Below are 115,343 nucleotides of genomic sequence, written 5' to 3'. Positions count from 1 at the left end.
CAATCCTGCATCTGGCACCATAGAGATAAAACAAGCGATGGGCTATATCGGAAGGATTGGGATTGAGCATCATTCGGAAGGCAAGGCTAATAATACGATCGTCATTTTCTGAGCGCGTATTAACAGCACATTAACAGCTGCATATATTCAGATACTTAACTTCGCAGGGTAATCATTACCAAACAAACACTGCGAATCAGAAAATGGCTATTAGGCTATGCAAGGCGGCATACGGTGTCATCTAGCCTTCTTAAATTTCCGTCAATGAAACAAGTATACCATCTAAAATGGATCGACTCCTTAATAACAAATGAACTCAATCCCAGTAAAGCTGATCTTTCATCAATACCGCCCCAACAGATTGAACTCCTTTGTTCACAAATTCCAGTCGAAATTGAGAAGATTAAATTTCTCATATTCAACCAGATCTTTCGACTAAAGAGCAAAGAACATTTAGGCCTACTGATAAAAATGTACCGATCTTCTTTAGAATACTTGTTAATCACGGCTGCAGAACATACAAATACCATTACACTTTCCCTACAAAATGAGGCATTACCATCCTTTTATAACAAAATTATTGTTGGTTTGGAAGAACTTTCATCATTTATCACAGGTCGGTTTTCTGCCCTGATCCAGACAGACAACAGTTCAGGCAACAACACGCCGGTTCCCAGGGATAAAGTCACTTGTACACTATCAGTAGATCAAATAGGCATTTTTATCCGTGCAGGAGTAGAAACGGAACTCATCATAGGAAAATCCTTAAGCAAAGTATTTAAAGAAATGATTCCGCAGATATCTACACCAAACAGAAATGACATTTCATGGGAAAACGCACGCAGAAAATCATATGCATGCGAACGCAATGATCAAAACGTTCTAATTTCTAAATTGGAGTTGATAATCAAAAAAATAAAGGAATACTAATGATAGGAAGCAGATCTGCAAGTCTATACCACATTAAAAAACCGAATAAGATGCCAACGAAAGAGCGGAAAAATGATTTCATTCAATTGGGACTACTCTTGCCCTTCCTGTATCTGTATTCACTGCTGGCAATCAACTTCTTTGAGATCGGGTACTTTCACGTATTGAATATCCCGCTTCAATTGATCAGAGTAGAACTGCAAAACAATAGCTATTACATCTTCATATTTCTGGTTGTAGTTATATTCCTGTTTACTATAGTGGAAATTGCTAAAAATACCTTTACCACCATACGTAAAGGCAAATAATGGCTCAAGCTCATCGGCATAAATATTCTTCTTCTTATCTTATGTTCCGGAGTTGTTTTATTCTATAGATCAATGTTCGATATTTTCTTTATTCCCCTCTTTCTGGTATTGATTTATGGTACAGTCGCTTTCCTCACGGGAATGAAAATGGGAAAAGAAAATATGCCGAAAAGCATACTGGAATGGTTGGTAGTTACTCTTGGTAAGTGGTTTGGTCCTTTACTTATGGTCACTTCTTCGAGTTGCATCTTGTCCTTGGCAGTAGGGAGATTTACCGGGGCCTTAAAACGTGCCGAAATGAAAGAATATCAAAGAAAGGTATTGCTGAAGTCCTATGAAGAATTCTCAATATATGGGAAGGTCGATAGCCTTAATGGCAGAGAAGTGCTATCGCTGTTCATGACCGATTCCAAAGTAGATACCCTGCTTATGGATAGAATCTCGGCAGAACATCAGGTAAGCATACAAGCTATTATTGATCAACAATAAATTGATCACCCACGTCAAATGTTTTCATGCCCTTAAGACAAATTGTGTATATATCATTATTTTGGCACTTACGGAATCGAATAATACCATTTCCCGTAACTTTACATAAAGCGACAAGGCATGGAAATAGATCGCGAACTATTCTTGCTAATCCAAACAGGCGAATATCGGATCATTGCAGAGACTGACAAGCTGCAGCTGGTGCACCAACACGAGAAAGGATTCCTGCTTAATAAAGTAAATAAACTGGCCTACGCACTCGGTTGGTTTTACGGTGATCCCACCTGCGGTATCATAGATCCGCAAAACCAATGGGCAACAATAGCGGGAACGGACCTTTTTGTGCTATGGCGCAATGATGAAGTAATACCTTTGTCGTTCAACAATGCACATCAAATGAAGCTCGATAACCCAGGTAAAGTGTTAATTCTAACCGACCCTTGGACCGAAGATTCAGCAATTTGGAGTTTTGATGTTCAAACCAGACTGTTTGAGAAGATGAAAGACTTTCCAGAGTACAGGGAGCGCGAATACACAGAAGATATCATTTGGTGATACTGGCCCATATGTGAAACAGTTTCTTATCAAAGACAGGATATTACTAGCTGGAAAGTGAAATGGAGATACTATCTAATGTCTTTTTTTCCTATGGAATCTATTTCCTCATTTAACGAAACTACCGGACCATTCTTCGGTTGAGAATTCGGCATCCCGTATTTATTAGCAGTCGGAAATCCCTCTTGAGACAGCATTTTAAGCACGTAAAAAGGAATAAGCTGCCACCAGCCACTTTTCTCAAAGTCGTGGCAGCGTTTGGCCCCCTGTGCCAGTAAAAGCCAGTAGCAAGGGATAATATGACTAACCGCCCATAAAGAGCCGGGATCAATACCAACTCTTGACATTATAAGGTTAATAGCCATAAAAACCAACCAAGTAATGGCATACTCAGGCCTGCCAATTCTGTCTTTAAAAGAAAACGGACTTTTAAACATAATCGTATTCTGAATTGAACAATTAGAAAGCAATAACCGTTGCCGTATGCCAGGCAATTTAAAGGAAATCCTTACAGTTCCCTGGACAGCAACATCAGCCATTTATACCTTAAACATCAATACGCAGGAATACATCAAGGATAGAGACTTTCTCGATTACTACGGGGAGCCGTACGCAGATCACCTAATCTGGTAATCCCCAAAAGTACGGTTATTATTCTCAAGGCTTTTCAACAGGAAATATTATATCAAACCGCATCACTTCAATACGATTACCGATTGAATCAGTGACATTGATAAAAATATACTTATCATTAAAGTACTCAACATACCAGGTTTCTACTTTAGGGTTACGGGCATGGACTTGCTGAATAATATAATCATTGTTTTTCAAATCGGTTGGGAGCAAAAAAGATTCGTGAAAAATCGGCGCAATGAAGATGACAAATCCGACAATTCCCCCCAATACAAGGCACTTAAGTGTTTCTTTGATGACCACTACATAATCATTAATGACATTCAATGCCCATCCCTGGATAAAAAAAACTGCATTAATTGTTCCAATAAATGCTACGCTGATCAATCCCAAGCCCGTCACCCAAACCACATAATCTATCGCAGTTAGCGTCTTTCCGGAAATATTCCTCGACATTATTGGCCATATAAGGCAATAAAACGCAAAGATAATAAGCCCTATCAGAGCAGCCAGTTTCAAATAAGAATATATTTTCACTCTAAGTGTCTGCCGAATTCTAGATACGTAAAATATCTTATTTTCTGTTTTATCGCCATTTAGTATCGCTACAATTTCTGGAAATTTAGTGCCGTCAAGCATAGAATTATCATAGGATAAAATCAAATAGGACAAGTATAGCAACCAACATATAAATCCACATAGTGAAAGTATAAATAAGATCAGCAATCCATCAGATACTAATTGTGTAATAGAAAAAAATCTTAAAAAGGATGTACCAATACTTAGCAGCTCCATCATTTGCCATATACCACCAACTACCGTGGGGACCACAATAAGCGCCTTTGTGTTTTCCTTAAGAAGAGTAAAATTAAGTTCTTGCTCAAAAAATTTCATCTCATCTGTAATTTTTAAACTTTCTCCAAACAAACCAAGTAGTTTATTTGCATCGTGCTCATAAGCTATAAGAACATTATCTTATTAGCAAGTCAACAAAGAGAGGGAATGTACCAAATTTAAAAAGCCCCCTGGTTAATGCCTTGTTAATCGCCTGAAATAAAGGATCGACAACATTTTTATTGTTGGTAAAACAATTTAACCAAGGCGAAGCCATCTGCTCCGCCTTGGTTCATGTTTCAGGACGCGATCAAATGAACTATCATCCAACAAATTGGCAAGATGGGCGATATAGTGAACGATACACTATAATCGCCCTTAGCGAAAATAACTGTCATACAAGAAATTGTTTAGTGGAAAAGATAATAAGACAAGCGTTGTACACCCGCTTGCTTTGCTAGAGCCAGTCCCCAACTCTAGAGGTTTGTAATAACCTTATAAAACACGTGACATTAACCTGCCTATTTATTTAATCTGTAACTTTTTTTTCAAGGCATTTTGTTCATTACAATAGCTAAGCCAATTCCAGCCCTAAAAACCTTTCTCTTATAGAACGTAAATGCACTGCATTAACAACGCATTAACTTCTCGGTTGTCTTTTTAGTCAACGGATTGCTGGAGATTTGCAAAAGAGTGCAAATACAGCTATTATCTTATTGATTGTCGTATCATCATTTTAACTATGCATAAGTTGTAAATCAACAATTAACTTTATAACTTAGAGTTAAAATATAAAGGCAAATTATAATATTTACGATCAACACTACGAGGGTGTATTTCAAATGAGTTCACGGTATAAACAATATAATGATATTCAGCTCTCCGAATTGGTAGTTCAGAACGATACCCATGCCTTTGAAGAATTCTACAACCGCCACTGGCTAAAATTGTATCTATTTGCTAAAAAACGGCTCAATACCAAAGAAGAAGCAGAAGATGTAGTACAGGAAGCATTCATGAAGCTATTCCAGAAACTGCCCAGTGTTCATGCAGAACAGTCTTTGGTGCCTTACCTTTACGAATCACTACGTAGAACCATTATTGATCTGTTCCGGCGCGGTAAACGCAAGGAAGAAGTTATTGGTAGTTTCCGCGAATATTATGAGAAAGGTGTTTATGATACCGACAACCAGGTACACTACAACGAACTAGAACGGTTAATCGAAGAAGAGATTAATAGCCTGCCGCCCCAAATGCGCAAGATCTATGAAATGAGCAAGAAAAAGTTCATGAGTAATGTAGAAATTGCCGAACAACTTAACATTACTGAAGAATCTGTAAAAAAGCAGCTGTACCGCGGTATACACAAGCTGCGTAGCGGTTTAGGCCGCAAGTTTTGGCTCAATATCATCATCATTACTGTTTGGATTAACCGCAGCCTATAACCCAGTTTCCAATTATGTTCTATATAAGTTAAGACCATGTTAAATAGATTTAAAATAAATTTAACATAGAGTACCACTTTTCTTGTCCCCATTCGTGTATCTATTTAACCACCCCATAGTTTTTAGAAATGACTGATAACGAAATCATATTAATGCTGGAGAGGTACAGCAAAGGCGAAAGTAGCCCTGAAGAAGCTGCAGCGGTTGAAGCCTGGTTTAACCAGTATACAGCTAAAGCAACTGCCGAGGCAGACCTTACAGATATTGTTGCCGCACGCAACCGCATTTGGCAGAGCATTGGCGTAAGGCATAAACCTGTGGTTAAGCTATTCGCTGTTGTTCGTTACGCAGCCGCAGCCTTAATAGTTATTGGGGGTATTACCTGGTTTTATATTAATCATAACAATAATTCCATTCATAAAACATTAACCGCTCAAGAAATTTTGCCGGGTGGTAATAAGGCAACACTCACCCTGGCAAACGGTAAAAAGGTCAGTTTAAACGCCCAGAACGACACGATTGCCATCGACCCGGCTTTGGGCGTACTGATCTCTAACGATACCGCTAGCGGTATCGTTACCTTTAAGTATCAAAACCGCAAAACGGAAGGAGCCAACAGAGAGACAAACAGTTCCAACACAATCAACACGCCAACCGGGGGGCAGTATAAACTGCAATTACCCGATGGGACTAACGTTATCCTAAACGCATTAACCCAAATTACATTCCCTTCCCGTTTTGTTGGCAGTACACGAGAAATAACCCTTATAGGGGAAGCTTATTTTGAAGTAGCGCACGATCCCCGTCATCCCTTCCGGGTAAATACAGCCGACCAGCAGGTTGCTGTTCTTGGTACCCATTTTAATGTAAGCGCATACCCGCAGCAACCCACTAAAACTACACTTACGCAAGGCCGCATAAAATTAACCCAACCCTCTACAGGCGAAAGCCAACCATTAAACCCGGGGCAACAAGCCGAGCTTATATCACGCGGATTTAATGTAAAGGAAGTAATAGCCTCTGATGAAATAGCATGGATTGATGGAATGTTTATTTTTTCAAACACCCCTATAAAGGAAGCAATGCAGCAAATAGCCAGGTGGTATGATATTGAGGTTAACTATCAAAGTTTGCCCAATGTGCAACTGCAGGCCGTATTATCGCGCAAGCTTACTTTAGCACAGGTTTTAGATGCTATACAATTCAGTAATGATTACGAATACAAAATCAATAACGAAAGGAGGCTAGAATACGTACGTAAAAAGGGACAATAATACAACAACCAAAATTTGGTAAATAACCTATAAAAACAAACCGACCCTGTTGCATCAGGATCGGCAAAAGTTGTTTGCAGTTATTTTACCGTTCAAGACAGCTAAATACTAACCAACCAACAACTAAATCACAAACATATGAATTATTTAATTCATACAGCCAGTGCTATGCGCATAATTATGCGAAAATGCCGATATTCAATACATCAATGTACCAGGGTAATGAAATTGATACTTATACTACTTATCACGTTTCAGGCATCGGCACTGGCCCTCGCGCAACAAGTTACGCTCAATTTTAAAAATGCACCTATAACAAAGGTTTTGCGGTCTATTCAAATGCAAACCGGCTACGGCTATAGCATGGATGGGGCCGAGGTTAAATACGCAAAGCCTGTTACACTAAACCTCAAAAACGCTACTATCGAAGAAACTTTACAAAGTCTGTTCTCCAACCAGCCGTTCAATTATAAGATTGATGGAAAAGTGATCAAGATCACTCGTAAACAGACTGAAACAGCTGCTATCACTCCTGTAAAAATAGAAAAGGACGGAGAAGTAACTGGGCAGGTTACCGATAAAGACGGTAAGCCACTTGCGGGAGCAACCGTTTCCGTTAAAGATGGCAGCCTGGGTGCTGTAACAGATGCCAATGGCCGATTCAAGATAACCGGAGCTCCGGCAAACGGAACATTGGTTATAACGATGATAGGCCGGGAAACCAGGCAGGTTAACTATAAAAGTAATCTGATTGCACCGATAGTCTTATTAGAGGTAAATGCAGCGTTAAAAGAGGTGCAGATTATTGCTTATGGTGAAGTAGAAAAGAAGTTCGCCACAAGCAATATTGGTTCTGTCAGTGGCGAAGTGATTTCACGCCAGCCTGTTACTAACGCGCTAATGGCCTTGCAAGGGCGTACGCCTGGTCTGTTTATCCAACAATCATCAGGGTTAAGCACAGGTTCCATCAATGTGACGGTACAGGGAAAAAACAGTATATCTTCAGGTAATACACCTTTCTATGTGATTGATGGAGTACCGTACACGCCCAATTCTATTCGTTCGCTGAATGTTGGTGTATTATTGGGGCCGACAAGCAACCTGAATTTTATCAGTCCCTCTGACATAGAGAGTATCACTATACTTAAAGATGCAGATGCGACCGCTATTTATGGTTCCCGTGCTGCCAATGGCGCAATTTTGATCACCACCAAGAAAGGCAAACCAGGCCAGACAAAGGTCAATCTGAATATGCAGACCGGTTGGTCAAAAGTGGCTAAAAAGCAAAAATTGCTGAATAGTGCTGAGTATCTGGAAATGAGAAGGGAGGCATTCAGAAATAATGACAATGCTACTCCTGATGTTATTGACTATGATGTAAACGGGGCCTGGGACTTAAACCGGGACAACGACTGGCAAAAAGAACTGATCGGGGGTACTGCACAATTTCAAAATTTGCAAGCATCCATTAGTGGTGGCACAGACCGCACGCAATTTTTAGTAGGTGCTGGATACATTCGTGAAACAACAGTTTTCAGTGGTGATTTCTCTAACATAAGAGGTACTGTAAACTTTAATATCAATAATATTTCTCCCAATGGAAAGTTTAGATACTTTATATCCGGCAATTATCTGTCCGGATTGAATAGACTTCCGCAAGCAGACCTGACAACCAACGCTGTTATGCTAGCACCTAATGCGCCTAAACTGTATAATCCCGATGGTACAGTAAACTGGGATATCGATCCGGTTGACAACATCACATCTAGATTTTGGGATAACCCGGTTTCAGGTCTGCTGCAGACATACCGGGACAAGAGCAACAATTTAGTAGCCAATTCAAACCTATCGTATGAGCTTTTGCCAGGTCTAGCCCTAAAATCCAGCTTTGGCTACAACAGGCTTGAAAATAATGAATTGGCTACCATACCAAAGATTGCAGTTAGTCCTGATCAACGCCCATTTTTTAATGGAAATGGGAAATATGGAAATAAAAGCGTTACTACATGGATTATAGAGCCTCAGCTTACCTTTTATAAATCCTATTCTTTTGGAACTATTGATGGCATTATTGGTTCAACTTTTCAAAATACCGACAACTATGTACTGATGCAGGAAGGTATGAACTACAACAGCGACGCACAGCTTCCAGATCTAAACGCCGCCGGGACAAAAACCATAATCAATTCCACACAAGCAAAATACAAGTATAGCGCAATATTTGGCCGTTTAAGCTACCGATATAAAGACCGTTATATATTAAACTTCAGTGCTCGAAGAGACGGCAGCAGTAGGTTTGGCTCGGAAAACCTGTTTCATAATTTTTATAGTGTAGGAGGTGCGTGGATCTTCTCGGAAGAAGATCTTTTTAAGAAACTACTTCCACTAGCCAACTTTGGCAAATTGCGTGCGACATACGGTACAACCGGAAACGATCAGATAGGTGATTATAGTTTTTACAGCTTGTATGGAAATTACAGCGTACCTGTTCCTTATCAAGGCGTAGTAGGTCTTAATCCGAGAGGCCTAGCAAATCCGTTCTTGCAATGGGAGGAAACCAGGAAACTGAATTTTGGTGTTGATCTTGGTTTCTTTGACAGCAGGATAATGATAAGGGCCGATTATTTTAGGAACAGATCTTCAAATCAACTTCTTGGGAAAAATTTGAGTCTCGTTACTGGATTTAACGGTATCCGCAGAAACTTGCCTGCTTTAGTTCAAAATACTGGCTGGGAATTTACACTGGATTACACACCAGTTAAAGGGAGCAATTTTACATGGTCGGGATCTGCCAACATCACCATTCCCCAAAATAAGCTGATACGTTATGATGGACTAGCTGAAAGCAGCGATAACAACAGATTTATTATAGGCGAATCGATTGGTATTGTTAAGGTATTTCAATATGAAGGCGTGAATCCGATAACAGGTCTTTATGAGTTTGTTACTGTTAAAGGCGAATTAACTTCTGCCCCTGTAGATCCAACAGATAAAATTAGGTTTCTTAACCTAGATCCAAAATGGTATGGTGGCTTTAGCAATACCGTTTCATTTAAGGGATTCGATCTGGATATGTTTTTTCAGTTTTCGAAGCAAAAGGCAGCCATAGCTAGGTTTGGTAACTATCCAGGGGCAAACATTGGTCAGCAGCCAAAGATTGTCTTGAATCGCTGGCGTAAAGCTGGTGATGTGGCAGAAATTCAAAAAGTGACAACAAATTTTGCTGAATATTTCGACCCGCTCAATGCTGCAGGAAGTAGCGATGCGGCATATGGTGATGCCACTTATGTACGCCTGAAAAACGTCTCCTTATCGTACAGGTTCAACGCCGGGTTTATTAAAAAGGCACATATTTCCAATGCCAGAATATTTGTGCAAGGCCAGAACCTATTAACGATCACCAATTATTTTGGAGGTGTAGATCCAGAAACACAGAGCGCCGGAAGTTTAGGGGCATTACGAACATTCACTATAGGCACGCAACTCACTTTTTAATGTACCATTAATCCAAAATCGATGAAAAAAATATATTATAGCAGTAGCAGATGGCTCATTCTAATTGCGTTGTGCTACTCGTTTCAGTTTACATCCTGCAAGAAATTTATTGAAGTAGACCCGCCTGTGACAAGCGTGACAGATGGTAACGTTTTTTTGGGGGATGCCACGGCAGCGGCAGCGATTACAAGTATTTATGCGCAAATGGTCAATACCAGATTTGCCTTGAATATGACTGTCTATCCTGAACTTGCCGCCGATAACCTAAAAATATTTACTACTGGTTTTACCGACTACACGACATATTTTACTAACTCTTTGCAGGCTGGTGATGGTGGTATTCCGATTTTTTGGAATTCCATTTATCCATACATCTATCAAGTAAACGCGGCAATAGAAGGTCTTACAAAAACAACTACTTTAACGCCGTCAGTTAAGCAAAACCTGCTGGGCGAGGCATATTTCCTTAGAGGGTTCTTTTATCATCACATTGCCAGCTTGTACGGTGACGCACCTTTGGCACTTACCACAAACTATGGGGTCAACAATAAACTGTCCCGGTCTGCTGTGACAGCTGTTTATGCACAGGCCGTAGCTGATCTGAAAATGGCACAATCCCTTTTGGGGGACAGTTATCTTCAAAAAGACGCAAACACACCTTATGGCGGTGATAATCCTGAAAGGGTTCGTCCAAACAAGTCGGCTTGCACTGCGATACTGGCAAGGGTTTATTTATATCAAAGAGACTGGGCAAATGCAGAAGCAGCAGCTACAGAAGTGATTAATAAAACTAGTCAGTATGGTATTTTGTCTCTTGATCAGGCTTTTTTAAAAAACAGTAAAGAGACAATTTGGGCTTTACAGCAAGTGCGTGCAAATGTGAACGCTGATGAAGGAGATTTTTTCATATTAAGAAATGGAGGGCCAAGTAGTTCCCGGGATCAGGCCGTTTATCTTTCGCCTAAATTTGTAGAATATTTTCAAACGGGTGATCAGAGAAGGCTAAAGTGGATTAATTCAGTTACAAAAGCTGGCCTGCCTTACTATTATGCCTTCAAATACAAAGTTGATGCAGGTGTCGCTGCCGTTAGTGAATATTCAATAGTCCTCCGTCTGGCAGAATTATATCTCATTCGGTCCGAAGCCAGGATACAACAGAACAAAGTGACTGAAGGAATAGCTGATCTTAACGTTTTGAGAGAACGTGCCATCAATATATCCGAACCCGATTTAAACCTGCGGCTAAAGTTACTGGCTACCTCTTTGTCTAAAGTGGAAGCCCTTGCCGCATTAAATTATGAAAGGCGTGTGGAGCTGTTTTGTGAGTGGGGCCACCGTTGGTATGATTTAAGAAGAAGTGGGCAGATAGATGCAGTAATGCAGATAACAACATCTGAAAAGGGCGGTGTTTGGCAATCGTACAAGGCACTGTTTCCGGTGCCGGCTTTAGAAATTCAATACAATGGCGCATTAAGCCAGAATGATGGATACGCCAAGTAAATTTTAACTATATGGCATTCAGCAACCGTCTGGCCTGCTGAATGCCAATACCTAACATAATGAAACCATGAATAAGATTGTCATAATACTTTTAACAATTATACCTCTCTTTGTCAGATCACAGAATAATGAGGAGATCAAATTTAGCACAGCAAAAAGCTGGGAGGAAGTGCTTGCTGAAGCTAAAGCTACAAACAAACCTATTTTCGTAGACTTATATACAACCTGGTGTACCTATTGCCGACAAATGAAACGTGAAGTCTTTGCAGATAAAAAGGTTGCTGAATACGCCAATAAGAATTTCATTTCCGTGATGGTACAAATGGACAGCAGCAAAAACGATAACGAATATATCAAAAACTGGTATCCTGACGCAGCAAAATTTAAGCGCTATGTAAGTACTGGTTATCCCTGCTATTTGTTTTTTACCGCAGACGGTAAGTACTCCGGCAAAGAAGAAGGGTTTAGGAAACCGGAAGTATTCTTAACCTTGCTCCAAAAAGCTATTGATCCAAAGGGCAGCTACGCAGCGCAGATCGCATCATTTGAACAAGGAACCTTAAATAGAGAACAACTTCTTGAACTAGCTTATTGGTCAAATAAAAATAGAGATAGTGTTTGTTTTAAAATTGCCAAGCAGTATAAAAAACGCTACTTAGATCATTTACCATTGGATTCAATGTTCAATCTTGAAGCTGACCGATTTATTGCGACATTTTATGAAATTTTTACGTTCCGGGACAAGATAATCCCTTACATGTATGCCCATCAAAAACAAACAGATTCAATTTTTAAACGTTATCCTGGCTATTCGAAAAATATTACAGATTACGTCATAAGGAATGAGTTCATAGTTAGTAAAATTAGTCAAAATGGAACTTATACTAACACTGAGCCGGACTGGAAAACAATAGAAAACAGCATTGCCAAAAAGTTTGATCAAAAAATAGGAGAGCGCCTGATTCTTGATGCAAAAGTAGACAGATATTACCACTTGAAGAGACTGGACAAGTATGCAATGCTTGAATTTGAACGGATGGAGAAATATGGGATGGACACAACTGGCTTTGGGCTGGTCAGGGTCAATAACTTAATTTATGAAGTAGTATTTAAAAATGTTACAGATACGGCAATTCTAAAAACTGCGGTCCGTGTAATGGGCAAGGTAGTAAAACAAGATAAATTTTCTGATCCAGAACGACTTGATACCTATGCAAGTATTCTCTATAAGGCAGGGCACAAACAAAAGGCTATCGAAATGGAAAAGCGCGCGCTTAACCTTGCTACCGAAATGAATAATAATTCAATAGCAAAATTTTTTGCTGAAATGATTGATAAAATGAGCAAGGATATTCCGATTTGGAGGTAAAGGAAATGGAATTGATAGAGATAACCAGCGGGACTATGGTTGGCTTTCAATCCGGCTTTGTACATCCGGATCTGAAAATTCTAAGGAAATTAAACCATCTGGTTGAAATTCATTTTAAAGAGAATAAAGCAGAGGCTTTTTATTCCGAGCAGTTAGGAATTAGCATTAAAGTGTTGAATAAATTTTTGCGTACTTATAAAAATACAACTCTTCATAAGTATATTCAGAATAGAGTTCATGCTGAGGCTATTAGTCTGTTGATAGGAACTATTGTGCCAATAAAATTAATTGCCTATGAACTTGGATATAGTGATCCGGCTTATTTCAACAGGAAGTTTTTAAAAAGAGAACAATGTACTCCCAGAAATTTTAGAGGAAAAAATAGTCTGCTAAAGTAAATGCAAGCATGTCCGACACCATCGGACATGCTTGTTTTGTTTACAGACCTTCACGAACACCGAGTTCAGTACAAGATTGTAAAGAATTGGTAGTTGCCCATATAGTAGTTGTTGTTACTGCCAGGGTAGTATATCCAGTCAGTTTACTTGTACAAATTGTTGTTGCTGGATCTGTCGTGTTTGAAGCAGGAACATAAACGAATTGGGTGCTTCTTGCTTTGAATGCAAAAACAGTACCTGCAACTACAAGTAGTGCTCCAAGGCCCATAATAATTCTGGCTTTACGTTTCATAATTAAATAATTTGTGTTAAGTTGATGTGCTTACTCTGATCAAGGGTTTTCAGCTACTCCCTTTTTATTTTTCTCGAAAAAAATCTGGTTAAAATGGAAACGAATTTAGGGTCTCCATAGTCGGCGATTGGTTATGAAAAAAGCAAATTTGTATTTCTAAATATCTATAATTTGTTGATCAATGAATCCAACTGATGAAAATTAAGCACCATCGTACCTCCGCCACGGTACCGCTTGTCCTTATCGAAAAATACATTGTAGGGCGTTGCATTCACATTGTAGCGCCTCCTAAAAGCATAACCAGAATCTCTCCCCACTATTACATTGGGGTATCTTTCCAAATTGTAGTTCTTATAAAATGCCATCATCTCGCTGTATGGATGGGCGGTAATAAGGCAAAACTGCACCTCCTTTAGTTTATCCATATTGGCCGCAATATCTTGCCATTCTGCCCGGCAAGCCTCGCAGTATGGCTGGTAGTAAATTAGTAGTATCGGTTTGCCCTTAGGTAACTTAGCAATGTTAAAATAGCCGGTACTGTCTGGCAGTTGGAGTGAAATATCAGGTATAGTCTCTTTAATCCCACAGTTGGTTAATACTACTCCCATTAGCAAAATCCCAAAGTAACGTTTCATACCTGCAAGGTACCTACCTAATCAATGAACGTTCTTAGGAGACGCGCATATTATTTAGGAGATCAGCGAAATAAATTGTAGCGGGCCATCAATGCCAATTTTTTGTTAAATCCACTCGATAAGTGTTACCTATTCCCATAAATAGCAACATCTAAATATAGATGCAAATCAAAACAATGGTAGCCTATACGGTGTCATATCAGTAGGGAATAAAGAAAGTGATCTTGCAATAGAGATAATCTGCAATCGATATCACGTATACGCTAAAACGTTGATTCATATAAATTATTGTTAATCAATGGTTAAACGCGTTTCGTCGGGATTTTTTCAGAAGTGTGCGCATTACCTTTGTTGCAAAAACGTACCGTTGTACTTTTTGCTAATACCAACCATTAAATTAAACAGTATTCCATGATACCGTATGAAAAGCGCAGTGATAAGGAATTGTTTGATTTGCTTAACCAATCAGACGATAAAGCGTATAAGGTAATTTTCGAACGTTATTGGGAGCCGCTCTATCGCCGTGTAAGTTCCATGGCACCAGATCGGGAAGAAACGAAGGATATTCTGCAAGATGTATTTTTAGATTTGTATAACAAACGAGGTACATTTGAATCTACAGATTCCCTTGGAGGCTATCTATATAGAGCAGTACGTTCCAGAATGCTCAACTTAGCCCGTAATTATAAGGTAACCCAAAAATACCTGCAATACCTTACATATGCACTTGGCGACGAAACACCGGCCCACCAACGCCCCGATCAGACGCTGGTAGATAGGGAATTTGAAGAGCGAATTGAAATGGAGATTGCCAGCCTGCCTTCAAAAATGCGGAAGATATTTGAAATGTCGCGGTTAGAGTACAAAACCCATAAGCAGATATCTTCTGAACTGGGCGTTACAGAGGGTACGGTCAAGAAACAGATCCAGTATGCGCTGGCAAGACTTTGGTCAAAACTTTCTTGCTTCTTTTTTATGTTTGTTATGCTGGCTATTCTTATACTTCACAAATTGTTCAACTAATTTTTCATTACATCTACCACTTCATCTTCTCCTACGTGTTCTATATATGTACGCGCTCAATTATTCTCTGGCCAACAACATAATGTGAGCGCGTACATCAATTAAAATGATGACGCATTCTTTGCCGACCAGAGAGCACCAACCATATTGATGTTCCTGTTTGCTACAGCACAAATACAAACCTCCCCAAAGGGGAACAGGTAATGCTATGGCTGTAGGTTATCCCACAAAAATTAGATCAAAAGGTAGGAGTATATGAATTTATTACCATCTAACCGCATCTTATGTAATTCTTGTAACAGGGATACTGGCATAGTTCCATTGCCAGCGGTGTATAAAGGAACAATTGAGCAACCTAAAGATGTAGCCACAGAAAACAGTGCTTCGTGCTTCCCTTGTAAGGTAGAAGTAGATTTGACACAGTTTTCATTTACGGTTTATGCCCAGTCGCCGCATCAGGCCAAGGTAATTACAGACACATTACTACCACATATGATATATGCTAAGAACCAACATTTCCTCATCAAAAACAAAACAGAAATGAAAAAGAACCAACAAGTTCAAAGTCTCATCCTGCTAGTCGCCACTGGTGGCTTTTGGGTTGGCCTGTTATTAGGCATCTCCCATATTCTGATGGCATTTGCAACCAGCCATATGGACTGGTACCGTTTCATTGCCGTTATGGCTGGAATGCCCCTTATGTTTACATTATTGGGGGCCTTTTTACTAAAAACAACGGGGGGGCTGGCCGAAAAGAATTTCATGGAACTGGTAAAACTCACGCTGATCATGAATTTCAGCGTATTTAAGTTACTTAAGCAGCTAAAAAAATAAAATTTTCAAAAATGGTCTACCACTTCAACGTGATTTGCGTGTTCTATTAATATATCAACCCCTCAAATCATGTACCCTTACAAAAACGAAGAAGCACTAAAGCTGTTGCAGCAATACCTTAACAAGCAGAGCAGTCCAGAAGACGCTGCTCTGGTTGAACATGCCTATAACCAAATGGTAGCTAACAGCACAATTAATCCATCAAGTTATGAATCCAAGCCAATCAAAAATGAAGTTTGGCGAAATATTGCACCACCACAGCCCCAAGGCAAAATTTTAGGCCTTGATAAGCTAGTAATCGCTGCTGTTGCTGCAGCTATTGTTCTGGTAATCGGAATTGCCGGTGTGCTCCGTTTTGTAGCGCAAACCGGCATCCATAAGGCAGTACCTGTATTGGCCGGTATTACAGGTTCACATACCAGCAACAGAGCTACCCTTCTATTAGGTAGCGGTAAAACAGTGAGCCTTTCAGATCTTCCAATTGGAAGTACGTTTAGATCTGGTGGCATAGAAATAAAAAAAGAAGGCAACGGACTACTTGTTTATCATTTGACAAATACTGCGAATCGTATCCCTGGCCATCTAAACACGCTTAGGGTGCCCAATGGCAGCGATTACGAAGTTGCTTTGACAGATGGTACCAAGGTACACGTAGGGCCAGGCAGCACAATGGCCTTTAACCCCGAGTTTAACGATGAAAGGGCCGTAGAAGTAGACGGGCTGGCTAAGTTCACGGTAGCTAAGGATGCGAACAAGCGATTTAAAGTTACCGCTCAAAACGAAGTTGTTGAGGTGTTGGGTACAGAATTCAATGTAAACAGTTATAAGGGTAAACCCGGTGTAACCACATTATATGATGGCAGCATTGCGGTTAGCCCGACAGATACCGGAGCAGTACGCAGAAAAATACTCCAACCAGGACAACAGGTTATTTCAGATGGAAAGAAGTTATCAATTATAAGTTTAAATGTGGTTGATTTGAGTGATTGGACCAAAGGATACCTGACTTTCAAAAACACACCAGTTAAGGAGGTGTTAAGTGAGGTTGCCCGCTGGTATAACGTGGAAGTAGAGTATAGTAAAATACCAGATGGGACAGTAAATGCCACTTTATTTCTAACACATCCGCTCAAATCGATTCTGCAAGCACTAAATAACAAATTAGGTGTGCAGCTCATACTAGTAGAGGACAAAAAAATAACTGTGCTTTAGTGCCTGCAATTCTTTTCCCTCCTTGTAAAGCCAACCACAACTATCCTACCAACTCTCTTTATGTTATAAAAAACCACCGGTCATTGTTTAATGACCGGTGGACTAGGATCTGCATGCCAATGGGTATGCCATTATTAAACCAAACCAACCATTTATGTACAGAGTTTTTTTAATGATTTTACTGGTTATTTTTAGTCTAACAGTCAAGGCTCATGAGCGCCAACCGTCATCAGACACAATTGTAACAAGTATTGACAAGACCATACACGTTAATGTTGTAGCAAAGCCCTTTCACGAAGTAATACACGACATTGCCAGGCAAAGCGGGCGTTGCTATGTAGAGAGCATTACAGCCCCACTTGGCTTGGTAACAGTCAGTATCGACAAGGCGGGCGTATACGATGCAGTAAGATTGGTAGCCAGAATTTACGATCTTGAATTCTCCATTACAGACGAAAACATTTTCATTAATCTAAAACCAGGAAAAAGCAGCAACCAGGGCGAAGAAAAGACGGTTACATTAAAGGGAAAAATTGTGAACACCAAATGTACCCCGGTAGCTGGGGCCACTGTATCTTTATCAAATGGCAGGAAAACAATCAGTGGGGACAATGGTGAATTTGAGTTTAAAAATGCCCCTCCGTCCGGATCATTGGTCGTCACCCATGTTTCCTACAACCCAGTCACAATACCCTATAAACAGGAAATATCCAAACCAATTGTTTTACAGGAAAGCAACAACGCACTAGATGAAATTGTCTATAACGGATACACCTCTTCTACACGTAAAGAAAGCGTAGGTAACGTTACCGTAGTTAAGGTAGATGACAGTAGTCCGGCCCCAGTATCCAATCCTTTAATCGCATTGCAAGGCAGAGTGGCTGGATTATTTATCAATCAAAGCTCGGGTATGCCCGGGGGCTCGCTTGACGTGGTGGTCCGTGGTAAAAATTCTATAGCCAATGGACGGCAACCACTCTATATCATTGATGGTGTGCCTTACATCGTCCCTTTTTCAACATTGTCACCTTCGGTATTGATGATTTTTGACCCGCTTTCTTACATAAGCCTATCTGATATTGAATCATTCACAGTATTAAAAGATGCAAATGCCACCGCCATTTACGGCTCACGGGCCGCAAACGGAGTTATTGTTATTACAACCAAACACCCTAAACCTGGGCTAACTAAGTTACAGGTAAATGTTTATGGAGGCATGGGAAAAATCACAAGGAAAATGGATTTGATGAATACCGAGCAATATTTGCAGATGAGGCACCAGGCTATAAAAAATGACAATCTGCAGCCGTCATCCGCCGATTACGATATAAACGGTACCTGGGATACTTCTGGCCGTACAAACTGGCAGCAGCAAATGATCGGGGGCTTTGCTAAAATAGTCAATGCCAATGTATCTTTATCTGGAGGTACAGAATTTACCCAGTTCAGGTTAAGTGGTGTGTATCGTCATGAAACGATGGTCTACCCCGGATCATTTTTAAGCCGTACAAGATCTTTCAGGAGCAGTGTAAACCACCACTCGCAAAACCAGCGTCTTCAAGTCAATTTTGGTGCGTTCTATACTTATAAAACCAATTTCAGTCCACAGCAGGAACCAATGCGTGCAATGTTTGGCTTTCCAGCTGCGCCACCCATTTATGGTCCGGGCAAGCAGCTCAATTTCCAGAACAACACCTTCCTGAATCCCTTAGCGCAACTGCTAAGAACATCTACAACCACTGTAGACCATCTTTTGAGTGATCTTTACTTCTCGTATAAATTGTTCCCTCACGTAGACTTCAGAAGCAACTTTGGTTATACATTAACGCAACTCGAAGACATCGCCATTACGCCAGCCAGTTCCTACATGCCTAATGTAGAGGATAAAGCGGCTAAACGTACAAATGGAACCGGTGTTCAGGTGTCCAGAAACTACATTTGGGAGCCGCAAATATTCACCGATTTTAGAATTGGCGATGCAAAATTTGAGGTTATTACTGGTGCAAGCCTACAGCAAAGCAAAGGCTGGAATTCGCTTTACATATCCACTAATTTTAAAAACGATGAGCTGATTAGCAATCCAGGCACCGCAAGTCATGTAGATCCATTCCTGGAACGGATCAAATACAATTATATTTCAGGCTTCAGCCGAATAAACGTCAATTTCAAAAGCAGGTATTTTTTGAACCTTAGCGCCCGACGTGATGGCAGCAGTAGGTTAGGTCCTGATAAAATGTTTGGTACATTTGGCGCCATCGGTGCAGCCTGGATATTTTCCAACGAGCCTTTCTTTCAAGATAATGTGTCGTTTATCAGATACGGTAAACTTCGGGGAAGCTTTGGAACAACAGGAAACGACCAAATCGTAGGTGGCCGTTACCAAAGTGTATACGACGCAGATCTGGGTTATTGGGATGAACCTGGCTTATCTGCACAAGGGCTCACTAACAGCGCTATTGATTGGGAAAAAACGATAAAATCTGAAATTGCCATAGAGCTTGAAACAAATAAAGGTAGTACGGCAAACCTTAGCATATACCGCAATTGCAGTACTAACCAATTGGTCCAATCGGCCTTGCCAGGAGGCACAGGTTTTCAGTCCATCACGGCCAACATACCAGCCAAAGTTGAAAATACCGGTATCGAATTGGACATTAGTCATACGCTAATAAAAAATAACAAACTGATTTGGAAAACGGATTTCAACATTACAATTCCTAAAACCAAACTGAAAGCGTATCCTGATCTGGAGAGTTCGCCTTATGCCTTCCGGCTGGCTATTGGCCAATCATTGGATAGCAGATTTCTCTATTCTTATATCGGTGTTGATAAAAATACTGGCCTGTATCAATTTGCGCAACGAAAAAACGATGGTGTTTTGAATAAGTTTGACCAAGTACCTGTATCATTTACACCCTCATTTTATGGCGGCTGGAATAACAGAATTCAATATCGAAGGTTCTCTGCCGAGGTATTCGTCTATTTTGTAAAGCAAAAAGGGTATCGTGCAACAGGCCCAGCCACAGTTGGTATGTTCTTATCCAGCGGGGCTAACCAGCCAGTTAAATACCTGGATTATTGGAGGTATCCGGGCGACGACGCTCCGTATCAAAAGCCCTCCACATCGGTTGACGCCAATGCCGCAAATACACGTTACACTAATAGTACCGCAATGGTGGGTGATGCTTCATTCCTCAGGTTGAAAAGCTTGTGCATCAGTTACACCCTTAGTGAAAGCACTTTAAAAAAGCTGAAAGTAAGCGATGCAAAAATCTATGTGCAAGGACAAAATCTTTTTACCCTTACCAAGTTTGATGGCATGGACCCGGAAACGTCAAAGCCGCTGCAAACGCCATCTTTACCTCCATTAAAGACAATCAACATCGGATTGCAAATTTCACTATAACGTTCAAAACGAAAAAAATGAATACGACATATCAGAAACTGACCATCCTTATCCTATTATCTGCATTGATTACCAGCTGTAAAAAGTTCATGGAGGTTAACAACCGTAACAACCAGCTCGAAGGCAGCGCGGTGTTTATGCAAGACGAAACGGCCACCGTTGCACTTACAACAGTTTACGCAAAAATTTTTACCGAGGCTGCATCTCCATACATTGTCACATTGTTAACAAGTCTTCAGGGAGATGAGTTGAGGAACCCGGGCATACCTCCGGCTGCAGAATACTATGCAAACGCCATTGATCCGATAAGCAATATTTATTGCAAAAGCTATTGGGACAGAACCTACAATTACATTTACTTGCTCAATTCAGTTCTGGAAGGTTGTTCGGTATCCACAACACTTACTCCTGAAGTCAAAAAGCAAATAATGGCTGAAGCGCTATTTACAAGGGCTTATTTATATTTCTATCTGGTAAACCTGTATGGCGACGTTCCAATTGCATTGGTTACAGAATATCATGTAAACAGATCGTTAGAACGTAGCCCGGTAGAAAAGGTTTATGAACAGATCATCCACGACCTTAAGGCAGCACAGCAAGATTTGAACACTGAGTATGTGGGCAAAGACAGCTGGCCTGGTACTACTGAACGTGTGCGCCCTAACAAAGCTGCAGCTACCGCTTTATTGGCCCGCGTTTATTTATACACCGGGAAATGGGTTAGCGCAGAAGAACTCTCCAGTTCATTGATTGCCAATAACGCCTACAGTATGGTACCCGCAGCTCAAACTTTTCTAAAGGGCTCAACCGAAACCATATTGGCACTTCGCCCATCATATCCCAATTATACCGGTGTTAACACAGTAGACGGGTCAGAATTCATCTTGCAGAATTCTCCCGTTACTATGGGGAAACCCTTTCTGAACCAAGAATTAGTAAACAGCTTTGATGAAAATGACCTGAGAAAGTTAAATTGGATTGGCGAATATGTAGATACGATTGGCACCCATCCAACAATCTATTATTATCCTTTTAAGTATAAAGTTCGTTTTGACAGCGACCTTAAAGAAAATACAATTTTGCTAAGGTTAGCAGAACAATACCTCATCAGGGCCGAGGCCAGGGCAATGCAAGGCAGATACACTCCTGCACTTCAAGACATCAATGTCATCAGAAAAAGAGCCGGTATAGCTCCACTAACTTCAATGAATACTGATATAACCAGGAATGGTATCATGCAAGCCATCTTGAAGGAGCGGCAGCGGGAATTCTTTGCAGAGTTGGGACACCGCTGGTTTGACCTGAAGCGTACCGGGAGTTGCGATTCAGTAATGAGCAGAATAGCTGCCATAAAAAAGAGCAGTTGGAAACAAGAAATGAAATTCTGGCCCATCCCTGCAGCCGAAATCTTACTGAATAGCAATTTACAACCGAGTAAGGGCTACCAATACTAAACATTTCTGAGTTTGTACGTTAACAGATTATAATTGGGCCGGTTATTTACCGGCCCTGTTTTTACGGCTTAACCGGGTTCATCCTTATTCCTGACAAAGTATATACTTGATAGGTATTTGAATTTATTGTATATAAACATCCCCATCCAACTTCCGGGCAGTCGAAGGGGACATATACAGCCGAGTATAAGCCTCCTCCGAGGCCTATATAACCGAAAAAATCTCTTGCACGCATGGCGTAGGCAGCACTAATGGCCGCAGATGCAAGAATAAAAACTAGAATTTTCTTTGCCTTGTTCATAAAATTTTGTTTAAGGGTGAAAGATTATTTTGAGGTTTGGGTTAGTAAATTTTACTCGCGTTTGTCACCGTTTTGCGTTTCAAGTGAAGCCCCAACGCGGATAAGGCCAGAAAGCCAATGTTAAACAGCAAATGCTGAGGCCAGGTCAATTCCCTGATAATGCCGCCGCAGGTACAAGGTCGTTCTTTTGTGAAGCCAAGAACATAGATGACATATAGGGTAAATAATGCCATCAGCACTAGCGATCCAAACAAGCCATATTGCCGGGTTTTATCCGGCAACAACAGTACCGCCACTAATATTTCAACAATAGGAACTACAAAGGCTATTGGGGTTGCATAAGGTTGCAGCAATGGAGATCGTTTCAGATCATACAAATAGTAATTAAATGAAATGAGTTTATTCATGGCTGCGTATACAAACAGGAAAAACAGTGCATAGCTAAAGCATGCAATTAGGGTCCTTGCGTTCATAATCATAAGGTTAGGCAGAGCCGAGAATAGCGACGATATAAATTTCAATGCAGTGGGTTGCGGATACGCAACTGTGCTGTAATGGGTTAATGACCAGTTCTGTTTAAATTCTAATTGTCCCTGCTATAAATAAGCAATGCGTGCTAACAAACAGCTTCTGTACTAATTTACTTCATCCGGCTAGAATAGACAAATTATTAACAAAATAGGGGATTTTTCCGGGAGTGAGGAGGGGAAAAGGCACCTTTAAAATTGTTGAGAAGTAGAAATCTTGCATTTTTTTCCGTTCATTTTTCTTCTCGCATAGGCAAAAAAAACAGCTACTCATTATATTACGTTTCGTTCCTCAGCGCAACCATTCCTTTAATGGCCTAAATCAAAAAATTCAATCGCTCAAACTCAATACGCAATGTCTCAAAAAGAAACTTCTAAACAAATAAAACTCATATTTACAGGGGTTTTAGGGCTTCTGGTTTTACTTACAATAGCCTATATTATTAGAGGGTTAGCCGAGAATACTGATGGAAGAAATTTGCGTATGTTTCTGGCAACAGTCGTTGTCTTACCATCATTTTTTATACTTGTAGCAAGCTTTATATTGGGGTATTTGGACAATGATGCCTTAATTTTTAAGTTTCGAAAAGAAAAGAACAAGGATCAGCACTCTAATATGCAGTTAGCAACTATTGGAGATATACTTTGCGATCTGCTAAAAAAGAAATTGGCGGACAACCTCGATGCAGTAGATGACGAAACGTATGGAAAGTATCCGACAAAAGAACATATCGAATGCCTAGAAAATGGCTTTGTCGAACAGCTAATTCATGACGAAAAGTATGCTGGGACCGTCAGACATTTAATTGAGCTACAACAAGAATTGAAGGGGCAAATATCCCGTCTGATAAAGAACTCAAATTTGAATCTTGTCATTGGTATTGTGACGACAGTTATGGCGATTTTAGTGCTCGGACTGTCAATTTATTATCAGCAAAAAATGATTACGACCATTGATCTCCTACAGTATTTCATACCTCGGGTTTCTACCGTCATATTTATTGAGGTCTTTTCCTTCTTTTTCCTACGACTTTACAAAAATAATCTAAGTGAGATCAAGTACTTTCAAAATGAGATCACCAATTTGAATTTTAAACTTTGTGCTTTAAAATCTGCAATACAACTAGGAGATAACGAAACTACGGCCAGTATCATTCTGCAATTCGCAGCAACTGAAAGGAACTTTATTCTGCAGAAAGGTCAGAGCACAGAAAAACTGGAACTACTGAAAATTGAACAGAAAGACAATAAGAATATTGCAGATTCAATTGTAAATGTAGTTAAAACAGTAAAGGAGAATTAGCAAAACCAATGGCTCAATTCTATAAAGGCAATGTAAGAAAATCCAGATTCACTACATTAATAAGTTATCCATCATGCCCATTAATAGGGAAACATTAGTAACACTATTTGAAGCTAGTTTAACAGCTTTCCTTTCAGAGGAAGCTGAAAGTATTCAAAATAACCTGGGAGAAACACATTTGACAGGGTGCTTAGTCATGCGTATACGCGATTTGCGTGGCCAGTTTGAGTTGAATGAGTACTTTGCAGACCCTGAATACAACAGAAAGCAAGAAGGAAGGATAAAAACTATGATGGGCAACAATCATCAAATTATACCGATAAGACCAGATTTGATTTTGCATAGCAGGGGTAAATTTATCCAAGATGACAACCTCATTGTCATTGAAATGAAAAAATCCAACCGTCCTCGTGACGAAAAAGACAAGGACCGCCTTCGGTTACAGATCCTTACACAACAAACCTATGATGACATCTGGATAATTGGAAACGATTCCCACCCTGAGCATGTATGCGGATATAAGCTTGGTGTATATATTGAATTAATTAACGGAACGAGAAGTTGTATTATTGAGTACTACGCAGATGGAGCTTTGTATAACAGGATGATAAAAGAATACTAATCAACTGTCAATTGCTAAAACTATATCATACAGCTTTGGCATCCCATTCTTAAACCATTCAGGTATTTCATCTGCAGGCAGGGAGAACATAGGCCTTCCATGTTCCAGTTTGGCAACCTGCAGTATCTGGTCTGAAGAAGTATCCAGTATTTCTACAGAATTAAACATCTGGTAATTTTTCTCCAGCATTTCCATATTACCGTAAAAATTGTTTTGGATAGCTAACGGCGTGACATGGAAGCCGCCTTCCTTAACCCGTTCATCAACTCTTTTTATGGATTTGGTTACCGTATTCAAACCACAGAAAATCAAGTGGATCTCGAAACCTTCGGCTTTAAACCTTTGCGGTATTTTCCAGGCACCTGCACCAGTAAAATGCCCTTCATAGGCGAAATGAATCCTTTGCGTGACGCTATGATCAACCATTCTTAAAAACTCTTGTTCGAGTGCTTCTTCAGCCTGTTTTCGAGCCTCTTTAGACGATCCATGTATCTTATAAAACTCAATACTCTTACGGGTGTAAAAGAGATCCCCATCAAACACATCGAGATAACTAAACTCCGGAGGTAATAAATACTGCCTGTATGTAGATTTGCCAGCACCGTTACTTCCGGTAACGATAAATAGTTTCGGTTTAATGGAAAACGGCATGCCTTGCTCTAACGCTGTCAGCTTCGTCTTCGCTCAAAACCCTTATAACTTCGCGGGGATTGTAGATGTTAGTAATATCAACCTCCTCTATCTGGATGCGGCCATCCGGATATTCATAATAGGAATGTACCTCTGGCAATTCGTCGTCAAATATCAGAAAGCAGTGACCATTATTGAGCTTCTTAATCCTCAACTCTTTAATGATCTGAGCGGTTATCGCTATACGTGGGTCTTGGGGCTTAATCATAGGTACATACTACTTAGTAACAACAGATATTACAAACATAATTATAATAAACGTGAAATTAAAGAGGGAGTCTGTCAAATTTCAACTGGTAAGTAACCAGATGCCTTTCATACAAAGCGATCAGCAAATCATGTTTGACGGCAAAGTCTGTCAACGTTTCGCCATTATACTTTGGTAAGTAAATGCTATGACTATACTTGCCGTTGCTCAGTACATATACATCTATCACCACGTGCCTGTTAAATACCCGAAGGTCTTCGTTATCCGCAGCCAGTGCTGTTTCTATATAAATAAAGTTCCCATTACTGTAACTGCTCTTATTTACACGCAGTGCAGGCTTGGACATGGTGCGGATCTGCTTACCACCCGATTGATATTCTCCAACTTCTATTTTAGCGACTGTATTGGTATCGATAGTTTTTCCTTTGTACAGCAGGTTCATATTGGTATCCAATACCAGGAACTGGTTGCGGTAGTAGTAAGTAAAAAGGATGGCTCCTTGTTCCCTATTGAAGCTCATGAACCCATCAATGGTAAAATTGCTGTTTTGCTGGATCTCATGTTTGTAAACCTTCTCGCTATTTATCGCAGCGTTTAAGCTGATTTTTTGGAGTGCTTTCTGGCTCAATACTGGGTTGTGTCCGTTTATGATTAAGCTGTTTGACGATAATACCTCCATCAAATCCAAATGTAAGCCGGTTAAATTGTAATATTCTTCCTTATCCCTTTTAAAGGGCAATTCTGCCGATACGAACGAGGGCGTTTTATATTCTGACAGATAAACGGCCGGGCTATCCACCTGTATTCTGGCCAGCTTCCAGCTTATACTATTGCCAAAAGTAAAAGGGATGATTTCACGTTTGGTGTACTTCAGGTTGTAATCGCAACTCAGCAAAACACGCGGCGCAGTGGTGTTTCCAAGATATATACGACCATTGCTTAGCCCACCAATGTAATACGAATTGTATTTCAAATTCAGTACTTCCACCTGTTTTACTGTATCAACCCTGCCACGGCTAAAACCGTTCTTTGCAGGTGGCTCCTGTAAAAAATAGAGGGTGGCTACTGTGCTGATGCTTAAGACGAAAACGATTAATATTTTATATGCTATTTTCATGGTGGTCTTTTTAATCCGGGGTCCTGATCTGCATCAGGATGACGTGGTGTTTTATAGCCATGTGGCTAATAAAAGCAGGGGGCTCCCTAAAAGAAGCCCCTTAAAATTGATTAATTTGGCAGCCTGCCCAATGGGATAGCTACGGTCTGGGCTACATTACATCCCGGTTGATAGTAAAGAGTTGTTCCAGAATAAAACTCTGAGCACAAAGCGCCAGTGCCCTCATCCGAGCAAACTATTGGCACATCACACTCACCGTGTTTGTAATAGGTGTACTCATTTACACCTTTTTGTGTAACCGGTTTGCCTTTTAAGGCAAAAGCTCCACCAGCTAGAGCTACAAAAGCTATAGCAGTAAAAATTACCTTTTTCATGTTTTTGTTATTTGTTTGATGCTTACTCTCTTTTCTGCAGGGTTTTCAGCGATATCCCTGATTCATTGCGCAATTGAATGTTTTTGAAGGCTATGCCGTTATGTCGTCCCAGAGTACGTCATTGCGAGGCCCGGCCATTTGAGCGAGCCGAAGCAACCTCGTTCCGGTCCTCGGGGGCCGACAACATACCTGTTAATTACCCTGAGTATTATCTGCGGCACCCTGCCGCTTGGGCGGTTGCTTCGGGTCATTCGTTCCCTCCCTCGCAATGACGTAAGGAGGCCTGCAACCAGATTCCAATTACCCCCAACACTACGAATGAAATGTTAAAGATGAAATGTACGCTCCATCCCATCGCCTCAATGAGACCGCCACAAGCACAAGGTTTGTCATCGTTAAACTGAAGTATTATAAATATGTAAGTGGTAAACATCGTCATCAGGCTAAAAAACGCATACAAGCCCAAGGCACGAAACCTATTAAACTGTACCATTACCGCTATCACAATCTCCAAAACCGGCACTAACCAGGCTAATACACCCGCATAAGGTGTTAACATGGTGCTTTGCCCAATCGTTACCTTAAACTTATCAAACGCTAATAGTTTAGAAATTGCTGCGTATACAAACAGCCCAAAACACACCCAGCAAATAATTTCCACGATCAATTTTCTATTACGCTGTTTAGCTAGTATGCTCATATACGATAGAGTAGTTAATCAATAATTTCGCCCAGATAAATGCTATCTGTACATTCAGCGCCGCTTTCCACTCTAAACACAAGGTAGCAGTGCACCGGCATACCTTGCCAGCTGCCGGGTAGGGGTAAGGTCTCCTCTCCCTCTCTTCGTTTCGCCCCGCATAAGTTGTATGCCGCCTGTTTGAGCTCTGGCACATATGCCAGTAGCATTACATGATCTGTGCTGCGTGGATAAACGGTTGCCGGTACCCAGGTGAAGGATAAAGTATTGCCCTGTAGGGATACGGAAGGGGCAAGCCCCTCCGTATCTATTGTTCCTATTGCCAACTTTAGCTGGCTATAGGCTATTTCATAGTTAGGGTAAATACCGGTAATGGCGTGTTGCATGTTGTAGGCCACGGCGGCATTGTAGGCATTGTACGTTTGGATCTTTACTGCTTCGGCATAACCCAGCTCAATAAACGCCTTGCAATGTGATAATGCTGAGTTTATAAGCCTCATCTTTTCCCGGCATGCCAGCTGCTTTTCGGTTGGCGGCTTGGCAGGTTTAACACGTTTGGACCGGAGGATAAACTGCCCATTCAGTTCATATCCCTCTACAGTACCGAGAGTGCCGGAAATGGGACCGAAAAGCCCCTTTTTTAATCTGGCCATTGTAATAATTTTTTAATGTAAATACCTAATTTGAAGAGGGGTGCCCAAACGGAACACCCCGTTTATTCATTACAGTACCGTAAACTCGCCAACATAAGTGCTGTCCGAAACCTCTTTGCCGTCAAAGCTCACAAAGGCCATCCAGCAGTGTACGTCATCACCCGAAAAATCGGGTGGCACTTGCAGTACAAATGCCGCTGCTGATCTGGCAACAGCACCAGCCAGGGTAACAAACTTGTCCTTTTCCAGGTTGTATACCATAAAAGTTGCCAGGTCTGTTCCGCCGGTACTGCCCAGTGTTGCATCGTTTAACCAGCTAAAATTTAGCCTGGCGGCGGTAGTGATCTGTACCTGAGCGCCGGCAGCGGGTAAAAGGTTACCCTGACTAAATACTACCTTTTCGTAATCTATGGCATAGTTTAGACTGCTGGTTCCCGTTACCGCGTTTTTAAGGTGGTAGGCTGTAGCAGCATTCATGGGGGTTATGCCATTATTAAATTGCTGATACCCCTTGTTGATCAGCAATTTAATGCGCCTCAGAAAGCCGGTTACCAATGCCAGTTTAAACTGGGTGTTCAGTTGCGCCTGGGTTGCCGGTCTATTACTTTTAGTAGGGCGGCTGCGCATTACGGCTATACCATTCCAAACAGCACCAACAACGGTGCCGACAAGGCCGGAAAACGGGCCTAAAATGCCTTTAAAATACTTTCCCATAAAATGAAGTTTAAAATGTGAAGGGCTGTAAGCCATAGGTTGACCGTAGGTTGGTCGTAGGTTGATCGTTTGCAACCGATCAATGGGCGATCAAAGGATGATCAATGGATCTTTAATGTCCAGGCGATAGGGATATAATTTACCGGATGCTTTTGTCCGGATTCTGAAGTAAAGTTAAGCGGCGGCCACTGATGTGTGTTATCACGCGTAATAATATTCCGGATGTCCAAAATAAGGGGCCGGATATCCAAAATAAGTTAAATTGTGAAATTAAAAGCTATTTATGCCTAAACGTGAAATTAATGGAGCCGAATACAATGACACTGTGGTTGAGGAATGGATAGAGTATTTAGAAATACACAAATTCCCTGACCAAGATTTCACAGAGATCAATTCGGAAGGTGTTTATCACATAGGAAAATTGTTCGTAAGTAACCTTACCTCATCACCTATTCTTAGAATCTCATTTAAGAATTGCATATTCTCGGATGATGTAATATTCTCCGCTATTGAGTATGAGACAATTGATTTTACAGATTGTATCTTTGAAAAAAAAGTACTTTTCAAAGGGGGGGACTTTAAGAAAAATATTGCCTTTAAAGGCGGATCTGTAAAGGAACGGATGGAAATCAGCGGTGGCATCTTTAGTGGGTTACTGCTGTCCTTGAACTGTGAGGAACTCCATATCGCGAATGCGAAATTCAATGATCTTGCAATCAGAAATATTGAGGAAAAAACAATTGTTACAATCCAGAAACTATTGATAAAATTCAACGGTATATTTGGCAACATTTCGTTAAACGGAATAAAGTTAGTAGAAGCTGAGCTAACAGGTACTATCCATAAAGATGTCGAGTTTACGCTAATGGATAGCCATTTTACCAATTTGAAACTCAATAAATTATTTAATAACGGAAAGTTAAGGTTATTCGATTTATCTCCATTCAGCGAGAACGAACAAAAGACCTCCTTATTCATAAACAACTCTAATCTTGCCAAAACTGAATTTTTTAGCATTGACATTGCCAAGATTGGAAGTTTCGGAATTACAAACAGCTTCTTGATCGAATGTACATTCGTTAATCTTGGCTGGCCGGCAAAGTTCTTTGGAGCATTGCCCGAATTAAACAACGAACAACTCTTAGATCGCAGAGAAATGTTTCGCCAACTAAAGTATTCTTATGCAAAGCAGGGCGATACCATAACAGAACATAAATTTCATGGTTTTGAAATGAATGCACAAATGCATTATTTGCGAAAAAAGAGATGGAACCAGCCTGGACGAAATATTTTCAAGAAGTGGTCTATGCATCGGCAAACATCATTGGTCCTGTGGGTTAGCAGGTTGACCAGTAACTACGGGCAGAGCTTTCTTGCTCCATTGATAACACTTGCTTTATTGGGCATCTTGTCTTTCTCTGGTATGGTTTACTGGGGGTATATAAAGGAATTGGCTCCCGATTTTAATCTCAGTTGGGACAGAATCCTAATTACCATCGCTCATTTTCTGTATTTTATCAATCCAATCAAGAGACTGGATGCCCAGTCGATTAACGGCGGATTAATTATTGATTTAGGCATGCGCATCATCACATCATACTGTATTTATAATTTTATCAGAGCCACCAGACGCTTTGTTAAGTAACACCCTTGCTTTCCATAACTTTATAGCACCCAGCCTGATATATATTTATTATGACTAAAGTAATACTCGATAGCCCTATTGTGCTGCAGTATCCAGGGATTCTTACCTTGATTATGTCCTGATCAACGTCCTTCTTATTACAATAAAAATATTTGCGCCAAAAAAGTTGTCAAAATGACTACTTTTTATATCTTTGTAGTGCCAGCAGGTTTTATGACGATAGAGCCTTAGACTGGGTTTATGACAATTTATTTGTAAACAACTTATCACGGTGTTAAAAAAATAAAAATGAGCGACCAACCAATCATTAAAAACTACAAACTAACAGATGGAGATTATTTATCTGAAGAAAGTGGAGGCCTTTGCCAAAGAGCATGCAAATGCAGCAAAACAGTTGAGAGCCTGGATACTGACTGTAGAAAAGGCTAAATGGACAAAGAGCTTAGATTTGCTCCATGACTTTCCATCTGCAAATATCATCCAGCCCGATAGGGCCAGATTTAAGATTTGCGGAAAAAAGTTCAGAATGATCGTCGAAGTAGATTACATCGACGAAATTGTTGAAATCAGATTTATAGGTACTCATACTGAATACAACCGCACAGATGCGGCAACTATTTAGCAAGTTATATCTAGAAATCGTATGTATTAGATAAAATGAGTGATAACCAAAAATGGTATCTGCTTATAAACGGTGCGGAATACGACCAAGCGGCCAAGAGGTACGAGGAGGTCAAGCGTGCGCCAAAAGGCACCCTTGAGCATAGGGAAAAACTGCTTTTGGCGCACCTTATTTCGTATTATGAGAATAAGACTATAAGTTTACCCGAATTGGATCCTATCGAATTGATTAAGATTCGGATGGATGAGATGGGTATGAAGCCTGCCGACCTAGCCAAACTTTACGGAAACAAGGGAAATATCAGTAAAGTGCTGAATTATCATCGTAGCCTGTCTATTGACATGATCAGACTTTTTAGTGAGAAACTTCGCATACCTGCAGAACTTCTCATTAAAGACTATCCTTTAAAATCAGAAACAGAGTAACCCGCCAATAGCTTTGCCGACAATCGCCATTTAATCCAGACAAAAATTTATTGATGAAAACGTTTATCCTTGTACTTGGCATTATAGCCGTATTGCTGGCGATAGCTACTGCCTACTACACGTTTAAAAACAAAGCAACCCTTGTTTATGTAACTGCGGTACTGGCTGCTGTTGTCAGTTTGATTACCTTGGTTGCTACTCAGATAAAACAGAACCAGGACGACCAGGAAATTGAGCGAGTAAATGAACTACTCACAGGCTTTGCCAGTGGAGGGGACGGTAATAAACCTTTTATGAAAGTCTTCCTGTATAAAGGAGAGGATGGCTTTTTCACTTCCTCATTTTCCATTATGAACTTAGGCAAGTACCCGCTGTCAAACATTTATTATGAAATAACGGATACCTATTCCGGCACTTGCCAATTTCTTAAGGAAAACCATCTGCACAGCATTAAAAGGATGTCTGCCGATCAGGTTATGGAATTGAACCAGTATAATAACCATCATGTGGAATTGAGGGAGATTAAAGGAGATCTGACCAACTTACCTAAAAATGTCGTTAGATCAGTATATCAGGGAAAGGTTGAAGCCAGTATGCCGCTTGTAACTTATCAGGTAAAAATGTTCTGGAACAACCAGGTATACTTTATTGATTATGAGCTGGAAAGAAAGACAGTTGATGATGATTTTAAAGTTACTGCTTTGCGCATTAAGGATGAAAACTTCAAGCCTGTTTCCAACCTGAAAACATTCTTTCCGCTGATTCCAGCTGAACTATGGGGCGATTTCCCTACCACCTTGGATACTACTTCGGGTGGTGTTAAACAGCGTCAGGCATTCTGAGTAGATGCTTAGGAACCGCACTCCACATCTATAATTTAGCTCGATGTATAATATCCATTTGATTTTTACCAGACATTTCGAAGGTGGCAATTGCAATTCTGAGGAATTATATAAAATTATTAAATCAGTAAACCCTGAAGTAATATTTGAAGAACTCTCCATTTCGAATTTCCATAAATCATATCAGGAAGGGGAACTGTTCACCCTGGAAACAAATGCCATCAAAATGTACCTGCTGGGACATTCCACAGACCATGTACCGGTAGATACTTTTGAACTGCCAAAGTCATACGAAGACAACCTTAATCGCATGCTTGACAGGATAACTAGCGATATCAGACTAGCCGAAAGCAGAAACCTTAGAAACTTGATAAACCAGCTTATAGCATATGCCAACCAACACGGATTTTCATTTCTAAACAGCAAATACAATGATGAAGTAATGGAGAAATACAACATTCTAAAAGAGGCTATACTAAATCAGCTCAATGAAGATCGTTTGTTTCAAATTCATAAATTAGAAAAGGAAACAATAGAAAATCGCGAAGAAGAAATGCTCAGGAACATTTATCAGTACAGTAGAGAACACCACTATCATCAAGGACTCTTCTTTATAGGTGCTGGTCACAGGAAATCAATGCTTCAAAAAATCAAAAAATACAATGAAGTTGAAAACCCGAAGTTGAATTGGATTTTTAACGATTAACGCAAAAAGACACTCCCTTAATCATGCTTATTGTTTTACGCTCGTTCAATACCGGTAGCGAATTTCCAAAACACTGTTTATCGTTTCAATTATTTGAAAATTTTCACGATTATCTGTAAAATTTATTTATTGTCATTAAAGTGAAATTATTCTTGCGTGATAAAAATATTATGTGCTCTTTTGGGACTTACTAAAGAGGATGGAAAGTAAGGATAGCAATAAGATTCAGGGAAATAAGTTTGATAAGATATTTCGCGAGAATATGCAGGTCAGTTTGCCTACTATTATGAAAAACACCGTAGGCATAGAAATTGGCATCGGACACGACTTGCCGTCTGATCTTCAGTATACGAAGGAACGTAAGCCAGATTTATTGAGGCATATAAAGCCAGGAAACAAAAAAGGGTATTTGCTACACATAGAGTATCAGACCACTAACGACAGATTGATGGTATGCCGAATGGCAGAATATAACGTTATGCTTAGACGCACCTATAAAATTCAGTCAAAGCAGTCCATCAGGCAGTATGTTCTGTTTTTCGGCAAACGTAAAGCGAAGATGCAGGTAGCGATTAATTCCGAGGAATTACAATATCATTATAAGCTGATTCAAATATCTGAAATAGATTATGAGCTCTTCCTTAACTCTGAAAACCCGGAAGATCAGATACTGGCGATCCTCGGTGATCTGAAAGGAAATGACCCCAAACATGTACTCGCCGAAATCATGTTAAAGTTACATTCCGTAGCCAGGGGACAACTTGCCAACAATAAATATGCAAATCAATTGCAAGTGCTTTCGCAATTGCGTAATTTCGAAAAGGATTTTAAATTAATAACAAGTATGGGACCGATATCAAGTTTTTTCAAGATCGAGAAAGATCCGTTTTATAAAGAAGGTGTTGAAAAAGGTGAACTAAAAAAGGCAATAGAGTTTGCCAGAAAACTTTTAACCAGAAAATACCCTTTGAATGAAATAGCTGAGCTTACTGAGCTTCCTATCCGGGAAATAGAACAGTTACAATAGTGCTTACAGTAAAATTAACCCGGAAACAAATTGAAAATGACCCTTGGTATGTGGATGGCAAACATAGTAAGGCTATTGAGTTTGCGAAGAAACTACTAAGGAAGAAATTTTCTATTGAGGAAATCGCCGATCTCACGGAACTTTCAGTAGATGATGTGGTTAAGTTAAAGAAGTAGATGGGGCCTATATCAAGTTTTTTTAAGAAAGAAAAAGATCCTTTTTTTAAAGAAGGTAAAGTAGAAGGTAAAGTAGAAACGGCTATAGCCATGAAAAAGCACGGCTATAAAATAGAGGACATTGTCAAAGTTGGCAAACTTTCTGTTGAACAGATTATACAAGCGAAATAGTTGATATTGCTGGGTAAGTATTTAAGGCATCCTTTGGGAGAAAAGAATTAACTGCATTTAAGAACCGGTCGTAGTTCTAGATGGATTTGAATACAATCATATAACCCGCACTACTGTGCGGGTTATATGATTGTGTTCAAATCGTTCGATCTGCAATGTTATACTTCCGGGATCATATACTTAGTCAGGATGGTATCTGCTAGCTCAGCGCGTTCTTCAAAAACACCGCCTTCGAATAAATAAGCTCCGGCCTCAAAACACTCCAGCACACATTGAAGGTAAGTATGCAGTGAATTAAACCTAAGATCAAGTTCGGTTCCATACAAGGCCGGTGAGTACCAATATACATAGCCATAGAACTCATCATCCTCATTGCAGTTAATCAGGATATAATCTCCTCCGCCACTAGTTAAAATTGGAAAATATATATCAGAAAAATACTTCTTTGTTGTTGAAAATTTATAAACACCAAGAAGGCCGTCAAACGATTCCAGAATACCCCAGGGAAAGAGACGGCATTGTCCTATAGTCAAATTATCAGAATCTTTGATCCCATTCTTCCATTCAAAAAGCTCATAAACCTCTGGCGGAAAACTGAGGTTTAAAGCCTTTTTTTTCTCATCTATTTCAGCTCTGGAAATTCCGTCCAGTAAGAGCGGATAGACAATTGATTGCTGATCACTAAAAAATTGTTCGAGTTTTTTTAAGACTGGAGTAACGCTCATGTGGATGTTTTTTTTGTTTAAATGATTTCTGGTTTAAAGAGACTCGGCTCGGGTGTAATAATAGGTGATATTATCGGAGGTGCAAAACGCTGTAAAGTATTTATCAATATTTTCAACAACGGAAATACCACATCCTTCACCTTGGTCTCGGCTGCGGGGTCACTTCCGTTACCAATTGGTATCACGAAAATCAGATCACCCTTTTTTAGCTTATTTCTTGTAACCAACCCGCCCAGTTCCCCTGCCTGTGTTTGTTGTTGATCAACAGGAACAGACATGACTTCAGCACCGGCACCACCTTCCTCAGTCATGGCATATGGATACTCGTCATAAGAGAAGTTTGGGATCGGCGGTGATTTTTTATATTCACCTAATGCAATGTTCCTTACCCTTTCCTTCTCTAGTCTGGTGCGTCCTGCATAGGTGAGTAATATTGGATGGCCTTTAGTCATGGCGTTTATTGTATTTTGGTAAATATCCTTGGTTTTTGATTGGTAAACATAATGGATTGCCACTTTGTTGCCTGATGCAAGTGCTTTCCTGAGTTTTTTGTAAAAGGCTATGGCGTCAATACCTGTAAACTTCACACCGCCATTAATGGGCTTGGCATCTCTACCATCGGGATCTGTGAATGAGACCGGATTGTCAAAAGTAAAGCTATAGGGTGATATCCAGGCGTACTTAAACCCATGCGGATCCGGCGAGTGAAACCGGCCTATTTGCGGGTCATACAGCCGGGCTCCGAAATCATACAAATTAGCACTCCACCCATCACCAAACTCGCCGGTTTCAAACTTCTTACCATGAAATAGGTAATTATTTGAAATATAACTCTTTTTTAAAGCTTTGGCACTTATGCCCGCCATTTCAAGGCCAAATGGGTAGTAATGGTGCTCTTCCAGCAATGGCCCTGCATTGTGGGTTACAATCAGGTTATCAAAGTAAACATCAACGGCACTTTCATTGCTCTCATATACATACAGGAAACCGGTTTTCTTAACAACCATTTTATTCACCACCAGGTTAATGAGCTGCCCTGTGCTTCCCTGTACCTGCCGTACGCCCGAGTTTTCGTTTACCAGGTTAAACTGATCGTCAAATAGCACAAAGTTGAGGTAGGCCTTGGGCTGGGTCGCCTGGTTTTGGTTCGGGTCAAGGTTTTTTACGCTGGAGTATATGCTGCCATCAAACCCCGCCAGCGGGCTGTTGCTGCCCGTTGCCTGATGTATGCCCTCGGCTAAACTTACTCCGCTCATGGCATTCAAAAAGGAACTGACCATATCCTGCGCCGTATTTACAGCGCTGTTTGCCGAAGCACTTTGGTAAAAGGCTTTTGAGGTTATAGTTATGGAATCGCCAGCCATTACCCTTAACACCAGCGAAGGCCCTGTTTTCTGACCATTTGTGCCGGTTTTGGCTACATAGTCGTTCGGGTTGGTGGTGTTATCTGTGGGATAGGAAACAGGTTTGGCGCTCCGGGTGGCATCAATATTGGCAAACAACGCATTCTCTGCGGCGCTTGCGGCAGTTTCCATTGTGGCAGCATACAGGGCGGTATCAGACCGGGTGCCTAACACCATTTCAATACCACCGGTATGGTTCTTTATAAAATAATCAAAAGCAAATTGCACCGGCTGGCTGCTTTTGTAAATTGCCCTGATTCGGCCCCGCTCATGGGCTATGCTTTGAAGGGTATCGTAACCTGGCTGGTTAGGATCGGCATTTCCATTAAGGTAAATGAAACCGTTGGCATATTGGGTAACTACCGTACGGTAGGTATTGCTGGTATCCGTTACCACTTTGGCCAGCTGTTTCCCATCCCCACCACGCACCAGGTAAACATCGCCATGGCCTTTTACTTTATAATAAACCGGTAAATTGTTGTGGTCATAAATGACGGTATCTATGTCCTTGTTTTTATCTTTAGCCATATTCCCGTTCCGGTCAAACCAGTAGTCCTGGAAAACAGTGTTAAAGATTTCGGTAAAATCGCCCAGTTTGGAACTGGGGTCATTGGCCTTGTCTGTAACATAGTACAGCCTATTGCTATAAGGCACGTAGCCGTATTCCAGGCTGTCAATGGTCTTTTTTACCAAGCCATCCATGCCTCTTTGCTTCATGGACTGGATGTTACCATTGTTGTCGTACGATAAGCCGCTAACCGAAAAATCCATCAGGTTTTGCGTCCAATTGGTGTTGCCGTTATTTTGCTGGGAGTAATAGGCTGCAGTAAGGCGCTGGCAGGGATCGTAACTATAGCCATTGGCCCGTGCAAGCCCGTCACCACGTCCTTTAAACTTGATACCAGCTATGTTTCCGCTGTATTCGCTGCTGTCAAAACCAAGGTCATAACTCAACTCCATGCCAAACCAGTTAGAAGTGCTGCCTACAGTATTCACATAGCCCTTGTTAACGGCACGCAACCACTTACGGATGTTGTAATCGTAGGATAAGGTTTCCAGCTGCGTAGCGGCACCGGGGTTTAACCTTTCGGTTAGCAACTGCCCCAGTTCATTGTAGCTCATTACACTAAGCGTACGTTTCAATGCAGCATTATCATTCAGCGTTACAATCAGCGAATCCAAACGGCCTCCATCATCGTAATGGTACAGGGTATGCAAGGTAGTTTGCGGGGTGATGGTTGATTGCGGATTGTTATGTCTGAGGTAGGTGGCCAATATTTTACCAGAGAAGTCATATACCTTATTTGTAATGTCTTTGCCGCCACCGTAGTTGTCTTCTATCGTCTGGATGTCGCGCTGCCGGTCGTTATAGTATATGGTGGTAGTGAGCCACCGGTTTTTACTGCTGTCCCATACGCGTTTGCCTGTTATTAGTCCTTTTGTTTTGGTGCTGGGTGCAGCTGGCATACCTTCGGCATAGGGGTTGCTGCCTACGCGGGTATTGCTCAAATCTGCAGTTGCGTAAGCTGTAACGCCAGTAAAGTTATAGTTGTCGTAAAAAATGTAATGCTGGGGCACCATTACTTCAGGTGTAAGGAATGGTACGCTTATCGCTGGGTTGGCCACAGATGAGGTATCCATCAATGCCTGCAGGTATTCTCGTGTAGAACCGGTATAGAACAAACTTTCGCCAGTTATGCGGTTCAGCGAATCGTAAAGAATGGCTTTGGCCATGCCCATTGTGGCCAGGTTACCTGTTCTTGTAATCACCAGCCTGTCGCGCCTATCGTACACCATTTCAACCGAATCTGCACCAGGGGACTTTTCTACAATTACCCGTTCGCGGTAGTCGTAACGGTACATATAGCCCAGTTCTGCAATAAGGTAAGGTGTAACGGTCCAATGAGATTTGATGATGTCAATGAGCTTTGGACTTAAAATAAAGGCCAGTTTTCCATTGTTGTTGTAAACCTGGTAGGTACAGTTCCAGCCTACATGGCCGGTACCAGGTGCGTAGGCATTCTGCATTTTTTTCAAAATGCTGCGGCCCATTTTGTCGGTAAACTCAATGCTCTGCATCCCTTCCTCATTAACCCCGGTTTGTTTATATAGCGTACCTGGTGGATAGAAACCGCCAGACGTTGGGGTTCCGGTAATGCCCGATACGGAGTACTGCCGTACTGAATCGGCTACAGTATTAAATTGATAGCGTGTTTCCTGCGGTCTGTTGCCACCTTCCAGCGCCCAGTTGTTGCCTTGTGCAAACACTTTTACCGGCCTCCCGTCCGGTGCCGCTTCGTACTGTATACGGCCGTAATAAATGCTTTCTCCTGCAGCTGCCGGATTGAGTACGGTATCCTTATAAAATGCGCTTTGCCCGTTAAATGGATCGGTTTTAAACTTACCATCGCTGGTATTGCCGGTTTTGGGGGCATATGGCAAATATTTGTAAACCTCCTGCCCGTACTGGTTGTACACATAAGGGCTTACAAAATCCTTCCCTGCAGGTGTAATTGCCTTTTCTACACGCTGTATCAACCGGCCAAGCCCATCGTAATATTCAGTAAGCTGCCGCACCTCTGTGCCGGTCCTGCTTGCAGATTTCAGGTATGCAGTATCATTGCTGGGTACATTGGGTTCCCAGGCGCGGATATAATTAACCCATGTATTGGTATATGCGGCCGGTATGGTTGCAGGTGTTGCCGCTGGCCTGAACTTTTGTTTTGGGATATTCTGTGCTTGTATAACAAGTGCGTACATGGTAAATAACAGCACTTGCAGCATAACTTTCTTTATCATTTGAAAACGATTTGGGGTTATTGATTGATGCCTGCGGCTATTTTGTGGTCAAACAGTTTAATGATCATTCCATTGTGGTCTCGCACACTGGTTTGCCTGCCCAGACCATCAAAGGTGTAAAAGGTAGTTAGCCCCGCCGCGTTGGTTTCGCTGGTAATTTTGCCATAGGGCGAATAGGTTAGGGTAATTACCTGTGCAGATTTACCGGCCAAAGCGTTGCGTACTTTGGTGATCTCTGTACGTATGGCCTGATCATCGGCAGGTGCATCCAGGTTGGCAGGTATAACCAAACTGCTTACGGTTGAATAACTTGCCCCTATAATTTTAGCTACCGGGTATTCACCGTTATATCCCCACAGGTACACCTCGCGCAAATCATTGGATTTGCCCTGTTCTGTAAGATTACCCCGGCTGTCGTATGCTGAAAAGCTAATTCTGTTTTCCAATGGCTGGTCTGCTCTTATCAACTCTTTGCTCAATGGAGCAATCATCCCATTATAGAAAGAAAAGTTATTCTTCTCCTTATAAATCTGTATGCCACCTTTGGTGATACGCTGTTCAATAACTTCCGATAGCATGTTTCTCGCCACCATAGTGTCATAAATTGCAGTACCCGTAAAATTAGCAGGATAGCTGTATGTCGTAGATTCAATAATATTGTCACTTCCAATAACATCTTTCTGAGTGATCTGGGCGTTAACAGAATCATAGCTATAGGATATTTTGATGCCAAGTCCGGCCCCAGTGCTTACATCGAAAAGGCTATCGGTGGTCGATTTTAGGGTGGGCCAAAACTGGAAAGTTTTGTACATGCCAATATTGAAGCTCCAGTCTGGTCCGGTAGGGCAGCCACCGTCAAAGGTATTGGATACCCGCTGCACGCCACATTTGGCCCCCCATACCCAGCGCAGGTTGGGCGAACCGGCGATATGGTTATAGTTCCATTCGTTAATGCTGCTCTTTAGCAGCCTGCCATTGCTGTCGTAAACACGCTTGGCAATTTGCAGGCCACGCAGCTCATCGTAACTGGTACGTGGTATGTATGGATAGCCGCTTCCGCCGGTATCCATAAAGCCCGGCAGTGTATAGGTAAATTCTTCAGTTCCATTTTCTGCATTTTCGCCATATTGTGCAACAACCCTCGAATAGCCAATAGGGCTTCCCTGTGTGCGGCCCAATGCCACCAGGCTATTGCCATAGCGGTTATACATCATCCAGTCGCCGCCTTTTGCGGCTGGGGTACCGGTGCAGTAATATGGCACATAAGAATAGCCTGCATACTTAGCCTCATCAAGCAGGTAGCCCGACGAGATACTGTCGTTTAACTGATACTTGAACCGTACCACCTCATCATTGGCATGGTTAAAACCATCAAAAGTGGTTACACGTTTTAACCTGTTGCCCCCGGCCAATTTGCTGTACAATGCAGGGGCGGTAAAATAATTCCAGTTCCTATAGTTCAGTGTAATAAAACACTTTTCGTTAAGGCCCACACGCTCTGCCACCAAATAATAGGTAGCCCCTTTATTTAATGAAATGTTTTGTGTTCTGGTTGTACCATTAGAGTTACCCGCTGCCCATACCAGGTTGAATGAACCGTCATATATCTCTACAGTTGCTTGCGGATCTGTAGGGATAATACCTGTAAGGAAATAGGTTACAGACAGCACACCCGGAACTTTGGGAAGATTTACCATCACGGTATCCCTGTAAATGGACGGCAAAGAGCCGGACATGGTAGTTGCCGTAGCCGTTGCGTTTACCGCGCTTGAATCGTAGTGTTGTGCGCGATAGATGGTAGCGCCTTTAAGAAAAGAATATGCATTGGGTTCATATTCAAATGTGGTAACACCACCCGTAGGATGGATAATGCTGCTGAGCAACCCGCACTGCATAGCGGCTGAATCGAGTTCGCGGTTAGCACCAGCATAGTCTATAAACCCATCTGTTAGGACCGGAATCAGGCTGCTGTTGAAGGCCCCATTATAATACCCCCAGTGGTCTTGACTATAGGAATTTTTACCGGGTAAGCCGTCGGGATTAATGTAGCTGAAACTGGTTTGCAAAGAATCCGTTCCACCCAATTCTACAAAATTGCTAAGGAAAAGCCTTTTCTTCAACACATCTGTAGCGGCAGCGTTAGCGTAAAACTGGTTGAGTTTTATTTTTTTAATGAGCGTATAGCTTTGTCCTGCTGCGCTGTAAAAGCTAATTTCCTTTAAGCGGGCTTTATCGCCAGTGTTAATGTCTGCACGGTCGTTTATGCTATTAAATTCCACCTTTCCGCTTCTGTAAACTATGGATGTAAGTGTAAAAGAGTTTGAGGTTTGGTGGTTGTAGGTTTTGGTAGCATTATCGCTGGGTGGCTGCTGGTTTAAACAGCCAACAGGCTGGTCGGGCACCGCGGTATATTTTGTTTCGCTTGGCAAGTCGTCAAAATTGTCAAACGATGCAGCCGTGTAGTTAAACTTCAAGGTATCTTTTCTATTGGGCGAAACGATACGGCTAAGAAACCAGGCCGTTTTACAGGTAAAGTTACTGCCATCGTCGCCCGGTAAGGTTTCCACGTCGTAAGTAGACGTTTCTATGTCTAAAAACTCATACTTGGTACCATTCTCGATGGTAATGGCAAAACCGGTAGTCATACTGCCTGTCAATTTCCAGGGCTTATAAGGCGTAAAGAATACCGCACCTGTGCGGTCAAAGAACATCTTGGCGCTCTGCCCATCAAAATGAACATAGTACATGTCCGGAATCATATCCAGCCGGTCATCGCCCATGTTCTTCTTGTCGCAGGTGCTTAGGGTATTTAGCCAAAAAGTGGGGTTTGCTGTGCTCCATAGCGGCAGCCCAGTGCTTCCTGCTGCATCGTTATAACCCATGGTGGTCATTTCATCTGGCCTGCCCACCGGGGTCCGCACAATGGCACCACCAACGGCAATATCGAAACCCGTACCTGCCCAAGAGCCCTGGCTTTCTACAGGTATGCCTCCAGATCCGGAATAGTTTAATGAAATTTTGTGCGACAAACTTCCACATTTGATCTCGTACAGTGGAAAGCTGATGTTGGGCTTTCCGGTATAATACGAAACAGGGATATCGGCTACACGTACCATTTCTGTAGCCTTTTTGCTCGGTTCGTAAATGGCTGCTGGCGAGGTGAGATCGAAAGTGGTTGAGCTTTGCGCCAGAAGCAGATGATAAGGGATGAGCAGCATGAAAAGCATTGCCCAGCCTTTGATGTGTTGGGGTAATCGTAACATAAGTATATATTGTTTGGGGAAAAATTACTTAAAAGTGTAACCAAATCTTATTTTAAAGGGTTGCGAGCCGGGCAACTGCCTGGCGGCAAGGAAATCGTATAGAAGAGTGGTGGTTGCGGTTTTCTTAGCACCAGCTTTTACTTTGTGGCATAAACCTATCATGGCACTCATTTGGTAACCGTTCCAGTTCTTCAGTTCCCGTATCCGGTGAAACCCTGCGGGTTTATTTCCTTCTAAACCACCATTGATGTAAATGCTGCCGCGCAATTTCCAGTCTAAAAAACTGCGGATGCCAAAACCCTGATGGCTAAAAGCAATATGCGCCCAGCCCTGGCCAAGCCCCAGTTTATAGGCCAGCCCAACGCCCACGACACCGCTTTTATGGAATTTGTAGCCCACCTGCGCATCGATATCGACTACGGTGGGGAAATAATAGTTAGCGCGCTGGAACTGAATGTTGCCGCCTGGCTCCAAGCGGTTTAAAAAACGCTTTGTTTTCAGCGGGTTTGGTTTAAATGAAGGTACCTCATCTACATTTCCGTTTGATGCATATTTGGATTTGAAGTTATCAAACCGGGAACGCGCCGCATCCATTTGCTGGCTGGCTATTTGCCTGCCTGCGGCTTCGCTGCCAATGCGCCTTTGCAATACGTTTTCTACCTGCGTACGGGTTTGCAGATCTTCTAATGAACGGGCTGCATTGTAGTTTGCTGGCAGGTTAAACAGGCTGGCAAAGAGGCTGTTTTGTGCCATAAAGTTTTGAAATTCCGGTCTGTTCCTGAGGATAGCTAGCAGCTTTTCTTCGCGCTTTTTCGGATCGGTCAATAACGCCTTGTAATCTGCTATCTGCTGCTTATAGTAATATACTTCTTTCTCCAAGCCACCCAGTTCTGCAGAGAAACTTTGTAATGGCGCTAAAACCGCCATAATTTCCCTTTTCCCATCGGCAATGAGGTTGCTGGTCTGTTCGGTAACAGACAGGCTGTTTTGAAGGGATTCTACGGCTTTTTTAGAACGCAGATAAATGTTCTGATCTGCGGCAGCTTGCTGGCCAATGTATTTGATACTGCCTTGCAGGGTATCCAGGTAACCAAAGTAGGCGGCAGGTGCCTGGGCTGCACTTTGCAGCTGGTTTCGCAAGGCTGTTGCTTTGGCCATCAAGCCCGGAAATAGCTGGTCGGCAATTTGCCTGTCAACCAAGGCAACTTTCTTGTGCAGGTGTTGCAGCTTTAGGATATAGGCATCTAAAGTTTTGGTGTTTCCCTGCATCAGTTTTTTACCGGCCAATGCAGATTTTTTTGCGGTTACCTTAAGGTAATTGTTGGTTTGGTGCCTAGCCAAACTGTCATGGCTGTGCTGTGCGTATGCGCCTGGGGTAAAGGCCATACACAAGAGCCAAATGAAGTGAAATTGCTTCATCTATGTTTAGGTTTAAGATGGATGTATCGAAGTTCTATTTAGGGATTGCGGGCAGGGGTATATATTATATTTTTTGGTTAGGAATATTTGGCCGGCAGAGGAAATGCCAACCGAATCTGAAGTTAAGATACCTTTTTAAGAAAAGCGTTAATAATTGGTTAACGAAAAAAAATAGTATAGGAGTACCACTTTATAGTCATTTGTTCGTGTATAGAGGTGCTGCATATTGGATGCAGCGAGATTGAATAAATTAAGTGCTGACTATAACACACATGACAAGGATATTTTTTATTTTTCTTTTAACACTCTTAGGTGCCGGAATATGCAAGGGACAGGAACCTGCGCTAACACTTGAAACCTACAAATCATGGCCGGTTGTGGATGGGGGCGGGTTAAGTTCGGATGGGCATTATGCATTTTATATCGTATTCAATTTGCCGGTAGGTAAAAACACTTTTTTTTTGAAAACCACAACAGGAAAAGAAATTCTTTCCATGGTCGGATTGAAAAATCCGCAATTTTCTGAAGGGAGCAGGTATTTGTACGGATTGCTGCCCGGTGACAGCCTTATGATATTTGATTTAAGAAGCAGAAGACGCGCTTTCGTCAAAATGGTAAGCGATTATGACTTACAGCAGATAGCAGGGCTTGAGCGTTTGATGCTAAAATATCGTGATAATCTAATTCTTTGTGAGCCAAATGGAAAAACATTGTTGAAATTTTCGGGTATTAAAGATTATAAGTTTTCAAAGGATGGAAAAACATTTCTTTTGATAGAACAGGATACATCATCTAAACAAAAGGTGACTGCCTATTGGACAGACGCGATCTCAGGTAACAAAGAGCGGATATACACAGGTACTGCAATTAGCAATGTAATTTTCGATGGGAGCGGCACTCAGGTGGCTTTTATGGCTACAACTGCTGGTGCAAATGAGATATACTATTTTAGGTCTGGTTCAACCGGAGCAATTCTATTAACAGATAACTGTGCAAAAGATATTACCCCCGGTGTTTCGATTGTCAAGGGCGATTACTGGTCTTTTAGTAAAGACGGAGAACGTTTATTCTTTTCGCTTCAAGATGCGCCGCTGCTTAACGTTCATGATGCAGATATTGATCTGGAAACATGGAGCTATCAGGACACCTATTTGCGCAGCTATTATGATGGTCCAAGAGGCAAGGACATCAAGCAAAAAAAATATCTTGCAACAATAACTATTGCAGATCATAAGATTTTACAATTGACATCCGGTAACCAACGTGTCATTCGAAATACACTGAAGTTTGATACCGATACAATTTTCGCTATTGAAGATACCAATGGTTTGATGACTGAACCCTGGAACATCAATTCCATATCTGACTATTATATCTGCTACTCAAAAAATGGCAATAAAACGCCGGTTGAATTGGGTATGGTAAATCGGATTATGACATTCTATCTTTCACCAACGGGTAGGTATTTTGTGTACTTCAAACCACTTACCAAAGCCTATTGTTGCTACGACATTGCAAGAAATAAAAAGGTCAAAATAGGAACTGATATTACTGGCTATTTGGGGATGGTGCACGTGGAGCATTACCCCGACCCTTATGATTCGGTAATTGGTGTTTGCAGATGGCTGGATGGTGATAGTGCAATGTTGATACAAACAGAGTATGATATATGGCAGGTTGATCCGAAAGGGCGCAGTAAGTCCGTCTGTTTTACAAAGGGAATGGGCGCGAAGCATAAAATGGTATTTTTCCTCCTACCGAATGGGGTGAGGCCTCAGCGTAAACGGAAGTTACTTTTGTCTGCATTTAATTTACAGAATAAAAATTTCGCATTTTATGAGGCTGATGTAGAAAACCCTGAAGATTTTCGACTGATTTCAGATGGGAAGCGGTATACCGGATCGATCAATGACATTTACACGGCTTTGTATAAACCCGATTTTATGTCTACGGACGGAGGTTATCTTGTCCGTTGGGAAAATGCAGACCAGTATCCAAACTATTTTTTTAGCAAAGATCTGAAGACCTTTAAACAACTCTCCGATTTTCAACCGCAAAGGGCTTTTAACTGGCTTTCAGCGGAACTATGTAACTACCAGGATAAAGAGGGTAATTCATATCAGGGTTTGATGTATAAGCCGGAAAACTTTGATCCAGGTAAAAAGTATCCCATTGTTTTCAGTATCTATGAAACTGAAAGCAATCTGCTGAATAGCTTTTGTATGCCTGGTCTATCTGGTATTAATATCAATCCTGCAATTCTTGCCAGCAATGGATATATTGTTTTTCAACCAGACATTCGCGGAAAAGTCACGCTATCTGGCGAAGCGGCATTGAACTGTGTACTAAGTGCCGTGAACTTTATTGGCAAAAATAGTTGGGCCGATACCACAAAAATGGGGCTGCTTGGTCATAGTTTTGGAGGTTTCGAAACGAGTTATATTGTAACCCACACAAATGTTTTTGCGGCTGCTTGCCCTACTGCTGGCGTTCATGATATGATCCGTTTTGCAACCGGGACCTGGGGACATGGTGAGGGGCAACAGTTTTTTGCACAGCATTCTTACCTGATGATGGGTAAGGCATTAAGCGATGATCTTGAAACTTACATTCGTAATTCGCCTTTATTGGCTGCAAAGAACTTGAAAACGCCATTGCTTTTTATGCACAATGATGCCGATAATAATGTGAATGTTGAACATACAAGAGCGTTCTTTATTGTACTGCGAAGTTTGCAAAAACCCTGCTGGTGGCTGAATTACCGTGGACAGGGACATGGTGTAGGGAGTGAGAAAAAAGAGTTAGACTATAATACTAAAGTTTGGCAGTTCCTGGATCATTATCTGAAAGGAACACCTATGCCTACCTGGATGAAAGAACATATCTAATTGATTTCCTGCGGTTACGATTTGCGTAATCGATTAAATTTTGTTGCTTGTTAACATGCTATTAACGCTTTAGTGTTTGTAGGGGGGCTAATATTGTACTCAATTCGATGGCAATCGGAAGGAATTCATGTTTGACCTTTAAAAATAACTAAACAGATGATACAGATTACCCCTCCAAGTTAAGCGCCAACGGCTACGTGCCCCATATAATCTCCGTTGTAAATAATGTAATGAAATGATCGTGTAAACGGCCCTCTGCTGGCCGCAGGATCTATATTTCCCATTACCAAAAAATCAGCACGCAGCTGCGTGTTGTGACGCAGTATTGTTATGAAAAATGAGATTACTCTGCAGACGATGGCAGACAAGGCCGCCTTGTGCCATAAAGCTGCTGACTGCCTTGCGCTCGTGTTTTGCTGTTTATATTATGGCTATTGCATTTGGAAATACCCCGTAACCGATGCCGATAATATACCCGCGTACTTGCCGTATATAATGCTGCCCCTTAGTTTAGCCGTAATCACAATATTAACATTTGCAGGGCTACTAAAGCAGCCGCTGAAGCTGACGCTGGGGCACATTATCACACTGGCAGCAGTAGTTGCCGGGTGCCTAGGATGGATATTTTGGCGGGATTTATTCGGCAATGAAACAATCACCAACTGCTTATGTACCCTTATAGCTGTATGCATTTTTTCCTATCACCTGTCAAGGTATTCCCTTATATATTTCTTCTGGTTTTTGAGTGCTGTTGTTTTTATCCAGATAGGCATGGGCTATCAGCAGCTTTTTGCAGGAAGAATCTTGCACAATAACACGCAGATAGTGAGTGGATTCTGGAATACGACAAATCAGTTTGCCAATTATTTGCTTGTTTCTTATCCGCTTTTGCTCTATACCACCACGCAAATAATGCCATATGCTTCGTTAAACAGTAAAGCGTACAGGCGCAATAAACTGCTGCTGCCACTTGCAGGTACATTGCTTATTGGCCTGCTGTTGTGCTACATTGGTACTGCCAGGCATTGGTATGTGTTTGCATTTGAAAATGTTTTTTCCCTTTATATGATAGCCAGGAACTGGTTAAATCCTTTCTCTAAAAAGTTCCATCTGCTAAACAGGCTTGTAATGGAGTGGGTATTAGCTATTGGTGTGGTTATTTATGTTGTAGTGTTTGGAATGCCCATTAACCTGCTGCTGCTATACATACCAGCAGTAATTATACTATCGATGAACAAGATGATGGTAGGGATAAACTTTATCTTTTACATGCGGCTGTACCTGGTAGTTTGTTGCCTGTTGGCCACGGATAACAATGTATTTGATATGCCAGCTGTGCTGTTCATATTCGGTGGCTTTGCAGTCTTTTTATTGTCTACCGCAATGGGTTTGCCAGAAAAGCATTTGAGAATTCCCTGCTATACGATTATGCTTGCGGTACTGCTGCTCTTTATAACCACCATGATAACAGCAGGGAGATTGGGAGTGGTGCTCAGGCTTTCAGGCAATGATTTCAGGATCTTATAATACTCAACTCTTAGAGATCAGCAGGCAGACCGGCAGGTACAGTGGTTTTGAGGAAGTCCACTGGCTTGCCAGGGGGAACGTGTTTTTCCGTTCCCCCAATTTTCTCTGAATTCTTCATACACCAAAACATCAAATCATAATGAAGCGAATGCTACTAGGGTTAATGGGCTATACGCTAAGCTGTAGCTTGTTTTGTTGTGGGAAGCCGAAAGATGGCCCCATACACGTAAGGTCGGATGGATATTATTACGTCATGTGGCATATGCCGCAAGGACTACGCGTGGTACTTGATCACTATACCACTTTCGATTTTGATTATAACCGCTTTGCCATCAGTCTAGCAGGTGGCTTGTACCTGAAGGCAGATAGCATAGAAAGTGCTGGCCGTCTGGTAAAAATAGCGCTGCCGGGTATGGAACTAAGTACCAGGAACGCAGCAATGGCCATTGAATATTATGCGTGGGATATCCCTGCACAAGCTGGTAAGCCCAATTATGCGGTGTTGGATTTGGAAGATGGCTTTGTAAAGATTAAGGGCAAAAACACAGATACTGTGGTAAGTAAGGGCGTATGCTACATTACCAAAGCCGGAAAGGTTATGCCTGGCAGGCGCCCCTTCTTTATGATTTCGGCTGATAGGCTTTTGTACTATGATGAAATAACCCTTGGCAAACTGCGTGAGTCCATAGAGGGGCTTTACGGCGTGAGGGTTGCCTTCGATGAGCAATTTACGAACAGCGTATTGTACAATGTGGATATAGATATACGTAAGAATTTAGCCGCGCAACTGCCCGCACTTACTGCTTCTGGCAGCTTTGATTTTACATTGGATACTTATAACAAGGTGCTCAATATCCGCCCCAGATAATTACAACTAAAAATGATGGAAATGATGAGATGCTTGTTTTGGGCAATGTTGGTTGCCTTAATTGTTTGTGCGGGTTGTAAAAGGCGATATGTTGACTCTGATCCAAACGCCGATAGAGAGATAGATTCAATTCGAAAAAGAGATACAAGTTTTCAAAACCGCGATACTATGCGGACAGATAGTAGCGCATTTATTAAATATGATAAACAATGAAAGTTATTGCTAACGTGCTGTTGATGGTCTGTTTTTCCTTGCGCCTCATAGCGCAAGATGAGTGCGACAACCAGGTTAAAGCAGACCTATTAGATGCCTACCTGCTATCGAAGCTGGAAGTGACAAAACTAAATGCTACAATTTTTTACCGTGGCATAGACGATACACAGAATCATGTAGCTGGTTTCTTCCCAATAAAAGAAGGCGGAATCTATAAATGCATATACTGGAGGGCCGATCCTGTTCCGGAAATTTATGCAACCGTTTCGCTTACTGAACCTGCAGACATAGCCACTGCAGTATTAGATACAACTGTAAGGCAATTTAATGATGAAGAGGCTGCAGCATTTAGGATATGCGATGCTGCATTTATAGATTTTGGCCGCAACATGGATCTTAGCCAATTCCCTAAGCCAACATATACTTCTTTTATTCCCTTAATTAGCAAGCAGGGCAAGCGGGTTTATGTGGATTACAGAGCGGATAGAACCGACCGTATGCTGTTTGGAAATGATGTGGTTTATACTTTTGATGACGGGGACCGTATCATATCGAGAGTAAAAGCACATAAGAAAGGTACTGAAATTGTTTTCGCAGATAGGACAGCCGGATTAGCTAAATACGGAAAATGGTTTCATAGCCATGAATACGATGCGCTTGAGGGGGTTTCTGTTGCCGACCTGGCAACTGTATTTTTATACAGCACTCGTTATATGGGCCACCGTTTCCTGATCAAAGACCGTCGTTTCATTTACATGCTGGATTTAGGACGTGAAGTAAAAGTATCCATTTACACACATGCCAACTACGATAAAATATTTGGTGATACAAATGCTGATTGATATGAAAAAAATGCTCTTGTTTTTTCTTTTGATTTCTTCTGTTGCCGCGAAATGCCAAAAATTTACAGACCTTAAAATGCGCCGGGTGTTTGCACAGGCCATGGAGTTTGCCTTGATTGAAGCAACTGCCTACCGGGGCAGGCAAACATTTGTGCCGGATACGACAGTTCATCATAACATACAGGGCGCATTTCCCATACACGACGGAGATTATTACAAGCTGGTTTATTGGAAAGATAGTGCTGCGCCGGTTGCCTGCGGAACTGTTACATTTAACCGTGACGTAAGCAGTAAAAGTGCAGTTGTAGATACCGCCCTGCGGCCTTTAAAGCCCGAAGAGGTACGCATTGTAAAAATGTACCAGGGTGTTATCCAGGATGTAAAGAACGATAAAACTATATTGGAAACTGATAATGCCCATATTTTGGGTATTCCTATCAATACGGCCTGGGGCCGTAAATTTTACATTGTATGGCGACCTAACGATTGGCGCTCGCTGTTGTTTGGAAATGATTATGAGTACACTTTTAACGCCAGGGATGAAATTGTATCTAAAATAAAGATGCACAAAAAGGTGTACCTATACCACATGGAATCTTTGGATTCTACGAGAATGGAAAAACCTTTGTTTGGTGCCGGTTTCCATGAGCACGGAAAAGAAGAGGCCTTAGGTACTTTGATTGCTGATATTGGAGGAATGATTTACAATAATATCTTTTTCCGTTGGAAGTCGTTCGTTTTAAGTGACAAAGATAATGTCTACGTTACCGACATGGGTACATTGCAGCTACATCTATATACCCGCCGTCAGTTTAAGAAGAATAAAACTGCAGTGCCTATAAGAGATAAAGAAGGCCAATGAGCCGAAGCTATTTAAGTTTGTCTTTCATAAGAAAGATTATATGTGGTTATTAAATGGGGAGGCACATCTGTGCTTCCTTTTATTATGCAGGTTATCATTTTATTTAGACAGATTGTATAAGAAGCATTTCATGTACCCGGTATTTAGGATATATTTAAGATATTTTACTACAGGCGTATATGAAAATTTATCCCCAACTACTCATCAGGGTACCTCAGTTAAAATTAACCGCTTCATTACATACCGAGTGGGAAAATCTCAAAGCATCGATACGTATCTCCTCAGCTGATTTTTATGAGCAGATAAAGAATATTTCAGCTGATGAACTAGACAAGCTGCCAAGGGCTGTCTATCACACGGTGTGGAAGTATTTTAACCGGGCGCAGTACCGGGCTACTCCTTATGGAAGCTTTGCGGGATGCGGAGTGGTCACAATGGGAACCAATCAGCAGGACAATCAAATTGTGGTTGAAAATTCGCAGGTACTCCATCAATTCCCATGCTGGACATTGATGAACAAACTGGCTTTGCAGGAAGTTGTAGTTACTGCCGATACGCTTGTTTTTAGCAATTCCAGCCATTACACAATAGGCAATCAGATCCGTTTTATTGCCCGTGAGGAAGACAGCTTTGTTATAGCTGAAACCGATGCACTTAAATTGTACTTGCAAGTTCTGGATAGCTGCAAAGTGCCTGTTGTTGCCTCTGTGTTGCTTAAAGATATCGAGGGCTGCAGCCTTGCAGACATACAGGAAATGGTGGATTTGCAACTGCTGCTGACTTCCAATACCCCAAATATTATTGGAGAAGATTACTTCGAACGCATGGGATATGTTGCCGGTACTGATGATCCTTTATATGTACTTGCAGAGCGGAAAGTTCAGGAGGCTACCTTTTCTACCGAAACGTTTAAGGATATATTTGAACTGATCCGTTTGATGCACCACTTTGTTCCAGATCCCATTTTTGAAGATCTTGAAAGGTTTAAAGCTGCCTTTCGCAAGAAATTTGAGCAACGTACCGTTCCACTAATGGTAGCCCTTGACCCGGAATTGGGTGTGGGTTATGCTAACCTGGACCTGGCAATTGGACTGGAGGCTCCTATAGCACAACCGCCTGTTACCGAAGATGTAAACGATAAAAGGGTGATGGTTGACCTGCTCTTTAAATCCCTAATAGCCTCTGGTAGTAGGGTGATACAGCTCGAGCACCTGAATATTCAGCAGAGAAAAGTAAATAAGGCTATACCTGGATCTTTAGGGGTATTGGGTTCGGTAGTTGATGATTTGCTGATTATAGAACAAATTGGAGGCCCAAGCTCTAACCGTATACTGGGCAGGTTTTCGCTGATTGGAAAAGACGTTGAGCAGATGTGCGCTGCTATTGCGGATGAAGAATTGGCCGCCAACCCTGATGTGCTGTTTTTTGATATTGGATATACGGATGAAGTTGCGGTAGACAACGTGAACCGTAGGAAACGCATTTATCCCTATCAATTGTCGCTCTTGAATTACGATGACATGGAGGGTGCAGTTAATTTGACTGATATAGATATTACGGTTGCAGGGGCCCAGGTGATTTTATATGACCGAAACAAGAAAAAACGTATAGTTCCCAGATTAAGCTCCGGATACAATTATAAACGTTCAAACCTGGCGGTATACCGTTTTTTAAATGACCTGCAGCACGATGGTCTGAAAACCAACTTTAGCCTTAAGCTGACTGATTATTTCCCGGGTGAGGATTTTTATCCCAGGGTGCAGTTCAAGAACATCATTTTATCGCCTGCTCAATGGCGGATTTCTGTGGCTGCTTTGAAGCGCCAGATAGCCGGAGCAATAGACATTCACATCCTGGCCGATTATCTTAAAAGCGTAGGACTGGAAAAATATGCCGTTACCCGTACCGAAGACCGGACCATGGTATTTGACCTGGCAGATGAAGCTGATTTGAAAGAGCTGCTGCATGTATTTGGCAAGTTTGATTCTTTTATATTGGAAGAGGGTTTTGTTCCTACACGCCCTGTAGTAAAAGATAGTGAAGGGAACGGATATGCGCATCAGTTTGTGCTTAGCCTGATTAATGAGCAGAAACAATACGATACCATTGAATTGAATAGCAATACGCCAGTTGGTATAAAGGGTGTTAAAAAGATCTTCCTGCCCACGGAGGATTGGTTGTACTTTGAAATTTACACGCATCCCCTAAGGATTGATTTGCTGCTTAACGGCCCTGTTAGCCTTGTTTTAGCTGAAAATAACGACAAAATAGCTTATTGGTTTTTTATACGCTATGGCGAGAACGGATCGCATCTGCGGTTAAGGCTTAAACTTAAAAGCCCATCAGATCATTTGTATATGATCCATCAGCTAAATAAGGCTTTGTATACATACATGATGGATGGTATTGTTTCTGATATTAAAGTTTGCAGCTATAAAAGGGAAACCGAAAGATATGGGGAAGACCTGATGGCAATGGTAGAGGAACACTTCTGGCTGGATAGTTTGTATGTATTGGAAGTGCTGGCCCACCAGGCCAGTGATGACGAGAAATACAGACTTTGCACAGAGATGCTGATGGGAATGCTGGACGAGCTGGGGGATTTGACTAAAGAGGGCACCGTATATGTTAACAAGGTTTGCGAGGCATTTTCCGAAGAATATCAGATTTCTGGCGAAGGATTTAAGAAGTTGAACAAGGACTTTCAACGCATCATCAAAACTCTTTTGCCTGTTAATGATGTATTATCAGCTTCATTTGTGGCTTGTAAAATTTCTGCCAGGATGCTGCTGGGGCATTGCCCAGCTAAGCGAAAAGTAAAACTAGTGGCCGACCTAATTCATATGCACCTGAACAGGATGTTTGCTGCTCATCAGCAGAGCCATGAAATGATGGTCTATTATTTCTGCCAGAAAATGCTGCTACGGCAAAGTGCATTGGCAAAGGCGCTTTAACATAGGGTCATTTTTAAGCAGGAATTACACATTATCACCAAAAATGAGCAGGTTCTGGAATTTATCCATTTTAGAATAATCCCTTGATTTAGTTTTGAGTCAACGAAAGGAAGTAAACAGTAGTTTGGTAAAAATAGCTCTACGCTTATCACTCATTTCTAATTTATTTTTTATGGTTGACCCGGAAATTAAAAGTGTAAACAGAGACGTTTCCCTTATAGACTTTGGCAGTGTGCTTAGATTTCATGATTTTGTTTTTCAACAACAAGGCAAGTGGTATCGCATAGGTTCAGGAAAGGAAAGCCCCTACACCATCTATTTGTCTACACGTATTTTGTCTGCAGGACCGTTACTTGACCGGGTATTGCCGCTTTTGTGGCGCCACAGGGTAGACTTTGATGTGCTGAAAGACAATTACACGGTCAGTGTTTTTAACGGGTACGGTGCAGGTCTTGAAAATGTAGGCAGGTTTATTACCATTTATTGTAAAAGCAGATCAGAGACAAAGCTCATTCTTGATGATATTGAACGTATCGTTTCAGGGATTTACGGGCCCGAGGTTCCCGGGATGCTTCAGGTAGGACGGATCAGCTATGTTTCGCCTCTATTTTACAGTAATGGAGAAATGAAACTAAGGCCAAAGGATACTCCTGGTATCATTAAAAGAGCAAATCATCCACGCCTGATTGACTGGTCATATGTGCTGGTTAAGCTACTAAGGAGATTACCTAAAGGCGATACTTTCAGGGGCATAAACATGCACAGGTTCAGTTGTACCCCGTGCCTCATTAAACATGGTAAACGGCATGCTTTCGACGATTTCTATGGCAGGGACATGATCGACAGGTTAGAATGGCAGTACCGGGTGCTAAAAGAAATTGCGCCACTAAAGATATCCAACCGGGCTCTTGATCTCATTTATAAAAAGGAATCCGCTTACCTGGTGCTGGAATACCTGGAGGGCAGTAGCTTGCGCAGAAAGATTTACGAAGAAAAAAGAGACTGTTGCTGGAAGGATCTCTCTACTCAATCCAGGTCGCATTTGCTGGTGATTTTTCTTAAAATACTGCAGACAATACAGCGCCTGCACAATGCAGGCTTTCTTCACCGGGACCTCAATGTGGACAATATCATTGTTGCTGAAGATGAAAAGGTTTTTTTAATTGATCTGGAACTGGCCTATACCACGCGGCTGCAACAAAGCGGACCGCCATTCGGGCAAGGGATCGCCGGTTATATTTCGCCACAACAACGCTGCTACGCAGTTCCAGATGCCAGTGATGACCTATACTCTTTGGGGGCGGTGCTGGTATTTATGCTTACCGGTAAGCATCCGATAGAAACCATAAAGGACGATCCAGCTGAAACTGCAGAAATACTGGGCCAGGTAACCAGAAGCCAGTCCTTAACAGGACTTGTTATAAAGGCCGTTGATTGGTCTGCAGAAAAACGGCCTTCACTTGAAACGTTCAGCAGTTTAGTGACAACAGAAATTGCTTCACTGCAATACAACTTACCAAAACCTTAAATACATCGCGTTATGAAATGGAAAGAAACGATGCTAGATCTCATCTGCTATAGTTTTGTTGCACTTTTTTTCTATGCAGCAATCAGTAAACTCCTGGATTTTGAAAAATTCGTCTGGTCTATCAATCTACAACCCTTTGATGACAAATGGACGATGCTATTGGTGTGGGGCTTGCCAGCAATAGAGCTGACTGCAGCCGGCCTGCTACTTTTCAGGATTACACGATTGTATGGGCTTCTTTTATCATTGGTGTTAATGGTGGCCTTTACTATTTATATCAAGTTGGTGTTGTCCAATTATTATGGCGCCGTGCCCTGCGCATGCGGTGGTGTAATCCGGAAGATGGATTGGCAGGAGCACTTGTGGTTCAACCTTTATTTTGTATTTATCGGGATTCTGGGGCTGATCGTGATGCTGGGAAAGGCCAATTACACAAAAGGCAGGGAGGCGATCCTAAATACAGGAAGCTAATATAAAGTATTCCTATTCGCATCGAATATTCAATAAGCTATTCACGTGGATACAGGTTTGTGGGGCTCCTGTCTGAAAAAAGCCACTGGTATTCAATTTTTAAACTAATAAAACAGATTTTATGAAAAAGATTAAGCTCGCATTCATTGCGCTATTTTCTGTCATCGGTGTAGGCTCTATTGCTGCCACGACGCATGCACCTGGTGATTATTATGCAACTCCAACAGGTGGTTCTCCACTTGGTATTAAAGGTGAAGATTTCACTTGTGGCGATAACCAAAACGCCACATGTGCTTATCTTGAAGAGCAAAGTGGACCAAGGACACGTATAGTAGGAGGTTATATTGACCTTTAATTAAATGGATCTGGGAGTGTATTGCTCCCAGATCTAAGTTACTCTGTTAACACCTACGCAGGTTGTTATCGGCTCCTGTACTTTCAAAAAAGCCACCGGTAATTTATTATTCTAAATCATAGTTTATGAAAAAGATCAAACTTGCATTAATTGCGCTATTTTCTGTTATTGGTGTTGGTTCAATAGCCGCCACATCTCATGCTCCTGGAGATTATTATTTTACTCCTACAGATACAACTCCGATACCTGGTGTAAAAGGGGTGGACTGGACATGCCTTGACATCCCAGAGTTCACTTGTGCTTACCTGGAATTGCCGAATCATTCCAGATTGCGTATTGAAGGGGTATATACGGAAATTGAGCCCTAAAAAGAAACTAAGGTGTCTGATCTGTTCAGACACCTTAGTCAGTTTACTTAATCAATTAAACTTAACGTTGACCTAAATTTCGTTTTTTGATCAGGCCATCCAGGTAACCGATAGTTTTTTCTACGGACCATTTTTTAACATCCCCATTAATATTCCGGATTGTCACTTCTTTATCTATGATGATCAATGTAGGATATCCCATAATGTTATAATGCTGAATTAGCTCATGGCTGGAACCTTTTCCCTGGGTGTATAGATTGATACCATCCGGACTGGCATACCGATTTTGTGCAACACTGGTCAGCCAGTTTTTCTTATCCTTATCTATACAAACGGAGATGATTACAATATCCTGGCTTCCCTTATAATGTTCCTCTATTTTTGATAAAGTATTTTCGTAGTACGAATTACAGCCAAAACAACCTGTAAACCAGAAATCCAGGAATACTACCTTATTCTTAAAATCACTTAGCTTGACTAGCTTGCCTTGTGTGTCTTCGAGCGTAAAATCATAAGCCGGTTTCCCTGTTGTAACGTTGTTTCTCTGAGCTACCAGTAATTTTAGATACTTTGGTGTAGTAATGGTTTGCGTTGCCTGGGCATAAAATGTACTATCAATTCCGTCGGGCGTCCGGTATAATCTATACAGCAGATTTTCTGTTAATATTTTGTCGCGAAGCTGGGGAGCGAGCGCTTTGACTTTGGATAAAAAAAACTGTAGTCGTTCATTGGGGACGCTGGTATCCAGCTTTTTTTCGAGTATTATTCTGGATGAGACATAGTCTGAATAGTATGGACAATAGGTTATTATTTCTTGCGGTAATTCAGGAAATGATAGGTTTTTCAGGTACGTATTGTATAGGTCCTTGAAAAAAGGCGCAGCAACAAGGCTATCTTGCTTGGGTGAAGCAGATAAATGCAGGGACTTTCCAAACTTATTGAATCGATTGAAATAATCCAGAGTTATAATATTTGCTTTCAGGGTGTTATATTCTTGTAAGGTTATTCCTTGGCGCTTTTTCTCCAGGTGTTGTAATTTAAGGTTTAGCAGGGAGTCCAGTGGTTGATTTAGGTAATTATAAGTCCATTTTAGCGTTTCGCTAGGATATCGGTACTCGCCCTGTTTCGATAGTCTTGGCTTGTAACTTTCGTCGAGATTTTGTTTGAGTAAGGCTAGTTCATATACGATATTCATTTTTTCTGAACCTTTGCCTGAAAAGAGTAGTTTATGATCCTTTACCTGGATACTGGCGTGGTCACCTGGGTTTAAGGGAAAATAGGAAAAGTAGTCGTAGTCCCCTTTGCCCTTAAAAGCTTGAATGATAAAATATCCTGTTTTGTTGATCTCCGAAATATTTATAACAGCGTTTTGTCCAGGACTAAGACTACCTGATTTTGTAAGCACAAGTTTTTCGCCGTGTGATAAATATTCTTTCCAAAATTCAACTTGTAAGCTATCGTAACCGGAATCTTTTGGAAATGCAATTGTAATACTTGCCGTTTGGGTTTCTTTTAACTTGGATCTGGTTGTTTGCGCATAGGATTGATTGCTGAGAAGCAGTGCAGTCAGTACAAACAATGTTGTTGTTTTAATTTTAAATTTCATTGTCTTCATAATCTATTTCTATCTAATGCTAATTTATCGTTCATTTTGCTGGAGACCGGAAATGCTGATCTCTAAGGACGGTATTGGGAAAACATAAAGTGGTGAATTTGGTTCCAATTTATATTCCGTTCCATTTAATAGCCTGCGTAAAGTAACCTGGCGATCGGGTTCCCTGTTCAACCTTCTAAGGTCCAACCAGCGCAGGCCGCGAAACACAAGTTCTTTCCTGCGTTCTGCCAAAATAATATCCAATGCTTGTTTTGATGTAGCGGCTGTTTGGTTTACGTAGGTGCTGGTTCCATTCGTGTTTTTCTTAAACCGGTAAGAAAGCAGCAGGTTGATATCCTGCATGGCCAGGCTGGTTTCTCCTCTGCGTGCTCTTCCTTCTGCTCTGATCAGGTACATTTCGTCTGTAGCCAATCCGCTGAATGGTGCTGAAAATTTGGTATAGCTTCCCTTGAAATAATAAGCACCAGCAGGATTGGTTCTGAAAAATGCTGCTGGTCTCAGGTCATTGGTGGGGTAGGACTTCAACAAGAGTGTATCTATCAGGGTATTTGCCCTGCTGATCAATGGTAAAGAGTTTGGGGTCATTGTTTGAAAAATAATTTCCGGATGCTCTATGGTGCCAAATGGAGCAGTGGAGCTGAGCGTAAGCGTATTGTAATCCAAAAGCTTGTTATATATCGCCAAACAGCTGTCTGCATAATTTTCTGCTTTGGTATAATCACCCATGTTCAGGTAAATTCTTGCCAATAATGCATATACAGCAGGTTTTGCAGGCCTTGCTGTATAGCTGTCCAAAACAGCAGGGACCAAATTCTTTGCGCTGTTCAAGTCTGAAATAACCTGATCGTAGCTCTGTTGTAAGGTTGCGCGTTTGGAAATCTCTTCAAGATTAGGACTAAGGCGCAAAGGTATCCCTAGATCCGTAGCAGCAGTCTGTGAATAGGGTTTGCCAAAAATCTCAACCAGGTCATAAAAGGACTGCGCCCGGAAAAAGAGCGCTGCACCTTTAATGTTGTCCCATTCTGTTTGGTTCCCGGCGGTTCTGTTAATTGTTTGCAGGCCTTCCAGCACACAGTTTGCATAAAATACCCGGTTGTAGCCAGTTCTCCAGTCATTTCCCGGATCGGTGTTGTCGTATATTTCCTTGTTCCAGGTGTATATGTTCCTGATGGCCAAAGTTTGGGTTTGGTAATTGGCATACAGGAAAAACTGATCATCGCTGGATAACTGTCCCATACCAGGTGTCCGGTTCATGATCTCCCTGTTGTCCAGCAGGGACCAGTAATCAGCAAGTGTAGATGGTGTGATCAACATTTTATTGGGCTTTTTTTCCAGAAATTCTTTTGTACATGAGGCCGTACTGGTTAGTAAAATAGCCAACATGAGGTGTATAAGGTTTTTCATCTTCTTTTTGTAAACTGTACTACATTCCAATTTTTAATCCGAAAGCGTAGGTTCGTGGTTTGGGTAGGCCACTGACATCGGGATCAATCCCATATTTGTTTGCGCGCCACAACAAACCAATGTTGTTCATATAACCGTAAACTTCAATACTGCTTACCGGCAGTTTTCTCAGGATGTCCCGGCCCAGGCGGTAACCCAGCTGCAGGTCCTGAAAACGAATGTGGTCCCCTTTTTCTACGATGATCGCCGTGTTCTGATAAAAGTCATCACGGGTTTGATTGGTGGGATAAAGGAGTGCCGGTACATTGGTACTGGCTTCATCCCCAGGTTTCTGCCACCTTTGTGCGTATTCGATATCTCCCGTTGAAAAAAGCCCGTTAATAAGGGCGTAACTATTGAGTGATGGACGTTTGAAGTAAAAACCGAATTTATAGATCAGGTTAAAGGACAGTGAAAGTTGTTTCCAGCTGAACGTATTCATCAGGCTACCAAAGGTTGTGGGATTGGCCGGGCCATGATAAACCATATTGCTCAAGTCAGTAGAATTGGCAATGCTGTTGTAAGCAGTACTTGGTATGCCGTCCAGGTATCCTTGTGGTTCTCCGGTATTGCTTAATCCTGCCCAACGGTAGCTGTATATCGCAAATAGGGGTCTCCCCTCAATCGGGTTGTCGTCACCTCCGGTTACATAGCTGCTCAAAGCTGTAGTTTGCCGCAAATATTTTGATACTGAGGTCTTGGCATAACTGAACAGGAACATGGTATTCCATTTGAGTTGACCGGTGGTATTGATTGAATTGAGCGTGAGGTCCCAACCATTTCCTTTGATATTGGCCGTGTTCCCGCGAAAGGTAGACAGTCCAGCCGAAGGCGCCAGGGTGGCATCACCCATGATATCTGTTCCCTTTTTGTCGTAATATTCAATACTGCCGCTTAATCTTTTGTTCAGTACGGAGAAATCTACGCCCAGGTTGGTCATTCGGATTTTCTCCCAGCGCAGGTTTGTATTGGGCGGATTGGTAATATCTGTATAAGTTTTCCCCAAGCCATTATCTGTTCGGTTTAAGCCAGTTAGATAAGCAGTTACGTTCTGGTCAACGTTTCCATTATACCCATAGGTTGCACGCAAATGCAGCTGTGATATCCAGGAGACTTTAAAGAACTTTTCTTTTTCTATATCCCATTTTAGCCCTGTTGACCAAAGCGGAACGCCTTTCTGGTTGGTGTTGACCCCAAAGAGGTTGCTTTCGTCCTTACGTGCGCTTGCACTTAGTGTATAACGCTGCAGGTAGCTATAAGAGGCATTCGCATAGTAAGACCTGTTGCGATTGGAAGTTGCTGATAGGAACCTGCCAGAGGGGATTCTTAAAGTAGCTGTGCCGTAAATGATCGGGAAAAACGTGAGGTAATCTACATCCGTTTGTGTGGCGAATTCGTCGTTATAACCATAAAAACGATTGCCGTTACGATCGGTACCATAATCGCGGATCTCGTAACCTGCAATGGCATTGAGCTCATGCTTGGCTGCCCAATTGTTTGCATAGTTGGCCTGGAACCTGAGGTTCTGTGTTTTAGCAGTACCACTGGTCAGATCAAGGATGCCCCCCAGTGGAATTCTACGTGTAACTGCACCAGTGCTCTGGTTGATGGAGCTGTAGCGATTGATCAGATCGCGTGTATAGTAGGTTTGCTGGCTGCGCAGGTTTCTGTCAAGGATAACGGTTTTGCCATACTGGTATTTCACTTCTGTCGATAAGCTTTTTAGGATTTTGTAACGCGCCTCGACATTCAACAGGTAATTGGTTTGATCGGAAGTGTTATCAGCCAGTTTGATTTCATCTATTGGGCGGTATAACCAGTCCAGGAGTCTTCCTTTTCCAACGGTATCTGTAAACAGGGTTCTCAGTTTGGGAATAGCCAGGCTGTTACCCTGGTCGTCTGCCAGCCGAGCATATGGATATAAAATTAGTTTGTCTGAATAATAGACACCAGAACTGTTTGCAGTGTTTTTTGTTCCGGTATAAATAACGGAAGTAGTCAGGTTGAGCCGGTCTTTCAGCAGATTATAGGTATTGCTGGCATTCAGGGTAATGCGTTCGTATTTGTCTCCTTTCGAATTGGACAGGTTGCGGTCATAACCGCCAGAAACGTAATAGCGTTGCTGGTTGGTTCCACCACTTATGTTCAACGCATATTGCTGGTTACTGCTGTTCTGATACAGGTATTTCAGCATATCGTTTCTTACATCATGTGCCTTTAATGCATTCAGTTGCGTTTCCAGGTCTGCGTTGGAGAGTTTACCTGCCCGGTTGAGGACCATGAGCTCTACGGCAGGTGTTAACGCTGGCATTTGCGCACTGCTGATGGAACTGTCGTAAAAATTTCTGGAAAATAGAAAACGTTCAAGTTCGATGTAATCGGCAGGCCCAAGCCCCCTGGAATAAAACAGATCAGGCTTATTACCGATAGTTAGGTTAGCGTTGAGGTTAATGGCAGGGGCAGTGCGCAGGCTTCCTTTCTTTGTGGTGATCACAATTACCCCATTTCCAGACCGGGCACCCCAGATGGAAGCTGCTGCGGCATCTTTGAGTACAGTAATGTTTTCAATGTCGTTGGGGTTGATGTTATTGATATCCCCATTGTATTCGAAATTATCCAGAACGATGAGTGGCTTGTCGTTCGCAAAGATGGTACTAGTCCCTCTTATAGAGATGTTGGAGCGCACACCAGCACCAACTGGATTGCTGTTGAACAGCATACCGGTGGTGATACCTTCCAGGCGGTCAATGATCCCGGTGGAGACCCGGCGGTTGAGCTGCTGGTTGTCGATCAATGCATAAGAACCGGTAGCCCTGTCTTTGGGTATCTGCTGATAACCGGTGCTGACATTGATGTTGACTTCTGCCAGGGTTTCTGGCTGAAGCCTGAGCGTTACTTTCATTTCATTAAAGTTTGCTGCGACTTCAGCAAAACCAAACCCGATGAGGCTAAACTGAAGTAAAGCTCCTTCAGGTACTTCCGAAAAGGAAAATGCACCCAAGTTGTCTGTTACCGTTACCAGGTTTGTCCCTTTTACACGGACCGATACGTTTTGGATTGGCCTGCCCAGGGAATCCATTACATATCCCTTTACTGGCTGCTGTTTGCCTTTTGTTCTGCTTTTTTTGACCATTATGGAAATAATCTTCCCGTTAATTTTGTACTCCAGCGGCTGGTTTTGGAAAAGCAGGGGTAAGACTTCCATGATATCTTTCTGGCTTACGTTGAGCGTAACGGGACGTGCCAGTGTCTTTGCATCGGCATCATAAATAAAGGCATAGCTGCTCTGTTTGCGAATTTCCTGCAAAACATTTGTAAGCGGCTGTGCTTTTGCTGTGAGGGTAATCTTTTGCGCACTTGCAGAAAAGACTGAACAGACGCTAAGCAGTAGTGCAAACATTATATAGGAGAACGTTCTGGTACCGGTATAACGCCTGGTACCATTTAATTGGAACGTGATGCCGGTATGAACTTTAGAATTCATATTTTTGTTGGGTTAGGTGGTTTAAATAATATGCTTTGAACGGTTTTTATTTGATAAGCCTAGCTATTGCCGGATGTGTTGCCCACACCTCCGGCTTTTTATTTTTTTGCCAAAGCCAAGACTTAGATGGGTGTTATTTTTTTGCCATTATCCTCCTTCCTTCTAACCGGAATGTAATGCCGGTATGGGTACTTAATGCAGCCAACAGCTCGGTGAGCCGGGTATTGATAGGGAGTTCTCCTGATAGTTTTACTTTTGATAAGCCTGGTTCAATTACAAATTCAACATCGTACCAGCGTTCAATTTGTGGGATGGCCATGTCCAGCGTGGCATTGTTCAGCAAGATGATACCATCCCGCCAGCTGCTGAAAGCCGATGCATCAACATTTAGGGATTCCAGTTTATCCTGGCCTGAGACAGCCTGCTGGCCCGGTGCAATTTTGAGGGATGTTTTGGTTTTTATGTTGGTTACCAAAAGACTGCCTTCCTGAAGTGTGGTGAAGGTAAAGGGAGAATCCATATAAGCATTGAGGTTGAATTGTGTTCCCAGCACCTTGATTTCCTGGTCGCTGCTTTTTACAATAAAGGGTTTGGTTTTGTTGGGTGTAACCTGGAAGTAAGCTTCACCGGTTAATTCTACAGTTCTGGTATTGGCATTGAAACGCTGAGGATACTTCAGCGTTGAGGCGGCATTGAGCCAAACCTTGGTACCATCGGGCAGTATAACCTGGAAGCGCCCGCCATTGGGTGTATGGATGATGTTGAAGGCCAGGGTTTGCCTGGCTGATCCTGAACTGTCCTGCACATAGCTGATCATTCCCCTTTGGTTCTTCTCGATATGTACATCCTGATCTTGATAAAGTGTTCCATCGTTTACTTTTGACAGATCAATCACAGTGCCGTTGGCCAGGGTTAGGGTGGCCTTGTTGCCTCCGGGCATAATGTCTGCTGCCGTAACTTTATTGTCTGAGCTATATGTTGCCGGGTACCTAGTTAGATACACCAGGGAGCCGATTGCAATCAGCATTGATGCAGCTATAGCTGCAGGGTACCATAGACGTAGTTTTCTTTTTGGCGGCACTATTTTTCGGCGCAGGTTAAGCTTTACCTGCTGCAATAACTCTTCCATGTGCGGGTCTGCTTCGTCCGGATGTTCATCGTTGAGGGCTTCATGGATCAAACGTCCCGGGATGGGATGATTGTCTTCTGTGTCGAAATAGGAAAGCAGTTCTTCCAGCTCATGCTGCCGGATGTTCCCAGAATTGTACTTTTGAAAAAGTGTTTTAAGGTAGGTATATGGTTTCACGGTCTTTTTTTTACAGCAATACGTAGATGACGGAAAAACCAATAGCTCCTGCTGAAAGAAAAAGCGTGTTTGTTTGTTAAGTTGCTGATGTTTAGTCTAATAAAATTAAATGGATTGTAGTATAAACCCAACAATAAGTGGGATTGCTAAGTTAGGATGTGCTGCCAGGTATTTTTTTAAAAACGCATTGGCCTTCGTAATATGATCGTTTACTGCTGCTGTAGAAATGCCCAGGGTTTCGCTGATTTCCCGGTAGCTTTTTTCTTCCAGTTTACAGAGGATAAAAACTCTCTTCCTTTGCGGCGGCAACTGATCTATGATGCGGTATAAAAGCTCTCTGCTTTCCTGTTCATACAGCACTTTTTCTATGTTGTTGTAAGCGCTGTCTGTATAACGCAACAAGGTTGTTTTTAACCTGCTATCAGTTGCTGCCTTGCGGAAGAAGTCGTACACCAGGTTTTCAGCAATGCGGTAGAGGTAACCTTTAATGGGTTTTTCAGGATTGATATTCGACCTGTTCTCCCAAAGCTTTAAAAACAGTTCCTGTATGGTTTCTGCAACCTGTTCGGGGGATTTCAGTAGCTTCAGCAGCCTGGCAGACAGCGGCTTTTTGTAAAGGTCATAAATAGCCTCGAATGCCAGATAATCTCCGTCATGCAAACTTTGTGAGAGCGTTTGTTCATCAGGCTGATTCAGGTGCTGCATATGTATATCTTAACGCAGCAAATCTCAATAATATTTCAGGCAAGTGCAAATCCAAACGGATTAAATAATGATGAAGAGCATGTTATTATTTATGGAATATACCTTCCGCACCTTCTATCATAAATCCACCCAAAAAACCGGCAAATAAATCCAATAAATATATTTTATAACCATATAAGCTATTAGAAAAATTACCCTATATTTATTTTGCCAAAGCTTCAGACAAAGAACCATATGCAACTGATTCAATGATAGACAGTTTACACCGATAGGTACATTGTTTGCAATACTAAAAAACTGATTCCACTACCTTTCTGTGTTTCTCCATAGTTTGGAAAATGTTACACTGCGCTATTAAAGCTGAATAAGGTTGCCCATATCGGCAAATTACCGATCCTATAAGTTTTATCGTTAACCGTCAACACAAATATGTTAAATGTAAAGGCGCAGCAACAAGCTGGAAAAACTTTGTTGAAATGTTTCGTTATCGACGACGAACAGGCTGCAATCAATAAACTGGAATCATTCATTAAAATTACACAAGGTCTGGAATTTATGGGAGCCGAAAAAGACCCGCTGAAAGCCCAGGCTATGCTTTCCAATGAAAAGGCACTTCCCGACATTCTATTTCTCGATATCGAAATGAAAGGCCCCTTTGGCCTTAAACTAGGCAAAATGGTTATGGACAAGGTACTTGTAGTGTTTACAACCGGCCACAGTCAATTTGCCGTAGAAGCATATAGGTTGAATGCCATCGACTATTTAATGAAGCCGATCAGTTATCCACTTTTTTTAGAAGCAGTTGCCAAATGCCGCTTTCGCAAAGAAACCGTTGATCATGCTGCAAAGGATACTACCAGTTTATTATTCTTAAAGGATTCGCTTTCTAGGCAAACAACAAAAGTGAACCAAGACGAGATCCTCTACATTCAAAGCATAGGGAATTACTGCAAGGTTTATTTTACCAACAAGCAACAGATCATGCCGCATATTTCGCTTAAACAAATACTGTCACAGCTAAGAAAGGAGCGCTTTGCTAGAATCCATAAATCTTATATCATCAATATGCAACACATCGAGTTTTATGAAGGAAATGGAATCGTACAATTGATAAACAAAATAAAGCTGGAGGTAGGTAGAACGTTTAGGAAAAAGTTGAAAGAAAAAATAAAACAAGCACATGGCAATTAGATTGCCATGTGCAATGTCCTGCTATTTGACACAGATCATAGTAGGAACTGAAGTAACGGTTGTAGGGGTTGGTGACATCTTCGTACCATTTGTTGGTGCAAAAGAGAACAGTGTTCTTCTTACAGCTTTTGCTTTTGCGATTCCTTTCATTTTGAAATTTGTTTTAAACGGTTAACAATTCTATTAATTATTAGTGAATCTAAAAACATTGTAATGAACCCACAAACAAAAATACACATCCCGCATTTTTTAAGTGATAACCGTAAAATGCTCACAGGAATTAACCCCGTATTTAGAGGATTTGCCCTGCGTACAACTACGATTAATTTCCAGGTCATCCTACTGCTCGTTTTGGGGGCTATGGATTATATGCTACTGCTGGCGAATGGAATTACTGACAAGACGCCACAATTCTTAGTATTCTTATGTATTGATGCAGCTTCTTTTTTTCTATACGTCCATTTTATATTTCCTAAACTTTCGTCAAGATCTTATTCACTTATAGCTATAGTTCTTATCATAATTCTTTGTATGTTGCTGTATACAGTACTACATTTGCTAACGTATACCTTGTTTGCCAGCGAGCCTTCGCTATTTCTTTCCACCTTGGCGACTAAATTTATAGTTAACCCCTTTTACCACGCGTGGCAAAGAATGGTGTTTTCTCTTTTCCTATGGAGCGCTTACGAAATAAAGAACTCAGCAAAACGAGAACAGGTTCTTGAAACCAACATTCTATTTTCAAGAATAAGCCCACATTTATTGTTCAATGCGCTCAACATGCTTCCTATTGAAAGCAGTGTTCCATTGAAAAATGATAGAATAATAGAACTGCTCTCACGTTATACTAGGAACGCCATGACTGAACTTGGAGAGGATGGAAAAGGATTACTTACTAGCGAATTGGACCAGCTGGAAACCTTACTTCTAATTAATGAACTTCGCTTCGGCAAGATCTACATTCAGATTCATAAAGAGCTGCCTAGCGATATCACCGATTACCGCATTCCGCCACAGATCATTGTGACCCTTGCCGAAAATGTATTTAAATATGGTATTGTTGATGACCCGTTGAGACCTGCGGTTATTATGCTTAATTTAACTGATCACTTCCTCACGGTCAGAATGACCAATTACAAATATCCTATCCAGGAACATCCTTCAGGTAAACACGGCATCAATAGCGTGCAGAAACGCTTGCATAATATGTATGGCAGGAACCACCATTTCAAGATTAGTGAAACCGCAGAAGTGTTTAGCATTGAAATAGGATTTCCGGTTTGATGTAAGATTTGCAATGATCGAGGATCATGCACTAATTTGTAACGGAATACCTGATCGGTTGAGCCGAGTGCGTAATAGTGACAGGACGCCTATTGTTAAAGTTGTTTAAAAAGATTATGCTGGCTTTAATGTGCTTTGTCCCTTACCAGTTGGAACTGTCTCCATTTTCAGACGAATAAACGCACGCATTAATGGATTTTTAAATTTATATCTATGCCGATTCTTAGATCCGGTAACTTTTAAAATCTCCCCCCTTTCAGCAATACAAAATTTGCCTAAATGAAAGGTGAAATTATTGACCTTCTTTCGTTTGCGTAAAAGCCTGGAAAGTATTTTCTCCAGATCGTTCGCTTGAAAGTATCCATATTCGTCGGTTTGAACTAACGATGCCGCGTTTAAAACATCAGCAAATATGTTTGCCTTGGTAGCGAGTGTAGCAATTCGGTAACTATTAGTCAAACTTTCATGTGCACTGTCTATCGTCTTCTTGATGGCTACATTCAAATGACTTATATCAATAACATCGGTGCTATTGAAAATAGCCTCGGTCGCCGCATGGTGACAAAGCGCATGAGTAAAATGTGGATAGCCTGAACTTAGCTCGATTATTTTCTGAACTACATCTTCCTGAAAGGTCATATCTAATGGCTGTTCCCCTTTTCTGATAATCTCTTCAACCTCCAAGGGTGACATTGCGGGCATATGTATCTGCCCGATGTTTCGCTCTATTGACTCATGTTCTTGAATCAACGAGTTTACATCTTCTGACACGCCAACTACGATGAGCGTGATTCCTGGTAGTGTATCTGAAATCGCTTTAAGTGTATCTGCAAACAATCGTTTATTAAACTTATCTGAATCTAGCCGGTCGAATTCATCTAAAATAACTATGGCTTGGCCGAGTGTTTTAAGAAGGTTGAGTACCACCTTAATGTCGACTATTTCTTCTGAAATTAGTTTTGATAAAGGTATGTTGTGTTCTTTCAGAACAGTTGGACTGTTAAAGCCAATCACTTCTTGCGCAACCTCATATTTGATGGACAATTGGGAAAACACGTTATGCCATAGTGTAGCATACGTGTCGTCGGAATTACAGCTGATCTTCGATACCGGACTAATTGGTTTTTCAAACAGTATTTTAATAATATTTGAAAAGGAGGTTTTCCCAACACCACGATCACCGAATATTATAATATGGTAACCTTTTTGATTTATAAAGGATACTACCTTTGAAAGCTGTACATGTCTACCAGAAAATAATCCTTTTATTTCAACAGGCGAGGCAGGTGTGTAAATCTGGCTCACTTGTTGAATTTTTTGCATAACAGTTTGGTCCATCAAACTCTATATTTATAGTTGGTTTAATAATATTAGGTCAGATTTTACAGTCGTTATTTCAATAACTTAAGTACTCACATGAGTTGTTTTTTTTCTGCCTTTTGATCATACTAATGCAAAAAGCGATTATCAGGTACTCTTCTGTTGAAATATATTTGTTTTTTCAATTGATTATAAATAATAATATATCACATTGGAAGACATTGGTCTGAACACCTTTTAACAATGACAAACCGATTACTCCAAAAGTGGTAGAGAAAGCTAGAGAATTGGGCTAAACACAATACGCCTACGCCTATTTTTGCGTATAAGACAGGGAGAACTGATACATCAGTAAGAAACATTGCTTCTGACAATGATATTTCATTGAAACCGACTAATAAACCACCTTACGGGACGAAAAAGTAATCTGGTCTTTAAAATTTATGGGATGGAAACTCCAGGACTGCCCCTGGCTTTGCCAGGGGCTTTATTTATTGTACAAGAGAAAATGCTATGCGGTAGTCGTTATCCCCCATACAGTAAAATTGTTATGCCGTTTCGGGATTTTAGCCATCCTCTGTTTTAGGGTGGACCATTTTATGACGAAAGGGGGAAAGATGCTCAGCAAAAAATACAAACTAGTTGGTATTGATACATAGTGTCACTTACGATAACTTTAAATCAAGCGCGCATTTTATTTCAACAGAGATATATTATTTACACGGGGCATTACACAAATGTAACAATAGAATGAAAATTAAATTTGAGTTATGAGAAATATAATTTTAATTCTACTCGCAATCGCATCATTCAAGCAATCTTTTTCTCAATCCTGCAAAGACGTACTCATTCCCGATAAAGACAAGATAGTTCAAAGAAGGGATAGAGCTACAATGGTGATTAACATTTTAAACCAAGAAAATATTCAAACATACGAAGATTATAAAAATTCTAAGTTTAATGCCACAGTTCCAATAGATGGCGTATTGGTTGGTTTAGGCTTTGAACAAAACAGCGGGGGATTTAAGAGATTTCAAAATAGGCTATACACATATGGTTTCAATAGTGATACCAACAGCGAATTCTTAGATCAGACAACTGAAAAGCTTTCACGAGAATCAATTGCAGCCTGGGAAAAATGCGTAGTCCAAGACGGATTTCATGTTTGGATGGAGCAAGAATTAGATCCAAATACATTTATTTTGGCTGGTGTATATCGTGATGGGGGTGAAAATGCTAGCCCAAGGCTTACGAATGTATCTTTTTCTGAACCGGTTGAAGCAGTAGGTGATGGAAGCTTTACTGATCACATTGGAAAGGCTAATACGACCTTTGTTTTCGGCGGTAACCTGCAGAGACAAATTTTTAAAAGGACTACAAACAAACCTTTAACAATTGTTGTAAATGCAACAATTGGGTCCGGCTTCCAAAAGACGTTGGGGCCTATTTCAAATTTCAAATTTGATGTCAATTCGTTAAGGCGAAGTGAAGGCAGATCAGTCGGAGAAACTAATAAAGTAATTACATTCCTAAATGATAAGCAGAATGATGTTTTAGCCGAAGTTAGAGTATTCTTTAATCTTGTCAGAGAGTCACCAGATGGCGTTGCAAGTTCAATGCAATCTATTAATTTATATATACAAACTGAAGGCGAATGGTCAGAAATTCTGTCTTCTGGTCCAGTAAACTGGAACTCAACTGCGCGCAAAGTTGAGTTAAAGTACTATGTTCCAGTTAAAGCGATGTCAACTCAAAATTTTAGGGCCTCATTCGGTTTATGGGACAGATTTAGTTCTTCAAACTCTGGAATCGACTGGGAGATAAATTATTGATTAGGAGATTATATCGAACGGTCTTTATTTCAGACAGAATTTGAATTGTGTACAGCAAGGCAATCAAAAAGCCCGTTATGATTGAACTGGACTATTGTATGCGTAGGCTCTTGGAGAATCTAGTCTCGCTAAACAAAAAAGGAAGGTCGTAATCGACCTTCCTTTTTTGTTTAGCGAGACATTTCTCGTATGATTTTTATAGGTAGCAATACCTTTGGGCGTGACATATTTTGTATTTATGGCTACGAATTGCATGAGAACGTACAGTGGTTTTGAGCCTCGTGATTAAAAATATGATATTTTTATATCTTTTTAAAGGGAAATTTCCCGTTACACTTCATCAGAAAAATTTCAGCCATTAACACGTTATTAACTATTCGACTCGCCAATAGTGTTAACTTGAAAGAGTAGCCATTTCTTATTTGAAAATCCCACCTGTATTTTCAACAACCTCATTGTAATATCCCTCAAACAACGCTCATGATTGATATCACCAATGACTATTCCCAGCTACATGTACACAATGCCTGGCATTTGGTTTATTATTTATCAAAATTTCGGAATACTGAAGGCACTTTTTCCAACTATATTATCAAATTTAAGGAAAGCGATTTAGCGACTATAAAGGCATGGACCAGGTGGTCTGTAACTGAACTTAGAAACCTGAACATTAAATTTGATTATGTTATAAGGGCTTTGGGAAGTTCCGAATTACACCCCCAGCCCAGAAGCAAAAGCTTAGATGTAATTGGACATCATTTAGAAAAAAATTGCGCCTCTATATACTGCCCAGAGATCTTGATGAAAACAAAAGCAACTCCGCCTATGCATACTTTGAGGACAAGGCCTGAAAGATTTGAGGCAATGCACATGAGTTATTGCGTCGCGGATAAGAAATTTGACCTCAATAACAAAAATATTCTTATACTTGATGACGTTACCACAGCAAGAATAACCACAGGAGAAATGCTCCGTGCGCTTCGAGTGGAATGGCCCAGAGCCAGATTTTATATTTTCTGTCTTGGTAAAACAGCTTACGACGACTATCTGAACGACGTGGTTCCAATTGCACAGTTTAACGCTTTATTGAATGCATAATCTATCTATTGAACAAATAATCAAAATAATGTCTATGCCCAAGGTTGGGCGCAAGACAGCACATAAACTCATTAATGAAATCTCTTATAGTTTGTCTGACGATAGAGATTTAATGGATTTCCTGAACGAAAAGGGTAAGTTGTTTAAGTTACCTCTTTTTTCGCAAGAAGACTTTGATTACGCTTTCAGAAAAACAGAAGCAATTATAACCGAATCAGAACATCTCGGGATTAGGATGATTTCATTCAAGGATGACAATTACCCTTGCTTATTAGCTAAAACGACCGATTTACCAATTATTCTGAATTATAAAGGTGATATTTCTTTACTGTCGGAAAAACCGACGGTAGCGATCATCGGTACTCGTGAACCCACGGATTTTGGCATGAAGTTAGGCACCAGACTGTCTGAAGTTTTTGCCAGTAATGGCTTTAATATCGTTAGCGGCCTCGCTGTCGGCTGTGACACTGCTGGTCATAGGGGGGCTCTTAACGTTAGTGGCACCACTACAGCCGTTTTAGCTCATGGCCTTGATAAAATATATCCTAAAGAGAATCGAGCATTAGCTGATCAAATTTTGGAAAAAGGTGGTGTATTAGTTTCAGAATATTTTGTGAAACAGACTGCTTTAGCGAATTTTTTTATTGAGCGGGATAGGATTCAAGCTGGGCTGAGTTTGGGTACAATTGTAGTTGAAACTGACGTGAAAGGTGGAACTATGCATACCGTGAAGTTTACGCTTGAGAACAATAGGGTATTGGCCACTTTAAATCATCCTTCGGAGTATCTTAAAGAGCCAAAAACACAAGGAAATCAACTTCTTATCCGCGAAAGAAAGGCTCGGCCCATTTATTTAAAGGAAGAGGTAGACGATTTAATTATTTCATTAAAAGAATCATTCAGAGCTCGGGGCAGTGTTTCTATTGATACTTCAGTCAGTCCAAAGGCAGACATTGACATTTCTGTAGCAATTAGTGGTACGGATTTATTTAGCTCTTTGGAACCGGTAAAAGACGAAAATTCAAAGGACCTACACAGTAAAAACGAGGAAGAAATAGCATCTGCCGAATTGAGTTCAAAAACTGGTAAAAAATCTACATCGACTCTTAGTGAGAGCAAAGCTAAAGGAACAAATAAAGATAAATCAGTAAAAATAGCAAAAGAGCCTAAGGCAGAAAAAGCAGCACCGCCTTCAAAAAAAACGCCCAAAAACAACAATCAGTCAAAATTATGGGACTAATTTTTGATCTTGATCAAACTTTAATTGACTCTTCTCCTGCTGAGCCCCATAGGGGTAAGAACTGGAAAATTGCCTGTAGCAAAATTGGCCAATTTACCTTATATCCGGGTATTATTGAGGCAGTACAGCAGTTCAATCAACGAGGGATAAAAATCTGTATTGTCACAACTAGTGTTAGTTATTATTGTGAACAGGTTTTGGATTTCTGGAAATTACCCTACGATTTTAAAGTATGTTATCACGATACTGATAGAAGAAAACCGGCTCCCGACCCTATATTAAAGGCTTTAGATTTCCTAAAATATCCAGCTCAAAAAGTATTATCATTCGGAGACCGCGATATTGACATAATAGCCTCGAATAGAGCTAATGTGCTTTCTGTTGCATGTATGTGGGGGTCCGCTGATGTTGTCGCGTTGAAAAGTGCCCGACCTACGTATTCGATAAGTAGTGCCGAAGAGATGGTGAGGCTTGTTAACCAGTTTTGGAGTTAATTTGATGCCCCCTTAAGTTTTTCTCATTAACTCGACTGGCTTTTCCAAATTGCATTATATGGACGCGAATTCTGTTACTCTGATTGTAGGTTTGGCTGGGATTATAGCTACCCTAATTACCGCGGTTATAGGATTCTACTACACCGCAAAGTCAAGATCAAGTCCTTATCGTGAGCAGCTCTATCTGAAACAGCTTGAACTAATAGTTATGTTGTTCCACCTCCATGGACGATTCAAGACGTTTGCTACATTGATCATTGAAAAGCATTTTTTGGAAGAAGCGTTAACAGATATAGCTATTGTTATAAAAGATCATTCGGTAAGTAAAGAACAAGCTGCTGCCATTTTCCCTGTAGAGCTATTTAGAACGTTGAACATTGTACATGCACTGATGATGGAATTCATTGGAAAATGTGATGAGGGACATGTGTTGACTAAAGAGGATTTTATAAAGTTTTCTTCGGCGGATTTAAAATTTGCACTTCAGTCAAGAACCATCATGGGTGTTGATGAGCTGACAAAAGGAAGTACTCAACTTGTTTCATCCTCAAAAAATGTGCGGACGATGAATGATTTGGATACTGAATATTTTCACGAGTTTGTTAAAAGCAGGATTAACGGGGAATGATTTTTTACATTAAAATATTTTTGTACGTAAAAAAAGTGCGCATGATTGAATTAATATTGCAGCTTTTATCCTAAAACTAAATTCGCGATGATCTTAGGAGGCGGAAAAAGACTGACACAATACCAGATGGAAGCCAGCGATTGGCTGGAATATACCATGAAGGATTCTTGTGATCGTAAGGACTACTACAAAGAGTACCTAGAGTTATCAGAGACCTGGATGAAGCAGAAGGCTGGCATTGCCAAATTGGAGCTGGAGCGCTTGGACAAAGTATGTGCTGATGAGTTTGCAGAGCTGGGTGATGTTAACGAGTATGAGAGGCGAAAATTAGATGTTCTTGAAAATGTTAATCCTCAAATATTGCTTGATTCTTCATTTCTAATGATTTATATATCGCTAGAGGAACAGCTACGAGATGTTTGTAAAGGGATATATCTGGCAGACGATGATATGGATATTCCCAGATACGGTTCAAACATAATCGAAAGTTATTATTCGATAATTAAACGCTTTGGAGACTTTTCTTCTCTTGACTCTATTTGGGATAAAGTCTTGCAATTCCGTGATTTGAGGAATGGAATAGTCCATAATAAGTTCCCAAAACCATTGATTACCAGGCAAATTGTACTTGATCTAAATGAAGCAGTATGGGAACTGATATGGGGGATCTATAAATTGGTAGATCTTCCGGATAATCTTCCGCCAAAAGCATTATTGAAGCCAATTAAGAAGCCTAAAAAGAAAAAGAAATAGAAGGAAACTTGGACTACGCGAAGTGAGTAATGGAAGTAAGTGTTTTATTCTTTAGGATTTCTAGAGGTAGTTTTGCAGGTTTGGTATACTGACTGTGGTTCGATCCCGCGTATGCGGAAAAAGATGAGATTCTGAAACAAGTGCGGGATGACGATGAAGCCCTCAAAGGTGAGCGTCGAGTAATCGAATATTATAGCCATCCGGTTTCCTGGAAGAATTGCTGGAAGTCTGTTTTGAACCGGACCAAATCGAAATCTTTTATTTTTTTGACTTTGCTGATGGTTTCCAGGGAGGCCAGCGCGTCTTGTGCAAATAATGGCTTTGGTTCTGGCGAGTTCAGATATTTTTCGAAATCGAGCCTGAGATCGAATGTGAGATACATTGCGGGTGTGGTTAGTTCTACGCCACGATGCATGTACGTTTTTTCTTCTGTACGATGTTGGGCCTGCGGGGTTTGAAAAATGGCTCGAACCGAGGGGCCATGCATACTACGCTAATTATAAGCTGATTTATATCTTGTCCAAAGATTTTTCTTTAAAAAAGTGCTTCACAGAATCAACTTCACTAGGGATTTTATTGAAAGGCTTGTGTTCTAATTCAACAGAGGTTTCAAAAGTAAAGGCTACGTCCATGTTCAATACGTTATTGGCAAGTTTGGTTAAGGGTATGTAAGATAAGAGATTTCATCTGTTTCGCTGTCCTCTCTGGGCGTTGCTCCTCTCTTCCTCTGGGAGAACCGAGCTTTGCGAGCTCAATGTGGCAAAAATCAATATACACTTCGAATTATATCCCCCTTGGGGGGAGAGAGGGAAACGTTATTCCGGGTCTTGGGGAGAAACAAATACCGTTACAATCTTATTGTCATTATCAACCCATATTTGCATGCCCAGTTCATCGACCTCATAAACATCCTGGGAAATGTCGTCATAAACAAATACGGTATCTTTTTGTAGTGCTTGTTTATCAATCTTGAAAGTTGACAGGAAATCATCCATGTCGGCATCGATGAGAAAATAATTGCTAAGATAGCAATCCGTCCTGCAGGCAATAGATTCAATAATTCCTTGCTTGGTGTAAATGGAGATGACCCCTTCTCCATAGCTATAACAATCCCAGTCTTCATGTTCAGATTGCTTCGCCGTAAATTCGAAATGATAGTTCGTTATGTAATTTTCTATATGCTGGCCTAGCATAAAAGGGCCAACGCTTTGGTTTATGATGATTTCGAACATGTTTTTCTCTTACTGGTAGTTTACAAGTACTACACGAATTTATGCCTTTTACTTATTTCGACATTAGATTGTCTTGCCCTCTCTGGCCTATGGCCATCTCTCCCGATGGGAGAGAATCGAAATTTACCCTTTCCCTTGCAGGGGACCCGACCAACGGGAGAGCAACGAGGCCAAACCATATATGCTTCGAGTTAACGGTGGCACGGAGTGACAGATAGGGGGAAAAAAGATTATACCCCTTGTTGGGAGACAGGTTATTCTTTAGCTATCTCGCACTCCGCGAAGCGGGAAATGGGAATTATGTGTTTTGCCTGAAAGGTTGTTCTAGAGGTAGGGGTTAAAGTTTATTGCATTGCCACGACCTCCATCCCGCATATGCGGAAAAAAGAAAAAAACAAAGTGCCTGCCCTCTCTGCCTACGGCATCTCTCCCAAAGCGCGTTTGCCGGATATTTCATCCCTATCAAAAATCACTGGGGATGGGTGGAAATTGAAAATTTAGAAAACATTCTTGATACGGATGCGTTTTTGTATGCATGTAACCTATTGTTTATTAGTGTGATATGATTCTGCTCTGATCTTGTTGGCCCTTGTTTAGGTATTGGTTTGTGGTAGTTTCTGTTGCATGTGAATTGAAATCCCTGAAAAGATGAAAACTAAAAATCCCTATTTTTTTGAGACAATTGACAACATCATTTCTTTTGACCTGAATCCTCTGGTAGTATCTGCTGCTGGTCCGAATGTTGATTTTAATGGACTTGTTGCCCGGTTTAATTTGGAACTGCGAAACCTTCAAACTGAATTTAAACAGCAATTTTTTAGTATCAGCAGTGAGGATAAGGGAGCGGCCCTTGTCGGTAAACATAATGATGCGGTGGTACTGCTCATTAACCGCGTGTATTCATTTATGCAGCATGAGGATACCGGACGGTTGGGTTTAACCGCTCCTTTGCAGGAAGTATTGAGCGGACTGCATTTACTGTATGATTTCTTTAGGCAGAATTATACCAGGTTATTGACCTCGGATCTGCTTATGCCGGTGACTGAATTGTTGGAGGTGAGGGGGATGATCTTGCAGAAACGAGAGGCCATCTTATCTAAGCTGCTGGAAAATAGTAATCCGCAGGAGGCATGTGATATTGTGATGGATGTTTTGGACGAATTCTGTACTCGTGTGGCAGCTGGTGAGGTTATGCAGATAAAGGAGGCTGATTATTATAAAATGATCGTGGATAATATTGAAAATTATGGAGGTCAGGAGACGGCCTTATCTAGTTGTCCGTCTCTTCACGAACTTTTATTGTTTTGGAACCTGAACAGCAAAATGTGTATCAGGTATTTTTCTTTGGGTATGGAACTTTATATGAACAATATGGGTTCTATCGATGAGCGGCTGGAATATATGCGGGAACAGTTGAAAAAGGTGAACGTTCTGCCGCAATTTCCTGGATATATATACAACTCGGAATATCCTTCTTTGAAGGTTTATTTTACTGATTTTATAAGCAACGAGATTGCTTACCTGGAAAATAAAAAGATTGGCTTCCTGCCGAATGAGGACTATAAGCAGGAAAAGGATAAGGCTGCAATGTTTAAGGTGATCTGTGCGTTGTCGGCTGACCAGATCAGCCTTTTCCTGCGGGCGGCTAATGATATGAAGGTCATTGTGTCTCGGTCGGTTACCGCGTTGTTTAATGCGATAGTACCGTTTATTTCAACCGAAAGAACCGCTGATCTTAGCCCTGGTAATATGCGGGTCAAGTCTTATCAGGGGGAGGATCGCGATAAGGAAATATTAATTTCTAAAATGGAGGAAATGATCTGGCTGATTAGGGATTATTGATTTATCCTGACTTACTTTTCGGCATCATATGTGAAGGGAACATTTTTGCTGTTCCCTTTCTTTTTAAAATTTTAATCGATTGGATCGCTTATTCGTGGCTGGTGGTACTGCGAATAGGCGTTTGGGGTCATCCATTGCCTGCCTGCTTTTTTTTCTTTGGTTGAATCTTTCTATTTTTTTATATAAAGATTTAGCATTTTTTGACAACCAGTTTTGTTCTCGCAAGTCCGTTGTAGCCTTAACTATATTGCCTCGATCGATGGTTACTAGGGGGTTGATCCGTTGGTCATGTGTCTGATAAATTTCGATGCGATCTTTGTAATTAAATGCACAGCCATTTACAAAAAAGTTTACTTTCTTGTAATTATCTGCCAGAGCAATTTCGTCTAACGGGTCAAAGAATGGAATACGTTTGCCCTCCATTACATCTATGGACTGCTGCAATGAATTGCAAACCAGGTATATCATATTGATATCATAGTTGCCGTCGGTCTTTCCCACCAGATATTTTATTTCAAATGATACGTCCATTTCTATATAAATATTTTGGCGGTTGGCTATTTGTTTGTTTATATAATAGTCTAATGCATCCATTTCCTGATCAGTTTCTTTGAGGAATCCCCGTAAGTCTTTGTCAAATAGGTATTTGTCCCAAAGGTCGTTTGTTTTTTCGTTGTATCGATATATATCTGGTACGAATGGATGATCAGGCAGCAAGTCTGCAATCTGGTTGGTTTTACCTGCGCCTTTGTGGCCGGTAATAATATACATTTTGGGCTTTTCATTTTCATTCGTCGTCTCCATCTCTTTCACATTTATTTTTGTCCTTTATTGGACAGTCTATCTAAAGTTAGAATTTAATGAACGGAAAGGCTTGCTACTTCCTTATCAAAATTCGACGGGGATGTTAATGAAATGGTGTATATAAAAGTGTCCGACATATGCCGGACACCTTATTTTATATCGCTGCTTTATATTCGGTGTGAAATTCTGCTGGTTTGAACATCGCTCCGCGCAGGATCACCTTCAGTTTACCGCATTTGGTGAACATTTTAGTCAACACTGGTTTCACTTTATCCCGGATCAGCTGAAGGCTTACTTTGCAATAACGTTGGCTAGTTCTTATGCTCTTGTGTCCCAGCATTTTGCTGACTACTTCCAATGGTACACCATAGTTTAACATGATGTGGGCGAAGGTGTGACGGGCAAGATGTGTATTGAGATCACGTTGAATACCGCATAGTGCCGCCAGTTCTTTCAAATATGCATTACAGTTGGTATTGGCGATTATTGGAAATAATACACCTCTTTTTTTACAATAAGGATCGTCTTTATATTTTTCAATAAGTGCAGCCACGGGGGGCAGGATTGGTACTACTTCGTATTCGCTAGTTTTCCCCCTTTTTTTGCAAAGGTAATAGTCACCTATTTCGTCCTGGATGATATGTTCCGGGGTAAGTGCGCGTATGTCCTGCCAGGCAAATCCAGTGAAAATCTGTGCGATGTATCCATCGCGTACCCTTTCGATTCTCTCGATCAGTCCTTTCTTTTCGTATAGGATATCTACCTGCCAATATTCTAGTGGAATTACGTCGATTGCTTCGTAGGCGCTTATAAAGTCTTCAAGCGGGTTTACTGTGAGCCATTTTTTCTTGACGGCCATTTTAAGTACGTGCTTGGTATTCTTAACCTGTTTGCTGGCGGCACCAATTCCTATAGGTTCATGCCTGGTTTCCATCAGGTAACATAGAAAGTCCTCTGAAAAAGCGGGGGTAATGCTGGTAACTGGTATATCGTAGGCTTTGCCTTCTTTTATATAGTCTTCTTTTTCTTCTGCTGTTTTCTGGATTTTAGGGTCAGTGATGATAATATTACCTGTTTTCAAATACATCAGGTATTCGATCATTTTGTTCCTGGTGGTCTTCCATTGGGTGAGGGTATAGCGTGAACAGCCTTTTTTACCCTTCTTTGCTGGTTCCCCTTTCGCTTCTCTTTCTCTGGCAGCTTTTACTTCGTTGGCAAAGTCGGTTATCTTTTCATCCAGGATATTGAGGATGGTTTGTAATTCGGGGTTTCCTTTTTTTGCATCGTAGTCGATGGCCTTGCCGTTGAATTTGTTCCTGAGCATTTCAGGGCTGACGGTTCCTAGTTCAAGGCTAAGTATAATGAAATAGGCTCTCAGGATCTCGCTAACATTTTCAATATCCTTTTTCAGCGTTTCGTAATCTTGACAGTTTTCTTTGAGTATCTTCTTTTCGGTATCCCATTGCTCAGGGGCTATGTGTATATCGGTAGGCATATCTTTTTGATCCGTGCCTATTTTAATACGGCATTGTAGCGGGCTTTTATTCGTCTTTTTGCCGGCCCGGTCTTGACGATAGAAAAACATGAGGTTGAGTTGCTGCTTGTCTGTCCTGCTCATTTCTTAATGGGTTGAAATGTGATGGAATAGACCGGATCGGGCTTTTATGCCTTTTTTTGCAGTTCTTTATAACTTTTCGAAAAATCGCTGTGGTCGGGGAGTTGGCAATTTTCTGCCTGGATTTTTGCCAACTAATTTGCCAACTGTTTTTGCTGGTTTTCTTTGTTTTTTCGCAGTTTTCAGTGATTTTGTTGAAGACTGCGGCAATTTGGCTGCTTCTGAAGATTGAATACCAGCAGGGGTTAGAATGAAAAAAGGCTTTCGCAAGGAAAGCCTTTAGACGTTGTGTGATCCCGCTGGGACTCGAACCCAGGACCCATACATTAAAAGTGTATTGCTCTACCAACTGAGCTACGGAATCATTCCCTTTTTTGTGATTGGGATTGCAAAGGTATAAAATATTTTATTTCCTCCAACTTTTTGGCAACTTTTTTTCAAACAATTTCACAAAACCCGCCACAGACAAAATAAAACATCATATCCCAATTACCCCTATTTTTGCATTTGAAAAAAAATCATAATGCAAGATAAGGTCGTAGTTATCACCGGAGGTACTTCCGGAATAGGCAAAGCTCTGACAATAGCATTTCTCCATGCAGGCGCCAAAGTAGCAGTTTGTGGCAGAAAGCCCGAAACACTGCAGACGCTGGAAAAAGAACTGGCATCCGGCAAGCTCTATACCTATACTGCCGATGTAAGTAAGGAAGAAGACTGTAAAAACTTCATTGAACAGGTCATCGCCCGCCTGGGTAAAATAGATATCCTGATCAATAATGCAGGGATCTCCATGCGTGCCTTATTCCGCGATGTAGACCTCAATGTCCTTAAACAGGTGATGGACATCAACTTCTGGGGTACTGTTTATTGTACAAAATATGCTTTACCATCTATATTGGCGAACAAAGGGACAGTTGTAGGTGTATCTTCTATAGCAGGTTACAGGGGCTTGCCTGGCCGTACCGGATACTCATCCTCCAAGTTTGCCATGCAGGGCTTCCTGGAATCATTACGTACTGAGAATCTGCATACAGGCATCAACGTAATGTGGGTATGCCCCGGCTTCACCAGTTCCAACATACGCAACACAGCATTAAATGAAGAAGGACGCAGCCAGGCAGAAACTCCATTGGATGAAGCAAAGCTGATGAGTGCAGAAACAGTAGCTGATGCTGTACTGAAAGCAATCGCCAAACGGAAACGCACACTTGTACTCACAGGCCAGGGAAAGATGACAGTATTGCTCAGCAAACTGTTTCCAGGGCTGCTGGATGGAATAGTATATAATCATTTTAAGAAAGAACCGGGTTCGCCGCTTAAATAATGATGTTAAGCTGTTCTGCGCCAATGGCTGATAACAAGGCAATTAGCAAGAACGGCTTAACTTTAATCTTTTACTTTTTATTCTATTTTTTTTTGCTTATAAGCGCCCCAAACCCCCGACCCCGGCCCTTTTATAGTTATTCACATCTGAACAAGTAATTGGCTGTTTAGTCGCAGCAACATGCAGATTTTATATTTCTTTGCATTACTAAACAACGCCAATGCCCCAATGGCATTCTTTTTGGGTAATTGGTATTCATTGATAACATGTCCATAATAACATTAACATCAGATATAGGCTTACAGGACTACCTGGTAGGCGCCATCAAAGGGCAGCTGTGGCAACACTGTCCCGGTGCTCCTGTTATGGACATTACTCATCAGATATCTCCTTTTAACCTGCCACAGGCAACTTACATCTGTAAGAGCTCCTTTGCGTATTATCCACCACGTACATTCCATATTGTACTGATTAATCTGTTCGACCGTAAAGCAGATCATGTGCTGCTTGCAGAACATAATGGACAATATATAGCCTGTGCTGATAACGGACTGATTACAATGATTGCAGGAGGAACTCCGGCAAAGGTGATCAAACTGCCTCTACATAAGACACAATCCAGAGATACCTTCTCTATTCTCCAACGCTTTGCTGAAGCCTACAGAGAATTGCAGAATGGTAAACCACTGGCTGAACTGGGAGAACCCGCCACCGGATATATCATCAAGAATAACCTGCAGCCGATGACTGGCCAGGATTATATCGACGGACAGATCATTCATATCGACAACTTCGAAAACGTAGTCGTGAACATCACCCGTCAGCAGTTTGATGAACACCGCCAGAACAGGCCATTCTCTATCTATTTCCGTCGTGATGAAGTGATTACACAACTTTGTGAAACCTATGCAGATGTACCGGAAGGGCATAAACTGGCCCTCTTCAACGCCGCCGGCTATCTGGAAATAGCCATTAACAAAGGAAACGCTGCCGGCCTCTTTGGTTTGCAGGGCTTTACCCGCGACCAGCTGACTTCCGGCTATCAGAAACTGTCGTTCTACCAGACCGTCCGCATTATCTTCGGCTAAAACCAGCCGAAGCCCCCCTCCCATTGCCCCGGTTTCCCTTATCCTCTGCTAATCAATTTACTATCCTGACCCTCATTTCAGCCATCCATCTACAAATAATTTTACTTATTAAAGAAAAAGTTAAAACTGTTATCGCTAATTATCATAATTTGCCACTTTTTCTATTTTTGTCGGACCTAAAACATCCTTATGAATTTTAAAAGGACCAACAACATTGTAGGTTGGGTTATCTGTATCATTGCCTGCACTGTCTACATTATGACTATGGAGGCCACCGGCAGCCTGTGGGACTGCGGCGAATTCATTTCCAGTGCCTACAAGGTACAGGTTCCGCACCCTCCTGGAGCTCCTTTATTTGTGCTTTTAGGTAGATTGTTCACTATCCCGCTGTCCCCATCAAACGCAGCCTTAGGTGTGAACCTTATGTCCGCCCTGTCCAGTGGTTTTACCATCCTGTTCCTCTTCTGGACTATTACCCACTTCGCACGCCGCCTCATGGTGAAAAACGGGGAACCTATCTCCCGTGAACAAATGATCGCTATCATGGGCGCTGGCGCAGTAGGTGCACTGGCTTACACATTCTCCGACTCTTTCTGGTTCTCCGCTGTGGAAGGTGAGGTATACGCTATGTCCTCCCTGTTCACTGCTATCGTTTTCTGGGCTATCCTGAAATGGGAACACGAATCAGATGAAGCATACGCTGACCGCTGGATTGTATTCATCGCCTTTACGATGGGTCTCTCTATCGGTGTCCACCTGCTGAACCTCCTTACCATCCCTGCTATCGTAATGGTTTACTACTTTAAACGCTATAAAGTAACCCCAATGGGTACTTTCTGGGCGTTTATCGTCGGTTGCGCCCTTACAGGTATGGTACAGAAGTTCGTTATCCAGGATACTATCAAGGCTTCCGGTCTGATGGACGTTTTCTTCGTAAACTCCTTCGGTCTTCCTTTTTATGCCGGTTTCGCCTTCTATTTCATAGCACTGGCTGCCATCCTGCTGTACGGTCTGAAAAATCCTAAATTCGGACTGTATGCACCACTGATCCTGGTGGCTTCCGTTATCGTCATCCCTTCCTTTAACGAGGCTACAGGTACAGGCGTGAAGATCCTGAAGGTTATCGTTGCGGCAGCTATCGTAGCAGTACCTTACTTTCTCAAACAATTTGGCACAAACGTAAACACTGGCAGCTTCCGGCATTTTACAAAAGTGACCATCTATTCCATCCTCTTCCTGTTATTAGGTTATTCCACATACATCACTACCATGGTACGCTCTACAGCAAATCCATCCGTAGATATGTATAATGTGGACAATCCGATCTCGCTGGTAGGTTACCTCGGCCGTGAACAGTATGGTGACTTCCCGCTGATCTACGGACAGGTATTTACCGCCCGTCCCAGCAGCTACGAAGATGCCGGCAATATCTACGCCCGTGGTAAAGACAAATACCTGATCGCTGGTAAGAAACAGGTACCTGTTTATGCTCCGGAAGATAAAATGCTGTTCCCCCGCGTATGGGATGCCAGCAACGATCAGGGGCACGCAGACTACTATCGCGATTTCCTCAATCTCCATGACGGACAGAAACCTTCCTTTGCCGATAACGTACGCTTCTTCGTAAAATACCAGGTAGGCTTCATGTACCTGCGCTATTTTATGTGGAACTTCTCCGGCAGACAAAACGATACACAGGGTTATGGCAACGTCCGCGATGGTAACTTTATCACAGGTATTCCTGTCCTTGATAACATAATGTACGGCGACCAGTCTGCGATGCCAGACAGCCTGAAAAATAACAAGGCACATAACACTCTTTTCCTGCTGCCCTTCATCCTGGGCCTGATCGGGTTCATCTATCACTACAATAACCACCGCAGAGATGCCCTCGTAGCAGGTCTGTTGTTCTTCTTCACCGGTTTCGCTATCGTCCTGTATCTGAACCAGGCCGGTAACCAGCCACGTGAACGTGACTACGCATACGTTGGTTCCTTCTATGCTTTTGCGATCTGGATCGGTTTGGGCGTACTGTCCATCTACGAGTTCCTGAAAACCAAAACCAAATCAGCTATCTCAGCTCCGGTAGCGACCGTTGTCTGCCTGCTGGCTGTGCCGGTACTGATGGGCTTCCAGGAATGGGATGATCATGACCGTTCTACCAAAACCATTGCCCGCGACGTAGCTGCTGACTATCTCAATTCATGCGCTAAAGAGGCTATCCTCTTTACTGTAGGTGATAACGATACTTACCCGCTGTGGTACGCACAGGAAGTAGAAGGTATCCGTCCTGATGTCCGTGTAATCAACCTCAGCCTCCTGGGGGTGGATTGGTATATCGATCAGCAGCGTCATAGGGTAAACGAAAGCCCTGCTGTTCCAATGAACTGGACACCTGACAAATACCAGGGTGAAAACCGTAACTACATCCAGTATTACGATGGTGGTAACTTCCCGCAGGATAAATTCTACAACCTGAAAGAAGTAATGGGCTTTATGGGATCTGATGATCCACGTGCGAAACTGTCTACTACAGATGGTTCCCAGATCAACTACCTCCCTGCCAAAAAGCTCTTTATACCTGTAAATGTGGCTGAAGTGATCAAAAACGGTGTTGTTGACATCCACGACAGCTCCAGGGTTATGCCTCAGCTACCTTTCCAGATCAATAAGACGTACCTGCTGAAAAACGACCTGGCCGTATATGATATCATCGCTGCCAACGACTGGAAACGTCCGATCTACTTTACCAGCCCTACCGACCTCGGTCTGAATGACTACCTCCGTATGGATGGTCTGACTTACCGCCTGGTACCGCTGAAAAAAGAAGAAAGCAATGATCCGATGGGTGCAGAGAAGAATGTAAACGTTCCTGCGATGTACGACAACCTGATGAAGAAATTCGCTTTCGGCGGTGCAAACGTGAACGGTACTTACTTCGATGAACCTAACCGTAAACTGCTGCAATACATCAGAAACTCCTACACCAGACTGGGTACAGCCCTGGCATTGGATGGCAGGAAAGATTCTGCACTGGCCGTACTCAACAAGGCTGACAAGAACCTGTTTGAAAGCAATTTCCCATATGCAATGACCACTCCGGGCCAGATGCATAACTACAGTTCAATGCAGACTGTATATGCATACTACCTGGCAGGTGATATGAAGAAAGCAGATGAGATCTCCCAGAAGATCATCAAGGATTGTACACAACAGATACAATACTACCGCAGTCTGTCAGAGTCCAGACAAGAGGGTCTCAAGCGTGATACGGACATGTCAGAACAGTTCATTTCCCTGCTGCAACGTATGAAGGAAGATTTCACTCATCCTGAACGCCGTCAGCCAGGACTGGAAGGCAACCAAAATATTGAGGTTGATTCCCAGGGTCAGGCGACTGATTCACCGCAACACTAATAATTGATAACTTATATAAAAAAGGCTGTCTCAAAAGTATTGAGCAGCCTTTTTTTATTTCGGTACCTGATACTGTTAGGTAGTCATTTAAGTTCAGGACCTTCCTCTATTTCTGATATATCTTCATTTTTTGCCCTGGGCGTAACACCTGATACCAGGTTACAAACAACGCAATCAACAAAACACAATAGGACTCCGTCAGGAGTCCCATGTTTGTAGCCCCGGGTGTAACCCGGGGTACCAGGAATATCCCCTCGGGGTACGGCGTGCAACCCGGGGTACCAGGAATATCCCTCGGGGTACACGTGCAACCCGGGGTACGAGAAATATCCCCCGGAACGGTTTACCCCATCAGGAACATGTATATTTTCATTACCGGATATAAATACCTCAATCCTTCACCTTCTCAGACACCAGCCGGCAATGATCACATTTCAGATCAAATTTCTCCAATAGCTTACTTTCCAGCTGCCAGTGGCCCCCACAGGAAGGGCAACTTTGCTCCATTTTCCTGCTGTCGTAGTTAAACAGGTAATAATAGCTTGGCTTGCCTGTCAGCTGCTCCAATCTGCCGCAAATATCCCTTCCCTGCATTGTCAGGGGGCTTCCGATATCTGACAAATAATTGTGAAACTTCTTTTCCCCCATCGATCCTCTGAACCAGAGTCCGTCAATCTCCTCATAACTCCTTGACCATGAGTTAATATCCTCATAGTTCCGATGCACTGTATGTGTATAGGGAAAATTATACAAGGGAATAGGAGCAAAACTGTCACCCGACCTTATAGGCGAAGCCCCTCCCCAATATAATATCAGCGAACTCGAAGACTCAATATCAGCTGTGGGAACAGAAACCAGGTGCTCTCCTACATATTTGTAGGAAACAGTCACCTCATAACGTTCCATGAGAATGGAAGTCCACTGGTTGACATAATCGCTGTTATAGCGCTCGTCCAACGAGTCTTTTTTGAGGCATTGCACATGCAGCCATACCGTGTTTTCCTGGAAGAGGAATACCTCATTCAGGGAGACCAGCTGCCCATTGGAACGTAAAGATCTGACGAAAAAATCGGCGTCATGCAGGAAGGACTCCATCTCGGAGGCAGGCCAGTCCGCTTTGTGAAACAGGATTTGATAGATGAACATAGGACAGAATTATATGAGTGATAGTCAATAAGATGACTACCGGAAACAGGGATATATTAAATATAGTGAAATATTTTAATTATCAGAAATCCCTCCGTCCATCATATCATTTATCCTCAAGAGCCAGGATTATCATAGGATATTAGCAAAAAAAAACTCCCGCTTTCACGGGAGTTCCTATCAAACATAACACACTATTATAATTTACCTACTTCCTGCCACCAGAACTTCACACACTCTTTCACATCAGGAACACTGTTATCCCAGTTGTATTCATATTCAACCGAGAACATGCCTTTGAAGTTCTGTGCCTTCAGCTCAGCCAGTACAGCCGGCATGTTACAAACACCGTTACCCCAGATAACATCGTGCGCATCAGGTGACTTTTCATTCAGGTCTTTAAAGTGCAGGTGCAATACATGGCCTTTCAGCTGTTTAATACACTCTACAGGCTCCATACCGGAACGCACCCAGTGACCGATATCTGCACAGGCGCCAAATAGCTTGCTGCGGCCTTTGATAGCAACCAGTACGCTATCCGGGTGCCAGTAATGGCTTGGTTTCGGATGGTCATGGATGGCCACTTTGATCTGATATTTATCACACAGGCGGGAAATCGCGTCCCAATGCTCGCGTTTAGGCTCTGCGGTGATCACCTGGATCCCCATCGCTTTGGCAAATTTGAATACATCCTGCCATTCCTGCTCGCTACCCGGCGCTACCACCCCATAAGCTACCAGTTTCTTCTTCTTTGCTTTCAGCAGTGCTTTTACCTGTGCCTGCTTTGCAGCATCCATTCTCCAGTCAAATTTGCCTTCAATGCCGTTACCAATGGTCTGGCCATTATAGCATTCAACATATTGCACGCCAACGCTGTCCATCTTGTCCAGCGCCTGTGCCAGGGTAAAACGGTTAAAGGTATATGCCTGTGCACCTAATTTCCAGCCCAGTTTATCTGCTTTCCCCTGTGCAAAGCTTAACGTGGATGTCATCGTCGTACCGGCCAGCATACCAGCCAGTAACAGTACGCTGCTCAATTTTTTAATCATCTGCTATAATTTTAATTTGATAATCAGTAAAGACCTTCGCGAAAAATAACAGCTTTCCCTGAAGAAAACAAGCTATGCATGGTTAACTGGTCATATACTACAAGCAAAGGGATCTGTTTCCCGGTAAATAACGGTATCAAAGTATCTAAACACTGTTAAAAATCTGACAACTATACACACATTAAAATATGACATATGCATAATAGCCTATATCCTATCGATATTTTTCGTTACATTTTGTACAGATTGCCGTCTGTGGACTATGTGCTCACATCATCCAACTAAATTCGCTAATTTTAGAATTATTATGAGAGGCATACATTTTTCCAAATTTGAACCCGATGAGCAGCAGGGAAAATCGCCCTTTGAGAAGCTACTGGATGTGTTCACCCAACTGCTGACTTATACCAGCGGAGATGTTAGTGAAGCACTGCAATGGCTGACCGAACTGGACAAAGAGTACCAACTTACAAATGAGGATTATGGCATCGGAGATTTTATACAGGAGCTGAGGGACAAAGGATACATCCGTGAAAACGAAGAGAACGGAACCATCCAGATAACCGGCAAGACCGAACAGAACATCCGCAAACGCGCACTGGAAGAGATCTTCGGTAAACTTAAAAAATCCAGCCAGGTTGGTAACCACAATACCCGCAAATCAGGCCAGGGAGACGAACTAAACGCAGATAGCCGTCCATTCCAATTCGGGGATGCACTGGAGCAGATCGATATGACTGCTTCCATCCGCAACGCCCAGATCAATCACGGCATTGACAGCTTTTCCATCCAGCAGGATGACCTTGAGATCCAGGAAACGGACTTCAAAACCCAGACGTCCACCGCCCTGATGATCGACATCTCCCACTCCATGGTACTCTATGGCGAAGACCGTATCACACCAGCCAAAAAAGTGGCGATGGCGCTCAGTGAACTGATCACCACCCGCTACCCGAAAGACACGCTCGATATTATTGTGTTCGGCAACGACGCCTGGCAGATAGAGATCAAAGATCTCCCATATCTCCAGGTAGGCCCCTTCCACACCAATACCGTAGCAGGACTTGAACTGGCAATGGATATACTCCGCCGCAGGCGCAATCCGAACAAACAGATCTTTATGATCACTGACGGTAAGCCCACCTGCCTTAAGAACGGGAAAGAGTATTATAAGAACAGCTTCGGCCTGGATCGCAAGATCCTCAACCGTACACTCAATCTCGCTGCTCAGTGCAAGAAATTAAAGATTCCAATCACTACATTTATGGTAGCTACCGACCCGTGGTTGCAAAAATTCGTAACAGAGTTTACTGAAACCAACAACGGGAAAGCCTTCTTCTCCGGTCTGGATAAACTGGGACAATTCCTGTTCTTCGACTTTGAGAATGGAAAAAGAAAATTGCTTTAAATGCATCGCACCATCATATCATCGATAATCCATTAATACAACATGAATATTAATATTAGTACGTTAGGTGAATTAAAGAAGAGTGGATATAAACCCAAATCTGTTAAAGAAGAGATCAGACAAAACCTGATCCGCAAACTGCAGCATAAAGAGAATGCATTTCCAGGTATCATCGGTTATGAAGATACCGTTATTCCAGATACAGAAAGAGCCCTGCTCTCCCGTCATAATATCCTCTTCCTCGGTCTCCGCGGACAGGCTAAAACACGTATGGCCCGGCAGATGATCTCCCTGCTGGACGAGTACATTCCCATCGTAGAAGGCTCCGAGGTTAACGATAGCCCTTTCGACCCCCTGTCCCGCTATGCGCGCGATATGGTGTCTGAACTGGGCGACGCGACGCCTATCTCCTGGGTTTCCCGCGAACAGCGCTACAGTGAGAAACTGGCTACGCCAGACGTTTCCGTTGCCGACCTGGTAGGCGATATCGATCCTATCAAAGCGGCGAATATGAAGCTGAACTATGCGGACGAAAGAGTGATCCACTTTGGTATCATTCCCCGTTCCAACAGGGGCATCTTCGTGATCAACGAATTGCCCGACCTGCAGGCCCGTATCCAGGTATCACTGTTCAACATACTGCAGGAAGGTGATATCCAGATCCGTGGTTTCAAAGTACGTATGCCGCTGGATATCCTGTTTGTGTTCACCGCCAATCCGGAGGACTATACCAACCGTGGTTCCATCGTTACGCCGCTGAAAGACCGTATCGAAAGCCAGATCATCACCCACTATCCAAAGAACGTGGAGAACTCCCTGCTTATTACCGAACAGGAAGCCAATGTACATGAAGACCAGCAACATGTACACATCAGTGATATGATCAAACGCCTGATTGAACAAGTGGCCTTTGAAGCGCGTAACAGCGAATATGTAGACAAGAAAAGCGGCGTTTCCGCCCGTCTCACTATTGCCGCTTACGAAAATGCGGTGAGCGCTGGTGAACGCAGGGCAATCATCAACAAGGAAAAAAGTACCTACATCCGCATAGCTGACCTGCAGGGTATCATCCCCGCCATCACCGGTAAGATAGAACTGGTATACGAAGGCGAACAGGAAGGACCATTACAGGTAGCTGTTAACCTGCTGGATAAATCTATCCGCAGTGTCTTCTCCCAATACTTCCCTAACCCTGATTCCTTCAAGAAGCGTAAACAAAGCGCTGCTGCAGAGAATCCTTACAGGGCGGTAATACAATGGTTCGATAAAGGCAATGCGGTGCAGTTATTACAGGATGTGAACGATAAACAATACGAGACTTCACTGCTGAAAGTAGAGGGCCTTAAAGAGCTTATAAAGGGCAAATTCCCGCATGCCAATGCCAAGGAACAATTACTGCTGATGGAATTCGTGTTGCATGGCCTGGCTTCCTACTCCCTGATCAGTAAAAAGGTAGTGGAAAATGAGACCCGCTTCAGCGACCTGCTGGGTACCATGATGAACTTTGGTAACAGCACCGAAGAAGAGAACGAGGAATTCTAAAACATACTTTTCGTAAATAACGCGGAATACCGGAAGATATCTGCTTAAATTGGGGGTTGCATCTTACAATTGAAGTATATATCTTTCAGTATTCCGCGTTTTGCATTTCATGCTTCACGCTCATTGAAAAACACTATATTAACTCACAGTTATGAACAACTCAAGAAGACACTTTATCCGCTCTGCCTCCACATTGATGGCAGGAGCCGGATTGGTCAGCGCGTTACCCTCTTCTTTACGCGCTATTGCCCCCAGTGACAAGATCAATATTGCAGCCATCGGTATTAACGGTATGGGATGGGCGGATCTCAACGCCATTCTGAAAAGCCCTTATGCTCAATGCATAGCCCTCTGCGATGTCGATAAGAACGTGCTGGATAAAAGAGCCGGGGAACTGGCCCAGAAAGGCCAGAAAGTGAAAACCTATGGCGACTACCGCAAGCTGCTGGAAGATAAAACTATTGATGCCGTTATCATCGGCACACCAGACCACTGGCATTGCCTCCAGATGACAGATGCAGTATCCGCAGGAAAAGATGTGTATGTGGAAAAACCCATCGGAAATTCCATTGCGGAAATCAATGCTATGGTAGCCGCACAGGAACGCACCAAACGGGTAGTACAGGTAGGCCAGTGGCAGCGCAGCCAACAACACTTCAAAGATGCAGTAGCCTTCGTACATTCCGGCAAACTGGGCCAGGTACGCCTGGTAAAAGCCTGGGCCTATATGGGCTGGATGCATTCCATCCCCAGACAACCAGATGGCACCCCGCCCGCAGGCGTGGATTACGCCGCATGGCTGGGCCCTGCTGAAAAGAGACCATTCAACCCTAACCGCTTTCACTTCAACTTCCGCTGGTACTGGGATTATGCAGGCGGCCTGATGACCGACTGGGGTGTACACCTGCTGGATTATGCACTGCTGGGTATGAAGGCACAGCACCCTGTGTCTGTTATGGCGGCAGGTGGCAAATTCGCCTATCCTGATGATGCAGCTGAAACACCAGATACGCTCACCACAGTATACCAGTTCGACGGCTTCAACATTCAATGGGAACACGCTATCGGCATCGACGGCGGCCCTTATGGCCGTGATCATGGTATTGCATTCATCGGCAACAACGGTACGCTGGTATTAGACCGCGGCGGCTGGGAAGTGATCCCTGAAAAAGGAAAGATGGAGGCAGTACCCCGCACTAAATCCGTAGACAATGGCCTGGACAACCATGCCATTAATTTCCTGGATGTGATCAAGTCCCGTAAACTGGAAGACCTCAACACTCCCGTTCAGGCAGGTGCACACGTTGCAAGGGTAGCGCAACTGGGGAACATCGCATATAAAACAGGCCGGAAACTCAACTGGAATGGCGCCAAAGAGCAATTCGATGATGCTGCCGCCAATAAGCTCCTGGCTGCAGAATATCATAATGGTTACAAGCTGCCAAAAGCTTAACTTATAAAAGAAAAAGGGGCGTACACAATGCCCCTTTTCTTTTTATTATGCTTTACTTCTTTCGAAAACATTCACTATACCTGATAGTTAACATATCTTTCTGTAAAATCGCCGTTGGCGAATAATTCTATCAAACCATATCCAGGCGCCGTCTCCCGGTTGTTGCCTTTCCACCACGCTCCGCTTACGGCGCCATTACACAGATAGGTCACATTATTATACACTACTTTATCTTTCAGATGAATATGCCCGCTTAGACATAACTTCACATTCGGATGCTGATAGAATAAGCGGATGATCTTCGCCACATCTGTATGCATTTCTCCTCCCAGCATCTGCCAGCGGTTTACCACGTTATCTTCCACCATCAGTGTAGCTGTCAGTATCGGAATATGTGATAGCACACATACCGGCATCGCCGGGTCTGTCGACTTCAATTCCCCTTCCAGCCAATGCATCTGCTCATCCCCCAGCTTACCGATATACCAGGTATCATCAATATCCAGGTGAACACTATCCAGGATGATGAACTTCCATCCACCTTTTACAAAGCTGTAATAAGGCAATGACAACTGCAGCTGCCCCATGGAATATTTCTTACCATATGCCGCCTGCCCTTTGCTGTCCTCATGCCACCAGATGTCATGATTACCCAGTGTATAATATACCGGCAGACTACACTCGTTCTTCATAATAGTATGTAGCAGTTTCCACTGCGCATCAATAGTGGACAGATTCTCCTTGTTCATATCAAACACAATATCTCCACCATTCAGGATCATATCCACTTTAGGCTCCTGCGATTGCACATGATGCAAACATTTCCTGAAATGATCAGGAGCACCCGCCTTGTCGTACAGATGTACATCCGTAAGATGAGCGATCCGTAACACCGGCTTGTCATTGCGGGGAGCTGCTGCAATAGTGCCGAATGGAATAGCCGGAGCCAGTAACAATCCACCGAGCTTTTTGAACAATGATCTTCTTTGCATAAACATTCTTTTTTTGACAATAAAAAACTATCCGTACCTGTAAGAAGGTACGGATAGCAACGGTTAAAGTAACAAATTAATCCTGTGGATGCCAGCGCCTGCAACAGATTTAACAATATGTTCGTCTTGCAGTATTGTAAAATAAACCTTACCAGTTAGGGTTTTGTTTTAGTGCCGGATTTAGCAACAGCTCCTGTGCCGGTATAGGGAACAGGTAATCTCTGTCTTCACGGAACGCTTTTGGAATAGTGCCGTTGATGATGATATTGCCACCTGACGCGCCATTCTCCAGTACTACATCCGTTCCAAGCTTCAGCAGCTGGATATTCGGAATAGCAGGCGGAGTAGTGGTATAAATAGCCAGATCCGGCGTGCCATCACCATCCAGGTCGTAATTACCCGCTCCGGGGAAATAAGCGCCCTTAAACTGTACCGCCAGCAAATGTCCCTCTTTCCAGCGCATCAGGTCATTCCACATAAATCCTTCCATCACCAGTTCCACCCTCCTTTCCCTGCGTATATCGAGTATAATACCCTTATTAGCGCCGCTTACATGAGTATATTGCGCTGCGAGATAATTGTCCGGAGAGGCATTCACAGCTATCAGATCCATCGCTGGCATACCTACCCTATCTCTCAGCAATTTGACAGATTGATCAAGGTCTGCCTGTGTAATAGTACCCAGTTCAGCTTTGGCTTCTGCGTAGTTCAGCAACACTTCCGCATAGCGGAAAATTGGCAAGGGATTGGGAGACTTAGCCAATGCGTCATTCGCCGCAGCAGTAACATACTTCGTCAGCTGATAACCGGTTACCGTACCCGCATAAGAAGGCGGCAGTACAGTATTACCATCAATACGTTTATACCCCGGAGCACGAACAGTTTGTGCTAAGCGTGGGTCCCTGTTCTGCATCTCCTCAAAGAACTGCATCTTATCGTAACCTGGCTTGTCGGTAAATCTGGAACCATCTTTCATCAGGTAGCTGTTCACAAGGCTTTTCTCCAACCCTGGTTTACCAAAAGATGGCGCTGTGGTGTAATAGTTCACATTATGGAAGATCTGCAGGTTACCGCTGTATTGCCTTGCCAGGATGATCTCTTCCGGAATAACGCTCAGCGAAGAGAACAGGTCCCTGTAAGCATTACCAGGCGAGCTTTTATAGATTGTGTACGCACCTCCCCTGATCACTTCCCCCGCAGCATCAGCCGCCATTTGCAGGAAACGGTCAGCATTTTTCAGTTCAAACTCGTCATGATACTTTCTGAAGGTCCCTTCAAACAAACAGATGCGGGACTTTAATGCCAGTGCCGTCCACTTTGTTACCTCGGCTACATCTTTCCCTGCCCCCAGGTGTGCAATGGCAAAATCAATATCATTCACCACGGAATCCATCACCAGCGTCCGCGGGTCTCTTTTCTTATTCAGACTGGCAGTATCATTGGCTTCAATAGGCCGGGAATACCAGGGCACATCGCCAAAGTGTGCCACCATATTGAAATAGAAGTACGCGCGGAAGAATTTTGCAACAGCCACATACTTATAGGTGATAGTTGTATCAAGATTACCACGCATATAGTTCTGCAGGAAATAATTTACATTGCGCAGGTCTGTCCAGTCCCAACCACCGCCGGCTACAGGCACCGTACGGTTACCTGCAATCTGTGGCGACAGGCTGTTCACCACTATATTATTGGCAGTCTCCGTATACAGGCTGGTAAAGCCATTATCCTCATTGTCTGCATTCGGCAGCATTTTATCGTAGAAAGAACGCACATACAATCTCAACTCGCTTTCCGAATTGAAGCCGTTCACAGGAGAGATCTGGGAAAGCGGCTCCCTGTCCAGGAAATCCGAACACCCTGATAATACTATCAGACCAGCTGCTACAAACCCTAATATTCTTTTCATTTCATTAAACAGTTTAGCATTTAGAAAGTAGTGTCAAAACCGAAAGTGTATTGTCTGAAGAAAGGATAGTTCCTGCCGCCGATATCACTGCTGTAAGGACCTACCTGTTCAGGATCTATATATTTGTTGTCCATCTTCGTGAAAGTGAAGAGGTTCTGACCGGTAAAGTAGACACGCAGGCGTTGTATCTTCCAGCGCTTCACCAGAGATGCAGGCAGATTATATCCTATTGTCAGGTTCTTTAAACGCACATAAGCCAGGTCTTGCAGATACTTGTCGTTCTTCACTGCCAGCTCTCCACCCGGATAAGCAGCATATCCTCTCAGCAATGGGAAATAAGCATTCGGGTTTTCAGGGCTCCATACTTTGCTGACAAAATCTTTCGGTAGAAAGGAAGTATAAGGTCTGCCATATACACCCCAGAACTTGGCTGCTTCCACATCAGGATACCAGTTCTGTTTACCAATGCCCTGGAAGAAGGCAGACAGGTCGAAATTGTTCCAGTTAAATCCTGCAGTGATACCAAAAGAATAGCGGGGCAACGAGTTACCGATCTTGCGCAGATCACCATGTTCAGATAAAGTATTCTTACCATCATTGATCACTTTATCCCCATTCAGATCGATGAATTTCATATCACCAGCATGCAGCTTGCTCCATTCGCCAGGAGAGGTCACACGTTGGTCCCTGTCCACATAATCCTGGTTCACCGCCCAGGTCTTCGCCTCGTCTTCAGATCTGAAATATCCGTCTATACTGTATCCCCACATTTCGCCCAGTTCCTGACCCTCATAGTAGTTGCTGAGTAATTTATTGGGGTTGTCAAAGCGGGTGATCTTTGCCTTATAATCAGAAAGGACAAAACCTACATTATACGTAAACGGCTTGCCTGCCAGCTTACCATTATCCTGCCATCTCACGGAAAGGTCAAAACCTTTAGTTACCAGATCACCGGCGTTTTGCGTAGGTGAAGGTGCTCCAAATACACCTGGCATCGTCTTACCGGGAATCAGCATATCCTTAGTAGTACGGCGGTACCAGTCATAGCTGATCTGTAATTTATTCCTGAAGAATCCAGCATCAATACCACCATCCAATGAAGCTGATTTTTCCCAGGTAAAATCAGGTGTGACCGGATCAGGAGCACTTAGGTACTGTGCCTGATTACCACCTGCGATCCATTTGGATAAGCCACTGCTCATGACAGGAATATAGGGATACAGGTTACCACTGCCCACATCCTGGTTACCCAGCGAGCCATAAGATGCTCTTAATTTCAACTCCGGCAATATATTTTTAGCGCCTTCGAAGAAGGGCTCCTCACTCACTCTCCATCCTCCGGAAACGGAAGGGAAGAATCCGAAACGCTCTTCTTTCGGAAAGCGGGAACTACCGTCATACCGGCCATTCACTTCCAGCAGGTATTTGCTTTTATAATCATAGTTCACGCGGGCAAAATATCCCAGCAAAGCCCATTCACGGGCATTACCGCCTGACTGCTGTGCACCGGTACCAAGATCTATCTGGTTCAGGTCTTCCGACAGCAGATTTGTACGCATTCCCATATTGGCTTTATACTTCTGCAACTCCTGGTTGTAACCTGCAGTCACTTTCATATTATGCTTGCCGATACTTTTCTCGTACGTACCATACAGGTTCACGGAATGATGCTGATCCAGGTAAGTATTTTCATTATACTGATCGTAACCTGCTGTGTTGATGATACCCGGATTTACTGACCACGGAATAAGTGTATTACGCTGATAATCGGAATAAGGCGCCAGCTCATAACTGTAGTTACCAGCCAGCGATAATCCACCACGGAAATGTGTTTCAAAACCTACCATATTGGTCAGGTTATACTTTTTATTACCACCATGCGACTTCCGGTGTTGCAGGTCCGCATATTCGTAAGCGCCGTAGTTATTGAGATTGGTACGGAAAGTAAAAGTGCCGTCCGGATTTTTAGGAACATATGACGCCATAGCATGATTGTACAGACCTGTCAGATTAGCCCCATAGCCCGGCCATGTATAGTCGTTGGCGCCAAACTGGGTGTTACTGTAGATAGTCAGCCAGTCTGTTACATGCGCATTGATCTTTGCCCGGAAGTTATAAGCATTGTAGACATCCTGCCGCAGGTAGCGCTGGTACATTCCTTTCTGCTGATAGTACCGTCCTGACATCATAAAATCCACCTTATCATTACCACCTGTCATATTGAAGTGATGCTCCATACCCGGCTGACTTTTTCTGAAGAGGAAATGCCACCAGTCGGTACTACCATAATAAACATATTGCTGCTGTCCATTACGGTTCTGCAACACTACAGACGGTAATGATTTGTCAGTCTGCCGGCGTTTCAGTTCAGCATAATCATCTGCGTTAAAACCTGTATAGCTATTGCCTACATTGCGGGAGAAGGCAGCATCCACCAGGGAGTCCTGCGTAAAACCATCCGTAATAAAATCCGTACGGGTGGTCATACTTTGCAAACTATAACTGGCGCCATAGTTCACATTCAGCGATCCCTTCTTTGCTTTCTTTGTCGTAATAAGGATCACCCCGAAAGCTGCCCTGGAACCATAGATCGCGGAAGATGCCGCATCTTTCAGTACAGAAAGACTTTCTATATCCTGCGGATTGAGCATGTCGATATTACCCGGAGCGCCATCTATCAGGATCAGTGGTGACCCGCTGGTATTCTGAATGGACGCATATCCACGTATATTCAATGTACCGGTACTACCGGGATGCCCATCACCAAAATTGATGTTCAGGTTAGGCACGGCACCTTGCAGGGCCTGTGCAGGACTGCTCACTGGTCTGTCGGCAAACACTTCGCCGCCTACCTGACTCACCGCACCGGTGAGGTTGACTTTCTTCTGAGTACCATATCCTACCACCACAACATCACCCAGACCTATACTTTTCTCGTTCAAACGGATCAGCAATACATTTTTGCCATTATTCTTCACCGTAAAACCGGGATATTCTCCTTTCTCATATCCCAGCATGGAGAATTGGAAATCATACTGACTACCTACTTTAAATCTCTTGAATACAAAGTCTCCATTGGCATCGGTAAGGGTATTGAACTTTGTGCCGGCGCTCTTTTCCACCGCCTGTACGGTCACGCCGGGCAATGCAGTTCCTTTAGTGCTGACTACAGTACCGTGTACATCAGAGCTGCCCTCCTGCGCCCGGATCTCCTGTTTCATCAGCATCATGAGCAGCAGGCATGAGATGCCCCTGAACAGCGTTTTTGCTTTTCCCATTTTTGATTAAGATTTAATTTTTTTACTACAGATATAGCTTCCCTGTATCTGCACTTGCTATGCAGACAACAGATGTTCTTCACGGGAAGAACTTTTGGAATAAGTGTTTTGAAATTAACGGATGATGAACCCTCCTTCGTCGGCTGTCAGCGTCAGTTCATTTACCCTCGCAATGTTGCCCAGTACCATCTTCAGAGAATCTCCCGGAAACATCTTCCCTGAAAAATAAACGTCCTTAAAATCTTTCTGCTGATAGTGTATAGTCACATGATACTGCTGTTGCAGAAAATCGATCACCTCATTTAAAGGCGCATTCTCAAACACAATATTGTCTTCATTCACTTGTATCGTTGATGAATTGATATGCTGCTGCGGTGTCATATTCTTTTCTCCGGCATGACTCAGTATATGTTTATGTGTATCCTTATAATATCTCCATTCATCTCCCGGATCCAGGTATACATCATTCATAGCATACAACTGATTATCTGTTTTCTTCACCACAACTTTACCCGAGTATAATCTCACGAGCAATTGTTTGCCTTTCCCTCCAGCTACCATAAACCTTGTGCCGAGCGCGGTAGTAGTAAATCCGCCGGCAGCAACACTGAATGGCTTACCAGCTACAGCCGCTACATCAAATTCCGCAGTTCCTTTCAGATAGATGGTACGGCTGCTCACATTATAGGCGGATGAATCGAAACGGATCTCTGTTCCCGGGAATAGTCTTGCTACAGAGCCATCCGGCAGTTTAAAATAAACCGGTTGAGTAACCGCGTTGTATACAAGCCAGGACGTATCTGCTCCGGAATGATCACCCTGTAGCAGTGCAATACCTGCAGCCTTTTTGCCCGATCCAGGTAAAAAATATTGCCAGAGGAACATACCTGTTACAAGCAATATACTTGCTGCAATTGCCAGGCTGCGCCAGGGCAGTCTTCTTATGCTGTTTTTTTCTCCAAAAGTATTCGCCTGAACGCAGGACAACATCTCTTCGCTATATCCTTCAGGATAATTTCCTTTCCAGGAGGCCTTTTCCCATTCTGCTACAGCTTCCTCATCCTCTTCGTTTTCCAGCAGCCAGTTCATTACCACCTTTATCTCTTCCGGCGTACAGTCGCCGTTATTAAATTTTTCTATCAATGCTTTATCAGGCTTCATGCACTGCGCTTGTTTTCTTGTGTATCGTATATATGTACACCGCGAAGGTATGTATGCCCCTACCGGTAACAATTTCTTAACAATAGCCGCTTATACGTGAAGCAGCAATAATAATAAAAGGAAATGGCCGGCAGCGATCTCCCGCAGGTGGTGATGTGCCTTTGTGATGTGATTTTCAACTGTCTTTATAGAGATAGACAGTTCTTCTGCAATTTCTTTGTTGGATAGACCTCTGTGGAGTTTCAACAGCACCACCTGTTTACGGACAGGGGATAAATGCAGCAGTACTTTTTCCAGGAAATCATTTGTTTCAAAGCTGTTTACAGTAGTTGTTGCTGTAGATACCCCTTCGGGGAATTGTTCCTGGGTATACTTCAGCTCCCGTTCCTTCTTCCTGTCTTCCATCCTGAGATGGTTCAGTAATACTGATTTAGCGGTAATAAACACCTGTTTCTCCAGCGGGTGCCCGTCTGACAGGCTTTCGCGGTATTGGTAGATACGGATAAAACATTGTTGCGTCAGCTCCTTGGCAGCTTCGGGATCGCGGACCTTCTTCACTAAAAAGTTGAAGACCTTACCGTTAAAATAATGATACATTTCAACGAAGGCCTTCTCATTACCCTGTCTGAGACGCTGTACTTCAATTGTATGGTTCATGACCTATCCCTTACATCATGGGACCGGGCAAAGTTATAAATATGTAAATGCGGGATATATTACCTTCTTATTAATTCTCAGCCGCTTCATGCAATTCCGGTGTGGACGAGGTGTTCCCCTTATTTCATTCTCAGAAAATAATCCTTTTCCAGTAGTTCCTCCCTGCTTATCTCTCTCGTTACGCCCCATTCCATATAATAAAACTTATCCGCCAGGTCCAGTACATGATCGTACATATGATCTGTGATCATAAACCCTTTCCCTGCTTCCGCCTCCCTGCGAATCAGGTCTTTGATACTATCGATATGCAGGGGCATGATATGTGTGAAAGGTTCGTCCAGCAACACAAACTTCACCGGAGAACAGATCATCACTACTGTAGCCAGCATCCTGCTCTCTCCACCGGACAGGGATCCGACATATTGTTTCGCCCTGCCTTCCAGCGACGAGAGACAGGATATCACTTTCTCCCATGGCACGCCATAAGCATCGGCGAAAGATTGCAACCGTATGCTGCGCGGCAGGAAATCGAACTGAGGCAGGTAGCGGATCAGTCCCTGCTCTTTATACGGATGCTGTAAGCGTTTCCCATTGTACCTGGTAAAACTGAACTCCGCCGGTTGTGTACCAAATACGACTTTCATCAGGCTGGACTTACCGTATCCATTCCGGCCTATCAATGCGTGGATACGCCCACCTTCCAGTTTCATATAACCACCACTGATAACAGTCCTGGTACCATAGGAAAGCGTTACACTGTCTGTTTCCAGAATATTCATGAAAGCAGGTATTTGGTCATTTTAAGACAGGTGAAGAATAAAAAGAAATCAAGGACAAAAGCTGTCAGGACGAGTGTAAAATAGGACAGTTGCAGGTTATAATAATAGTAAAGTTTTTTACTCCTGTATACTATATAAGCGGTCGTTGCAAAAACAATTGCTTTCAGTAGGAACACAGGTGGCCCTACGCTAAGGGCATACTTCGCGTTTTTGTAATACAGGCAACATCCTATTGTTGTCAGCAGTAATCCAGGTTTGAGGAAAAATGAACGGTAAAAGAGAAAAAGACCGCGTATTCGCACCATAAATTGCACATAGGACGTTTAGCTCATCCTTCAGCACAATTTATCAATATTTATGGCTGATTGCCATCAGCCGCAGTACAAAAAAATGTTAAAACGGCAACACTCAGATAGCCGTACCTGCATTTTCATTTTCCTGTTCCAGCATCATAGACAGGTATACGGCATCACTGATCGGGTTATCGTAATATGCTGCTATGGGCTGGAAACCCAGGCTTGTATATAATTCAATCGCCGGACGCATATGAGCAAGGGTATCAAGCAACATACGTTTATAACCCAGCTTCCTGCCTGCTTCTACGGCTCTTGAGGCGAGTGCTCTGCCAACACCGTGACCTTTATAAGCATCACGCACAAAAAGCCTTTTCATTTCGCAGGTGGAGTTCTCAAAACTGCGTACGCCTACGCAACCTGCCGGTCGTCCGTCAACCAAAGCGAGAAACAAAGCACCTTCAGGCGCTACATAATAGGGATTAGGTAAACTGCTTAGTTCTTCTTCGAACCGTTGAAAACTAAGGTCTACACTCAACCAGTTGGCATACTCGCGAAAGAGTGCTTTTACCTGCTCCAGCGATTTCAGATCATCTTTTTTTACTTCTACAATTTCTAACATACCGCATCTTTTTAGTACATAAAATGCAAAAGCCTCCTGAGCATCAGAAGGCTTTTTCCGGTTCCGGAAGGGAAATATGTTTCTTTTTACATAGTACCCGTCCTGAACTCTTACTGTAAACGATATAATTCTAAAATTAACTCATTGTCAGCATTCACAACTTCACTAAATTCAGCCTTACTGCTCACCTCCCCGCATTTTTTAGGGGGGAAACAAATATAATGAATTTTACTTAAAAAAACACAGCTGTTGAAAGAAATACTTTAAGTCCTATTTATCGTCTGTATGTAGTGCTTTTAGTTCCGCAGCCAGGGCCATCATCGTATTGACACCCCAGTGTTCATAGTACTTTCCGTCCTTTATGGTGACCATATCCATTACCTGAATAGTTACAGCCTGATGAGTAGCCGGCACTCCCATAAAGACGCCGGTATGTACACCGCTGATCGTCTTCCGGGTGGTGACCTTATCACCTTCTCCCACCTGTTCATAAATAGTTACTTTCAGATCGGAAAATGCGGGTCGCAGCATGTTCTCAAAAGTATGTATCAGGCCCGCCGGACCTTTGTCTATACCCTTGGCTGCAGTATGATTGATGAATGCAGGATCTACTATTTCCTGAAAGCTTTGCGGGTTACCTTCCTCAATGATCTCTTTGTTGAAACGTCTTACGATGGCCTTGTTCTGTTCAATTATTGCTGTCATGATTTGTGATTTTATACAGCAAAATTAGGTCGCACAATGAGGGACACGTTAGTCCTGCGCGTTCAGAGTCTGTGCCTGGACGTTCATATTTTGTTCCTGGTAAGCCGAGGGCGTAACACCAAACACCTGGCGGAATGATTTTGAGAAGCTGGAATGACTTTCATACCCCACCCTATCGTACACATCCCCTGGTTTGGTCTGCCTGTCCCTCAGCAGGCGGGCTGCCACCTGCATCTTCTGTTCGAGTAACCATCGCTGGGGAGACGTACCATAGATCTTTGTAAAACGGCGTTTAAATGTAGACAGGCTCATACTGCACAGGAAAGCCAGCTCCTCCACCGTCACAGGGCGGGTAATATTACCTTCCACGGCTTTCCGGATCTCAAAATCCTGTGTACTGCCAGTACTATTCACTTTAAATTGCAGCAGGGTATCCGGCGCTGTCTGCAAAAGGTAAAACAACAGTTCTTCGAACTTGAGTATACAGACCTCCTGCGGCAAGGGCTGGCCCAGTTGCAGCATCAGTCGCAGGGACTCTATGTAGTTACGCAGGAAAATATCTTTTTCAAAAGTGATGAACGAGGCTTCCTGCAACTGCTTTCCCTGGCGGTATTGCTTCACCAGGCGGTCATACTTCATGTAGAAATCCAGTAATGCATGGTCACTAAAATAAAGCAGGATAGCCTGGTAGTCGCCTTTGTCAGACAATACGCTGGTGGTCAGGCAGCTCCCTGCCGCCAGGAACAGGAATGCATCGTCACTGACAGTGGTGGATTGTCCGCCGTAAATAACCGTCTTACGGCCTTCAATCAACAGGTGGATCATATTCCTGTGCAGGATGACCCTGTTCTTTTTCGTTTTACAAAGAGAGGTAAATGGTCTGATGAGGATGTGATCCTCTTCACGGTATTGCGCCGGATTCAGGTCCTGAGGAAGATTGATGACTTGCATTCCTGCAAAGATCACAAAAAAACGCTTACGGGATGATACCACGTTCCCTGAAATCGTCAAAGATCCGGAAGAACATCTCCTTTGTCTCCACATATTCATGGAAGCCGGCCCTCCGTGCTTTGGAACCATCTCCAAACATATCATAGTCCCAGCTGAACACGAAATCGGCAAAACGCCAGGAAGACAGCTCTTCATATGGGATATCCGCCAGCCCGTACTTTTGTTTCATTTTTTCCCATAAAGGGGCTTTATCAGCCATAATCACTTCCAATGACATAGGCAATGGCGGGGCTATCTCTAAATCGAAATAAGAGGCTATTTCCGGCCACATCTCATTCCAGCGGAATAAGTCTCCATTCACGATATTAAACGCCTCATTTGCCCCCTTTTCCGCTGTTGCGGCCCAGGTAGTAGCCTTAGCAAGCAGACCGGCATCTGTCATCTCCAGTAGTTTATCATAGGCGCCAGGCTTACCAGGGAAACGTAGCGGCAGACCCAGTTCCTTCGAAATAACCGCATACAGGGCGATAGCCAGCGCCAGATTCATCGGATTTCCCAGCGCAAAGCCACCTACTACTGAGGGGCGTAATGCCGACCATGTCCATCGTTTACCTGCCTGCTGCTGTTCCAGGAATTCCTGTTGGTCTACATTGAATTCCGGCGGCATATGTCCGGCGTCTGATTCTCTCGCCGGCGTTTTGAAAGGTCCCAGGTGAGCGCCATATACCTTATACCCCTGCATCAGGCTGATATGCTGCAGATCCTTTGCGGCCGGCTCTACCACCTCTACCAGGTTTTTCAGCATAACAAGGTTGGGTGGTACCAGCGCTGCCCAGGTCGGGGCATCTACATATGCTGCATAGAAAATCTGGGTGATTTCCCTGAGATGATGTAGCTTGTTAAAAGTGTCCTCTCTATCCTGCAGATCTACCGCGATATATCGTGTACGCCCCTCCGCGTTTCCCCCTCTTCTTGACAATCCGATAATCTCCCAATCTCCCAGGGTGGCCAGGTGTGCTGCCAGGTTCCTCCCAATTACGCCATGTGCCCCGGCGATGAGTGCTACTTTACGTTGTCCATTCATACAGTTGATTTTATGCCTCAAAATTACCCGCCGGCCGTAGCCTCGCACTTGTACATTGGCTGGGATTATTTGTATTTTGCGGTCATATGCAGCGATATGTTCAACATGAGTTTTTAAAAGTGTCCCATTTCACCTGTGTAGAGTGGCCACATCCTTTGCACAACCATAATCATTTTGAACTGATCTTTATTCACCAGGGCAGCGGCTACCATTGTTTGTCCGGCATAAAATATCCTTACAACGGCGGAGCGGTGTTCTTACTTCATCCTGCGGACTACCACAGTTTTGAGATAGGTACTCCTACTACATTTACCTTTATCAAGTTCACCAGCGCCTATATCACACAGGTAGGCCATCTACCCCCGGAACATCACTGGAACCGGCATATGGATGAGCTGCTGGTTTGCAGTCGCCGGCAACAGTTACCTATTCTCCGGTCTCCCACAGATGCAGATAAAATTGACTCCCTGCTCCGTCTGCTGGTAGCTGAATGGAAGGAACGGGCCAACGAGACGAGTGAGACTATTTTCTTCCTGCTGCAGTCGGTTATGTCCATCATCCGGCGTAATATGCATGAACCGGCAGATGCGCCTGTCAAACAGCAGGAAAAGATCTCACAGATCCTGCATTATATCCATCAGCATATTTATGATGCAGCCTATACGAGACAGGAACACCTGGCTACTTTATTTGGTTTTTCGAAGAAACATTTAGGCGCTTTTTTTAAAGAGCAGATGCAGGTTTCGCTACGCGATTATATCCATCAATACAAGCTTCATATTATTGAGAACAGGCTGAAGTACAGCTCCTTATCCCTAAAAGAGATCAGCGGGGAACTGGGCTTTACCGATCTCAGTCATTTCAATAAGTTTTTCAAAGGTTATCACGGGATAAATCCATCTGAATTCAGGGAGAAATAACCTATTGTCCAATGTATATAAAAATATTATATTTGTCTGACAAGTGTTCGATCCTATGACTGATGGCCGATAATGCCAGCAAACTATTCTAAATACCGTATTACATCCTATGAAACTTTTTGATCGCTTTAGCAAAAGAACCGCAACAGCCACAGCGCCTGCGCTACAGCCTACGGGAGAGAGGAATTTTATAGATGACCTGGTGAGTTATTTCAGTTCCCAACCGGAGGTGACCGCTGCTTATTTTGGCTTTGCCTACAATAACGCCGTTAAGCAGTATCACTTGTTCCTGGCGGTAGATCATGAGGGAGAGGCTGAGGCTATTTCAAGTCTTACCTGGATGATCAAATCTCTGCATATGAGCGATACGGAGATTCAGTATGCTTCTCCTATCCGCAGTAGTGACATGCTGGAATACATCAGTCAACATAATCCCCCGTTTTATCATAAAGACAATTCAGCACTATTGCAGCAAAAGGTAATGAAGCAGTGGTTCGATGTAAAGAAATATCAACGGGAATTGATTGATACGCTTAAAGCGTCCCAGGTCTTCACACTGGCACATGAATACGAAAAACCAACTGATCGCTTCAACTTTGCGACCTACATCAGGGATACAGGTGAGTTCATTCCATTATTCAGCAACCAGGATATGATCGCTAAAAGTGGAATAAGCGACATACCAACAGGCCGGCTGGCGGTACAACTGCCTTTTGAGATGATTCTGAAAACACTGGGACAGGAGCAGTTTTTTATACTGAATCCGGGAACACCTTTTGAGGTGGAACTGCATGTCTAAAAATCCTATATTGCAGCCGTTATCCATCTTTCCTGTGTTATGTTCAATTCAGGCAGGTAAAGTATAAACCGGTAGCATACAACGATATGATAGAAAATCTGGAAGAACTCCTTTCGGAACTGAATCCCAATGATGTTTCCAGGTTTAGCCTGGCAGGTGCTGAGACCCTGTGGCTAACCTTCAAGAATACTTACGCTAAAGAATTTAAGGGCGACGTTAATATTACTTCAGACCTTTTCGATAAAGCCTGGTTACTGGTATCAGGTCAACTCAAAGATACAACTGTCGATCAGCTGGAAACTGCTGCCAAAGAACAGATTCCTGATCTCGACAATTTCATGGAAATCTTCGAATCTGCCTGGCGCACTACTTTGGCTTCTGCCACGCAGAATGCGGCTACCTGTGTATGGCTGGCTATCTGCGGATTAGCAACAGAACCTATTGGATCCGCGATGGACACCACTGACATCATTTCAAATACTTTGGATATCCTGATCAGCACACAGTATAGTGTTGAGCATGGCAATGACGAGTATCCATCTGAGGAAGATGTAAAGGGACATCCATTATATCAGCGTGAAAAGACGAGACAACTGGAGGCTATCCAGGCATTGAAGAGTGGTAAGGCTGCTAATTTCAGGTCTGAGTTTGTAACGTTGCTGAATCTTGAGTTACTGGGACTTTCTCCACAGTAAAAGCATATTATCTGATAAAAGAAAAGCCCTTTCCATTGCGGGAAAGGGTTTCTTTTTGGTTCATCATCAAAGGATACCGGCTTTTAAAATACGCTTACTTAGCAGGAAAGAGTTGTGGTAAAATGCCGATGTTAAACTCAACGATCTCTCTTGTAGCCTGATTGATTTCCTGGAACTTTTCTGCCATTGGTCCGCCGCCAACGATCGTCCACAGCGGTCTTTCACCCTTAGGCTGTTCTACCAGTTTCAGCATGGCATCAGCCACTTCCTGCGGATCACCACTTTCGGGAGTCGGTACGAAATACTCCATTAATGCACGTTTGAAGTCCAGTGCGTCTGCACCGTATTTCGCCTCTACTTCCTCATTTTTTCCAACTATCCGCTTATTGGTAATATCGGTAGTTTGATAAGCACCGGGTTGGATAGTCACCACATCAATACCGGAAGATTTCAGTTCGTAATGATACCCTACGGACGCTGCATCCAGGGCTGCTTTTGAGGCATTGTAAGTACTGAGGCTTGGGATATGGTTCCTGCTCTGTACACTGGTTATATTGATGATAAGGCCTTCTTTCTGTGCATGCATGTAAGGCAGTACTGCCTTCATCGTACGTTCGGGTCCGAGTGTGTTTACCTGGAAAATTTGTTCCGTCTGTTCAATAGTCAGCGCTTCTCCCAATCCATAATAAGCAAGACCAGCATTGTTGATCAGTACATCGATTCTTCCGCCCGATTTCTTTACTATCTCAGCGATAGCGTTGTTTACGGAAGCAGTGCTTGTTACATCCATTTCTACTACTTCTACCTTTACGTTCTGCACTTGGGCCCAATCTTTTAATTCCCGTGCTGTTGCACCATTAGCACTGTTTACATTACGCATGGTGGCGTATACTGTGTGTCCTTTTAAAGCAAGCGTTTTCACTGCCTTTAATCCGAATCCGCTGGCACTTCCAGTAAGAATGATCTGTTTCATTGTCATTAATTGTTTGTTTGAATAAATGGTTTTGTTATCACACATCTACCTACACACAGGTAGGCTTAATGATTCTAAAAAAAGCCTTTCCCGGAAAAGGCTCGTCCCAAAGCAACTACCTACATACAGGTAGATTATATGGATAAAAAAAATCCCTCTACGAGGATTTAACTGTTTGCCTGAGAGAATTGATGGTCCTATCAAAGGCTGCCTGCCCACCGGTACGGCCTACCAGTAAGGCGCCAGGCATCATGGCCATCCAGATATTAGCCAGGTCTTCCACGGATCCTTTAAACGAGAACTCGCCTGATTCGAGTCCTTCTTTCAGCGTAGCTGCCAGCCAGGCGGTTACCAACTCGGCATATTGCGATGCCGCCAGCTGCATTCTTTCCGTGATCTCATTATAAGAAGAACTGAAAGTACTGATTACACAAAGCTTCTTCCCTTCTCTATAGTAATACTCATAACTAGCTATTAAAGCCTCCAGCTTATCCATGGCTTTCGCCTTCTTGACTTTTTGAGTGAGATAGATGAAATCCTGCCGGTCTTTTTCTATTACAGCCAGGCCGAGGTCTTCCTTGGATGGAAAGTAATGATGGATGGATGCGTTTTTAATGTTCAGCTCCAAAGCGATCTGCTTATAATTAAAAGAGTGGTAACCAATCCTTTGCATATAATTCCTGCCTAGTTCAATTATTCTGTCTTTGGTGTTCTGTGCCGTGTTCATCGTAAAGTTGGGCTTTGATGAGGCAAATATACCTACTTGTAGGTAGGTGGCAAAATTTATTTTGATTGAATTAACCTCCATATCTATTTTATAATCGCAATTTCAGCAATAAAACCCAGTGTCTCTTCTTATGCCATATTCATCATCTAATACCCTACTCATTACACCAGATATAGGAACATTTGCCAATCTCGAAAGATCGTTTCTTAAAAAGAATAGCCATTCGCAACAATTCCCGTCAATGTCACCAATGCAATTCTGATCACTATTCTGATGGGGCTGGCTCCCATTGAACATATCCACCTTTGCTAGACGCACATAATTCTGTAACTTTCTCCACAGAGCTGCTGTTAAAAAGTTACCGAACCATTGGTTATAATAAACATTAAGTCTTTTATGATTCCGCCGTCTTTATCACATTGACTATAAGAAGACCTGGCTTTATTCTTAAACAAAAGAACCAAACATTCTCAACTCCCTTAACTTTGGTTGGACTTTCATCATTAAACTTCGTTTGTAATTCCAACTTCCCTTTCTCTCCCAAAAACTTTATCTGTGTCAAATCCAAACTTTTACTCCACGAACCGATTGCTGCGCTGACATTAACCGCTTTTACCTGACTAATATATGTACCACCTCTAAATTCCGTAATAAATGTATATGTGTCCATCTTGATTTGCCATTACTTCTTTTTGCTCTTTTTCCTATGCGAAGCATAAAACAGCAAGGGTTAAAAGTATAATATTAGTATTTAAGACTTTCTCTTATCAAATTTGACAAACATCTAAATGTTTTCTCATTCTCCGTTGCAGAGATTGTGACACTAACAATACAGCCATTTGTTGTAAAGATCAGGTCTTCAGAATAATAAATATGGTTGGCGTCTTTTGTATAATAATCAAAAAAAGCAATTGGATATTTATTCGTTGTATATTCCGGACAAAGTGAACCACCGTTCCGGTGCAAAGTGAACCACTTACAAAGCACATCAATAGCGTTATCAAAGTTAATTAGTTTTTGCTTTACGTTTAGATTCGCCCTTAAGATCTATTTTATGCATGCGAGCTGTCAATCTGTCCATAATAGCATCTGCGATGGTAGGTTCATTTAAGTAATCATACCATTTGCTCAGCGGTAGCTGAGCCGCAATAATTATAGCTCCTCTACCATACCTGTCTTCCATAATCTGTAGTAAGGTAAGCTTCATATCATGAGTGAGCGGCTGGAGGCCGAAGTCATCTAATATCAACAAAGGTGTTTTAGCGAGATGGTTCAACCATTTTACATAGGTCCCATCTAATCGGGCGGTAGCCAGAGATTCAATAAATCTATTCATGGAGTAATACAGTGTACGATAACCAAGAGTGCAGGCCTGACGACCCAATGCACAGGCTAGATAACTCTTGCCACAACCGGTGGAACCACTGATTACAATGTTCTCAGTTTTTTCAATAAAAGAACCGTCGCAAAGTAATTGTAGCTGTTCCGCAGTAAACCCTCTTGCTGCGGAGCAGTGTATTTGTTCCAACACTGCCTGGTAACGTAATTTAGATAAGCGCATGTATAATCCGGTGCGTTGCTGACTACGATATCCTAATTCAGCCTCCGTAAGCATTGCAAGTAGGGCATGAGATTCAGGTTGTTGATGTATGGGAAGATCCAGCAGGGCTTCATAACGTCCGGCCATACCATGCAGTTTTAGTTGCTGTAGCTGGGCTACTGTTTGTTCTGTGTTCATGTTGCTTTTGTTTTATAATTTTGATAATTATTATAAAATAGGGTGTGGGACGCGTTACTAAAAAGCATCTTTCCCTCTTAGATTGTCATGTAATGGCAGTTGAAAGGATACTTTGCTATCATCAGGAAGTGATTGCTGATCTAAATTGCTGGAAAGTATATTGTTAATAATCCTGTAGGCATAGGTACCACCTTGCAAAGCTCTCTTACATGCAGCTTCCAGCCGTTCGTTACCATAATTCTTCCCTAATCTCAGTAGCCCTTTACAAGCCAGGAAAGCCTGTTCACTGAACTGCTTGTTTAGTAATAATTTGTCTATATATTGGCTGGTAAAGATCCCTATAGCGGTAGCTTGCCTACGAAAATAATCAGGATCCCAGCCTTGCAGGTAGTGCTGGTGAGCCTCTGGCATATGTTCTTTGCAGGTAGTATAACCGTGGCGCTTGTAACTTCGCTTATGCAATGCAATACGTTGATGCGCATGATAAATCTCTACAATGTCAGTGTCATATACAGCCTTGACTATTTTGCTGATATAAGAACAGGGAACGCTATAGTAATGCCAGTCCTCTCCTAATACGATGTGGTAATTGCGTTGCACCTTTGCTTCAGCAGTATGCTTAAGAGAAAATGGATGATCAGGTAAAGGCTGTAGCAGAGATTGTTCTTGTTCTTTAAATAACTGCAGACGACTGTATTCCTTCCTGTGCATCGAACGACTATTGTGAAGGTTAAGCTGTTCAGTAACGGCAGCTCTCAGTTCTTCCAGGCAGAAGAATACTTTATCGCGTAATGGTGCATAGATACGCTGATAAGCTAGTTTTACAGCACCTTCTACTGTCGCCTTATCTTTAGGTTTGGCTACCCGGGTTGCCAGCAACGTGATATTGTAATGTAACGCCCATTGCTGTATCATATCTGTGAATACAGGTTCATAACGGCAACTCTTACTTACTATCTGCTTCATGTTATCTGTCTTTAGGCTGTATGGAACACCTTCAAAGTATTGCAGACAGTTGTTCAGTGACTTTGCTAACTGAGGAAGAGTGGCATCAGGCATAGGTGCAACGTAGGTATAGCCACTACAGGGCAATACACAAACCAGCACTGGGCAATAGATAATCTCACCTGTTTGGCGATCTGTATAAGCGAGTTTATCGCCTGCAAAATCAACCATCATCAGCTGGCCAGGTGGATGCTCGAAATGCATAGAAGTATCCCTGATACCACTATGCCGGGTTAACAAATCACAGAACTGTGAGTAGCCATAGCCATCCGGATACTGTTGAAGATACTCCTGCCACAGCAGTTGACGGGTAACTCCGGTACGCCTAAGTTCAATAAAAAAATAGCTGACCCGATCTTCAAACGCCTGCCTGCGCTCATCTTTGACGGGTAACGTTACGGGGTTGTATATAAGTTCACTGAGAGCCCCATCTTCCATAGCCAATAACTGTTGCCAGCTATAGCTAGTAGCTTTAAGCCGTTGAAGATAATGACGCACTGTGTTGCGCGATATGTTTAATTGAAGGGCAATCTGCCGTTCAGAGGAATTACGTGATGAATGCTGGATAATACTGCGTACAATATGCATCTCTATAACCTTGTTGGCCATTGCTATCCGGTAATTTTACCGCAAAGCAATGGATTACTGAATAGATGTGCTATTGTATGCGCTTTGTAAGTGGTTCACTTTGTGCCGGAATGGCAGGAACAATTACAATACAGGGTGGTTCACTTTGCTCCGGAATCCTGGATAATCACCAAAATAAATCTGTTATAGGTGGTTCAGTTTACCCCGGAATGACTGGTTCAGTTTGGACTGGAATTAGTGGTTCAGTTTACTCCGGATTATACAATTCGTTGAATCTATCACTTTTAAATTTATCAAATGAATACCTGTGTCAGCGGCTCTTCTATCAGCCGGTTCAGCCTCAATCAAACCCCTTAGACCTCGATTTTCAGCAAAACAGCAATCTCCGTCGACAAAGACTTCATATTAATACTTCAGTTCAGAATAAAAAATGGTCTCCCAGCTCCTCACTTAATGATATGCTGAAAGACCAAGCTGAAAACAAAGTTCTCAAATTACTAGTTCCTTTTATTAAATAAGGTTATCGACTCCATTAATCCCTCTGAAAATGGTCGGTTTACATCACTCAATAACTCTGAATAACAAACCTCCTTTAGTTTAAAATATGGATAATGAAATGAAACAAAAAAGCTAAAATCGTGGCTCGGTTTCTTTAAGGGGTCCGCCTTAACAGCATACATAAAAGAGCTATCTCGAATAATACTATTTATCCAAGTATTAACTTTTGAGCCGGTCATTGTCTTAAAGTCTTTTGTTTTTAAATTGTAGTAATAAGCCTTATTTGTATTTCCTATCTTCTGAATAATTACAAATGATGCTGCCGCCAACCCGCGGGCCCCAACTACCTGGACACTCTCGCCTTTTTTGCAATCTATTTTTCTGAAGATACTGTCAATAGAAAACAAATATTTCTCAATTGTAAACGAAGAAGAATAGTCACATTTACATCCCAAAGTATTTTGGGCAATAGTATTAGTAGTTATAAATAGAAAAAAAATGAGAACCATTATTCGCATAAATATTACTTTTTACTTGAAAAATCTTATCAAATTTAAGGCCTGTTTTGCAGACTCTAAATATTCTGGAATATCTTTCGCCATCTTCTCCTCAACAAACCCGTGCGCGCCATGCAGAGCACCATTCCTATACAGATCTTTACCGATTCGTTGAGATCTAAGATAAACGTTGGACATCTGAATAGCCTTTTCTCCATGGAAATTAAGAGTTCCCATAGCCCATCCTAAAGCATGACCAAGTAACTCATGAGCAAGCGCTTCACCAAACAGTGGGGATCGTTGTGTACGGGTCTGCAAGCCCTCCAGGCTCTGTGCAGTATTATTCCCGGAAGCACCGAGGTTAAATAAACTGGCTATCTGGGAGTTTTTACGGAGAAAATCATTATACGCGGGCATTTTTTTCAGCAGCTCCATAGCCTTGGCCTCCGCTTTCTTTTTATCTTTCAGTACAGATTTGTACTCATTGATCTGCTGACCATAGTAATAAGCCTCTTTATTAATCTTCTGAAGGTCTTTGGTAAAACCGGTGTATTGGGATAACTGTTCCTTCAGCTGCTTTTTATGCTCACGGATATACGCCTTAATCTGCTCCGCCTGTTGCAATTTGCCCTGCAGCGATTCAATATTACCCGTAACACCTGCCAGCTTTCCTTTGGATGCACCCAGCAGCTCACCTTTCCCTTCCAGGAACTTTAAGGAATTACCCAATGAATCCAGATAGCTGTTCCCTACAGGCAGCTTCCC

Annotated in this window: 99 protein-coding genes, 1 tRNA gene and 1 pseudogene (1 of these 101 running past the window's edge); 55 read left to right on the top strand and 46 right to left on the bottom strand. The window is 42.4% G+C overall.

Annotated features, from left to right (window positions below; all coding sequences use genetic code 11):
• From F3I09_RS34265 to F3I09_RS32480, 5 genes are all read left to right on the top strand, one after another.
• Positions 1–112: the 3' portion of a hypothetical protein gene (locus F3I09_RS34265; RefSeq protein WP_188134052.1), read on the top strand. The gene continues 50 nt to the left of window position 1, outside the view; only the last 112 of its 162 coding nucleotides appear in the window; its start codon lies off the left edge, out of view; the stop codon is at positions 110–112.
• A gap of 152 nt (positions 113–264) precedes the next feature.
• Complete coding sequence (locus tag F3I09_RS32495) at positions 265–930, top strand: hypothetical protein (RefSeq protein WP_149699225.1); 666 nt, start codon at positions 265–267, stop codon at positions 928–930.
• A gap of 50 nt (positions 931–980) precedes the next feature.
• Positions 981–1,238, top strand: a complete 258-nt coding sequence (locus tag F3I09_RS32490) for a hypothetical protein (protein WP_149699224.1) — start codon at positions 981–983, stop codon at positions 1,236–1,238.
• A 72-nt stretch (positions 1,239–1,310) separates the two neighbouring features.
• Positions 1,311–1,727, top strand: a complete 417-nt coding sequence (locus F3I09_RS32485) for a hypothetical protein (RefSeq protein ID WP_149699223.1) — start codon at positions 1,311–1,313, stop codon at positions 1,725–1,727.
• 120 nt (positions 1,728–1,847) lie between these two features.
• Entirely contained in the window at positions 1,848–2,282 is a 435-nt protein-coding gene (locus tag F3I09_RS32480; RefSeq protein WP_149699222.1) for a hypothetical protein, read from the top strand.
• A 71-nt stretch (positions 2,283–2,353) separates the two neighbouring features.
• Here the strand turns inward: F3I09_RS32480 and F3I09_RS32475 are convergent, their stop codons facing one another.
• Positions 2,354–2,821 (bottom strand): DUF805 domain-containing protein, encoded by a 468-nt coding sequence (locus F3I09_RS32475; RefSeq protein ID WP_149699221.1) that lies wholly within the window; start codon positions 2,819–2,821, stop codon positions 2,354–2,356.
• A 118-nt stretch (positions 2,822–2,939) separates the two neighbouring features.
• The gene (locus F3I09_RS32470; protein ID WP_149699220.1) at positions 2,940–3,842 is read right to left on the bottom strand and encodes a hypothetical protein; all 903 of its coding nucleotides are present in this window, start codon (positions 3,840–3,842) and stop codon (positions 2,940–2,942) included.
• 794 nt (positions 3,843–4,636) lie between these two features.
• Between F3I09_RS32470 and F3I09_RS32465 the strand changes: the two genes are divergently transcribed.
• The 6 genes from F3I09_RS32465 (at position 4,637) to F3I09_RS32440 (ending at position 13,230) form a co-directional block, all read left to right on the top strand.
• On the top strand, positions 4,637–5,194 hold the full coding sequence (locus F3I09_RS32465; RefSeq protein ID WP_188134051.1) for an RNA polymerase sigma factor: 558 nt from the start codon (positions 4,637–4,639) through the stop codon (positions 5,192–5,194).
• Positions 5,195–5,322: 128 nt separating this feature from the next.
• Positions 5,323–6,468, top strand: a complete 1,146-nt coding sequence (locus F3I09_RS32460) for a FecR family protein (RefSeq protein WP_149699218.1) — start codon at positions 5,323–5,325, stop codon at positions 6,466–6,468.
• Positions 6,469–6,690: 222 nt separating this feature from the next.
• The gene (locus tag F3I09_RS32455; RefSeq protein ID WP_188134050.1) at positions 6,691–9,963 is read left to right on the top strand and encodes a SusC/RagA family TonB-linked outer membrane protein; all 3,273 of its coding nucleotides are present in this window, start codon (positions 6,691–6,693) and stop codon (positions 9,961–9,963) included.
• Positions 9,964–9,984: 21 nt separating this feature from the next.
• Positions 9,985–11,463: a RagB/SusD family nutrient uptake outer membrane protein gene (locus F3I09_RS32450; protein WP_149699216.1), complete on the top strand. Its 1,479-nt coding sequence runs from the start codon at positions 9,985–9,987 to the stop codon at positions 11,461–11,463.
• Between the two features lie 67 nt (positions 11,464–11,530).
• The gene (locus F3I09_RS32445; protein WP_149699215.1) at positions 11,531–12,832 is read left to right on the top strand and encodes a thioredoxin family protein; all 1,302 of its coding nucleotides are present in this window, start codon (positions 11,531–11,533) and stop codon (positions 12,830–12,832) included.
• Positions 12,833–12,867: 35 nt separating this feature from the next.
• Positions 12,868–13,230, top strand: coding sequence for a helix-turn-helix domain-containing protein (locus tag F3I09_RS32440; RefSeq protein WP_188134049.1), 363 nt, complete (start codon positions 12,868–12,870; stop codon positions 13,228–13,230).
• Positions 13,231–13,270: 40 nt separating this feature from the next.
• On the opposite strand, the gene F3I09_RS32435 is transcribed toward F3I09_RS32440, so the two are convergent.
• Both F3I09_RS32435 and F3I09_RS32430 read right to left on the bottom strand, forming a co-directional pair.
• Positions 13,271–13,522 (bottom strand): hypothetical protein, encoded by a 252-nt coding sequence (locus F3I09_RS32435; protein WP_149699213.1) that lies wholly within the window; start codon positions 13,520–13,522, stop codon positions 13,271–13,273.
• 164 nt (positions 13,523–13,686) lie between these two features.
• On the bottom strand, positions 13,687–14,157 hold the full coding sequence (locus F3I09_RS32430) for a thioredoxin family protein (RefSeq protein WP_149699212.1): 471 nt from the start codon (positions 14,155–14,157) through the stop codon (positions 13,687–13,689).
• 411 nt (positions 14,158–14,568) lie between these two features.
• Here F3I09_RS32430 and F3I09_RS32425 point away from each other — a divergent pair, with 411 nt between their 5' ends.
• The 5 genes from F3I09_RS32425 to F3I09_RS32405 all read left to right on the top strand — a co-directional run bounded on the left by F3I09_RS32425 (position 14,569) and on the right by F3I09_RS32405 (position 22,086).
• Complete coding sequence (locus F3I09_RS32425) at positions 14,569–15,180, top strand: RNA polymerase sigma factor (protein WP_149699211.1); 612 nt, start codon at positions 14,569–14,571, stop codon at positions 15,178–15,180.
• 255 nt (positions 15,181–15,435) lie between these two features.
• Positions 15,436–16,014: a hypothetical protein gene (locus F3I09_RS32420; protein ID WP_149699210.1), complete on the top strand. Its 579-nt coding sequence runs from the start codon at positions 15,436–15,438 to the stop codon at positions 16,012–16,014.
• Positions 16,015–16,083: 69 nt separating this feature from the next.
• Complete coding sequence (locus F3I09_RS32415; protein ID WP_149699209.1) at positions 16,084–17,226, top strand: FecR family protein; 1,143 nt, start codon at positions 16,084–16,086, stop codon at positions 17,224–17,226.
• A gap of 154 nt (positions 17,227–17,380) precedes the next feature.
• Positions 17,381–20,632, top strand: coding sequence for a SusC/RagA family TonB-linked outer membrane protein (locus F3I09_RS32410; protein ID WP_149699208.1), 3,252 nt, complete (start codon positions 17,381–17,383; stop codon positions 20,630–20,632).
• Between the two features lie 17 nt (positions 20,633–20,649).
• A complete protein-coding gene (locus tag F3I09_RS32405; protein WP_149699207.1) occupies positions 20,650–22,086 on the top strand; it encodes a RagB/SusD family nutrient uptake outer membrane protein in 1,437 nt (478 codons plus the stop codon).
• A gap of 61 nt (positions 22,087–22,147) precedes the next feature.
• Here the strand turns inward: F3I09_RS32405 and F3I09_RS32400 are convergent, their stop codons facing one another.
• Together F3I09_RS32400 and F3I09_RS32395 are read right to left on the bottom strand one after the other, a co-directional pair.
• Positions 22,148–22,387 (bottom strand): hypothetical protein, encoded by a 240-nt coding sequence (locus F3I09_RS32400; RefSeq protein ID WP_149699206.1) that lies wholly within the window; start codon positions 22,385–22,387, stop codon positions 22,148–22,150.
• A gap of 41 nt (positions 22,388–22,428) precedes the next feature.
• Positions 22,429–22,860, bottom strand: coding sequence for a MauE/DoxX family redox-associated membrane protein (locus F3I09_RS32395; protein ID WP_370512676.1), 432 nt, complete (start codon positions 22,858–22,860; stop codon positions 22,429–22,431).
• A gap of 409 nt (positions 22,861–23,269) precedes the next feature.
• Between F3I09_RS32395 and F3I09_RS32390 the strand changes: the two genes are divergently transcribed.
• The gene (locus tag F3I09_RS32390) at positions 23,270–24,217 is read left to right on the top strand and encodes a hypothetical protein (protein WP_149699204.1); all 948 of its coding nucleotides are present in this window, start codon (positions 23,270–23,272) and stop codon (positions 24,215–24,217) included.
• Positions 24,218–24,290: 73 nt separating this feature from the next.
• On the top strand, positions 24,291–24,839 hold the full coding sequence (locus tag F3I09_RS32385) for a hypothetical protein (protein WP_149699203.1): 549 nt from the start codon (positions 24,291–24,293) through the stop codon (positions 24,837–24,839).
• Here the strand turns inward: F3I09_RS32385 and F3I09_RS32380 are convergent, their stop codons facing one another.
• The 7 genes from F3I09_RS32380 to F3I09_RS32350 form a co-directional block, all read right to left on the bottom strand.
• Positions 24,840–25,490, bottom strand: coding sequence for a zeta toxin family protein (locus F3I09_RS32380; RefSeq protein WP_149699202.1), 651 nt, complete (start codon positions 25,488–25,490; stop codon positions 24,840–24,842).
• Positions 25,474–25,737 carry a hypothetical protein gene (locus F3I09_RS32375; protein ID WP_149699201.1) on the bottom strand — a complete coding sequence of 88 codons (264 nt, stop codon included), beginning with the start codon at positions 25,735–25,737 and terminating at the stop codon, positions 25,474–25,476. Before F3I09_RS32375 ends, F3I09_RS32380 begins: the two co-directional genes overlap by 17 nt.
• 58 nt (positions 25,738–25,795) lie before the next feature.
• Entirely contained in the window at positions 25,796–26,854 is a 1,059-nt protein-coding gene (locus F3I09_RS32370) for a hypothetical protein (protein ID WP_149699200.1), read from the bottom strand.
• Between the two features lie 110 nt (positions 26,855–26,964).
• A complete protein-coding gene (locus tag F3I09_RS32365; protein WP_149699199.1) occupies positions 26,965–27,228 on the bottom strand; it encodes a hypothetical protein in 264 nt (87 codons plus the stop codon).
• A 247-nt stretch (positions 27,229–27,475) separates the two neighbouring features.
• Positions 27,476–27,928, bottom strand: a complete 453-nt coding sequence (locus F3I09_RS32360; protein WP_149699198.1) for a MauE/DoxX family redox-associated membrane protein — start codon at positions 27,926–27,928, stop codon at positions 27,476–27,478.
• Positions 27,929–27,942: 14 nt separating this feature from the next.
• Complete coding sequence (locus F3I09_RS32355; protein ID WP_149699197.1) at positions 27,943–28,581, bottom strand: DUF6266 family protein; 639 nt, start codon at positions 28,579–28,581, stop codon at positions 27,943–27,945.
• A gap of 69 nt (positions 28,582–28,650) precedes the next feature.
• Positions 28,651–29,295, bottom strand: a complete 645-nt coding sequence (locus F3I09_RS32350) for a DUF6266 family protein (protein WP_149699196.1) — start codon at positions 29,293–29,295, stop codon at positions 28,651–28,653.
• A 283-nt stretch (positions 29,296–29,578) separates the two neighbouring features.
• Here F3I09_RS32350 and F3I09_RS32345 point away from each other — a divergent pair, with 283 nt between their 5' ends.
• From F3I09_RS32345 to F3I09_RS34260, 7 genes are all read left to right on the top strand, one after another.
• Positions 29,579–30,940 (top strand): hypothetical protein, encoded by a 1,362-nt coding sequence (locus F3I09_RS32345; protein ID WP_149699195.1) that lies wholly within the window; start codon positions 29,579–29,581, stop codon positions 30,938–30,940.
• Positions 30,941–31,268: 328 nt separating this feature from the next.
• Complete coding sequence (locus F3I09_RS32340) at positions 31,269–31,562, top strand: type II toxin-antitoxin system HigB family toxin (protein WP_149699194.1); 294 nt, start codon at positions 31,269–31,271, stop codon at positions 31,560–31,562.
• Positions 31,563–31,597: 35 nt separating this feature from the next.
• Positions 31,598–31,987 (top strand): type II toxin-antitoxin system HigA family antitoxin, encoded by a 390-nt coding sequence (locus tag F3I09_RS32335; protein WP_149699193.1) that lies wholly within the window; start codon positions 31,598–31,600, stop codon positions 31,985–31,987.
• A 53-nt stretch (positions 31,988–32,040) separates the two neighbouring features.
• Positions 32,041–32,829: a hypothetical protein gene (locus F3I09_RS32330; RefSeq protein WP_149699192.1), complete on the top strand. Its 789-nt coding sequence runs from the start codon at positions 32,041–32,043 to the stop codon at positions 32,827–32,829.
• Between the two features lie 43 nt (positions 32,830–32,872).
• Positions 32,873–33,535, top strand: a complete 663-nt coding sequence (locus tag F3I09_RS32325) for a hypothetical protein (RefSeq protein WP_149699191.1) — start codon at positions 32,873–32,875, stop codon at positions 33,533–33,535.
• A gap of 199 nt (positions 33,536–33,734) precedes the next feature.
• A complete protein-coding gene (locus F3I09_RS32320) occupies positions 33,735–34,562 on the top strand; it encodes a hypothetical protein (protein WP_149699190.1) in 828 nt (275 codons plus the stop codon).
• Between the two features lie 176 nt (positions 34,563–34,738).
• Positions 34,739–34,909, top strand: a complete 171-nt coding sequence (locus F3I09_RS34260) for a hypothetical protein (RefSeq protein ID WP_188134048.1) — start codon at positions 34,739–34,741, stop codon at positions 34,907–34,909.
• A 158-nt stretch (positions 34,910–35,067) separates the two neighbouring features.
• Here the strand turns inward: F3I09_RS34260 and F3I09_RS32315 are convergent, their stop codons facing one another.
• Genes F3I09_RS32315 through F3I09_RS32300 form a run of 4 tightly spaced genes read right to left on the bottom strand, consistent with a single transcriptional unit; the run spans position 35,068 to position 44,518 of the window.
• Positions 35,068–35,634, bottom strand: a complete 567-nt coding sequence (locus F3I09_RS32315; protein WP_149699189.1) for an SMI1/KNR4 family protein — start codon at positions 35,632–35,634, stop codon at positions 35,068–35,070.
• A gap of 17 nt (positions 35,635–35,651) precedes the next feature.
• Positions 35,652–39,836 carry a DUF6443 domain-containing protein gene (locus F3I09_RS32310; RefSeq protein WP_149699188.1) on the bottom strand — a complete coding sequence of 1,395 codons (4,185 nt, stop codon included), beginning with the start codon at positions 39,834–39,836 and terminating at the stop codon, positions 35,652–35,654.
• A gap of 17 nt (positions 39,837–39,853) precedes the next feature.
• Positions 39,854–43,099: an RHS repeat protein gene (locus tag F3I09_RS32305; protein WP_149699187.1), complete on the bottom strand. Its 3,246-nt coding sequence runs from the start codon at positions 43,097–43,099 to the stop codon at positions 39,854–39,856.
• 24 nt (positions 43,100–43,123) lie between these two features.
• On the bottom strand, positions 43,124–44,518 hold the full coding sequence (locus tag F3I09_RS32300; RefSeq protein ID WP_149699186.1) for a hypothetical protein: 1,395 nt from the start codon (positions 44,516–44,518) through the stop codon (positions 43,124–43,126).
• Positions 44,519–44,790: 272 nt separating this feature from the next.
• On the opposite strand from F3I09_RS32300, the gene F3I09_RS32295 reads away from it, so the two are divergent.
• The 10 genes from F3I09_RS32295 (at position 44,791) to F3I09_RS32250 (ending at position 57,394) form a co-directional block, all read left to right on the top strand.
• The gene (locus F3I09_RS32295; protein ID WP_149699185.1) at positions 44,791–47,406 is read left to right on the top strand and encodes a prolyl oligopeptidase family serine peptidase; all 2,616 of its coding nucleotides are present in this window, start codon (positions 44,791–44,793) and stop codon (positions 47,404–47,406) included.
• Positions 47,407–48,147: 741 nt separating this feature from the next.
• The gene (locus F3I09_RS32290; RefSeq protein ID WP_149699184.1) at positions 48,148–48,933 is read left to right on the top strand and encodes a hypothetical protein; all 786 of its coding nucleotides are present in this window, start codon (positions 48,148–48,150) and stop codon (positions 48,931–48,933) included.
• Positions 48,934–49,195: 262 nt separating this feature from the next.
• Complete coding sequence (locus F3I09_RS32285) at positions 49,196–49,801, top strand: hypothetical protein (protein WP_149699183.1); 606 nt, start codon at positions 49,196–49,198, stop codon at positions 49,799–49,801.
• A gap of 209 nt (positions 49,802–50,010) precedes the next feature.
• A complete protein-coding gene (locus F3I09_RS32280; protein WP_149699182.1) occupies positions 50,011–50,856 on the top strand; it encodes a hypothetical protein in 846 nt (281 codons plus the stop codon).
• 76 nt (positions 50,857–50,932) lie between these two features.
• Positions 50,933–51,718 carry a hypothetical protein gene (locus tag F3I09_RS32275; protein ID WP_149699181.1) on the top strand — a complete coding sequence of 262 codons (786 nt, stop codon included), beginning with the start codon at positions 50,933–50,935 and terminating at the stop codon, positions 51,716–51,718.
• Between the two features lie 179 nt (positions 51,719–51,897).
• On the top strand, positions 51,898–54,672 hold the full coding sequence (locus F3I09_RS32270; protein ID WP_149699180.1) for a lantibiotic dehydratase: 2,775 nt from the start codon (positions 51,898–51,900) through the stop codon (positions 54,670–54,672).
• A gap of 172 nt (positions 54,673–54,844) precedes the next feature.
• Positions 54,845–56,200 (top strand): protein kinase, encoded by a 1,356-nt coding sequence (locus tag F3I09_RS32265; RefSeq protein WP_149699179.1) that lies wholly within the window; start codon positions 54,845–54,847, stop codon positions 56,198–56,200.
• Positions 56,201–56,212: 12 nt separating this feature from the next.
• Positions 56,213–56,671: a MauE/DoxX family redox-associated membrane protein gene (locus F3I09_RS32260; protein ID WP_149699178.1), complete on the top strand. Its 459-nt coding sequence runs from the start codon at positions 56,213–56,215 to the stop codon at positions 56,669–56,671.
• Positions 56,672–56,792: 121 nt separating this feature from the next.
• Positions 56,793–57,026 (top strand): hypothetical protein, encoded by a 234-nt coding sequence (locus F3I09_RS32255; RefSeq protein WP_149699177.1) that lies wholly within the window; start codon positions 56,793–56,795, stop codon positions 57,024–57,026.
• Positions 57,027–57,151: 125 nt separating this feature from the next.
• The gene (locus F3I09_RS32250) at positions 57,152–57,394 is read left to right on the top strand and encodes a hypothetical protein (RefSeq protein ID WP_149699176.1); all 243 of its coding nucleotides are present in this window, start codon (positions 57,152–57,154) and stop codon (positions 57,392–57,394) included.
• Between the two features lie 61 nt (positions 57,395–57,455).
• Here the strand turns inward: F3I09_RS32250 and F3I09_RS32245 are convergent, their stop codons facing one another.
• From F3I09_RS32245 to F3I09_RS32225, 5 genes are all read right to left on the bottom strand, one after another.
• Positions 57,456–59,000, bottom strand: a complete 1,545-nt coding sequence (locus F3I09_RS32245; RefSeq protein WP_188134047.1) for a TlpA disulfide reductase family protein — start codon at positions 58,998–59,000, stop codon at positions 57,456–57,458.
• Between the two features lie 33 nt (positions 59,001–59,033).
• Positions 59,034–60,392: a RagB/SusD family nutrient uptake outer membrane protein gene (locus tag F3I09_RS32240; RefSeq protein ID WP_223233458.1), complete on the bottom strand. Its 1,359-nt coding sequence runs from the start codon at positions 60,390–60,392 to the stop codon at positions 59,034–59,036.
• Between the two features lie 40 nt (positions 60,393–60,432).
• Positions 60,433–63,936: a SusC/RagA family TonB-linked outer membrane protein gene (locus F3I09_RS32235; RefSeq protein ID WP_149699173.1), complete on the bottom strand. Its 3,504-nt coding sequence runs from the start codon at positions 63,934–63,936 to the stop codon at positions 60,433–60,435.
• 133 nt (positions 63,937–64,069) lie between these two features.
• Positions 64,070–65,242 (bottom strand): FecR family protein, encoded by a 1,173-nt coding sequence (locus F3I09_RS32230; RefSeq protein WP_149699172.1) that lies wholly within the window; start codon positions 65,240–65,242, stop codon positions 64,070–64,072.
• A gap of 105 nt (positions 65,243–65,347) precedes the next feature.
• Complete coding sequence (locus F3I09_RS32225; RefSeq protein ID WP_149699171.1) at positions 65,348–65,947, bottom strand: RNA polymerase sigma factor; 600 nt, start codon at positions 65,945–65,947, stop codon at positions 65,348–65,350.
• Positions 65,948–66,376: 429 nt separating this feature from the next.
• Here F3I09_RS32225 and F3I09_RS32220 point away from each other — a divergent pair, with 429 nt between their 5' ends.
• The 3 genes from F3I09_RS32220 to F3I09_RS32210 are packed head-to-tail and all read left to right on the top strand — an operon-like array spanning position 66,377 to position 68,422.
• Positions 66,377–67,138 (top strand): LytTR family DNA-binding domain-containing protein, encoded by a 762-nt coding sequence (locus F3I09_RS32220; protein ID WP_149699170.1) that lies wholly within the window; start codon positions 66,377–66,379, stop codon positions 67,136–67,138.
• Positions 67,128–67,313: a hypothetical protein gene (locus F3I09_RS32215; RefSeq protein WP_149699169.1), complete on the top strand. Its 186-nt coding sequence runs from the start codon at positions 67,128–67,130 to the stop codon at positions 67,311–67,313. The genes F3I09_RS32220 and F3I09_RS32215 overlap by 11 nt, the downstream gene beginning before the upstream one ends.
• Positions 67,314–67,351: 38 nt before the next feature.
• Positions 67,352–68,422 carry a histidine kinase gene (locus F3I09_RS32210; RefSeq protein WP_149699168.1) on the top strand — a complete coding sequence of 357 codons (1,071 nt, stop codon included), beginning with the start codon at positions 67,352–67,354 and terminating at the stop codon, positions 68,420–68,422.
• A gap of 114 nt (positions 68,423–68,536) precedes the next feature.
• Here the strand turns inward: F3I09_RS32210 and F3I09_RS32205 are convergent, their stop codons facing one another.
• A complete protein-coding gene (locus F3I09_RS32205; protein ID WP_149699167.1) occupies positions 68,537–69,760 on the bottom strand; it encodes an AAA family ATPase in 1,224 nt (407 codons plus the stop codon).
• A gap of 752 nt (positions 69,761–70,512) precedes the next feature.
• Between F3I09_RS32205 and F3I09_RS32200 the strand changes: the two genes are divergently transcribed.
• From F3I09_RS32200 to F3I09_RS32175, 6 genes are all read left to right on the top strand, one after another.
• Positions 70,513–71,574 carry a hypothetical protein gene (locus F3I09_RS32200; RefSeq protein ID WP_149699166.1) on the top strand — a complete coding sequence of 354 codons (1,062 nt, stop codon included), beginning with the start codon at positions 70,513–70,515 and terminating at the stop codon, positions 71,572–71,574.
• Between the two features lie 480 nt (positions 71,575–72,054).
• Complete coding sequence (locus tag F3I09_RS32195; protein ID WP_149699165.1) at positions 72,055–72,672, top strand: hypothetical protein; 618 nt, start codon at positions 72,055–72,057, stop codon at positions 72,670–72,672.
• A 34-nt stretch (positions 72,673–72,706) separates the two neighbouring features.
• Positions 72,707–73,912 carry a DNA-processing protein DprA gene (locus F3I09_RS32190; protein ID WP_188134045.1) on the top strand — a complete coding sequence of 402 codons (1,206 nt, stop codon included), beginning with the start codon at positions 72,707–72,709 and terminating at the stop codon, positions 73,910–73,912.
• A complete protein-coding gene (locus F3I09_RS32185; RefSeq protein ID WP_149699163.1) occupies positions 73,903–74,406 on the top strand; it encodes an HAD family hydrolase in 504 nt (167 codons plus the stop codon). Before F3I09_RS32190 ends, F3I09_RS32185 begins: the two co-directional genes overlap by 10 nt.
• A 58-nt stretch (positions 74,407–74,464) precedes the next feature.
• Positions 74,465–75,034 (top strand): hypothetical protein, encoded by a 570-nt coding sequence (locus F3I09_RS32180; RefSeq protein ID WP_149699162.1) that lies wholly within the window; start codon positions 74,465–74,467, stop codon positions 75,032–75,034.
• 87 nt (positions 75,035–75,121) lie between these two features.
• Positions 75,122–75,787, top strand: a complete 666-nt coding sequence (locus tag F3I09_RS32175; protein WP_149699161.1) for a hypothetical protein — start codon at positions 75,122–75,124, stop codon at positions 75,785–75,787.
• A gap of 190 nt (positions 75,788–75,977) precedes the next feature.
• On the opposite strand, the gene F3I09_RS32170 is transcribed toward F3I09_RS32175, so the two are convergent.
• Positions 75,978–76,169 carry a hypothetical protein gene (locus F3I09_RS32170; RefSeq protein WP_149699160.1) on the bottom strand — a complete coding sequence of 64 codons (192 nt, stop codon included), beginning with the start codon at positions 76,167–76,169 and terminating at the stop codon, positions 75,978–75,980.
• 433 nt (positions 76,170–76,602) lie between these two features.
• The gene (locus tag F3I09_RS32165) at positions 76,603–77,019 is read right to left on the bottom strand and encodes a hypothetical protein (RefSeq protein ID WP_149699159.1); all 417 of its coding nucleotides are present in this window, start codon (positions 77,017–77,019) and stop codon (positions 76,603–76,605) included.
• A gap of 648 nt (positions 77,020–77,667) precedes the next feature.
• On the opposite strand from F3I09_RS32165, the gene F3I09_RS32160 reads away from it, so the two are divergent.
• The gene (locus F3I09_RS32160) at positions 77,668–78,861 is read left to right on the top strand and encodes a hypothetical protein (protein WP_149699158.1); all 1,194 of its coding nucleotides are present in this window, start codon (positions 77,668–77,670) and stop codon (positions 78,859–78,861) included.
• A 63-nt stretch (positions 78,862–78,924) separates the two neighbouring features.
• Here F3I09_RS32160 and F3I09_RS32155 read toward each other — a convergent pair whose 3' ends face one another.
• The 3 genes from F3I09_RS32155 to F3I09_RS32145 all read right to left on the bottom strand — a co-directional run bounded on the left by F3I09_RS32155 (position 78,925) and on the right by F3I09_RS32145 (position 81,644).
• The gene (locus F3I09_RS32155) at positions 78,925–79,665 is read right to left on the bottom strand and encodes a hypothetical protein (protein WP_149699157.1); all 741 of its coding nucleotides are present in this window, start codon (positions 79,663–79,665) and stop codon (positions 78,925–78,927) included.
• Positions 79,666–79,819: 154 nt separating this feature from the next.
• Entirely contained in the window at positions 79,820–81,283 is a 1,464-nt protein-coding gene (locus F3I09_RS32150; protein WP_149699156.1) for a site-specific integrase, read from the bottom strand.
• Between the two features lie 288 nt (positions 81,284–81,571).
• A tRNA-Lys gene (locus F3I09_RS32145) sits at positions 81,572–81,644 on the bottom strand.
• Between the two features lie 159 nt (positions 81,645–81,803).
• On the opposite strand from F3I09_RS32145, the gene F3I09_RS32140 reads away from it, so the two are divergent.
• The 3 genes from F3I09_RS32140 to F3I09_RS32130 all read left to right on the top strand — a co-directional run bounded on the left by F3I09_RS32140 (position 81,804) and on the right by F3I09_RS32130 (position 87,109).
• Positions 81,804–82,604, top strand: a complete 801-nt coding sequence (locus F3I09_RS32140; RefSeq protein WP_149699155.1) for an SDR family oxidoreductase — start codon at positions 81,804–81,806, stop codon at positions 82,602–82,604.
• Between the two features lie 266 nt (positions 82,605–82,870).
• Positions 82,871–83,692 carry an S-adenosyl-l-methionine hydroxide adenosyltransferase family protein gene (locus tag F3I09_RS32135; RefSeq protein ID WP_149699154.1) on the top strand — a complete coding sequence of 274 codons (822 nt, stop codon included), beginning with the start codon at positions 82,871–82,873 and terminating at the stop codon, positions 83,690–83,692.
• Positions 83,693–83,881: 189 nt separating this feature from the next.
• On the top strand, positions 83,882–87,109 hold the full coding sequence (locus F3I09_RS32130) for a DUF2723 domain-containing protein (RefSeq protein WP_149699153.1): 3,228 nt from the start codon (positions 83,882–83,884) through the stop codon (positions 87,107–87,109).
• Between the two features lie 390 nt (positions 87,110–87,499).
• Here F3I09_RS32130 and F3I09_RS32125 read toward each other — a convergent pair whose 3' ends face one another.
• Together F3I09_RS32125 and F3I09_RS32120 are read right to left on the bottom strand one after the other, a co-directional pair.
• Complete coding sequence (locus tag F3I09_RS32125; protein ID WP_149699152.1) at positions 87,500–88,255, bottom strand: DUF2310 family Zn-ribbon-containing protein; 756 nt, start codon at positions 88,253–88,255, stop codon at positions 87,500–87,502.
• 197 nt (positions 88,256–88,452) lie between these two features.
• Positions 88,453–89,304, bottom strand: coding sequence for a sugar phosphate isomerase/epimerase (locus tag F3I09_RS32120; protein ID WP_149699151.1), 852 nt, complete (start codon positions 89,302–89,304; stop codon positions 88,453–88,455).
• Between the two features lie 307 nt (positions 89,305–89,611).
• On the opposite strand from F3I09_RS32120, the gene F3I09_RS32115 reads away from it, so the two are divergent.
• The 3 genes from F3I09_RS32115 (at position 89,612) to F3I09_RS32105 (ending at position 93,707) form a co-directional block, all read left to right on the top strand.
• On the top strand, positions 89,612–90,712 hold the full coding sequence (locus F3I09_RS32115; protein WP_149699150.1) for a VWA domain-containing protein: 1,101 nt from the start codon (positions 89,612–89,614) through the stop codon (positions 90,710–90,712).
• 42 nt (positions 90,713–90,754) lie between these two features.
• On the top strand, positions 90,755–92,254 hold the full coding sequence (locus F3I09_RS32110) for a sigma 54-interacting transcriptional regulator (protein WP_149699149.1): 1,500 nt from the start codon (positions 90,755–90,757) through the stop codon (positions 92,252–92,254).
• A gap of 151 nt (positions 92,255–92,405) precedes the next feature.
• Complete coding sequence (locus F3I09_RS32105) at positions 92,406–93,707, top strand: Gfo/Idh/MocA family protein (RefSeq protein WP_149699148.1); 1,302 nt, start codon at positions 92,406–92,408, stop codon at positions 93,705–93,707.
• A 74-nt stretch (positions 93,708–93,781) separates the two neighbouring features.
• Here F3I09_RS32105 and F3I09_RS32100 read toward each other — a convergent pair whose 3' ends face one another.
• The 10 genes from F3I09_RS32100 to F3I09_RS32055 form a co-directional block, all read right to left on the bottom strand.
• A complete protein-coding gene (locus F3I09_RS32100) occupies positions 93,782–94,699 on the bottom strand; it encodes a metallophosphoesterase (protein ID WP_149699147.1) in 918 nt (305 codons plus the stop codon).
• A gap of 148 nt (positions 94,700–94,847) precedes the next feature.
• On the bottom strand, positions 94,848–96,608 hold the full coding sequence (locus F3I09_RS32095) for a RagB/SusD family nutrient uptake outer membrane protein (RefSeq protein ID WP_149699146.1): 1,761 nt from the start codon (positions 96,606–96,608) through the stop codon (positions 94,848–94,850).
• 20 nt (positions 96,609–96,628) lie between these two features.
• Positions 96,629–99,886 carry a TonB-dependent receptor gene (locus F3I09_RS32090; protein ID WP_149699145.1) on the bottom strand — a complete coding sequence of 1,086 codons (3,258 nt, stop codon included), beginning with the start codon at positions 99,884–99,886 and terminating at the stop codon, positions 96,629–96,631.
• A 114-nt stretch (positions 99,887–100,000) separates the two neighbouring features.
• On the bottom strand, positions 100,001–101,047 hold the full coding sequence (locus tag F3I09_RS32085) for a FecR family protein (RefSeq protein ID WP_149699144.1): 1,047 nt from the start codon (positions 101,045–101,047) through the stop codon (positions 100,001–100,003).
• Between the two features lie 90 nt (positions 101,048–101,137).
• Positions 101,138–101,704 (bottom strand): RNA polymerase sigma factor, encoded by a 567-nt coding sequence (locus tag F3I09_RS32080; protein ID WP_149699143.1) that lies wholly within the window; start codon positions 101,702–101,704, stop codon positions 101,138–101,140.
• Positions 101,705–101,823: 119 nt separating this feature from the next.
• Positions 101,824–102,483 (bottom strand): ATP-binding cassette domain-containing protein, encoded by a 660-nt coding sequence (locus tag F3I09_RS32075; protein ID WP_149699142.1) that lies wholly within the window; start codon positions 102,481–102,483, stop codon positions 101,824–101,826.
• Between the two features lie 408 nt (positions 102,484–102,891).
• The gene (locus F3I09_RS32070) at positions 102,892–103,398 is read right to left on the bottom strand and encodes a GNAT family N-acetyltransferase (RefSeq protein ID WP_149699141.1); all 507 of its coding nucleotides are present in this window, start codon (positions 103,396–103,398) and stop codon (positions 102,892–102,894) included.
• A gap of 270 nt (positions 103,399–103,668) precedes the next feature.
• Positions 103,669–104,103, bottom strand: coding sequence for an ester cyclase (locus F3I09_RS32065; protein ID WP_149699140.1), 435 nt, complete (start codon positions 104,101–104,103; stop codon positions 103,669–103,671).
• 48 nt (positions 104,104–104,151) lie between these two features.
• The gene (locus F3I09_RS32060; RefSeq protein ID WP_188134044.1) at positions 104,152–105,054 is read right to left on the bottom strand and encodes an AraC family transcriptional regulator; all 903 of its coding nucleotides are present in this window, start codon (positions 105,052–105,054) and stop codon (positions 104,152–104,154) included.
• A 25-nt stretch (positions 105,055–105,079) separates the two neighbouring features.
• A complete protein-coding gene (locus F3I09_RS32055) occupies positions 105,080–106,138 on the bottom strand; it encodes an SDR family oxidoreductase (protein ID WP_149699138.1) in 1,059 nt (352 codons plus the stop codon).
• Between the two features lie 86 nt (positions 106,139–106,224).
• On the opposite strand from F3I09_RS32055, the gene F3I09_RS32050 reads away from it, so the two are divergent.
• The 3 genes from F3I09_RS32050 (at position 106,225) to F3I09_RS32040 (ending at position 108,552) form a co-directional block, all read left to right on the top strand.
• Positions 106,225–107,058, top strand: a complete 834-nt coding sequence (locus tag F3I09_RS32050) for an AraC family transcriptional regulator (protein WP_149699137.1) — start codon at positions 106,225–106,227, stop codon at positions 107,056–107,058.
• Between the two features lie 109 nt (positions 107,059–107,167).
• Positions 107,168–107,857, top strand: coding sequence for an enhanced serine sensitivity protein SseB C-terminal domain-containing protein (locus tag F3I09_RS32045; protein WP_149699136.1), 690 nt, complete (start codon positions 107,168–107,170; stop codon positions 107,855–107,857).
• 86 nt (positions 107,858–107,943) lie between these two features.
• A complete protein-coding gene (locus F3I09_RS32040) occupies positions 107,944–108,552 on the top strand; it encodes a DUF416 family protein (RefSeq protein ID WP_149699135.1) in 609 nt (202 codons plus the stop codon).
• Between the two features lie 94 nt (positions 108,553–108,646).
• Here the strand turns inward: F3I09_RS32040 and F3I09_RS32035 are convergent, their stop codons facing one another.
• The 5 genes from F3I09_RS32035 to istA all read right to left on the bottom strand — a co-directional run bounded on the left by F3I09_RS32035 (position 108,647) and on the right by istA (position 113,604).
• Positions 108,647–109,525, bottom strand: coding sequence for an SDR family oxidoreductase (locus F3I09_RS32035; RefSeq protein WP_188134043.1), 879 nt, complete (start codon positions 109,523–109,525; stop codon positions 108,647–108,649).
• A gap of 157 nt (positions 109,526–109,682) precedes the next feature.
• On the bottom strand, positions 109,683–110,252 hold the full coding sequence (locus F3I09_RS32030) for a TetR/AcrR family transcriptional regulator (protein ID WP_188134042.1): 570 nt from the start codon (positions 110,250–110,252) through the stop codon (positions 109,683–109,685).
• Between the two features lie 394 nt (positions 110,253–110,646).
• Positions 110,647–110,922, bottom strand: coding sequence for a hypothetical protein (locus tag F3I09_RS32025; RefSeq protein ID WP_149699132.1), 276 nt, complete (start codon positions 110,920–110,922; stop codon positions 110,647–110,649).
• A gap of 336 nt (positions 110,923–111,258) precedes the next feature.
• Positions 111,259–111,990, bottom strand: coding sequence for an IS21-like element helper ATPase IstB (gene istB, locus F3I09_RS32020; protein ID WP_149699131.1), 732 nt, complete (start codon positions 111,988–111,990; stop codon positions 111,259–111,261).
• 57 nt (positions 111,991–112,047) lie between these two features.
• Entirely contained in the window at positions 112,048–113,604 is a 1,557-nt protein-coding gene (gene istA / locus F3I09_RS32015) for an IS21 family transposase (protein ID WP_149699130.1), read from the bottom strand.
• 56 nt (positions 113,605–113,660) lie between these two features.
• Here istA and F3I09_RS32010 point away from each other — a divergent pair, with 56 nt between their 5' ends.
• A complete protein-coding gene (locus tag F3I09_RS32010; RefSeq protein WP_149699129.1) occupies positions 113,661–114,101 on the top strand; it encodes a hypothetical protein in 441 nt (146 codons plus the stop codon).
• A gap of 510 nt (positions 114,102–114,611) precedes the next feature.
• Here F3I09_RS32010 and F3I09_RS34255 read toward each other — a convergent pair.
• Positions 114,612–115,343, bottom strand: a pseudogene (locus F3I09_RS34255) (hypothetical protein); the annotation flags it as partial.

Source organism: Chitinophaga sp. CF418, assembly GCF_900142925.1.
Classification (GTDB): domain Bacteria; phylum Bacteroidota; class Bacteroidia; order Chitinophagales; family Chitinophagaceae; genus Chitinophaga.
The sequence above is the reverse complement of the archived record's forward strand: the minus strand, read 5'-3'. Positions and strand labels throughout refer to the sequence as shown.

Excerpts from the sequence above, each read along its gene's own strand:
- F3I09_RS32340 (WP_149699194.1), top strand. The coding sequence starts at position 31,269 with ATGGAGATTATTTATCTGAAGAAAGTGGAGGCCTTTGCCAAAGAGCAT.
- F3I09_RS32155 (WP_149699157.1), bottom strand. The coding sequence starts at position 79,665 with ATGGAGACGACGAATGAAAATGAAAAGCCCAAAATGTATATTATTACC.
- F3I09_RS32440 (WP_188134049.1), top strand. The coding sequence starts at position 12,868 with ATGGTTGGCTTTCAATCCGGCTTTGTACATCCGGATCTGAAAATTCTA.
- F3I09_RS32070 (WP_149699141.1), bottom strand. The coding sequence starts at position 103,398 with ATGTTAGAAATTGTAGAAGTAAAAAAAGATGATCTGAAATCGCTGGAG.
- F3I09_RS32305 (WP_149699187.1), bottom strand. The coding sequence starts at position 43,099 with ATGTTACGATTACCCCAACACATCAAAGGCTGGGCAATGCTTTTCATG.
- F3I09_RS32380 (WP_149699202.1), bottom strand. The coding sequence starts at position 25,490 with ATGCCGTTTTCCATTAAACCGAAACTATTTATCGTTACCGGAAGTAAC.
- istB (WP_149699131.1), bottom strand. The coding sequence starts at position 111,990 with ATGAACACAGAACAAACAGTAGCCCAGCTACAGCAACTAAAACTGCAT.
- F3I09_RS32165 (WP_149699159.1), bottom strand. The coding sequence starts at position 77,019 with ATGTTCGAAATCATCATAAACCAAAGCGTTGGCCCTTTTATGCTAGGC.
- F3I09_RS32355 (WP_149699197.1), bottom strand. The coding sequence starts at position 28,581 with ATGGCCAGATTAAAAAAGGGGCTTTTCGGTCCCATTTCCGGCACTCTC.
- F3I09_RS32455 (WP_188134050.1), top strand. The coding sequence starts at position 6,691 with ATGAAATTGATACTTATACTACTTATCACGTTTCAGGCATCGGCACTG.
- F3I09_RS32040 (WP_149699135.1), top strand. The coding sequence starts at position 107,944 with ATGATAGAAAATCTGGAAGAACTCCTTTCGGAACTGAATCCCAATGAT.
- F3I09_RS32110 (WP_149699149.1), top strand. The coding sequence starts at position 90,755 with ATGAATATTAATATTAGTACGTTAGGTGAATTAAAGAAGAGTGGATAT.
- F3I09_RS32215 (WP_149699169.1), top strand. The coding sequence starts at position 67,128 with ATGGCAATTAGATTGCCATGTGCAATGTCCTGCTATTTGACACAGATC.
- F3I09_RS32280 (WP_149699182.1), top strand. The coding sequence starts at position 50,011 with ATGAAAGTTATTGCTAACGTGCTGTTGATGGTCTGTTTTTCCTTGCGC.
- F3I09_RS32405 (WP_149699207.1), top strand. The coding sequence starts at position 20,650 with ATGAATACGACATATCAGAAACTGACCATCCTTATCCTATTATCTGCA.
- F3I09_RS32065 (WP_149699140.1), bottom strand. The coding sequence starts at position 104,103 with ATGACAGCAATAATTGAACAGAACAAGGCCATCGTAAGACGTTTCAAC.
- F3I09_RS32425 (WP_149699211.1), top strand. The coding sequence starts at position 14,569 with ATGATACCGTATGAAAAGCGCAGTGATAAGGAATTGTTTGATTTGCTT.
- F3I09_RS32140 (WP_149699155.1), top strand. The coding sequence starts at position 81,804 with ATGCAAGATAAGGTCGTAGTTATCACCGGAGGTACTTCCGGAATAGGC.
- F3I09_RS32150 (WP_149699156.1), bottom strand. The coding sequence starts at position 81,283 with ATGAGCAGGACAGACAAGCAGCAACTCAACCTCATGTTTTTCTATCGT.
- F3I09_RS32475 (WP_149699221.1), bottom strand. The coding sequence starts at position 2,821 with ATGGCTGATGTTGCTGTCCAGGGAACTGTAAGGATTTCCTTTAAATTG.
- F3I09_RS32235 (WP_149699173.1), bottom strand. The coding sequence starts at position 63,936 with ATGAATTCTAAAGTTCATACCGGCATCACGTTCCAATTAAATGGTACC.
- F3I09_RS32345 (WP_149699195.1), top strand. The coding sequence starts at position 29,579 with ATGCCTAAACGTGAAATTAATGGAGCCGAATACAATGACACTGTGGTT.
- F3I09_RS32490 (WP_149699224.1), top strand. The coding sequence starts at position 981 with ATGCCAACGAAAGAGCGGAAAAATGATTTCATTCAATTGGGACTACTC.
- F3I09_RS32075 (WP_149699142.1), bottom strand. The coding sequence starts at position 102,483 with ATGAATATTCTGGAAACAGACAGTGTAACGCTTTCCTATGGTACCAGG.
- F3I09_RS32125 (WP_149699152.1), bottom strand. The coding sequence starts at position 88,255 with ATGTTCATCTATCAAATCCTGTTTCACAAAGCGGACTGGCCTGCCTCC.
- F3I09_RS32050 (WP_149699137.1), top strand. The coding sequence starts at position 106,225 with ATGCAGCGATATGTTCAACATGAGTTTTTAAAAGTGTCCCATTTCACC.
- F3I09_RS32245 (WP_188134047.1), bottom strand. The coding sequence starts at position 59,000 with ATGAAATTTAAAATTAAAACAACAACATTGTTTGTACTGACTGCACTG.
- F3I09_RS32195 (WP_149699165.1), top strand. The coding sequence starts at position 72,055 with ATGATTGATATCACCAATGACTATTCCCAGCTACATGTACACAATGCC.
- F3I09_RS32415 (WP_149699209.1), top strand. The coding sequence starts at position 16,084 with ATGTACCCTTACAAAAACGAAGAAGCACTAAAGCTGTTGCAGCAATAC.
- F3I09_RS32115 (WP_149699150.1), top strand. The coding sequence starts at position 89,612 with ATGAGAGGCATACATTTTTCCAAATTTGAACCCGATGAGCAGCAGGGA.
- F3I09_RS32460 (WP_149699218.1), top strand. The coding sequence starts at position 5,323 with ATGACTGATAACGAAATCATATTAATGCTGGAGAGGTACAGCAAAGGC.
- F3I09_RS32170 (WP_149699160.1), bottom strand. The coding sequence starts at position 76,169 with ATGTATCTCACATTCGATCTCAGGCTCGATTTCGAAAAATATCTGAAC.
- F3I09_RS32360 (WP_149699198.1), bottom strand. The coding sequence starts at position 27,928 with ATGAGCATACTAGCTAAACAGCGTAATAGAAAATTGATCGTGGAAATT.
- F3I09_RS32270 (WP_149699180.1), top strand. The coding sequence starts at position 51,898 with ATGAAAATTTATCCCCAACTACTCATCAGGGTACCTCAGTTAAAATTA.
- F3I09_RS32190 (WP_188134045.1), top strand. The coding sequence starts at position 72,707 with ATGCCCAAGGTTGGGCGCAAGACAGCACATAAACTCATTAATGAAATC.
- F3I09_RS32320 (WP_149699190.1), top strand. The coding sequence starts at position 33,735 with ATGGAAAGTAAGGATAGCAATAAGATTCAGGGAAATAAGTTTGATAAG.
- F3I09_RS32480 (WP_149699222.1), top strand. The coding sequence starts at position 1,848 with ATGGAAATAGATCGCGAACTATTCTTGCTAATCCAAACAGGCGAATAT.
- F3I09_RS32430 (WP_149699212.1), bottom strand. The coding sequence starts at position 14,157 with ATGAAACGTTACTTTGGGATTTTGCTAATGGGAGTAGTATTAACCAAC.
- F3I09_RS32205 (WP_149699167.1), bottom strand. The coding sequence starts at position 69,760 with ATGGACCAAACTGTTATGCAAAAAATTCAACAAGTGAGCCAGATTTAC.
- F3I09_RS32085 (WP_149699144.1), bottom strand. The coding sequence starts at position 101,047 with ATGAAGCCTGATAAAGCATTGATAGAAAAATTTAATAACGGCGACTGT.
- F3I09_RS32175 (WP_149699161.1), top strand. The coding sequence starts at position 75,122 with ATGATCTTAGGAGGCGGAAAAAGACTGACACAATACCAGATGGAAGCC.
- F3I09_RS32350 (WP_149699196.1), bottom strand. The coding sequence starts at position 29,295 with ATGGGAAAGTATTTTAAAGGCATTTTAGGCCCGTTTTCCGGCCTTGTC.
- F3I09_RS32100 (WP_149699147.1), bottom strand. The coding sequence starts at position 94,699 with ATGCAAAGAAGATCATTGTTCAAAAAGCTCGGTGGATTGTTACTGGCT.
- F3I09_RS32445 (WP_149699215.1), top strand. The coding sequence starts at position 11,531 with ATGAATAAGATTGTCATAATACTTTTAACAATTATACCTCTCTTTGTC.
- F3I09_RS32180 (WP_149699162.1), top strand. The coding sequence starts at position 74,465 with ATGGACGCGAATTCTGTTACTCTGATTGTAGGTTTGGCTGGGATTATA.
- F3I09_RS32030 (WP_188134042.1), bottom strand. The coding sequence starts at position 110,252 with ATGAACACGGCACAGAACACCAAAGACAGAATAATTGAACTAGGCAGG.
- F3I09_RS32200 (WP_149699166.1), top strand. The coding sequence starts at position 70,513 with ATGAGAAATATAATTTTAATTCTACTCGCAATCGCATCATTCAAGCAA.
- F3I09_RS32295 (WP_149699185.1), top strand. The coding sequence starts at position 44,791 with ATGACAAGGATATTTTTTATTTTTCTTTTAACACTCTTAGGTGCCGGA.
- F3I09_RS32420 (WP_149699210.1), top strand. The coding sequence starts at position 15,436 with ATGAATTTATTACCATCTAACCGCATCTTATGTAATTCTTGTAACAGG.
- F3I09_RS32325 (WP_149699191.1), top strand. The coding sequence starts at position 32,873 with ATGTATAATATCCATTTGATTTTTACCAGACATTTCGAAGGTGGCAAT.
- F3I09_RS32225 (WP_149699171.1), bottom strand. The coding sequence starts at position 65,947 with ATGCAGCACCTGAATCAGCCTGATGAACAAACGCTCTCACAAAGTTTG.
- F3I09_RS32185 (WP_149699163.1), top strand. The coding sequence starts at position 73,903 with ATGGGACTAATTTTTGATCTTGATCAAACTTTAATTGACTCTTCTCCT.
- F3I09_RS32090 (WP_149699145.1), bottom strand. The coding sequence starts at position 99,886 with ATGGGAAAAGCAAAAACGCTGTTCAGGGGCATCTCATGCCTGCTGCTC.
- F3I09_RS32435 (WP_149699213.1), bottom strand. The coding sequence starts at position 13,522 with ATGAAACGTAAAGCCAGAATTATTATGGGCCTTGGAGCACTACTTGTA.
- F3I09_RS34260 (WP_188134048.1), top strand. The coding sequence starts at position 34,739 with ATGGGGCCTATATCAAGTTTTTTTAAGAAAGAAAAAGATCCTTTTTTT.
- F3I09_RS32495 (WP_149699225.1), top strand. The coding sequence starts at position 265 with ATGAAACAAGTATACCATCTAAAATGGATCGACTCCTTAATAACAAAT.
- F3I09_RS32315 (WP_149699189.1), bottom strand. The coding sequence starts at position 35,634 with ATGAGCGTTACTCCAGTCTTAAAAAAACTCGAACAATTTTTTAGTGAT.
- F3I09_RS32330 (WP_149699192.1), top strand. The coding sequence starts at position 32,041 with ATGAAAACGTTTATCCTTGTACTTGGCATTATAGCCGTATTGCTGGCG.
- F3I09_RS32390 (WP_149699204.1), top strand. The coding sequence starts at position 23,270 with ATGTCTCAAAAAGAAACTTCTAAACAAATAAAACTCATATTTACAGGG.
- F3I09_RS32120 (WP_149699151.1), bottom strand. The coding sequence starts at position 89,304 with ATGATTAAAAAATTGAGCAGCGTACTGTTACTGGCTGGTATGCTGGCC.
- F3I09_RS32265 (WP_149699179.1), top strand. The coding sequence starts at position 54,845 with ATGGTTGACCCGGAAATTAAAAGTGTAAACAGAGACGTTTCCCTTATA.
- F3I09_RS32060 (WP_188134044.1), bottom strand. The coding sequence starts at position 105,054 with ATGCAAGTCATCAATCTTCCTCAGGACCTGAATCCGGCGCAATACCGT.
- F3I09_RS32045 (WP_149699136.1), top strand. The coding sequence starts at position 107,168 with ATGAAACTTTTTGATCGCTTTAGCAAAAGAACCGCAACAGCCACAGCG.
- F3I09_RS32025 (WP_149699132.1), bottom strand. The coding sequence starts at position 110,922 with ATGGACACATATACATTTATTACGGAATTTAGAGGTGGTACATATATT.
- F3I09_RS32255 (WP_149699177.1), top strand. The coding sequence starts at position 56,793 with ATGAAAAAGATTAAGCTCGCATTCATTGCGCTATTTTCTGTCATCGGT.
- F3I09_RS32310 (WP_149699188.1), bottom strand. The coding sequence starts at position 39,836 with ATGATAAAGAAAGTTATGCTGCAAGTGCTGTTATTTACCATGTACGCA.
- F3I09_RS32055 (WP_149699138.1), bottom strand. The coding sequence starts at position 106,138 with ATGAATGGACAACGTAAAGTAGCACTCATCGCCGGGGCACATGGCGTA.
- F3I09_RS32395 (WP_370512676.1), bottom strand. The coding sequence starts at position 22,860 with ATGAACGCAAGGACCCTAATTGCATGCTTTAGCTATGCACTGTTTTTC.
- istA (WP_149699130.1), bottom strand. The coding sequence starts at position 113,604 with ATGGCCAACAAGGTTATAGAGATGCATATTGTACGCAGTATTATCCAG.
- F3I09_RS32080 (WP_149699143.1), bottom strand. The coding sequence starts at position 101,704 with ATGAACCATACAATTGAAGTACAGCGTCTCAGACAGGGTAATGAGAAG.
- F3I09_RS32220 (WP_149699170.1), top strand. The coding sequence starts at position 66,377 with ATGTTAAATGTAAAGGCGCAGCAACAAGCTGGAAAAACTTTGTTGAAA.
- F3I09_RS32130 (WP_149699153.1), top strand. The coding sequence starts at position 83,882 with ATGAATTTTAAAAGGACCAACAACATTGTAGGTTGGGTTATCTGTATC.
- F3I09_RS32010 (WP_149699129.1), top strand. The coding sequence starts at position 113,661 with ATGCGCTTTGTAAGTGGTTCACTTTGTGCCGGAATGGCAGGAACAATT.
- F3I09_RS32385 (WP_149699203.1), top strand. The coding sequence starts at position 24,291 with ATGCCCATTAATAGGGAAACATTAGTAACACTATTTGAAGCTAGTTTA.
- F3I09_RS32365 (WP_149699199.1), bottom strand. The coding sequence starts at position 27,228 with ATGAAAAAGGTAATTTTTACTGCTATAGCTTTTGTAGCTCTAGCTGGT.
- F3I09_RS32135 (WP_149699154.1), top strand. The coding sequence starts at position 82,871 with ATGTCCATAATAACATTAACATCAGATATAGGCTTACAGGACTACCTG.
- F3I09_RS32240 (WP_223233458.1), bottom strand. The coding sequence starts at position 60,392 with ATGTTGGCTATTTTACTAACCAGTACGGCCTCATGTACAAAAGAATTT.
- F3I09_RS32335 (WP_149699193.1), top strand. The coding sequence starts at position 31,598 with ATGAGTGATAACCAAAAATGGTATCTGCTTATAAACGGTGCGGAATAC.
- F3I09_RS32285 (WP_149699183.1), top strand. The coding sequence starts at position 49,196 with ATGCCGCAAGGACTACGCGTGGTACTTGATCACTATACCACTTTCGAT.
- F3I09_RS32035 (WP_188134043.1), bottom strand. The coding sequence starts at position 109,525 with ATGAAACAGATCATTCTTACTGGAAGTGCCAGCGGATTCGGATTAAAG.
- F3I09_RS32485 (WP_149699223.1), top strand. The coding sequence starts at position 1,311 with ATGTTCGATATTTTCTTTATTCCCCTCTTTCTGGTATTGATTTATGGT.
- F3I09_RS32260 (WP_149699178.1), top strand. The coding sequence starts at position 56,213 with ATGAAATGGAAAGAAACGATGCTAGATCTCATCTGCTATAGTTTTGTT.
- F3I09_RS32275 (WP_149699181.1), top strand. The coding sequence starts at position 50,933 with ATGCGCCGGGTGTTTGCACAGGCCATGGAGTTTGCCTTGATTGAAGCA.
- F3I09_RS32105 (WP_149699148.1), top strand. The coding sequence starts at position 92,406 with ATGAACAACTCAAGAAGACACTTTATCCGCTCTGCCTCCACATTGATG.
- F3I09_RS32450 (WP_149699216.1), top strand. The coding sequence starts at position 9,985 with ATGAAAAAAATATATTATAGCAGTAGCAGATGGCTCATTCTAATTGCG.
- F3I09_RS32300 (WP_149699186.1), bottom strand. The coding sequence starts at position 44,518 with ATGAAGCAATTTCACTTCATTTGGCTCTTGTGTATGGCCTTTACCCCA.
- F3I09_RS32095 (WP_149699146.1), bottom strand. The coding sequence starts at position 96,608 with ATGAAAAGAATATTAGGGTTTGTAGCAGCTGGTCTGATAGTATTATCA.
- F3I09_RS32410 (WP_149699208.1), top strand. The coding sequence starts at position 17,381 with ATGTACAGAGTTTTTTTAATGATTTTACTGGTTATTTTTAGTCTAACA.
- F3I09_RS32210 (WP_149699168.1), top strand. The coding sequence starts at position 67,352 with ATGAACCCACAAACAAAAATACACATCCCGCATTTTTTAAGTGATAAC.
- F3I09_RS32375 (WP_149699201.1), bottom strand. The coding sequence starts at position 25,737 with ATGATTAAGCCCCAAGACCCACGTATAGCGATAACCGCTCAGATCATT.
- F3I09_RS32400 (WP_149699206.1), bottom strand. The coding sequence starts at position 22,387 with ATGAACAAGGCAAAGAAAATTCTAGTTTTTATTCTTGCATCTGCGGCC.
- F3I09_RS32160 (WP_149699158.1), top strand. The coding sequence starts at position 77,668 with ATGAAAACTAAAAATCCCTATTTTTTTGAGACAATTGACAACATCATT.
- F3I09_RS32250 (WP_149699176.1), top strand. The coding sequence starts at position 57,152 with ATGAAAAAGATCAAACTTGCATTAATTGCGCTATTTTCTGTTATTGGT.
- F3I09_RS32370 (WP_149699200.1), bottom strand. The coding sequence starts at position 26,854 with ATGAAAATAGCATATAAAATATTAATCGTTTTCGTCTTAAGCATCAGC.